The sequence below is a fragment of the Pseudoxanthomonas sp. Root630 genome (assembly GCF_001427585.1).
Lineage (GTDB): Bacteria > Pseudomonadota > Gammaproteobacteria > Xanthomonadales > Xanthomonadaceae > Pseudoxanthomonas_A.
This window is the reverse complement of record NZ_LMGY01000018.1, coordinates 57,401-172,743: the sequence shown is the minus strand read 5'-3', so window position 1 is coordinate 172,743 and position 115,343 is coordinate 57,401. Positions and strand designations below refer to the sequence as shown.

The window sequence follows — 115,343 nt, the reverse complement described above, 5'->3', positions numbered from 1 at the left end:
CCCCGGCCAGCGACTCGGCGGTGACGTTGTAGCGTGCCAGGCGGCTGACGCCGCAGGCGACGAAGTACGACAGCACCAGCCAGTCCCAGCCGCCCTGCATGCCGCAGGCGTACGCGAGCGCCGCCGGGGCCACGCCGAAGGAGATCACGTCGGCCAGCGAATCGAGTTCGCGCCCCAGCACCGAAGCCTGGTTGCGCCAGCGGGCGACCCGGCCATCGAGGGCGTCGAAGATGAAGGCCAGCGGGATCAGCGCCATGCCGATCATCAGGTCGCGCAGGATGCCCTCCTGCAGGAAGCGCATCGCGGCGAAGATCGCGCCGGTGCCGCAGAACGCGTTGCCCAGCGTGAACCAGTCGGCCAGCTGGAAGTCGCGGATCATCGAGAAGTGTCGGGACATGGCGGCACGCGTGTCAGGCCAGCCCCAAGAGTAAAGCCTGAAGGGTGAAGGTGTCGCAGCATTCCCTCTCCCCGCGCGCGGGGAGAGGGTGCCGAAGGCGGGTGAGGGGCGAACGGAGACCGGATGCGTGTGCACCAGGATCATTGCCGCGCTCGCCCCTCATCCGCCCTCCGGGCACCTTCTCCCCGCTGGCGGGGAGAAGGATTCCTCAGCGCGGAATCGCGAACTGGCTCGCCTCGACGCTGCCGGTCCCGCGCGGCTTGGCGTTGATCAGGGCGTTGGCCGGCAACCCGCGGCTGCCGTCCAGGGTGGCGCTGACCTGGTCCAAGGCGGCGTACACGTAAGGCAGCAAGGGCACGTAGCGCGCGCCGTAGGCGGGTAGCGCGAGGAAGCCGTCGAAGTGCTGCGCGTTCCGCACCTGCCAGTAGCGCACGTCCGGATTGGCAACGCGCGCCGCCTGCACGTAAGGCGCGCTGGAGAACGCCGGCGGCACCAGGCCGTCGTCCAGGCCGTGGACCACCACCACCGGACGGCGCGTGCGCGGGAAGCGCGCGGCGGTCTGCGCGATGCCGGCCTGCACCCGACGCGCATCGTCGGTGGTCCCGGTCTGCAGCGCGCGCAGGCACTGCAGGCCCGGCAGGGTGAAGTCCGGCGGCGCCAGTTTCGTGTCCACGATGCCCACGCCCGCGCCCGGCGGAATGCCGCTGCCGTCGGACCACCACGCAGCGCGTTCAGCGGCACTCGCCGCGCGCGCGCTGAAGTCCGGGTTCTGCGCGGAGAACGCATACCCGCACGGATGCTCGCCGACGCCATAGCGACCGTAGGCCGAGGCATAGGTGACCGCCACTGCGCGCCACAGGTCGAAGCCCACGCTCAGCGCGCCGGCCACCAGCGCCTCATCGGTCCAGCCGCTCGCCTTCAGCTGCGCATGGGCCGATGCCGCCTGCGCCTTCGCATCGGCGCCGGTGACCAGGCCCGCGGCCTTCAACGTGGCGCAACGTGCCGTCCACAGCGGCTCGACCTGCGCGCGCAGCGGCGGCTGCGGCAGCGATTCCGCCGGCAGGTCCAACAATGCGCACGGCATCAGCAGGGCGGCTTCGGTCGTGTAGTCGTACAGCGAACGCGCACCGGGCGCATCGGCCGCCAGGATGTTCGGCTCGCCCGCGACCACGGCGTCCAGCCAGCCGCCCTCTTCCTCGCTGGCGCGCAGTACCGCACCGCCGCCGTTGGAGATGCCCACGGCGATGACGCGCGTGTTGTCGAAACGGAACGGCGCCGCCTGCGGGAACGCCTGGTCCAGTGCAGCCAGCGCGAACTCGGCGGCCTGCTTCACGTGGCGGCCCCAGTCCGCTTCCGGGTTGTCCTTGGAATGCGCGTGCTTGACCGCCACGCCACTGGCGCCGACCGGCGCATCGGGCACGAAAGCCAGTGCATCGGTGCCCAGCGCGCCCGCCGTGCCGTCTTCGCGTGCGCCCTGCTGCTCGTCGAGATCGAAATAATCGGTGCCTGCCCCCTTGTCGGTGTAGGCGATCGCGCAGCCCTTCGGCAGGCCCCACGGTGCGGCCACCGCGATGGCGCCGTAGACGCCGCGCGAACCCGACGATGCGGTGACGACGATGCAGCGCTTCGTCGCATCGAAATTGTCCGGCACCTGCACCAGCACGCGATGCGGTTGCGCCGCGCCCGGGACTTTCGCCAGCGCGGAATACTCGCGGCCCGGCACGCTGGCCACGCTGCCGTAAGCCTGGCCATAGGCGCCGGTCAACGACAGATCGGCGATGCCGCGCCAGTTCGCCCAGATCGCGCGGCGACGCAGTTCGGCGGCCGTCGGGTGCGCCGGATCGGCGAACGCGGGGGCGGCCATCGCGCGCAGACCGTCGAGTCCCAGGCCCGCGGTGAGCAGGTCGTCGCTGCCGCGGTGTTCGGTGATGCGCTGGGGCTGGATCATGTGGGCCACGGCCTCGGGCTTGGGCGGCGCGCTGCTGCAGGCGGTCAGGGCCGCGCCGAGCAACAGGCCGCAGGAAATGCGCGTCTTCGCGTTCATGCGTGGAAAGCGTCCAGGGTTCCGGTCAGTGCCACGAAACTACCCTCCGCGGGAAGCGCCGTCATCGTACTTTGGTACCACGAACGAATCCTGCCTGCCTGCTACCCTAGCCCCAGCACGCAGGAGCCCCCATGCAACCCACCCACACCCTCCTCATCACCGGCGCGGCCAGCGGCATCGGCGCCGGCATCGCCGCGCAACTGGCCGAAGCCGGCCGCCATGTCATCGTCAGCGACCTCAACCTCGACGCGGCGGAAGCCGTGGCCACGCAGATCCGTGCCGACGGCGGTTCCGCCGAAGCGGTCGCGCTGGACGTCACCTCGCAGGACAGCATCGATGCCGCGCTGGCCACGATCTCGCGCCCGATCGACGTACTGGTCAATAACGCGGGCCTGCAGCATGTCTCGCCGCTGGAGGACTTCCCGATCGAGAAGTGGGATTTCCTCGTGCAGGTGATGCTGGTCGGCGTGGCCCGCCTCACCCGCGCCGTACTGCCGGGCATGCGCGAACGCGGCTTCGGCCGCATCGTCAACATCGGCAGCATCCATGCCCTGGTGGCCAGCCCGTACAAGAGCGCCTATGTGGCGGCCAAGCACGGCCTGGTCGGCTTCTCCAAGGTACTCGCGCTGGAAACCGCCGACACCGACATCACCATCAACACCGTCTGCCCCAGCTACGTGAAGACGCCGCTGGTGGACAAGCAGATCGCCGACCAGGCGCGCACCCGCGGCATCTCCGAGGCCGACGTGGTCAGCCAGGTGATGCTGAAGCCGATGCCGAAGGGCGTGTTCATCGGTTTGGACGAACTGGCCGGCATCACCGCCTTCCTCACCTCGCCGGCCGCGCGCAACATCACCGGCCAGACGATCGTGGTGGATGGCGGCTGGACGGTGCAGTAAGCAGTCCGCATGCCCAACCTGCTGATCGCCGACGACCACCCGTTGTTCCGCGCCGCGTTGCGTGGCGCGGCCGCCGATGCCGTGGCGCAATTGTCCGTGCGCGAGGCCGAATCGCTGGACGGCGTCATCGCTACGCTGGAAGCGCACGATGACATCGACCTCGTGCTGCTGGACCTGCACATGCCGGGCAACCATGGCCTGGCCGGCCTGGCGGCGATCCGCGCGCAGTTCCCCGCGGTCGCCGTCGTAGTGGTCTCTGCGAACGACGACCCACGCGTGGTGCGCCGTGCGCTGGACCATGGCGCCGCGGGCTACCTGCCCAAGAGTTCCGGCCTGGACGAGCTGCGCGATGCGATCCGCAGCGTGCTGGCCTGTGAGCAGTGGCTGCCGGCCTCACTGCGTGGCGCGGTGGCGCGCGCGCAATCGTCCGAACACGACACCGAACTGGCCGGCCGCCTGGCCAGCCTGTCGCCGCAGCAGTTCCGCGTGCTGACGCTGGTCGCGCAGGGCCTGTTGAACAAGCAGATCGCCGACCGCCTCGACGTACAGGAGCGCACCGTGAAAGCGCACCTGTCCGCCATCTTCGACCGCCTCGGCGTGCGCAACCGCACCCAGGCCGGCGTGGTGCTGCGCGAACTGGAACTGGCGGATCCGGCAAGGCAGATCGAGTAGGCCGACGCATCGCGTCTGGATACGCAGTGACAATGAATCGTCATCCCGGCGAAAGCCGGGACCCAGTGTCTTTGTTCTTCCACGCACCGCAACGACGCAAGTCGCTGGGTCCCGGCGTTCTCCGGGATGACGGTTTATCGCGTGGAACAAGCCGCCATTGCGCGACCGCTACAGGCACTGGCCATAATTTCGCCACCCATCTTGACAGCTTTGCGCCGCAACGCGTCCCGACGCTTATCCACATGTTGGTCGACAGACCATCCACATGCGGTGTGGACAACCCCGGAACCCGGCGATCACCCCCTGGTCAAAAATTCGCCACACATCTTGACAGGCCCGTGGCGCAAGGCGCCGACGCGGTTATCCACATGGTTTCCCAAGCCCGATCCACACGGGATGTGGACAAGCGTGCCCCGTGGAACCTGTCGCGACTCACGTCGCTCCCACATCCGACGTTTCAGATGCGCGAGTAATCCCACGAGACCATGCGGCCCTCGTGGTACGGCATGACGCCGTGGAAGCCGCGCGGGTCGCCGTCGAACACCAGCGGCAGGAAGTGGCGGTCGCCGTCCCACAGCGGCAATTCCATGATCTTCTCCACCGGCACCCATTCCAGCGTGCCTTCCGGATTGCGTTCGAACGGCGTGCCGCTGTACTGCGTGATGAGGAAGACGAAGCCCAGCCAGTCCTCGCCGTGCTTGCCGAAGCCCGGCCAGCTGATCGTGCCGCGCAGCGTCATCGCGTCGCAGTCGATGCCGGCCTCCTCGTGGATCTCGCGACGCATGCCCGCCACCACGTCCTCGTCCCGCTCGATCTTGCCGCCCAGGCCGTTGTACTTGCCCAGGTGTTGGTCGTCCGGGCGCGCGTTGCGATGGATCAGCAGCACCTGGGAACGATCGGGCGAGAGCACGTAGCCGAGGGTGGCGACGATGGGGGTGTAAGGCATGCGCGAACTCCAGAATCGAGGCACGAAGTCTAACGGTTGCCGTCGTGGGAGCGACGTGAGTCGCGATGAGCCCTCCGCGACCCAAAGCTCGCGACTTACGTCGCTCCCACCTCGGAGATTCGCGCCGCCAGCAACCGGTCCAGCACCGACTTCAGCGCCAGTGGCCGCACCGGCTTGGCCAGCAGCGGCAGATCGGCATCGCGCACCGCACGGCGCACGGCGTCGGTCTGGTCGGCGGTGAGGATCAGGCACGGCCGACCACCCTGCGTGGCGCGCAGGCGGGCGGCCAGCGCCACGCCGGTGTCGCCGTCATCCAGGTGGAAGTCGAACAACCACAGGTCCGCCGGCCGCGCACGCAGCGCCATTTCCGCCCCCGCGCTTCCGCTCGCGGCAGCCACGCTGCAGCCCCACCCTTCCAACACCTGCCGCAGCGCGGACAGCGCCGCCGGATCGTTGTCGACGGCCAGCACGTGGCGACCCGCCAGGCCCGGCTTGCCGGAAGACACCGGCGCAGGTGCGGGCGTCGCCACCCGCACCAGGTCCACCGCGAACACCGCGCCCTGCCCCAACCGGCTCCGCAACGACAGCGGCGCCTCCAGCAGCGCGGCGATGCGGTCGGCGATCGACAGACCCAGCCCGAGGCCCTGCCCGGGCACATCGTCGCCCCGACGGAACTCCTCGAAGATCCGCTGCTGCTCCGCTTCGGCGATGCCGGGGCCGGTGTCCCACACTTCGACGCGCAACCGCTCGCCGCGACGACGTACGCCCAGCAGAACGCCACCACGCGCCGTGTAGCGCACGGCATTGGCGAGGAAGTTCTGCAGGATGCGCCGCAGCAGCTGCGGGTCCGTATGCACCCACGCACGCGTGGGCACGATGTCGAACGACAGCCCGCGCTCGTTCGCCAGTACGCGGAATTCGGACGCCAGCGGTTCAAGCACTTCCATCAGCGGGAGGTCACGCGGTTCCGGCAGCAGCCCCCCCGCTTCCAGCCGCGACATGTCGAGCAGGCCGGTCAGCAGGTCGGTGGTGGAATCCAGCGCGCCGCGCACCTGCAGCGCGGTGTCGCGCTGGCGTGCTTCCGGCAGCTGCTGCGACAGCGCATCGGTGAACAGCTGCGCCGCGTGCAGCGGTTGCAGCAGGTCGTGGCCGATCGCGGTCAGGAAACGGCTCTTCGCATCGTTCGCGTGCTCAGCCTCGCGCTTGGCGGTTTCCAGCAGCGCGGTGCGCTCGGCCACGCGCTGCTCCAGCGTTTCGTTCGCCTGCTTGAGCTGGCGTTCGGCCTGGCGCGACGCGGTCACGTCGGTATACGTGGCGACGAATCCGCCACCCGGCATCGGGTTGCCACGGATCTCGACGATGCTGCCGTCCGGGAACACGCGCTCGGTGAGGTGCGCCGTGCCGGCGCGCATGAAGGCGAGGCGTCGCTCCAACGCGCGTTCGTCCTGGCCGCGCGCCGGCATGCGCGCCAACGCCCAGCGCGTGAGCTCGGCGATCGGTCGCCCGACCTGCAGCAGTTCCGTCGGGAACCCGAACATCTCCCGGTAGCGCCGGTTCCATGCCACCAACCGCTGCTCGCGGTCGATCACGCTGATGCCCTGGCTCATGTTCTGCAACGCGGCCTCCAGCACCTGCTGGTTGAAGCGCAGGTCCTGCGAGACCTCGCCGACGATCGCGGCCACCGTGTCCAGGTCGCCGCTCTCGCGGCGCGCCGCGTCCAGCAGCAGGCGCGCTGACGCGGAGCCGAGTACCGCGGACAGCTCGCGCTCCAGGCGCGCCTCGATCACGCCCGGCACGGGACCGGTGCGCGGGGCATCGGCCAGCAGTTCCTCGACACGTTCGCGTGGCAGGAACCGACGGCCCGCATCGCGCAGCGTCTTGCTGTCGAAACCACGGCTGTCGGCGCGACGCGGCGCGCTGCCGCGCCAGCCCATCACCAGCAGCGTCACGGCCGTTCCGCAGAACAGGCTCACGCCCACCGCGCGTCCCAAACGGCTCCAGCCGGTCAGGCCGAAGAAGCCGTCGGGCGACAGACCCGCGATACCGAACGGTCCCTCATGCAGCCAGGCAGGCGCCAGTCCGCGCGCATCCATCGTCACCGGCAGCAGCAACAGCCAGCCCCAGACCAGGAAGGCCACCACGATGCCCGCGATCACCGCGCGCGGCGGCGTTTGCGGACGCCAGATCGCGAAGCCCAGGGCGGGCGCCAGCGTGGCGAGTGCGGAGAACGACACCGCGCCGACATCGGCCAACGCATCGTTGCCGGCGACCAGCCGGCTGTACGCCCACGCCAGCAGCATCACCGCGACAATGCCGATGCGTCGCTGCGCCAGCACCGCGCCGCGCAGATCGCCCCCGGTGCCGCGCAACCAGCCACCGCGCAGCAGACCCGGCGCCAGCCAGTGATTGCCGATCATCAGGCTCAGCGTCAGCGTGCTGACCACCACCATGCCGGTCGCCGCGCTCAGGCCACCGAGGAAGGCCAGCAGCGCCAGGCCCTGGTGCCCCTGCGACAGCGGCAGCGCCAACACATAGAGGTCGGAGGGCACCGCGTCGCCGAACATCGCGCCGCCGGCGCGCGCCAGCGGCAGCAGCGGCGCGGCCATCAGCACCATGTACAGCGGGAACAGCCAGCGCGCGGTACGCACGTGGCGCTCGTCGCGGCATTCGACCACGCCCACGTGCACCTGGTGCGGCAGGGTGAACATCGCCAGCACGCCGAGCGCGACCAACGGCAGGAAGCCGTACGTGGTCGACGGTGGCGCCTGCACCGGCGGCACCGCGGGCAGTTCGGGCAGGCCCCACCAGACGAACACGCCGAGCGCCAGCATCGCCGCCAGCTTGAACAGCGATTCGAACGCCATCGCCAGCACCAGGCCGCGGTTGTGCTCCACCGCACTTGCGCGTCGCGTGCCGAACAACATGGCGAACACCGCCATCGCCAGGGCGACATACAGCGCACTGTCCTGCCATGCCGGCAATGCCTCGTTGCCGGGCGAGCGCGTCAGCAGCGCGAAGCTCATCGCCACCGCTTTCAGCTGCAGCGCGATGTAGGGAATCAGCCCCAGTGCCGCGACCAGGGTGATGGTGGCCGCCAGCCAGCCGTCCTTGCCCAGTCGCGTGGCGATCAGGTCGGCCAGCGAGGTCGCGTTGGACTCGCGCGCCATGCGGACCAGCCGCACCAACAGGAACGCGCCGAATGCATACAGCAGGATGGTGCCCACGAAGGTGGGCGGCAACGGCCAGCCGTAGCGCGCGGCCTGGGTCACCGTGCCGAAGAAGGTCCACGAGGTGCAGTACACCGCCAGCGACAGCGCATAGATGTAGGGCCACTGCACGGCGAGCACGCGCGGATGGCGTTCGGCGTACAGCGCGGAGCCGAACAGCACGCCCAGCCACAGCAGGCCCGCCAGCACGACCATGCCGACGCTCAGCATCCGTCCATCCCTCGGTGGTCACGCGCGCGCTTCGGCATCGCGGCAGCATAACGCAGCGACGGCGGGCTTTCGCCCGCCGCCGTTGCATCCCCAGGATGTAACCGGTGCGCTATCAGAAGTCGTAGCGCGCGGTCAGGCTGTACTGGCGCGGCGGACCGTAGAAGCCGGTCAGCACGCCATAGGCGGCGATGTTGTAACCGGTGGTGCGGTATTCCTCGTCGGCCAGGTTGGTGCCCTGCAACGACAGGCTCCACGCATCGTTGAGCTTCCAGATCACGCCAGCGTTGACCAGGCCGTAACCGTCCTGCTTGATCAGCGGACTCAGGTCGGTGGTCGGCCACACTTCGGACTGGTACGAGTAGCCCACGCGCGCGGACAGGTTGCCGCCGTTGGCCAGGTCGGTGCGGTACTCCACGTTGATCGCACCCGAGAATTCCGGGGCATTGGTGAAGCGCTGGCTGTCGGCCACGTTGACGCCGCTGGTGATGAACTCGTCGTACTTCGCGTCCAGCCAGGCCAGGTTGCCGCTGATCAGCCAGTTGGCGGTCGGCAGGAACTGGTACTCGACTTCCACGCCGTTCACGGTGCCCTTGCCGGCGTTGGTGAAGTCGCCGAAGAAGCTCTGCGAGCCGTTCGGCAGCGTGTACGACGTGAACACCGACAGCTGGATGTCCTCGTACTTGTTGTGGAACGCCGACAGGTTCAGGAACAGGCGCTGGTCGAGGAACGACATCTTGCTGCCGATCTCGATGCTGTCGACCGACTCGTCGTCGAACGGCTCGCCCGAGCGCGGCACCGCGGTGGTGTTGGCGCGGATGTTGTAGCCGCCCGACTTGAAGCCGCGCGAGGCCAGGCCGTAGACCATGATGTCCGGGGTGATCTGGAAGTCCAGCGACACCTTCGGCGAGACGTTCTTGAAGTTGACCGTCTTGTTGAAGTTCGCCGCCGTGCCCCAGGACGTCTCGTACTGGGTGTTGGTGTAGAACCGGTTCAGCGCGATGGCGTGCTTGTCTTCATCGGTGTAGCGCGCGCCCACGTCCAGCGTCAGGCGATCGGTCAGGTCGAAGGTCCAGTCCGCGTACAGCGCGACGCTCTTGGTGTTCACCACGCCCTGGGTGTCGCCGAACAGCGGGTTGGTCAGGCTGGTCGCCAACGTCGGGTTCCAGAAGTAGTTCAGCACCTGGCCGCCAGCGTCGCCGTTGAACCAGTACAGGCCCATCACGCCGCGGGCGCGGCCGCCGCCGTCGTAGTTGGCCTGCAGCTCCTGGCTCACCTGGCTGTCGCTGTAGAACGCGCGCACGTCCACCAGCGGACGCGGCGTGGTGTCGAAATCGATGTTGGTCTCGGTGTCCGATTCGCGCTTGGCCGCGACGTACTTGAACGCCCAGTCGTCGCTGGGACGCCAGTTGACGGTCACCGACGCGCCCTTCATCTCGGTGTCGTTGATGTTCTTCATGCCGCTGCGGATGTCGTAGCGGTCGTCGGTGGGCGGATAGGCCGGCGCCAGCGGATTCGGCGCCAGCATCTTCGCGCCGCGCACGCCGGACTGGTCGTCCATGTAGTCGAAGGCGAACTGCACGTCGAAGTCGTCTTCCGAGTACGCGCCCAGCTGCGCGCGGATCGCGTTGATTTCCTTGTCGCTGACTTCCTGGCCGGTGTAGGTGTTGGTGCCGAAGCCGTCGCGGTTCATGCTGGCGACCGCCACGCGGCCGCGCAGGCCGCTGTCCTTGCCGCCGATCTCACCGCCCAGCGCGGCCTTCACGTCCAGCTGGTTGTAGTTGCCCACGGTGACCGAGGCGAAGCCCGTGGTCTCCTGCGGCAGGCCGCGCGAGATGTACTTGATCGCGCCGCCGATGGTGTTCTTGCCATACAGCGTGCCCTGCGGGCCGCGCAGCACTTCGATGCGCTCCACGTCGAACACGTCCAGCAGCGCGCCCTGCGGACGGGCGATATAGACGTCGTCCAGGTAGATGCCCACGCCCGGATCCACGCCCCACAGCGGATCGGCCTGGCCCACGCCGCGGATATAGGCGGTGACGGTGCTGGTGGAACCGCGCGCCGCGTACACGGTCAGGTTCGGCACCTGCGCATCCAGGTCGCCCAGGTCCTTGATGTTGAGCTTGTCCAGCGTCTCCGGCGTGAACGCGGTGACGGCGACCGGCACGTCCTGCAGGGTCTCCTCGCGCTTGCGCGCGGTGACCTTGACCGAATCGAGCGTGGTGGCGTTGGTGGCTGGCGTGCTGGCGGCCGGCGCGGCGTCCTGCGCCCATGCCACCGGCACGGACGACAACAGGACACAGCCGATGGCCAGGCTCAGGTGCTTGCGCTTCATGGGTCTCCCCCTCCCGGGTATGACGTTGGCGGCGGGCGGATGCCGCCGATTGAAGCGAACACTAGGGGGTGGCCCGCGCGGAGGGCATCGTACCTTCGTACAGTGGGACGGCCGGCACGGCCCTGCCGATACTCGCCGCACTGCAACCGGCGCTGGCCGAGGAGTGTTGGATGTCGTTCCTGATCGTGCTGGCCGCGCTGTGTTTCCTGATGTTCGTGGCCTACCGCGGCTACAGCGTCATCCTGTTCGCGCCGATCGCGGCGCTGGGCGCGGTGCTGCTGACCGATCCGTCGCTGGTCGCGCCGATGTTCACCGGCCTGTTCATGGACAAGATGGTCGGCTTCCTGAAGCTGTACTTCCCGGTGTTCCTGCTGGGCGCGGTGTTCGGCAAGCTGATCGAAATCTCCGGCTTCTCCAAGGCGATCGTGAAAGCGACGATCAAGGTGGTCGGCGCGCAGCGCGCGATGCTGTCCATCGTGCTGGTGTGCGCGCTGCTCACCTACGGCGGCGTGTCGTTGTTCGTGGTGGTGTTCGCGGTGTATCCGTTCGCCGCCGAGCTGTTCCGCCAGAGCGACATCCCCAAGCGGCTGGTGCCGGGCACCATCGCGCTGGGCGCCTTCACCTTCACCATGGATGCGCTGCCGGGCACGCCGCAGATCCAGAACATCATCCCCACCTCGTTCTTCGGCACCACTGGCTGGGCGGCGCCGGTGCTGGGCACCATCGGCGGCATCTTCATCCTGATCGTCGGTATGACCTACCTGGAATGGCGTCGTCGCGTGGCCGCACGCAATGGCGAGGGCTATGCCGGCAGCGAGGAACTGCGCAACGAACCCGAGCCCTTCAAGGGCGACCGCCTGGCGCATCCGCTGGTCGCGATCCTGCCGCTGCTGCTGGTGGGCGTGGCGAACTTCCTGTTCACCCGCTGGATCCCCGGCTTCTACGGCGACAGCCAGTCCTTCATCCCCGCAGTGATCGGCAATCCCGCGCCGGTGGTGCAGGAGGTCTCGAAGGTCGCCGCGATCTGGGCCGTGCAGGGCGCGCTGCTGGTCGGCATCGTCTCGGTGATGGTGTTCGCATGGAAGCCGGTGTTCGCCAGCTTCGCCGAAGGCACCAAGAGCGCCATCGGCGGCGCCTTGCTGGCCTCGATGAACACGGCGTCGGAGTACGGCTTCGGCGCCGTCATCGCCGCCCTGCCCGGCTTCCTGGTGGTGGCCAACGCGTTGCAGGCCATCCCCAATCCGCTGGTCAATGAAGCGATCTCGGTCACGGCGCTGGCCGGCATCACCGGCTCGGCCTCGGGCGGCATGAGCATCGCCCTCGCAGCGATGGCCGACAGTTTCATCGCCAACGCGAACGCGGCGGGCATCCCGATGGACGTCCTGCATCGCGTGGCCTCGATGGCCTCCGGCGGCATGGATACGCTGCCCCACAATGGTGCGGTGATCACCCTGCTGGCCGTCACCGGCCTGAGCCACCGGCAGTCGTACAAGGACATCTTCGCCATCACGCTCATCAAGACCACGGCGGTATTCGTGGTGATCGGTGTGTTCTACGCCACAGGTCTGGTCTGAGGCCGCTTCCGGGGTGACCGGGCTGTGCGCGCGGTCGCATACGCCGCGCGTAACTTGGCCAATACTCCCGCCATTCTGGGGAATGTGGGAAACACCGCATGGCGCGCTATACCCTTCCATGGCGCCGGTTCGCTGCGCGCGGCCCGATCCGCCGGACGGCGGCCGGTCCGCTCGCCCGTCGTGAAGCGGACATCGAAACGCCTTCGCTGCGACCGGCCGCCGACCTCGGCACCCAGGTCCGCCAGCGCCTGAACCGCCTGTACGGCTGGAAAGGCGGAGAACAACCCAGCCCCAAGGACACCACGCCCGCGCCCGAGGCGCCCACCGTGGTCGAGGCCGGCGGGCGTATCGCGGCCGGCCAGAGCACGCCGCGCCTGATGACCCTGGCGCGCCCGCCGTTCGCGGTGCAGGCGCTGAACAACCTCGGCTATGGCGCCACCGCCGCCACCGTCGTCGAGTTCAACGCGCTGGGCAGCACGGACCGCCAGCGCCTGGCCAACTACGTGGACTGGCAGCTCAACTGGGATGCCATCGACGACAGCGCCGTCACCAATCGCCTGAATGCCGGCGGCTACACGACGCTCAACAAATCGCTGAGCCAGCTGTGGGCGGACCACGTGGCGGCGGACCCCGAGTACAACACCCGCATGCGCCCCGCCAACGAGGTGCAGCGCGCGGCGTTCGTGCGTGCGGTGTATTCGCGCCGGCAGCTGCGCGAAGTGCTGGTGAACTTCTGGCACGACCATTTCAACGTGCTGGGCACGGATTTCAGCGTCGGCCCGGTGTTCGTGCACTACGACCGCGACGTGATCCGCGCCAATGCCAAGGGCAACTTCCGCACGATGCTGGAAGCGGTCGCCCAGAGCACGGCGATGCTGTATTACCTGGACAACATCAGCAATTCGCGCTCGGGCCCGAACGAGAACTTCGCCCGCGAACTGCTGGAACTGCACACCTTCGGCGCCGAGAACTACCTGGGCTTCATGGACCCGTTCCAGGTGCCGCCCTGCCCCGAGGATCCTGCGTACCCGATCGGCTACACCGACATCGACGTGTACGAGACCTCGGCCGCCTTCACCGGCTGGTCGGCGAAGAATGCGCACTGGCAGTTCCCCAGCGAGAACGACGGCACCTTCGTCTATCGCCAGTCCTGGCACGATGCCGGCCCGAAGTTCCTGCTCGGCATGCTGATCTATCCGGAACAGCCCGCACTGAAGGACGGCCGCGACGTGCTGAACCGCCTGGCCAGCCATCCGCGCGTGGCCAAGTTCATCTGCAAGAAACTGATCCGCCGTTTCATCAACGACACCCCGAAGCAGGCGCTGATCGACAGCGCCGCGGCGATCTTCCGGGCCAACTGGCAGGCGCCCAACCAGATCGAACTGGTGATGCGCCACATCCTGAACTCCGACGACTTCTTCAACAGCTTCGGGCAGAAGAAGCGCCGGCCGTTCGATGCCGCGGTCGCCGCCATGCGCACCCTGGGGGGCGACTGGACGCTGCGCCTGGACCACGCCCGCAGCAACGACTTCATGTGGTTGTACGGCTTCACCGGCCATGCGCCGTACAACTGGCCTGCACCGAACGGATACCCCGACAGCGCGCTGGCGTGGTCTGGCTCCAACTCGTACGCGATGACCTGGCGCGTGCTGGGCTGGCTGACCGAAAGCAAGGACGGCGAAGTGCCGTTGCACCCGGTCGTCGACACCACGCGCACCAACGTGCCGGTCGCCAACTGGACCGCCGCCAACTTGGTGACCTGGTGGTGCACGCGCCTGCTGGGCTACCAGCCGGAGGCCGCGCGCAAGCAGGCGCTGGTGGCGTTCATGGCGCAGAACGGCGACCCCAACACCTACGTCATCACCGACACCAACACGTGGCAGGGCAGCGACCTGAAGCGGCACTACAACCACGAGCGCCTGCGCGGCCTGGTGGCGCTGATCCTGATGACTCCCGAGTTCATGAGCCGCTGAGGGCCCGCCATGCGCGATCTACGACTGACCCGACGCGAATTCGTCAAAGGCTGCGGTGGCGCCGCCATCGTCAGCGCCACCGGCGGCAGCCTGATGTTCGCCGACCCCGCGGATGCTGCGGTGAACAGCTACGACACCGTCGTGCACCTGTTCCTTCGCGGCGGCCTGGACGGCCTGAACCTCATCGTGCCCACCGGTGGCGTGGACCGCGGCTTCTACGAAGAAGCGCGCCCCAGCCTGCAGGTCGCCGCCAGCGGCGCCTACGGCGCATTGCCGCTCACGCTGTCCGGCGGTGCGGATACCGGCTTCGGCCTGCATCCCTCGGCCACCGGCCTGCGCGACCTGTGGAACGACGGCAAGCTCGCTGTCGTGCACGCCTGCGGCATGGCCACCACGGTGACGCGCAGCCACTTCGACGCGCAGCTGTACATCGACCTGGGCACGCCCGGAAAGTACGGCTCGCCCACCGGTTGGATGACGCGCGCGTGGGAAACCCGACCGAGCGGCACCGGCACCCTGACCGCGCTGGGCGTCAGCGGCACGCAGCCTGCCGGGCTGATGGGCGCGGTGGATGCGCTGACGATGAGCAGCCCGTCGGACTTCTCGCTCAACACCACCGCATGGAGCTGGCAGCGCACGCGTTCGGATTCGCCCGCCGGCCTGCGCGGCGTGTCCGAAACCGTGGCGTCGCTGTGGAATGGCCAGACCGGCCTGGAGGTCACCGGCCGCCGCGCCGACGGCGCGCTGCGCCTGATCGGCCAGCAGGGCTACGCCAGCCTGCCCGCCAGCTGGCCGACCGGCACCTTCGCGCAGCAGCTGTGGACCATCGCGCAATCCATCCGGTTCGACCTGGGCTTGCGCTACGCCACGCTCGACCTCGGCGGTTGGGACACGCACGAAGGCCAGGGCACCGCCGGCAGCGGTTACCACTACTACCAGAACAAGATCAACGAACTCTCCGCCGCGCTCGCTGCGTTCTATGCCGAACTCAACGGCACCGGCGAGATGGCGCGGGTGACGGTGGTGGTGCAGTCCGAGTTCGGCCGTCGCGTGCGCGCCAACGCCAACGGCGGCACCGACCATGGCTACGGCAATCCGATGCTGGTGTTGGGCGGTGCGGTCAACGGCCGGCGCTTCTACGGCAGCTGGCCCGGCCTGAATCCGGAAACGCTGTCGCCCACCTTCGGCGACGTGCCGGTGACCACCGACTACCGGCGCGTCCTGTCGGACATCCTGATCCGCCGCATGGGCAACGCGAACCTGAGCCAGGTGTTCCCGGGTTACGCCGGCTATGCGCCACTGGGCATCGTGCAGGGCACGGACCTGGCGCCGAAGCTCGACGACACCGCGGTCGCGGCGTCGATCCCCTCGCTGGTGGCGTCGGGGACGGCGTCCGCTGCGACCGTCGACAGCGCGCCTGCCGAACGCGTCGTGCCCGACTGGCAGCGTCGCGGTCCGGTGGACCGCATGCTGGTGCGCCGGGAACGTTGAAACCCCGCGCGCGCCGGCTGCGCGCTTGAAACCTTCGGCGTCGCTGTGGTGTGCTGGGGCCCCCAGGATGCGATGCCGACCGGATGTCCCGACGCCCCTTGTTGTTCGCTTCGATTGCCCTCGTGCTCGCCGCCGTCGGCGGCCTCGGCTGGTGGGGGGGACGCGCCAGTCACGACGCCGCTTCCAGTGATATTTCAAGCACCGACGATGCTGACGCCACCACGACCGCCGCTCGCGCCGCCGCATCGGCGCGGGCGCCCGCGCAACGTCCGCCGGACCGGCCCCTGCCGCCGCTGGACCAGCCGCTGCGCGACATCCTGCCCGAGCTGAAGCGACGCGCCGATGCCGGCGAAGCCGCGGCCTCGTGCCGGCTCGCGGCGGAACTGGATTTCTGCGCGCAGATCCGCATGCGCCTGGCCAGCACCGCCGAGATGCTTCGCGACGGCAGCGAGTCGTCGGTGCGGTTCGGGCAGATCGATCCCAACGCCACCCGGCAGGAACAACAGCGGCAATCCGAGCAGGCCCTGGTCGCGCACAGCGAACGCCTGCTGGAGGAAAGCGCGCATTGCGAAAGCGTGCCCGCGTCCACGCCCGCGCAGCGCGTGCAGTACTGGCGCAGCGCCGCGCTGGGCGGCAACCCCATGGCCCTGCGGATGTACGCCAGCGGCAACGCGTTCCGGCAGGAGAACCTGCTGGACCAACTCGAGGCGTTGCGCCTGTATCGGGGCGAAGCCGAATCGATGGCCCTGCGCGCGGCGCAATCGGGGGATCGCATGATGGTGATGGCGTTGGGCCATGCGTACTCGCCCAACAATCGGGAGCAGCGCCGCTCGCTGCTCTCGCAAGCGGTCAAGCCCGACGGCGCGCGCGCCCTCGCCTTCTATCTGCATGCGCAGGCGCAGCTGCCCGCGCCGCCGGCGACCTCGCCACGGAACGCCAACCGGCAGGCGATGCGCGACAACCGCCTGACCCGCTCGATCCGCGAACTGGAAACCCAGCTCGATCCCGCTGCGCTGGCCCAGGCGCGCCAACTGGCCGCCGACATGGCGCGCGACTACGCGCCACCGGCGATGTCCTCCTCCGGCACGACATCGCGCACGGAGATGCGGGGCATTCCGGGCGGCATCCTGCGCGCCCAGTGCAGCGACGACTGATGCGTTTTCGCGCGTGCAGACCTCAGCCTTTGCGCGCGTGCCACGCCTTCAGCAACTCGGCTTCCTTCTCGCGTGGAATGCCCGCGCCGAGCTTGGCCTGACGCTCGGCGGGCAGGCTGCGGAACCACGCCAGCAGGTCTTCCACCGTGGTCGCCAGCGGACGGAACGTCAGCCCCGCGGCGATCGCGCGCTGGTTGCCGACCGCGCCGTAGCCCGCATACGGGTTGTCCTTCGACGGCACCCAGATCGGCAGGCCGACCTGCTGCTCATCCAGGAATGCGGGCGGCACGTGCGTGAGGGTCATGCCGCCGCCGGTGACGGCCTGGCAGCCGTAGAGCATGGCGTCCATCGACAGCGAATAGTCCGGGCCGCAGGCGTTGAAGGTGCCCAGCGTGCGCGCCTCGGCCAGGCGGATCATCCACTCGCCCAGGTCGCGGCCGTCGATGATCTGGATGGGGTCGTGGCCATCGCCGGGCACCAGGATTTCGCCACCCTGCGCCACGCGATGCGGCCAGTAGGTGAAGCGATCGGTCTCGTCGCGCGGACCCACGATGTAACCGGGACGCACGATGGTGACGTTCTTGCCGAACTGCTTGTGCGCCTCGGCTTCGCTCAACGCCTTCAGCGGGCCGTAGAGGTTCTCGATGTCGGCGCGCAGCGTCTGCTGCGTTTCGGCCATCGCATCCTTGCCCTTGTACTGCGCCAGCGGCGAGGTCTCGTTGATGCCCGGCTTGCTGCCATCGGCATACACGGAGATGGTGGAGATGAAGAGGTAATGGCCCACGTTGCCCTTCAGCACCTGGCCCGCGTCGCGCACCCAGAACGGCAGGCTGGTGGGGTTGTCGATGCACACGTCCCACTTGCGACCCTTCAGCGCGGCGAGGTCGCCGGTGTTGCGGTCGCCATGCAACTGCTCGACGGCCGACGGCCATTCCGGCGACGGGCGCTTGCCGCGGTTGAACAGGGTGACCTTGTGCCCGCGCTTGAGCGCGTACTCGACCTGGAACGGCCCCGTGAAGCCGGTGCCGCCGAGGATCAGGATGTTCAGCGGCTTGGCCGCCTTGCCCACGGGCTTGGCCTCGCCGGCAGCGGAGGCGAACGACGGCAGCGCAGCCGCGGCGGCGGCCAGTGCGCCCAGCTTGAACAGGTCACGACGGGTGGTCATGCGGTGCTCCCCAGCGATGTCAGGAAAACCGACTAGATAGCACCGCCCCGGCCGGCAAACCCCTGCCGGAAGTCGTTGTGACTTCCTGTAAACCGCCGGTATGGGCAGGACGACGGTGGTCGCCCGCCTCCGGAACACCGACGCCGTGGTCCGGCGTCCGACCCGTGCAGGTTCACCCACCCCTTTCCAGGTGCCCGCGGCGAACGTCGGCCGGCCGTCGTCGAGCCTCGATGACTCGCCGGCAAGGCGCCGAATCCCACCCGTCAGCGAAAAAGACGCGCGCGTGACCTTCCGCGTTTCGCCAACGACACGAGGACTCTCGCGCACGAGCCAGATACGCTTGTCGCTTCAAGTGCCGAAGCCTCGCCACCGACATGCGGCCGGTGAAGCGCGATGCTTCGCGCCCCGCGGCCGACACTCAAGGCTTGGCGGCCGACACGTCGAGGCTTGCAGTCCGAATCGCGGACACTCGCGCGCAAGTGTGTGCGGGTCGCACGCGCGGCACAGGCGTATCAACGCTGGGAATGGGAGCATCGCCGGCAAGGCTTCGGGGCTTACGGGTCGTGCCCACGGCACGGAGCACCACCCGTGTCGCCTCATCATCCGCACTCATGCGGCCGGTGCCCGGCCTTTGGCCTACCCGGCATCCCGACGCAGATGCGTGCGGATATCGCCCAATGAACCGAAGAAAGGATTCGGTTCGAGCCGCAGGATCTCGTCGAGCGCCTCGCTCAGAGGTGCGTGATGATCGGGTGCGGCCGGTACCAGGTGATAGGTTCCGTTCCCCACGATGAACCCACCACGCGTGTTGGGGATCGTGAATTCCGGCTGGAGGGGCGACCCGTCCGACGCCCAGAACAACCAGACCGCCGCTTCCACGTCGAGTCCTTCGCAATACGCAACCGCCTCGGCTTCGCCCGGATACACCGTCAGCGCGCGTTCTTCCGTTTCGACGACGAAGATCACGTCGGACACTCCTCGATCAAGGTTCGCGACAAGGGTGCGGTGTCAGGCGCGCCCCGTCCAGCGGCGCGCCAGCCAGACGAAGCCGAGTTGCAATGCCATGGGCACGAGGCCGAAGACCACGATGCAGAACGCGATGCTGCCCAGCAGGACCAGACCGAGTTCGAAGGCCTGGACGAGCCATGAGCGGGCGGGCGCCGCGTGGCGGCCGTACTCCGATTCGAATGCCAGGACCGCGAGGACGGGCACCATGCCAAAGGCGGCACCCACCATGCCGGTGCTGATGATCGTTTGTCGGAGTTGGGCCTTGTCGATGCGCATCATGGCCACGCCAGATCAGGGGAAGGGTCGCGTGAAGCCATGCCCATCGCGCAACACAGTTCGTAGGATGGGTTGAGCCGCAGGCGATACCCATCAAGCAACAGGTGGAGGCCACGATGATGGGTATCGCCTGCGGCTCAACCCATCCTACCTACGCATGCCAGGTGTCTTCCAGATACCGCGGCCGGCAGGCCAGGTAACCGCCCACCAGCAGCACACCCACGCACACGGCCAGGAACGCCATCGGCACGGCCCAGCCATGGGTGAACTCGTGCAGCAGGCCGAAGGTCAGCGGCCCCGCACAGGACAAGGTGTAGCCCACGCCCTGCATGAAGCCGGACAGCGCCGCAGAACCCTCCGGCGTGCGCGTGCGCAGGTTGATCATCGTCAGCGACAACGGGAAGGTGCTGGGCCCCAGCCCGAGCAGCGCCACCCACACCGCGGGTGCGGCCATCGGCGCCAGCAACAGGCCAGCGAAGGCGGAGGCGTAGAAGCCCGCGCAGACCACGACCACGATGAAGGGATTGCGCATGCGCACCGCGATCAGCGGCATCGTCAGCGAAGCCACCAGACCCAGCGTGGAGAACAGCGCCACCATCGTGCCGCCCAGCGCGGGCGTGCCGCCGGCCTCGACCAGCAGCTTGGGCAGCCAGGTGAACATCGAATAGGTCACCAGCGAGGTCATGCCGAACATCAGCGCCATGCCCCAGGCCACCGGCGAGCGCCACGCGCGACCGGCGGGACGCGGCGCGGCGAGTTCGGGCGCTTCATCGTCGACGGTGACGGCGGCATCGTGCGTGCGCGCCAGCGGCGAGGTCTTGCTGCGCTCCTGCCACAACACCAGGCACCACGGCACCGCCGACGCCGCGGCGAACACCGCCCACAGGCCCAACGAGATGCGCCAGCCAGCGGCCTCCATCATCGGCACGGCAACGAGCGCCGGCAGGATGGTGCCGGCCTGCAGCACGGTGATGTACAGCGTGCTGACCGTACCCACGCGATCGGCGAAATAGCGCTTCACCAGCGGCGGCAGCACGATGTTGCCGATGCCCATGCCGGCGAGCGCGGTCAGCGAGGCGGCCATCAGTGCCGTCGTGTCGCCCGCCGCACTGCGCAGCAGCAAGCCCAGCGTGGCCAGCAACATCGCCAACAGGGCGGTGCGCTCCAGGCCGATACGATGCGCCAGCGCGGGTGTCGCCACGCCGAACAACGCGAACGCGGCGGTCGGCAGCATGCCGAACACGCCGGTCATCGTGGCGCCGAAACCGAACGTGTCGCCCAGCGTGTCCAACAACGGCGTCAGCGAGGTCACCGCCGTACGCAGGTTGAACGCGGACAGCACGATGCCGAGCAATACCAGTCCGCGGCCGGACCAGAGCGATGCTGGCGCCGTCTTGTGTGTCGTCGTGGAATCCATGGCCGCCATTATCGGCGATGACATTGCCGTTGATGGCGTGATGACGAAAACGCAGCATCCCGCGTGCTTCCTGCCGTCCATCGCAGGCGAAGGAGGCGCAAAGAAAAAGCGGGCCGAAGCCCGCTTTTCCGTATCGCGTCGCGATGTCGTGCGGCTTACTCGGCCGACACGCCCTCGCCTTCTTCCACGGCCTTGATCGACAGGCGGATGCGGCCCTGCTTGTCGACTTCCAGCACCTTGACCTTGACCACGTCGCCTTCCTTCAGCGCGTCGCTGACCTTCTCGACGCGGTCGTTGGAGATCTGCGACACGTGCACCAGACCATCCTTGCCCGGCAGGATCGTGACGAACGCACCGAAGTCCATGATCTTGGCGACCTTGCCTTCGTAGATGCGGCCCGGCTCGACGTCGGACGTGATCTGCTCGATGCGGGCCTTGGCAGCCTGGCCGGCAGCGCCGTTCACCGAAGCGATGGTGATGGTGCCGTCGTCCTGGATGTCGATCTGGGTGCCGGTTTCCTTGGTGATCGCCTGGATCACCGAACCGCCCTTGCCGATCACTTCGCGGATCTTGTCGGGGTGGATCTTGATGGTGATCAGGCGCGGCGCGAACTCGCTCAGTTCCTGGCGCGGTGCGGTCATCGCATGGGCCATTTCGCCCAGGATGTGCAGTCGGCCGGCCTTCGCCTGCGTCAGCGCCTGCTTCATGATCTCTTCGGTGATGCCTTCGATCTTGATGTCCATCTGCAGCGCGGACACGCCGTTGGCGGTACCGGCGACCTTGAAGTCCATGTCGCCCAGGTGGTCTTCGTCACCCAGGATGTCGCTCAGCACGACGAAGTCGTTGCCTTCCTTCACCAGGCCCATCGCGATGCCCGCGACCGGTGCGGTGATCGGCACGCCGGCATCCATCAGCGCCAGCGAGCTGCCGCAGACCGAGGCCATCGAGGACGAACCGTTCGACTCGGTGATTTCCGAGACCACGCGGATCGTGTACGGGAAGGATTCCATCGTCGGCATCACGGCGAGCACGCCGCGCTTGGCGAGGCGGCCGTGGCCGATTTCGCGACGCTTCGGGCCCATCATGCGACCGGCTTCGCCCACCGAGAACGGGGGGAAGTTGTAATGGAACAGGAAGTGGTCCTTCCACTCGCCGCCGACGGCGTCGATCACCTGGCCATCGCGTGCGGTACCGAGGGTGACGGCGACGATCGCCTGCGTCTCACCACGGGTGAACAGCGAGGAGCCGTGCACGCGCGGCAGCACGCTGACCTTGGAGGAGATCGGGCGGACGGTGTCGAGCGCACGGCCGTCGATGCGGACCTTGGTGGCCAGCACGGAGCCGCGCATGGTCTGGTATTCCAGCTCGCCGAATTCCTTCGACAGCGCGCCGGCGGCCCAGCCGTCGGCTTCGGCACGACCGGCCAGCTGCTGCAGGACGTCCTTCTTGATGGCCGAGATCGCGTCGCGGCGCTGCAGCTTGTCGCGCACCTGGAAGGCGCTGTCGAGCTGCGTGCCCACGGCTTCCTTCAGCGCGGAGACCAGCGCTTCGTTCTTGGCCGGTGCGGACCAGTCCCAGTTCTTCGTGCCGGCTTCGACCACCAGCTCGTTGATGATGTTGATGACCTTCTGCATTTCGCGGTGGCCGAACATCACGGCGCCCAGCATCACGTCTTCCGACAGCTCGGCGGCTTCGGATTCGACCATCAGCACGGCGTTGGAGGTACCGGCGACGACGAGCTCCAGCTTGGAGTCCTTCAGCTCGCTGACGGTCGGGTTCAGCACGTACTCGCCGTTGATGTAGCCGACCTTGGCGGCGCCGATCGGGCCGTTGAACGGCGCGCCGGTCAGGGCGACGGCGGCGGAGGCACCGATCAGGGCCGGGATGTCGCCGTCGATTTCCGGGTTCAGCGACATCACCGTGGCGATGACCTGCACTTCATTGCGGAATTCTTCCGGGAACAGCGGACGCAGCGGGCGATCGATCAGGCGGGAGATCAGCGTCTCCTTCTCGGTCGCGCGACCTTCGCGCTTGAAGAAGCCACCGGGGATGCGGCCGCCGGCGTAGAACTTCTCCTGGTAGTCGACCGTCAGGGGGAAGAAGTCCTGGCCTTCACGGGCCGACTTCGCCGCCACGGCGGTGACCAGCAGCACGGTGTCGTCGAACTTGACGATGACGGCGCCGCCGGCCTGACGGGCGATTTCGCCGGTTTCCAGGGTGACCTGGTGCTTGCCGTACTGGAAGGTTTTGGTGATTTTTGCCACGGGGGTTCCTTGAGGTGCCTTGTGCGGGTTGGACCTCACGCGACCCTTGTCGCGTGCGGCTGGCCGGAAGCGTCCGGCCGGTGGTGCTGTGAAGGGCGGGCCCGGTGCGGCCAGCGGATGCAGCGCATTCCGTTCCCTGAAATGCAAACCGCGGCGCATCTCTGCGCCGCGGTCGGGGGTATATCAGCGACGCAGACCCAACTTCTCGATCAAGGTCTTGTAGCGCTCGTTGTCTTTCTTCTTGAGGTAATCAAGCAGGCTGCGACGGCGGTTGACCAGCTGCAGCAGGCCACGACGGCTGTGGTGGTCCTTCTTGTGGGTCTTGAAGTGGCCGCTGAGGTGCTCGATGCGGGCGGTCAGCAGGGCGACCTGGACTTCCGGGGAGCCGGTGTCGTTGGTGCCGCGGGCGTTCTCGGCAATCACTTTCTGGGTATCGACGGACATGGTTTCTCTCTGTTGGATGCGTGACCTGCAGGAACGCGGGCTGTCCTCCGCGCGCACCGCCTGGTTCGCCGTTGATGAAGCTGGGGAATGAAGATGGCCGGTGAAAACCGGCGGCGAATTGTACGCCGCGGGAACCTTGCGAAACAAGGCTTTATTGGCCGCCGCGCATCGGCAGGGCGGCGTGGGCGGTCCAGGTGAACAGACGTTGCGGCGACAGGACGCCGGCGGGATCCACCGTCGCCAGCCCCAGCACGCGGCCATCGGGGCCGTGCACGGCAGCGGGGCCTTCACAGGGAGGTTGCCCCTGCAAGCGCTGGCCCTGCCCCAGCCGGCGGGCGCCTTCAGCGTCCACGTCGATCCGGGGAAACCCGGTCAGGCCGGCCTCGATCGGCAGCAAGCAGGCGTCGAGTGCGGCCTCGCCGCCCTCCGCGGCCAGGGCCTGCAAGGCCTCCAGGGTGAACATGCGCGGCTGCCTGAACGGCTCTACCCAGAGCCGGCGCAGCGCGCCGACGTGGGCGCCGCAACCGAGCGTCTCACCCAGGTCGCGGACCAGGCTGCGCACGTAGGTTCCCGAGCCGCACTCCACCCTCAGCGCGATGCGCCCCGGGGCGATCTCGAGGATGTCGAGCGCGTGCACCTCGACGTCGCGCTCGGGCGCCTCGATGGCCTCGCCCCGGCGCGCCTTGGCGTACAGCGGTTCGCCGCCCTGCTTGAGGGCCGAATAGATGGGCGCGCGCTGGCGGATGCGCCCCATCAGCGGCGCCAGCGCCGCCTGCACGGTCGCCGTATCCAGGGCGGGCAACGGGCGCTCGCGCAGCGGCGCGCCGTCGGCATCGTCGGTATCGGTGGTGGTGCCGAGCACGGCCACGGTGTCGTAGGCCTTGCGTGAACCCAGCAGCAGGCCGGCGATCTTGGTCGCCTCGCCGAAACACAGCGGCAGCAGGCCGGTCGCCAGCGGATCCAGGCTACCGGTGTGGCCGCCCTTCTCGGCGCGAAACAGGCGCCGGGCCACCTGCAAGGCGGCGTTCGAGCTCATGCCCTGCGGCTTGTCCAGCAGCAGCAGACCGTCCAGCGGGCGGAATTTGAGCTTCGGCAGCGACATCGGGGCGCGCGCATTCCTTGGTGGGGGCAGGCTTCGTGGCCCGCATGGAGTCCGTGCCCGCGATGCTGGTGCACCGACGCCCCCCATGGCCCCAGGCCAACGGCGGACGCGGGCGACGGCCTTACGCGTTGTCGTCGTCGGCCGGTGGCGGCGGCAGGTCGCGCAGCAGGTTCTCGATGCGTTCTCCACGGTCGACGGAGTCGTCGTAGTGGAAATGCAGCTCCGGCACGTGGCGCATCTTCACGCGACGCGCCAGCTCCATGCGCAGGCCCCAGGCGAGTTCCTTCAGGCCCTTCATGGCCTCGACGGAACGCTCGGGCATCAATGCGGTAACGAATACCTTGGCGTGCGCCATGTCGCGGGTGACTTCGACGTCGGACACGCTGACCGACGGCAGGCCGTGCTCGCGCACGGCCTCGTGCACCAACGTACCCAGCTCCCGGCGGAGCTGGGCGGACACGCGGTCGGTGCGATGGAACGACTTGGTCGGCATGATCAGAGCGTGCGCTGCACTTCGATGCGCTCGAAGCACTCGATCTGGTCGCCCGGCTGGACGTCGTTGTAAGCCTTCACGCCGATGCCGCACTCGGTGCCGTTGCGCACTTCGTCGACGTTCTCCTTGAAGCGGCGCAGCGATTCCAGTTCGCCCTCGAACACCACGGTGCTGGCACGCAGCACGCGGATCGGCTTGTTCCGCTTGACCACGCCTTCGACCACCATGCAGCCCGCGACCGCGCCGAACTTGGAGCTGCGGAACACGTCGCGCACTTCGGCGATGCCGATGATCTCTTCGCGGATCTCCACGCCCAGCAGGCCGGACGCCACCTGCTTCACCTGGTCGATCACGTCATAGATGATCGAGAAGTAGCGCAGGTCCACCCCATTGGCTTCGATGATGCGACGCGAGGAAGCGTCGGCACGCACGTTGAAGCCGATGACGGTGGCCTTCGAGGTGACCGCGGAGTTGGCGTCGGACTCGGTGATGCCGCCCACGCCGGAGCTGATGATGTTGATGCGGATCGATTCGTTGGACAGCGCCGTCAACGAGTGACGCAACGCCTCCACCGAACCCTGCACGTCGGCCTTGATGATCAGGTTGAGGCTGAGCTGGCCTTCGCCCTTGCCCAGCTGCGCCATGATGTCTTCCATGCGGCTGCCGGCGGACTGCACCAGGCGCGACTCGCGGCGCTTGGTGTCGCGCTGCTGCGCCACGTCCTTGGCCAGGCGCTCGTCGGCGACGACGACGAAGTCGTCGCCCGCCTCCGGCACGCCGGAGAGACCCAGCACCTGCACCGGGATCGACGGGCCCGCCGACGCCGGCTGGCCGCCGGTTTCGTCGAACAGCGCACGCACGCGGCCGTACTGGATGCCGCAGACCAGGTAGTCGCCCTTCTTCAGGGTGCCCTGCTGCACCAGCACCGTCGCGACCGGGCCGCGGCCCTTGTCCAGCGAGGACTCGATGACCACGCCGCTGGCGCGGCCGTCTTCCACGGCCTTCAATTCCAGCAGTTCGGCCTGGATCGAGATCGCGTCGAGCAGGTTGTCCACGCCCTGGCCCGTCTTGGCGGAGATTTCCACCATCTGGGTGTCGCCGCCGAAGTCTTCGGCGACCACTTCCTCGGCCAGCAGCTCGTTCTTCACGCGCAGCGGGTCGGCGTCGGACTTGTCGATCTTGTTGACCGCCACGATCAGCGGGACCTTGGCCGCCTTCGCATGCTGGATGGCTTCGCGGGTCTGCGGCATGACGCCATCGTCCGCGGCCACGACCAGCACCACGATATCGGTCAGCTTCGCGCCACGCGCGCGCATCGCCGTGAACGCGGCGTGGCCCGGGGTGTCGAGGAAGCTGATGACGCCCTTCGGCGTTTCCACGTGGTAGGCGCCGATGTGCTGGGTGATGCCGCCGGCTTCGCCGCTGGCGATCTTGGTGCGGCGGATGTAGTCCAGCAGCGAGGTCTTGCCGTGATCGACGTGGCCCATGATGGTGACCACCGGCGGACGCGCGACCTTCTCGCCCTGCTGCTCTTCGGAGTGCGCGAGCAGTTCGTTCTCGACGTCGTTGGCGTCCGCACGCACGGCCTTGTGGCCGAGCTCTTCGGTGATCAGCGCAGCGGTGTCGTGATCGATGGACTGGGTGATGGTGGCCATCACGCCCATCTTGAACAGCGCCTTCACCACGTCACCGCCCTTCAGCGCGAGCTTCTGCGCCAGGTCGGCCACGGTGATGGTCTCGCCGATCGCCACTTCGCGCACGATCGGGGCCGTCGGGCGCTCGAAACCGTGCGCACCGCCGCCGCCGCGGCTCTGCTCATGGCGGCGCGGCGGCTTGGGCTTGCCGCGCGAGGCACCACGACGGGCACGGTCGGCCGCGGACAGGTGCAGCTGGCCGGCGAAGCGGCTGGTGTTGTCGTCGTCCTCGACGCCGGCCACCATCGCGTGCGAGCCACGGGTCTTGTGCTTGGCGGCAGCGGCATTGTTGCGATCGTCGGCGCGCGGCGGATCCTTGCGCACGACCATCTTCGGCACATGGTGCCCCGGGGTGCTGGTCTTGGCCGGACGCGCGGCTTCGTCGCCATCCACGGCCACGGCACCGGCCGCCAGCGCGGCGGCCTCGGCGTCGGCCTGCGCACGCGCGGCATCGGCCTCGGCGCGGGCAGCCGCCTCTTCCTGGCGGCGGCGCTCGAGCTCTTCGGCACGCTTGGCATCTTCCTGCGCCAGGCGCTGCTGCTCATCGAGGTTGCGCTGGCGGGATTCCTCCAGCTTGCGCAGGATCTCGGCGCGCTCCGGATCGGGTTCGTTCTGCCAGTTGGTGCTGGCGGATTCGGCGTCGGTCGGCTTCGTGTAGGTGCGCTTCTGGCGCACTTCGACGTTGACCGTGGTCTTCGAGCGGCCGGCGGCGACCGTCACTTCCTGCACCTTGCGGCGGGCCAGGGTGATCTTCTTGGGCGCGGCATCATCCGCGGCGCTCTCGGTCTTGCCGTGCGAGCGCTTGAGGAAGCCGAGCAGCTTCACTTTTTCCATGCTGGTCACGACCTGGTCGGGGCCGCTGAAGCTCATGCCGGCCTCGGCCAGCTGCTCCAGCAGTTTCTCGACCGGCGTGTTGACCAGTTCGGCAAGCTTGCGGATGGTGGTTTGCTGCGACATTCGGATCCTAGGTTCTGTGTTGCGCCCCTCCAACCCAGAAGGGAACGCGGATTCTAAGCCCTGCGGGTGCCAGGGCGGTGTTCATCGCTGGCTCATGCGCCGCGTTCCAGTCGGGCGATCTCTTCGGCGCGGGCGGCCAGGATCAGCGCGGCGGCGCGCGCATCGTCCAGCCCCTCGATGCCGAACTCGACCACTTCGTCGGCCGCCAGGTCGGACAGGTCCTCGCTGGTGCGGACGCCGTGCGAGGCCAGCGCGAACGCGGTTTCCTCGTCCATGCCTTCCAGGGCCAGCAGGTCGTCGGCCGGGTGGTTCTCCTCCAGGCCTTCTTCCTCGGCCAGCGCCTCGTTCAGCAAGGCATCGCGGGCGCGCGAGCGCAGCTCTTCGACGATGTCCTCGTCGAAGCCTTCCACGGCCAGCAGTTCGCCGACCGGCACGTAGGCGATTTCCTCGACCGTACTGAAGCCTTCGGCGACCAGGATGGCGGCGATTTCGTCGTCCACTTCCAGCTTGTCCATGAACAGCTGGCGGGCGACGGTCTGCTCGGCCTCGCTCTTGGCCTGGACCTGGTCGGCGGTCATGACGTTGAGCTGCCAGCCGGTCAGGCGGCTGGCCAGGCGCACGTTCTGGCCACCCTTGCCGATCGCCTGCGCCAGGCGGTCTTCCGCCACGGCCAGGTCCATCGAGTGCTTCTCTTCATCGACGATGATCGACTGCACTTCCGCCGGCGCCATCGCGTTGATGACGAAGGTGGCCGGATTGTCGTTCCACAGCACGATGTCCACGCGCTCGCCGTTGAGCTCGTTGCTCACGGCCTGCACGCGCGAACCGCGCATGCCGATGCAGGCGCCGATCGGATCGGTGCGGGTGTCGTGCGCAAGCACGGCGATCTTGGCGCGGTCGCCCGGATCGCGCGCACAGGCCTTGATCTCGACCAGGCCCTGGCCCACTTCCGGCACTTCGAGCTTGAACAGCTCGATCATGAATTCCGGGGCGGCGCGGCTGATGAACAGCTGCGGGCCGCGCGGTTCGTAGCGCACGTCGAACAGGTAGCCACGGACGCGGTCGCCGGCGCGCAGAACGTCGCGCGGGATGCCCTTGTCCTTCGGGATGAACGCCTCGGCGTTGCCGCCCAGGTCCACGTAGATGTTGCCGCGCTCGGCGCGCTTCACCACACCGGTGACCAGCTCGCCCACGCGGTCCTTCCAGGCGTCCACCACCTGCGCGCGCTCGGCCTCGCGGACGCGCTGCACGATGACCTGCTTGGCGGCCTGCGCGGCGATGCGGCCGAAGTCGGGGTTCTCGATCTTCTCTTCGATCCAGTCGCCGACCTCGGCGCCTTCGGCCTCATCCTCGGCGTCCATCAGGCGGATCTGGCGATCGGGCGATTCCATCACCACGTCGTCGGCCACGACTTCCCAGCGGCGGAACGTTTCGTAGCTGCCGTCCTTGTGGTCGATGGTGACGCGCACCTGCACGTCCTGATCCAGGTAGCGCTTCTTGGCGGCGGACGCCAGGGCGGCTTCGATGGCATCGAAGATGACTTCGCGCGGCACGCCCTTCTCGTTGGCCACCGCGTCCACGACCAGCAACAATTCCTTACTCATTGATCACTCCGCGCGCGGCTTGCGGGCCGCCGGTTGGTTGGGTTTTTTCTTGGCTTTCTTGGCCGGCGCACGCTTGGCGTCGCCCGCCTTGGCGGGAGCCTTGCGGGCACCACCGGGTTTTTCGGGCGCCAGGCCCAGGGCGGCCCAGTCGGGAACCAGGCGACCCTTGTCGATGTTGTCGAAGGCGACCTTCAGCTCGGCGCCGTCGACGGTGAACACGATGTCGCCGCCCTCGATGCGGCTGATCACGCCCTGCAGGCGGCGACGGCCATCCTGCGGGAGCTTCATGACCACCTTGGCCGAGTCGCCGACGAAGCGCGCGTAGTGCTCCAGTTGGAACAACGGACGATCCACGCCCGGCGAGGAAACTTCCAGCGTGTAATTGCCGGTGATCGGATCCTCGACGTCCAGTTGCGCGGAGACCTCGCGGCTCACGGCTTCGCAGTCTTCGATATTGACGTGGCGCGTGGCGCGTTCGGCTTCCTGCACATCGATGTACAGGCGCACCGTGGCGCCGCCGGGCGCCGGCAGATATTCGATGCCCAGCAGTTCCACGCCCAGTGCCTGGACGGTGGGTGCCAGCAAGTTGGCGATGTCGTTGGCCTTGTCGCTCACGGGTTCGCTGCCGATGGTTCGTGGTTCTGCGTGTCGCTGAAACAAACAAGGGGCCCGATGGGCCCCTTGTCCGATACGCTGGATGTCGGTGCAACGACGGGAACATGCGTCGTTGCGTGCCCAGGCTTTTCGTCGGTCGCCTGTACCAGGCGACTTCGGATAAACATGGTAGCGGGGGCAGGATTTGAACCTGCGACCTTCGGGTTATGAGCCCGACGAGCTGCCAGACTGCTCCACCCCGCAGCAGAAGCGAAATTATGATGAATGCGCCGGTTTATTGCAAGCCTTGTCGGCTATCGGCGTGAGGGATCGCGTTCATCGCGCGTTGCCGGCCCTGGTCGGGCCGACGCTCCCCCGGTGTGACAGGCTCAGCCAGCGAACGCCAGCTTGCACCACGCCATGATCGGATTCCAGGCAATGCCCAGCACCAGCAGGCCCAGCGCGTTGACGCCGAACACCAGCGGCACCACGCGATCGGCGCGCGGCGGCGGCAATTCGCCCACCGGCTCGTCGAAGTACATCACCTTGATCACGCGCAGGTAGTAGAACGCACCGATCACCGCGCACAGCACGCCAAGGATCGCCAACCACAGGAAACCGCCATTCACCGCGGCACCCAGCACCACGAGCTTCGCCCAGAAACCCAGGAACGGCGGGATGCCGGCCAGCGAAGCCATCACGCACAACACTAGGCCGGCCTGCCAGGGGTTGCGGGCGTTCAGTCCCTTGAAGTCGTCGATCTTGTCGGCTTCGAAACCCTGGCGTGACAGCACGATGATGGCGCCGAAAGCCGCGGCAGACATGATGGCGTAGCTGATCGCATAGAACAGGGCCGCCGAGTAGCCGACTTCGCCACCACCGGCGAAGCCCACCAGCAGGAAGCCCACGTGCGACACCGTGGAGTACGCCAGCATCCGCTTGAGATTGGTCTGGGCGATCGCGATGACGTTGCCGATCACCAGCGACGCCGCGGCCAGGCCGGCCAGCAGCCACTGCCACTGGGCCGCCGCAGGACCCACGCCGTCCTGCAACAGGCGGAACGCCATGCCGAACGCCGCGAGCTTGGGAGCGGCGCTGATGAACAGCGTCACCGGCGTTGGCGCGCCCTGGTAGACGTCGGGCAGCCACATATGGAACGGGGCCGCGCCCAGCTTGAAGGCCACGCCGGCCACCATGAACACCACGCCGGTCAGCAGCAGCATGCGCTGGTCGCCGCCACCGGCGAGCGCATCGCCCGTGGCCTGGAAGATCGCGGGCAGGTGCAGAGAAGCGGTCGCGCCGTACACCAGCGACATGCCGTACAGCAGCAGGCCCGAGGCCAGCGACCCGAGGACGATGTACTTCATCGCCGCTTCGGTCGACAGTCCGTCATCGCGGTTCAGCGCGACCAGGGCGTAGGAGCACAGCGCCAGCAGTTCCAGGCCCAGGTACATCATCACCAGGCTGCCGGCGGACACCATCATCATCATGCCGGCCGTGGCGAACATCACCAGCACGGGCGCCTCGCCCGGATACAGGTTGCGCTCGCGCAGGTAGGGCCAGCCGTAGACCAGCGACAGCGCGCTGACCGCGACGATCACGACCTTGCTGACGTCGGCCAGGGTGTCGCGCACGAACATGCCGCTGAACACGCTGCCCTGCCCGCCCACGCCCGTGGCCAGCATCCAGACCACCGCGACCATCACGGCCAGCGCCAGGGCATGGGTGATCACGCGGCGGGAAGCATCCAGGAACAGGTCCAGCATCAGCAGCGCGAACGCGCCGGCGATGAGGGTCAACTCGGGCAGCAGCGGCTGCAGGTCGGCGGCGGAGATGGGCATCGGCGTCGTCATGGTTCGTCCTTACAGCTTGCTGTTGGCGAGCTGCATCGCCAGTTGCGCGATCGACGGCTCCATCAGGTCGGTCAGCGGCTTGGGGTACACGCCCAGGGCCAGCACGCACACCGCGAAGCCACCCAGCACCAGCGCTTCGCGCAGGGACACGTCCTTCAGTTCGGCCACGTGGGCATTGGCCACATCACCCAGGATCACGCGCTTCACCAGCCACAGCGTGTACGCCGCGCCGATCACCAGCGTCGCGGCGGCGAAGAATGCGATCAACGGGTGCTGCTGGAAGCTCGCCAGGATCACCATGAATTCGCCGACGAAGCCGCTCGTGCCCGGCAGGCCGGAGTTGGCCATGCCGAACAGGATGAAGAACGCACCGAACCACGGCATCGTGTTGATGACGCCGCCGTAGTCCTTGATCATGCGGGTGTGCATGCGGTCGTACAGCACGCCCACGCAGGTGAACATCGCGCCGGAGATGAAGCCGTGGCTGATCATCTGGACCATCGCGCCCTGCAGGCCCAGGCGGGCCGTATCCAGGTAGCCGAGGTCGCGCACCAGCGTGAACGCGATGAAGATGCCCAGCGTCACGAAGCCCATGTGCGAGACCGACGAATAGGCGATCAGCTTCTTCATGTCGTCCTGCACCAGCGCCACCAGGCCCACGTAGACCACGGCGATCAAGGACAGCACGATGACGAACATCGCCCATTCGTGGCCGGCATCCGGCACGATCGGAAGGCTGAAGCGCAGCAGGCCGTAGCCGCCGATCTTCAGTGCGATCGCCGCCAGGATCACGGAACCGGCGGTCGGCGCTTCCACGTGCGCGTCCGGCAACCACGTGTGCACCGGGAACATCGGGATCTTCACCGCGAACGCGATCAGGAAGGCGAAGAACAGCCAGGTCTGTTCCTTCATGCTCAGCGGCATCGCGTACAGGTCGGCCAGCTGGAAGCTGCCGCCCTTGATGTACAGGTACACCAGGCCGACCAGCATCAGCACCGAGCCCAGGAACGTGTACAGGAAGAACTTCAGCGAGGCGTAGATGCGGCGCGGACCGCCCCAGACACCGATGATGAGGAACATCGGGATCAGCATCGCCTCGAAGAACACGTAGAACAGCACGGCGTCGCTGGACGCGAAGATGCCGTTGGTCAGGCCTTCGAGGATCAGGAACGCGGCCACGTACTGGGCCACGCGCTTGTTCACCGAACCCCATGCACCCGCCAGCGTCAGCACCGTGATCAGCGTATTGAGCAGCAGCAGGGCCACGGCGATGCCGTCGGCACCCAGGTTGTAGTGGATGTCGAAGCTCGGGATCCAGGCGTGGCTCTCGACGAACTGCAGGCCCGGGTTGGCGTAGTCGAAGCCACTCAGCAAGCCCAGGCTGAACACGAAGGTCAGCACCGCCACTGCGAAGCTCAGCCAACGGGCCGCGTTCGCGCGGGCGTTGCCTAGCGCGAGCACCAGCGCGCCACCCAGGATGGGCAGCCAGATCAGAACACTAAGCAGGGGCCAGTTCGACACGTTGTGATATCCGTTGAGTTCTTCGCCAGGACGTTCCGCGAGCGGCTACGTCAGGTCGTTACTGCCAAAACTTGATGACCGCGCCCAGCAGCAGGATCAGGCCGATGATCATCGCGAACGCATAGTGGTACAGGTAGCCGGACTGGGTCTTGCGCAGCAGCTGCGCGCCCAGGTCGACCAGCTTCGCCGTCCCGTTGACCGCCGCGCCGTCGATGACATGGCTGTCGATCGCACGCGAGACCTGGCCCAGCTTCACGCCACCGCGCGCGAACCCGTTGATCCACAGGTGGTCGGCCCAGTATTTCTTGTCCAGGATGTTGGTCAGGAAGGCACCGACCGCGCTGCTGCGGATCTTGCCCGGCCACTCCGGCTTGACGAGGTAGAGCAATGTCGCCAGCAGGAAGCCCCCGAGCGCCAGCCAGAAGGGCCACGCCTTCATACCGTGGATCGCATACGCGACAGGACCGTGCCAGAACTCTTCCTTCAAGACGGCCACCGTGTCCGACGCCGGCGTGATGAAGTCGATCGCGCCCAGGAAGAACGGCGTCACCTCGTGGTGGCCCGTCCAGTCGGTACCGAACAGCATCGGGCCGATGGTGAAGAAGCCGATCACGATGGACGGGATCGCCAGCAGCACCAGCGGCAGGGTGACCACCCACGGGGATTCGTGCGGCTCATGCACACCGTGATGGCCATGCTCGTCGTGGGCATGATCGTCATGGGCATGATCGTCATGGGCATGGTCGTCATGCGCGTGGCCATGGTCGCCGTGCGCGTCGCGGAAACGTTCCTTGCCGTGGAAGGTCAGGTACAGCAGGCGGAAACTGTAGAAACTGGTGACGAACACGCCCAGCAGCACCGCCCAGTAACCGTAGTTGGCGATCCATACGCTGGGGCCGTGCACGTCCTGCGGCGCCATCATGCCAAGCTCCGCCAGCTTCCCGCCGAACTCCTGGGCCATGTGCTGGTGGCTCTTCGCGGCCTCGATGATGGTGTCCTTCGAGTAGAAGCCCGAGAAGAACGGCGTACCGACGAGCGCCAGCGTGCCGATCAGGCTGGTGATCCAGGTGATGGGCATGTACTTGCGCAAGCCACCCATCTTCCGCATGTCCTGCTCGTGGTGCATGCCGATGATGACCGAGCCGGCCGCCAGGAACAGCAGCGCCTTGAAGAAGGCGTGCGTCATCAGATGGAACACCGCCGCCGAATAGGCGGACACGCCCAGCGCGACCGTCATGTAGCCCAGCTGCGACAGCGTGGAGTACGCGACCACGCGCTTGATGTCGTTCTGCACGATGCCGATCAGGCCGGTGAACAGTGCCGTCGTCGCGCCGATGAACAACACGAAGTCCAGCGCGGTCTGCGACAGCTCGAACAGCGGCGACATGCGCGCCACCATGAAGATGCCGGCGGTCACCATCGTCGCCGCATGGATCAGCGCGGAAATCGGGGTGGGGCCTTCCATCGAGTCGGGCAGCCAGACGTGCAGCGGCACCTGCGCCGACTTGCCCATGGCGCCGATGAACAGGCAGATGCAGGTGAGCGTGGCCATCGACCAGATCACCGGCTGATCCAGCACCTGCGTCGTGTGGCCGAACACCGTGATCGCGCCCGACCAGACTGGCGCGGCCTTGCCCGCCAGCAGCGAGGCATTGGCGAACACCGTGGCGTAGTCCAGCGTACCGAACATCAGCAGCACACAGCCGATGCCCAGCAGGAAGCCGAAGTCGCCGACGCGGTTGACCAGGAACGCCTTCATGTTGGCGAAGATCGCCGTGGGGCGCTTGAACCAGAAACCGATCAGCAGGTAGGACACCAGGCCCACGGCTTCCCAGCCGAAGAACAGCTGCAGGAAGTTGTTGCTCATCACCAGCATCAGCATGCTGAAGGTGAACAGCGAGATGTAGCTGAAGAAGCGCTGGTAACCCGGATCCTCGGCCATGTAGCCGATCGTGTAGACGTGGACCAGCAGCGACACGAAGGTCACCACGACCATCATCATCGCGGTGAGCTTGTCGATCATGAAGCCGACGTGGCCGGTGTAGTTGCCGACCTCGAAGAACGTGTACAGGTTCTCGTTGAACGGCGACGCGCCCTGCACCGCCAACTGGTACAGCACCCAGCAGGACAACGCGCAGCTGACCGCCACGCCCAGGATGGTGGCCGTGTGCGCGCCGGCGCGTCCCACCAGCCGGCCGAACAGGCCGGCGATGATCGAGCCCAGCAGCGGCGCCAGCACGACCGCCAGCAGCACGTTCTTGGAGAGGAGGACTTCCATACCGGTCATCGGTGCATCAGCCTTTGAGCGTATCGACTTCGGCCACGTTGATCGTGCGCCGCGTGCGGAACAGGGTGACCAGGATCGCCAGGCCGATGGCGGCCTCGGCCGCGGCCACGGTGAGGATGAAGAAGACGAAGATCTGCCCGGCGGCGTCGCCCAGCTCGCGCGAGAACGCGACGAAGTTGATGTTGACCGACAGCAGCATCAGTTCGATCGACATCAACAGGACGATGACGTTCTTCCGGTTGAGGAAGATACCGGCCAGGCTGATGCAGAACAGCACCGCGCCCAGCGCCAGCAGGTGGCCTACGGAAATCATGCCTTGCCCTCCCCTTCCACCGGCGCGCTGGCCGGCACTTCGCGCACCGGCTTCTCGGCCGGCATCGACACCAGGCGGATGCGGTCGCTGGCCTTGACCCGCGACTGCTCTGCCGGGTCCTGCGTCTTGTTACCGGTGCGCTTGCGCAGCGTCAGCATGACGGCGGCCACGACGGCCACGGTCAGGATGACGGCGGCGAATTCGAACGGCAGCAGGAACTCGGTGAACAGCGAGCGCGCCAGCCAGGCCGTGTTCGACACATCGGCGGCGGCCGAGGCGGCGTTGTCCGGGAACGGCGTGGCGGTGCGTGCCTTGATGCCGATCAGCACCAGCATCTGGCCCAGCATCACCACGGCCACCAACAGGCCGATCGGCAGGAACTTCACCCAGCCCTCGCGGATCTTGACGATGTCGATGTCGAGCATCATCACCACGAACAGGAACAGCACCATCACCGCGCCCACGTAGACGAGGATCAGGGCGACGCCCAGGAACTCAGCGCCCACCAGCAGCCAGGTGCAGGCCACCGAGAAGAACGTCAGGATGAGGCACAGCACGGCATGCACCGGGTTGCGCACGCTGATCACCGCGCCGGCGGCGATGACCGCGACGGTGGCGAAGGCGTAGAAACTGATCAGGACCCAATCCATGCTTCGGACCTCAACGGAAGGCGGCGTCGGCGGCGCGGCGCTCGGCGATCTCGGCTTCCAGCCGGTCGCCGATCGCCAGCAGCTGCGGCTTGGTGACGATGTTCTGCCCGCGCTTGTCGAAGTGGTACTCCAGCACGTGCGTTTCCACGATCGAATCCACCGGGCAGCTCTCCTCGCAGAAGCCGCAGTAGATGCACTTGAACAGGTCGATGTCGTAGCGCGTGGTGCGGCGGGTGCCATCCTCGCGCGGAGCCGAGTCGATGGTGATCGCCAGCGCCGGGCACACGGCTTCGCACAGCTTGCAGGCGATGCAGCGCTCTTCGCCGTTCGGATAGCGGCGCAGCGCGTGCAGGCCGCGGAAGCGCGGCGACTGCGGGAACTTCTCCATCGGGTACATCAGCGTGTACTTCGGCTTGAAGGTGTACTTCAGCGTCAGCCACAGGCCCTGGAGCAGCTCCAGCAGCATCAGGCTCTTGAAGTAGTGCACAACGTTGCTCATGTCTTACACACCCTTCTCGAACACGCCGAAGAACACCAGCAACGCCGTCACCGCGATCCAGAAGATCGTGAGCGGGATGAACACCTTCCATCCCAGCCGCATGATCTGGTCGTAGCGGTAGCGCGGGAAGCTGGCGCGGAACCAGATGTAGGCACTGGCGAAGAACAGCACCTTCAGCAGCAGCCACGGCCAGCCGCCGGTCCATATCCAGTTGACCCACGGCGACACATCGGCAGTGACCAGGCCCTGCAGCGGGCTGAGCCAGCCACCGACGAAGAAGATCGAGATCAGGAAGCTGACCAGGATCATGTTGGCGTACTCGGCCAGGAAGAACAGCGCGAATGCCGCGCCGGAGTACTCCACCATGTGGCCGGCCACGATCTCCGACTCGCCTTCCACCACGTCGAACGGCGAGCGGTTGGTCTCCGCCACGCCGGACACCCAGTACACGATGAACAGCGGGAACAGCGGGAACCAGAACCACTCGAAGAAGCCGGCGTCGCCGGCCTGCGCCATCACGATGTCGGTGAGGTTCAGGCTGCCGGCGGCGATCAGCACGCCCACCAGCGCGAAGCCCATCGCGATTTCGTAGCTGACGACCTGCGCAGCGGAGCGCATCGCGCCCAGGAACGCGTACTTCGAGTTCGATGCCCAGCCGGCGATGATGATGCCGTACACGCCCAACGAGGTCATCGCCAGCAGGTACAGCAGGCCGGCGTTGGCGTTGGACAGCACCAGCTGGTAGTCGAACGGCACCACCGCCCACGCGGCGAATGCCGGCGCAAGCACGATCAGCGGCGCGATCACGTACATCGCCTTCTGCGCGCTGCTGGGCTGGATGATTTCCTTGAACAGCAGTTTGAACACGTCGGCGAAGGCCTGGAAGATGCCCATGCCCACGTACATCGGCCCGTGGCGCACGTGCATCCAGCCGATCAGCTTGCGTTCCCAGACCACGTAGAACGCGACCGAAATGATCACCGGCATGGCGACCACCAGGATCTTCAGCACGATCCACAGCACCATGCCGATGTCGCCCAGCCCGAAGAACCACTCGCGCAGGGGGCCGACAGCGTTGATCAACAGTTCGTTCATGCGCTCACCACCGTCACGCGTCCCGCGCCCAGCGGCGCGGTGGCGCCGTAGCCGCTTTCGATCCAGGCCGAACCCGCCGCGACGCGGGCATCGACCACCACCGGCAGCGCCGCGGTACCGATCCCATTGCCGACCTTCGCGACCTGGCCATCGGCCACGCCGGCGGCCTGCGCATCGGCCGGGTTGAGCACGATGCGCGCGCCGACATTCAGCGGATGCGCCTGCAGCGCTTCGGCGCGGCGGACGGTACCGTCCGTGCGATAGATCGCCGCGCTGACTGCAAGCTCCAGGCCCTGACCTTGCGCCGCGGGAGCCGCGGACTTGGCGACGGAGACCGTCTTCGGATGCGCGATTGCGTCGCGCATGCCTGCGGCATCGGCGAACTCGAAGCCGGCCAGTTGCAGTTCACCCCCCAACGCGCGCAACACCTTCCAGCCTTCACGCGCCTCGCCCGGCAGCTTGCCGACCGTCTGCGTGCGCTGGTCCTTGCCATCGAGATTGGTCAGCGTGGCCTCGATTTCGGGCAGCGCACCGATCGGCAGGATCACGTCGGCCACGTCGCGCGTGGACTTGCAGGCGAAGTGGCTGAACGCCACGACCTTCGACGAGGCCAGCGCCTTGGTGGCGGCCGGCGTATCGGCGAAATCCAGACCGGGTTCGATACCGTAGATGACATAGGCATTGCGCGGCTCGGCGAACATGCCGGCCACATCACGACCACTCGGAAGCACGCCTTGGCGCGCCAGGCCGACGGCATTGGCGCCCTGCGGAATGCGGCACAGCGAGGCGCTGGTCGCCGCGGCAAACTCGCCGGCGGCGGCGCGCAGCATCGCGGCCTGCGGATGGTTCTCGGCGATCCCGCCGACCAGCACGACGGCACGGTTGGCGTTCTTCGCGATGTCGCGCAGCGCGGCCTCATTGAGGGCGCCACCCAGCTGCGATGGCGCGACGATGCGCTTGCCGGCCACACTGAAGGCGAAATCGAAGTCGACCGGGTTGACCACGTGCACCTTGGCGCCCTTGCGGACGGCCTTGCGGATGCGCTGGTGCAGCAGCGGCAGCTCGTGGCGCACGTTGGTGCCGAACAACACGATGACGTCGGCCTGTTCGATCTCCGCCAGCGGCAGCGCGAACGGCGCGGCGACGGCACCATCGGAGAAATCGCGGTTGTTGATGCGGTGGTCCAGGTTGCCGGTGCCGAGGCCTTCGGCCAGCTTCGCCAGCAGGCCACCCTCCTCGTTCGACACGGCCGGGTGCACCAGCACGCCGAGGCTGTCGCCGCGGTTCGCGCGCAGGATCTCGGCGGCGGCGGACAGGCCTTCGGCCCAGGAGACTTCTCGCCACTCGCCGTTGACCTTCTGCAGCGGCTTCACCGCGCGGTCCTCGGCGTACAAGCCCTGGTGCGAATAGCGGTCGCGGTCGGACAACCAGCACTCGTTGACCGCCTCGTTCTCGCGCGGCACGGTGCGCAGCACCTGGCCACGGCGCGAGTGATGGAACACGTTGGAACCCATCGCGTCGTGGAAACCGACGGATTCGCGAGCGATCAGTTCCCACGGACGGGCGCGGAACTGGAACACCTTGTTGGTCAGCGCACCCACCGGACATACGTCGATGACGTTGCCGGAAATCTCGGTGGTCAGCGGCTTGCCGTCGTAGGTGCCGATCTGCAGGTTCTCGCCGCGGTACATGCCGCCCAGCTCATAGGTGCCGGCGACGTCCGCGGTGAAGCGCACGCAGCGCGTGCACTGGATGCAGCGGGTCATCTCGGTGGCGACCAGCGGACCGATGTCCTCGTCGGGCACCACGCGCTTGCGTTCCTGGAAACGGCTGACCGAACGGCCATAGCCCAGCGACAGGTCCTGCAGTTCGCACTCTCCGCCCTGGTCGCAGATCGGGCAGTCCAGCGGGTGGTTGATCAGCAGGAATTCCATCACGTTGCGCTGCGACTTCAACGCCTTGTCGCTGCGCGTGGCGATCTTCATGCCATCCATCACCGGCGTGGCGCAGGCCGGTGCCGGCTTCGGCATCTTCTCGACTTCGACCAGGCACATGCGGCAGTTGGCCGCGATCGGCAGCTTCTCGTGGTAGCAGAAGCGCGGGATCGGGATGCCGGCCTTGTCGGCCGCCTGGATGATCATCGAACCCTTCGGCGCGGCCAACTCCTGCCCGTCGATGAAGACGGTGACATGGTCCGGCGGCAGGTTGGGATTCACGGGCTGCGCACTCACGCGGCCACCTCCAGGTTGGAACGGACCACCGTGCCGTCGCGCTCGTCGTCGACGAGGAAACGCTTGTTGACGATCGCGTATTCGAATTCGTGCCAGAAGTGGCGCAGCATGCCCTGCACCGGCCACGCGGCGGCTTCGCCGAACGCGCAGATGGTGTGGCCTTCGATCTGCCCCGCGGCCGCGCGCAGCGTCTGCAGGTCTTCGATCGTGGCCTTGTGCTCGGCGACACGGGTCAGCATGCGGTACATCCAGCCGGTGCCTTCGCGGCACGGCGTGCACTGGCCGCAGCTTTCCTTGTAGTAGAAGCGCGCGATGCGCTGGCAGGCACGCACCATGCAGGTGGTGTCGTCCATCACGACCACGGCGCCGGAACCCAGGCCGGAACCGGCCTTCTGGATGGCGTCGTAATCCATCGTCAGGCCCATCATCACCTCGCCCGGCAGCACCGGCATCGAGGAACCGCCGGGGATGACGGCCTTGATCTTGCGGCCTTCGCGCATGCCGCCGCACAGCTCGAGCAGGTCGGCGAACGACGTGCCCAGGCGGATCTCGTGATTGCCGGGGCGCGCGACGTGGCCGGAGACCGAGAAGATCTTGCAGCCGCCGTTGTTGGGCTTGCCGAGGCTCATGAACCACTCGGCGCCGTTGCGCAGGATCGCCGGCACCGACGCATAGGTCTCGGTGTTGTTGATCGTGGTCGGCTTGCCGTACAGGCCGAAGTTGGCCGGGAACGGCGGCTTGAAGCGCGGCTGGCCCTTCTTGCCTTCCAGCGACTCCATCAGCGCGGTTTCTTCGCCGCAGATGTAGGCACCCGCGCCGAGCGCGTTGTACAGGTCGATGTCCACGCCCGAGCCGAGGATGTTCTTGCCCAGCCAGCCATGCTTGTAGGCCTCGGCCGTGGCTTCTTCCAGATGCTCGAAGGGCTCGTGGTGGAATTCGCCGCGCAGGTAGTTGTAGCCCACGGTCGAACCGGTGGCGTAGCAGGCGATCGCCATGCCCTCGATCACCGCGTGCGGGTTGTAGCGCAGGATGTCGCGATCCTTGGCGGTGCCCGGCTCGGATTCGTCCGAGTTGCAGAGGATGTACTTCTGCATGTCGCCCTTGGGCATGAAGCTCCACTTCAGGCCGGTCGGGAAGCCCGCGCCGCCGCGGCCGCGCAGGCCGGACTGCTTGACCATCTCGACGACGTCGGCCGGCGGGATCTTCTCTTCGATGATCTTGCGCAGCGCGGCGTAGCCGCCGGTCTTCAGGTAGTTCTCGTACGACCACGGCTTGTCGAAGTGCAGCGTGGTGTAGACGGCCTGGTGCTCCTTGGGAGCGGGACCGACCGGGCCGTAGCCTTCGGAATAGTGTGAATGGCCTGCCATTGCGCTTACTCCAGCCCGTCCAGCAGCTCGTCGACCTTCGCCGGCGTGAGATTCTCGTGGTAGTGGCCGTTGATCACGACCACCGGCGCGCCACAGCACGCGGCCACGCACTCTTCTTCGCGCTTCAGGTACACGCGGCCGTCGGCGGTGGATTCGCCGAGCTTGCAGCCCAGCTTCTTCTCGGCGTGCGCGACCAGGTCCTGGGCGCCGTTGAGCCAGCAGCTGATGTTGGTGCAGAAGGCGACGTTGTTGCGGCCGACCTTCTCGGTCTCGAACATCGAGTAGAAGCTGGCTACCTCGTAGGCCCATACCGGCGGCAGGTCGAGGTACTTGGCGACGGCGGCGATCAGCTCGTCGGTCAGCCAGCCCTCGTTCTGTTCCTGCGCGGCATGCAGGCCCTGCAGCACCGCGGACCGCTTGCGGTCCGGCGGGAACTTGGTCAGCCAATGATCGATGTGCGCGCGCGTCTCGTCGCTCAACGCCACCAGCGGATCGACGTTCTGCGCCGCTTCGAAATTACCCGTGGCCCTCATCGGTCCACCTCACCAAAGACAAGATCATAGGTACCGATCATCGCGACGACGTCGGGGAGCATGTGGCCGCGCACGATCTCGTCCATCGAGGACAGGTGCGCGAAGCCCGGCGCGCGCAGCTTCACGCGGAAGGGCTTGTTGGCGCCGTCGGACACCAGGTAGCAGCCGAACTCGCCCTTCGGCGCCTCGACCGCGGCATAGGTTTCGCCGGCCGGCACGCAATAGCCTTCGCTGAAGAGCTTGAAGTGGTGGATCAGCGCTTCCATGTCGTCCTTCATCTCCTCGCGGGAGGGCGGAGCGACCTTGAAGTTCTGCACCATGACCGGGCCAGGATTGGCCTTCAGCCACTTCACGCACTGCTGGATGATGCGGTTGGACTGGCGCATCTCGGCGACGCGGACCAGGTAGCGGTCGTAGCAGTCGCCATTGACGCCGACGGGGATGTCGAAATCGACCACGTCGTATTTCGCGTACGGCTGCTTCTTGCGCAGGTCCCAGGCGATGCCCGAGCCGCGCAGCATCGCGCCGGTCATGCCCAGCGCGCGCGCCTGTTCCGGCGAGATCACGCCGATGCCGACGGTGCGCTGCTTCCAGATGCGATTGTCGGTCAGCAGCGTCTCGTACTCGTCGACGCGCTTGGGGAACTCGTTGGTGAAGTCTTCCAGGAAGTCGAGCAGCGAACCCTCGCGCGCCTGGTTGAAGTGGGCCAGGGACTTGCCCTTGCGCCACGGCGATTCCTTGTACTTCGGCATGCGGTCCGGCAGGTCGCGGTACACGCCGCCGGGACGGTAGTACGCCGCGTGCATGCGCGCGCCGCTGACCGCCTCGTAGCAGTCCATCAGCTCTTCGCGCTCGCGGAAGGCGTACAGCATGACCGCCATCGCGCCGAGATCGAGCGCGTTGGAGCCGATCCACATCAGGTGGTTCAGGATGCGGGTGATCTCGTCGAACATCGTGCGGATGTACTGCGCGCGCTCCGGCGCCTCGATGCCCATCAGGGTCTCGATGGCGCGCACGTAGGCGTGCTCGTTGCACATCATCGACACGTAGTCGAGGCGATCCATGTAGCCGATCGACTGGTTGAACGGCTTGGACTCGGCTAGCTTCTCGGTGCCCCGGTGCAGCAGGCCCACGTGCGGGTCGGCGCGGACGATGGTCTCGCCGTCCATTTCCAGGATCAGGCGCAGCACGCCGTGCGCGGCCGGATGCTGCGGGCCGAAGTTCAGCGTGTAGTTGCGGATTTCCTGCCTGGCTTCGACAGGGTTGCTGGCGAACGCGGTGCCGGATTGCGGATTGCTCATGCCTTGCCCTCACGCGCTGCGGCTTCGCCAGCGGCGGTCTGGTAGCGCGCATCGTCGCGGATCACGCGCGGCACGCCGACGCGCGGCTCGACCGAGGTGACCGGCTCGTACACCACGCGCTTCTTTTCTTCGTCGTAACGCACTTCGACGTTGCCGATCAGCGGGAAGTCCTTGCGGAACGGATGGCCGACGAAACCGTAGTCGGTCAGGATGCGACGCAGGTCCGGATGGCCTTCGAAGATGATGCCGTACAGGTCGAACGCTTCGCGCTCGAACCAGTTCAGGCCCGGCCACACGTCGGACACCGATGCCACCACCGGCAGGCCGTCGTCGGGAGCGAAGCAGCGCACGCGGACGCGACGGTTGTGCTGGTACGACAGCAGGTGCAGGACCACGGCGAAACGGTTCGGGCGGGCGGCGTCGCGCGGACGCTGCTCCCAGCTGAAGCGACCCGGGCCGAAACCCTCCACGCCACGGCTGAAGCCCTCGGACGAGACGTCCGCGGTATCCCATTCGGCGCTGCCGTAGCCCAGGTAGTCCACGCCGCTGACGTCGACGGCCTGCTCGAAGCCGAATTCGTCGCGCAGCGCGAGCGCGACGGCGTGCCACGATGCCGACGGCACTTCCAGGGTGACTTCGCCGCGCGGCTCGGCGACGCTGACCGTCGCGTCGGCGAAACGCGCGCGCAACTGGTCGGTGAAGTTTGCAGCTTGCTCAGCCATGGGGCGTGGCGTGCTCTAGAAGGGGAACGGGGGAGAGGCGGATCAGCGCGCGATGGTCTGCGTGCGCCAGATCTTCTTCTGCAACTGCAGGATGCCGTACACCAGCGCTTCGGCCGTGGGCGGGCAACCGGGCACGTAGACATCGACAGGCACGATGCGGTCGCAACCACGGACCACCGAGTACGAGTAGTGGTAGTAGCCGCCGCCGTTGGCGCAGCTGCCCATCGAGATCACCCACTTCGGGTCGGGCATCTGGTCGTAGACCTTGCGCAGCGCCGGGGCCATCTTGTTGACCAGGGTGCCGGCGACGATCATCACGTCGGACTGGCGCGGCGACGGGCGGAACACCACGCCGTAGCGGTCAAGGTCCAGGCGCGAGGTGCCGGCATGCATCATCTCGACCGCGCAGCAGGCCAGGCCGAACGTCATCGGCCACATCGAGCCGGTACGTGCCCAGTTCATCAGCGCGTCGACGCTGGTGGTCACGTAGCCCTTTTCCAGCAGCGGATTGTCGCCCTCGGGGCGCAGGATGTCGTCCACCCGCCCTTCCGGGATCGGGTTGTTCATCAGACGGTCGACGGTCTGGATCACTCCCATTCGAGCGCTCCCTTCTTCCAAACGTAAATGAAGCCGAGGAACAGCATGCCCACGAACAGGCCCATCGTGACCAGCGCACGCGGACCGAGCTCCTGGAACACCAGCGTCCACGGAACGATGAAGATGATTTCCAGATCGAAGACGATGAACTGGATGGCGATCAGGTAGTAGCGCACGTCGAACTTCATGCGCGCGTCTTCGAAGGCCTCGAAGCCGCATTCGTACGGGGACAGCTTCTGCGCGTCCGGGCGGCGCGGGCCGAGGAACCGTCCGACCACCATCAGCGCAATGCCGATGCCGGTGGCGACGATCAGGAACAACAGGGTGGGCAGGTAATTGGCCAGCACTCGCTTGTCTCTTCTTGTCCTTTCCGCCCGACCGCATGCGACTGCGTCCGGGCCTGAACGGGGCTCGCGCCTTCAGCCGGGGCCCGGCGTTCGCCGCGGCCCTGGCCATGGGCGCAGGGGCATCGGGACTTCCGCACGGCCCGGAGCCCGACGGCACATCCACCTTGGCGTGCCGGCGCGTACCGCGCCGATCCGCCTTCCGCGGGCCCCCTTCCGCAACACGTACCGGGCGCCCGATGAATCGACGGGATTGTAACGGTTGGTGAACTTGGTAGTAAACGATTACCCGCGTGTATCGCGATGCGTGGACCAATAAAAAACCCGCCTGGCGGCGGGTTTTTCACCAGGATCGCGCTTCCGCGTCCCGTTTGCTGCTGGTGCCCAAGAGGGGACTCGAACCCCTACGACTTTCGTCGCTACCACCTCAAGGTAGTGCGTCTACCAATTCCGCCACCTGGGCTTTGAAACCTGCGCGGCTGCGAGCCGCGCCATTGTAGCCGGGCTCAGCCGCCTTGCGGCGGCGTGACCGGCGCCTGCTGCTCGCCGGCGGCCGGCGCGGGCGCAGCCTCCTGCGGAGCGGCGGGCACGGTGCCGGCGGGCGCCGGCGCCTGGATCGGCGTGCTGGGCACGGTCGACGGCTTCGGCAGTTCGCCCACGGGCGCTTCAGCCGCCGCCGGCAGCTGCGACATCACGCCGAGGTTCTGCTGCGTGGTCGGTCGCGCACTGTGGGTCGCGTACCAGGCCATGAACAGGCTGATGCCGAAGAACGCCACGGCCAGCCACTTAGTGCTCTTGGACAGGAAGTTGGACGCGCCGCGCGCGCCGAACACCGTGCCCGACGCACCCGCGCCGAAGCCCGAACCGGCCTGCGCGCCCGAGCCGCGCTGCATCAGCACCAGCGCGATGATCGCGATGGCCACCAGCACGTACACCACATTAAGGATCAACATCCACATCGGATTCAGTCTCAACCGGTTGAGTCGCCAGGCCCCCATGGGCCGGCGTTGCCGGGGTCACCCCCGGCCGGCCGCCGCTTGCGCGATGGCCAGGAAATCCCGGGCGACCAGGGAAGCGCCGCCCACCAGCCCTCCATCGACATCGGGCTGCGCAAACAGTTCCGCGGCGTTGTCGGGCTTCACGCTGCCTCCGTACAGGAGGGTCAGTGAATCGGCAATTCTAGCATCGCGCGCAGCCACTTCGCCACGGATGAACGCGTGCACTGCCTGCACCTGGTCCGGCGTGGCAGTCAGGCCGGTGCCGATCGCCCAGACCGGTTCGTAGGAAATCACCGCGCCGGCGAAGGCCTGCGGGCCGGCGAGGTCGAACACGGCCTCCAGCTGCTTGAGGATGCGGAACTCGGTCTGGCCGTCCTTGCGCTGCTGCTCGGTCTCGCCCACGCAGAGCAGCGGGATCAGGCCGGCGTGCTTGGCCGCCACGAACTTGCGGGCCACGAACTCGCTGCTCTCGTTGTGGTACTGGCGGCGCTCGGAATGGCCCACCAGGCCGTAGCGCGCACCCACGTCGACCAGCATGGAAGCCGACACCTCGCCGGTGTAGGCGCCTTTTTCGTTGCTGCTGACGTCCTGGGCGCCGAACGCGACACCCCGGTGGCCGTAGTCTTCGATCAGCTCGCCCAGGTAAGGGAGCGGCGGCAGGATCAGCAGATCCACGCCCTCCAGCGGCAGGCCGGCGACCAGCTCGTCCATCAGCGCGGTGGCGAAACCGCGGTTGCCATGGAGCTTCCAGTTGCCCGCCACGAGCTTGCGACGCATAAGACCAATTCCTGTCCAGTTCGGGTCGCGCAGTCTAACGGATGTTGGCCGGGGCACCCAGCCGGCACGGTATCGTGCGAGCGGACACGATCACGCCCCGGACCGCCGATGACCGACGCCTCCCCTCCTCCTTCCTCCAGCCGCGCCCTGGTCACCGGCGCCTCCAGCGGCATCGGCGAACAGATCGCACGCGAGTACGCGCGCCGCGGTGTGCCGCTGGTGCTGACGGCGCGGCGGGCGGATCGTCTGCAGGCGCTGGCGGACGAACTGGCGGCACAGGTGCCGGTGGACGTGATCGCCTGCGACCTCGCCGACCCCGCAGCACCGGCGGCGCTCGTCGCCGAACTCGAACGTCGCGGCATCGCCGTGCGGATCCTGGTCAACAACGCCGGCTATGGCGTGCCAGGGCGCTACCGCAGCAGCGACTGGGCCGTCCATGCGGCCTTCCTGCAGGTGATGCTTACCGCGGTCAGTGAACTGTGTTGGCGCCTGCTGCCGGCGATCCGCGCCAGCGGCCAGGGCCGCATCATCAACGTGGCCTCGTTCGCCGCCTTGATGCCTGCTGCGGAAGGCCAGACGCTGTACGCGCCGGCGAAGAGCTTCCTGCTCAAGCTGAGCGAGGCGCTCGCGCTGGAGAACGCCGACCGCGGCGTCCACGTCACCGCGCTGTGCCCGGGCTTCACCTACTCCGAATTCCACGACGTCACCGGTACCCGCGCCCGCATGCAGGTGTCGCCGACGATGTGGCTGCAGGCCGCCGAGGTCGCGCGCGCCGGCATCGACGGCAACGAGCGTGGCGATGTGCTGGTGGTGCCCGGGTGGCGCTACCGGTTGATGCACGCCATCGTGAAGCTGCTGCCGCACCGGCTGGCGCTGGGCATGATGGCGCGCAACTCGCGCAAGGTTCGCCCGCTCGATTGACGGGCCCGGACATGCACGACGCCGGCAAGCCGGCGTCGTGGAAAACAGGTGCGGCAGGAAGCGGCGCGCTTACTTCAACTTGATCTCGCGCAGGCGCTCTTCCAGGTAGCCCTGTGCGGTGATCGCTTCCGGGTAGCGCTTGGGATTCTCGGTCGTGATCGTCGAGGGCAGCACGTCGATCAGGAAGTCCGGATTCGGGTGCAGGAAGAACGGGACCGAGTAACGCGGCTGGCGAGCCTGCTCGCCCGGCGGATTGGTCACGCGGTGCGTGGTCGACGGGTACACGTGGTTGGTCAGGCGCTGCAGCATGTCGCCGATGTTGACCACGATGGTGTCGGCGTCGGAGGTGAACGGCACCCACTCGCCCTGCTTCGAACGCACTTCCAGGCCCGCGGCGCTCGCGCCGACCAGCAACGTGATCAGGTTGATGTCTTCATGCGCGCCGGCGCGCACGTTCGGGATGTCGTCGGCGGTGATCGGCGGGTAATGGATCGGGCGCAGGATCGAGTTGCCGGAGTTCGTCTTGTCGACGAAGTAGTTTTCAGGCAATCCGATGTGCAGCGCCAGCGCCGACAGTACACGCGAGCCCAGCTGGTCGAGCGCTCCGTACAGGCCGTAGCCGTGCTCCTTGAAGCCGGGCACCTCGACGGGCCACAGGTTCGGCGGCATGACGTCGCGGTACTTCGAATCCTCGGGAATCTCGCGGCCGATGTGCCAGAACTCCTTCAGGTCGAAGTGCTTGGAATCCTTCGCGGTCTCCACGCCGAACGGCGTGTAGCCGCGCGCGCCGCCGCCGCCCGGCACGTGGTACTGCTTCTTCACGTCGTCGGGCAGTGCGAAGAAACGCTTGAAGACGTCATAGGCCGCATCGATCTGCGCCTGCGGGATGCCGTGGTTGCGGATGCCGGCGAAGCCCCATTCGCGGTAGGCCGCGCCGAGCTCGGCGACGAACGCTTCGCGGTCGGTATCGAAACGGGTGATGTCCAGGGTGGGAATACGGGCACTCATGCAGGTCTGCTCCAACAGGTTTGTTGCGCGGGGAACGCCATGGGAACGTTCGCGCGCCGGTGATTCATTGATCCGGATCAAGCCGCCGCAGCGGCGCGCACGGCATCGGCCAGGGTGTCCAGCGTGCTGCGCACCAGCGCATCGTCGTCGGCCTCGACCGTCACGCGCACGACCGGCTCGGTACCGGACGGCCGCAGGAACGCGCGCCCGCGCCCCGACACCGCCGCCTGTGCCTGCGCGAGCGCCGCCTGCACGCTCGCCGCCTCGGTCGGCTTCGCGCCGTTGGCCAGCTTCACGTTGATGGTCTTCTGCGGCAGCATCGTCAGGCCGTCCAGGGCACCGCGCAATGTCTGCCGGCGGCGGCGCAATGCTTCCAACACCTGCAGCGCGGCGATGATGGCATCGCCCGTGGTGGTACGGTCCAGGCACAGCAGGTGGCCGGAGGCTTCGCCGCCGAGCACCGCATTGCCTTCGACCAGCGCCTGGTGCACGTAACGGTCGCCGACCTTGGTGCGGACGAACGGGATCTCGAGCTTGCCCAGCGCGCGCTCCAGCCCGTAGTTGGTCATCAACGTACCGACCACGGGGCCGCGCAGGCGGCCGCTGGCCTGCCAGTCGCGCGCCAGCAGGTAGATCAGCTCGTCGCCATCCACGGGCACACCGTCGGCGTCGGCCATCAGCACGCGGTCGCCGTCACCGTCGAACGCGATGCCCAGGTGGGCGCCGGTCTCGCGCACCTTGGCGGCCAGGTTCTCCACGTGCATGGAGCCCACGCCGTCGTTGATGTTGATGCCGTTCGGCTCGACGCCGATCGTGATCACGTCGGCACCCAGCTCGCGGAACAGCAGCGGCGCGATGTGGTACGTGGCGCCGTGCGCGCAGTCCAGCACCAGCTTCAGGCCCTTCAGGTCGAAGCGGCGCGGCACGCTGGCCTTGCAGAACTCCATGTAGCGGCCGACCGCGTCGCGCGTGCGGATCGCCTTGCCGAGTTTCTCGGATTCGGCGGTGAAGAATGGCGCGTCGAGCGCGGCCTCGATCGCGAGTTCGGTCGCGTCGTCCAGCTTCTCGCCTTCTGCCGAGAAGAACTTGATGCCGTTGTCGTGATGCGGGTTGTGCGAGGCGCTGATGACGATACCGGCATCGGCGCCCAGGGTGCGCGTCAGGAACGCCACGCCCGGCGTGGGCATCGGGCCCATCAGCTGCACGTCCGCGCCGGCGGCGACCAGGCCGGCCTCGAGCGCGGCTTCGAACATGTAGCCGGAGATGCGCGTGTCCTTGCCGATCACCACGACCGGGCGCGCGCCGCCGGCCTTTTCGCACAGCACCCGGCCCAGGGCGTTGCCCAGGCGGAGGACGAAATCGGCGGAGATGGGGCTGGTGCCGACGCGGCCACGGATGCCATCGGTACCGAAGTATTTGCGACTCATGCGGTCACCAGTTCGCTGTCCTGCGGCTTGGGCTGTTTCATCAGCAACGCCAGCAGGTCCGCCAGGCGGTCACGCATCTCGCGGCGGTCGCAGATCTGGTCCACCGCGCCATGCGCCAGCAGGAACTCCGAACGCTGGAAGCCTTCCGGCAGCGTCTCGCGCACGGTCTGCTCGATCACGCGCGGGCCGGCGAAGCCGATCAGCGCTTCCGGTTCGGCGAGATTGATGTCGCCCAGCATCGCGAAGCTCGCCGACACACCGCCGGTGGTCGGGTGCGTCATCACCGAGATGTACGGCAGCCCGGCCTCGCGCAGCTTGCCCAGCGCGGCCGACGTCTTGGCCATCTGCATCAGGGAGAACAGGCTCTCCTGCATGCGCGCGCCACCACTGGCGGAGAAGCACACGAACGGCGAACCGATTTCGAGCGCCTTTTCCGCGCCCAGCGAGAAGCGCTCGCCGACCACCGAGCCCATCGAGCCGCCCATGTAGGCGAAATCGAAGGCACTGGCGACCAGGTCGCGGCCCTTCAGCGTGCCCTGCAGGGTGATCAGCGCATCGCGCTCGCCGGTGCTCTTCTGCGCGGCCTTGATGCGGTCGGCGTACTTCTTCTGGTCCTTGAACTTCAGCACGTCGGTCGGGCCCAGCGCGGCGCCGATCTCGCGGGTGCTGCCCGGGTCGAACAGCGCGGCCATGCGGGCGCGGGCGCGGATCGGCATGTGGAAGCCGCACTTCGGGCAGACCTCCAGGTTTTCTTCCAGCTCCGGCCGGTACAGCACCGCGCCGCAGCGGTCGCATTTTTCCCACAGCCCCTCGGGGACGCTGCGTTTGCTCTTGCCTGCGTTGCCCTCGGTGCGGATGCCCGACGGCATCAGTTTGCTGAGCCAGCTCATGCGTGGTCTTGCTGCCTGCCCCGGGAGGGGCCCAATGGATTAGCGCGGCAGTTTAGCTCAGTCGTCCATGCCCAACCGTACGGTGGCTCAGCCGTCCAGCGCCGCCCGCAACGGCGCCAGGAAGGCGGCCGCCCGCGCAGGCGCGCCCGCACCCGCCTCGGCCAACGCGGCGACCAGGGCGCTGCCGACCACGACGCCGTCGGCATCGGCCGCCATCGCCGCGGCACTGGCCGCGTCCTTGATGCCGAACCCCGCCACCACCGGCACGCGCGATGCGTGGCGCAGCTGCTTCAGGCGCTCGCCTGCCGCTGCGATGTCGAGGCGGTCCGACGCGCCGGTCACCCCGGCGAAACTGACGTAGTACAGATAGCCCTGCGCGGTCTCGCACAGCATGGCCAGCCGTTCAGGAGACGTGGTCGGCGAGGCCAGCGCGATCAGCGCCAGACCCTCCCGGTTGAAGGCGGCGCGCGTTTCCTCCGCCTCTTCCGGTGGCAGGTCGACCAGCAGCACGCCGTCCACGCCGGCAGCGACCGCATCCTTCGCAAAGCGCTCCGCGCCGTGGATCTCCACCGGGTTCAGGTAGCCCATCAGCACGATGGGCGTGGCGTCGTCCTGCTGGCGGAACACCTCTACCGCCTCGAGCACGTAGCGCAGCCCGGCGCCACGCGCCAACGCGCGCTCGGAGCTGCGCTGGATGACCGGCCCGTCGGCCATCGGGTCGGAGAACGGCACGCCGAGTTCGATCACGTCGGCACCGGCCTCCACCAGCGCGTGCATCACCGGCACCGTGGACTCCAGCGACGGGTCGCCGGCGGTGATGAACGGCACCAATGCCTTGCGGCCTGCGGTCTTGAGTTCGGCGAACTTGCTTTCGAAGCGGCTCACAGGCTGATCCCCTCGCGTGCGGCAATGGTGTGCACGTCCTTGTCGCCACGGCCGGACAGATTGCACAGCACCAGTTGGTCCTTCGGCAGTTCGCGCGCCAGCTTGATCGCCTGGGCGACGGCGTGGCTGGATTCGAGCGCCGGCAGGATGCCTTCCGTGCGCGTCAGGCGATGGAACGCGGCAAGTGCTTCGTCATCGGTGACGCCGACGTACTCCGCGCGCCCGCTGTCCTTCAGGAACGCGTGTTCCGGCCCGACGCCCGGGTAATCCAGGCCGGCGGAGATGGAATGGGTTTCGATGATCTGCCCATCGTCGTCGCAGATCACGTAGGTGCGGTTGCCGTGCAGCACGCCGATGCGCCCCGCCGACAACGACGACGCATGGCGACCGGTGTCGATGCCGTCGCCCGCGGCTTCGGCGCCGACGATGCGCACGCCCGGATCGTTGAGGAAGGCATGGAACAGGCCGATCGCGTTGCTGCCGCCGCCGACGCAGGCGGTGATGGCATCCGGCAGGCGACCGTAGTCCGCGAGCATCTGTGCCCTCGCCTCGCGGCCGACCACGGCGTTGAAGTCGCGCACCATGCGCGGATAAGGGTCCGGGCCGGCGACGGTGCCGATGATGTAGAACGTGTCGTGCACGTTGGTCACCCAGTCGCGCATCGCCTCGTTCAGCGCATCCTTCAGCGTGGCCGAGCCGCTGGTGACCGGCACCACCGTCGCGCCCAGCAGTTTCATGCGGTAGACGTTGATCTTCTGGCGCTCGATGTCGGTGGCGCCCATGTAGACCACGCATTCCAGGCCCAGCCGGGTGGCCACGGTGGCGCTGGCCACGCCATGCTGGCCCGCGCCGGTCTCGGCGATGATCCGCTTCTTGCCCATCCGGCTGGCCAGCAGCGCCTGCCCGATGGTGTTGTTGATCTTGTGCGCGCCGGTGTGGTTCAGGTCCTCGCGCTTGAGCAGGATCTGCGCGCCACCGACTTCGCGGCTCAGGCGCTCGGCGTGGTAGATCGGGCTGGGCCGGCCGACGTAGTGCTTGAGGTCCTTGTCGAAGGCGGCGATGAAGGCCGGATCGACCCGCGCGGTGTCGTAGGCCGCGGCCAGTTCCTGCAGCGGTCCGATCAGGGTCTCGGCGACGAACCGCCCGCCGTGGCGGCCGAAGTGGCCGCGGGCGTCCGGGTAGGCGTGGAAGTCGGTGGCAGAAGACATGGTCGTGATCCGGGAAGCGATGCTTCACGTTATCGCACAGCCACCCTCCTGAATATCGACTATTCCGGCTAAACAGGTGAGTTAAACTCACGCCATGAGTCGCCCGCTGCCCTCACTGAATGCCCTCCGCGCCTTCGAGGCTGCCGCCCGCCTGGGCAGCGTCAGCCAGGCGGCGGCTGAACTGCACGTCACCCACGGCGCCGTCAGCCGCCATGTCCGCGCCCTGGAGGACGCCCTCGGCCGGCCGCTGTTCGTCCGCGACGGACGGGGCCTGGCCCTGACGACCGACGGCCATCGCCTGCGCGAGAGCGCGGGCGAAGCGTTCGGGGTGCTGCAGGCGGGGTGGACCGCCCTCCAGCGTGGTCCACGGGCGGCAGCACTGGTGCTCGGCTGTCCGGGCAGTCTGCTGGCGCGCTGGGTGATCCCGCGCCTGGAACGCCTGTCCACCGACCTGCCCGACCTGACGCTGCACCTGTCCGCCCAGGAAGGCGCCATCGACCTCGCTGCCGCCGGGCTGGATGCCGCGCTGCTGCTGGGTGAAGCGCCCTGGCCGACGGGATGGCACGTGTGGCCGCTGGCGCCGGAGCGGATCGGGCCAGTGCTCAGCCCCCGCCATGCACGGTTCGATGCGCTGCGCGAAGCATCGCCCGACGCATTGCTGGACGAGCCGCTGCTCCACACGGCATCACGGCCGCAGGCCTGGCCGCGCTGGCTGGCCGCCCGGCAACTGCCCGCGACACCACGCCTCGGCACCGGCTTCGACCACCTGACCTACCTGCTGGAGGCGGCGGCGGCCGGGCTTGGCGTCGCCATCGCACCGCGTGAACTGGTGCAGGCCGATCTCGACAGCGGCCGACTCGTCGCGCCCTGGGGATTCATCGATACCGGCGGGACCTGGGCGTTGTGCGCCGCGCGCGGAAATCCCGATACACGCATGCCCCCGCTGGCGGATTGGCTGCGCCGGGAGCTGTTGTCCGCAGGCTAGCCGCGGGTGTCGGCGATGCGGACCGCGTCGACGAAGCGTCGCATCTTCTCTGCATCCTTCTCGCCGGGTGCCGTCTCGATTCCGCTGGACACATCCACGCCCCAGGGCCGTGCCGTGCGCAGCGCCAACGCAACGTTCTCCGGCGTCAGGCCGCCTGCAAGCAGGCACGGCTTTTCGGTCGCCACCGGCATCTGCCGCCAGTCGAAGCGCTGGCCGCTGCCGCCCTGCTCGCCCGCCGCATGGCCGTCGAACAGGAAGCCGCTCGCGTTCGGATACGCCGCCAGGCTGGCGAAGGCGCCCTCGCCCTGCCCGCCCATCGCGATCGCCTTCCAGAACGGGCGACCCAGTGAGGCAGCGAACGCATCCTCTTCCGCGCCGTGGAACTGCAGCACGTCGGGCTGGAGGGTTTCGACGATCTGCTCGATCTCCTGCCGCGGGTTGTCCATCACCAGCGCGACCACGCCGATTTCCTCCGGCACCAGGTCGCGCAGCATGCGCGCCTGGCCCAACAGCAACCGGCGCGGACTGCGTGGCGCGAATACCAGGCCGATGTAGTCCACGCCCAGTTCCACCGCCAGGCGGACATCCTCGGCGCGGGTCAGCCCGCAGAACTTGATGCGTGTGTGCATGCCCGCAGGGTAACCCGCCGGCTCAGCCCACGGAGGCCGGCAGCGTCACTTCCACCGGCAATCCCCATTCGGCCGGATACAGCGGGCTGACGAAGACCAGTCCGTCCGGCGGCGCGGTGGGCCCGGCGACGGTACGGTCGCGGCCTGCGAGCAGTTCCGCGATCCAGTCCTCGGGGCGCTCGCCGCGCCCTACCACCAGCAGCGAACCCACGATGTTGCGCACCATGTGGTGCAGGAACGCATTGGCTTGGACCTCGACGATCACGCGCTCGCCCTGCCGCGCAACGGAGATCGCGTGCAGGTTGCGCATCGCGTGCGGCGACTGGCAATGCACCGTGCGAAAAGCGCCGAAGTCGTTCTCGCCCAGCAACACCTGTGCGGCGCGATGCATCGCGTCGGCGTCCAGCGGCATCCGTTCCCAGCTGAGGTACTGGCGCTCCAGCGCGGGCCGCGCGAGCCGGTTCACCAGCGTGTAGCGGTAACGTCGCGCACGCGCCGAAAACCGTGCATGGAAGTCGTCCGCCACCGGCTGGCACCAGCGCACGCAGACGGCGGGCGGCAGGCGGGCGGTGGCGCCCAGCAGCCAGCCGCGCGTCGTGCGCGCGACGTCGCTGTCGAAGTGGACTACCTGGCATTGCGCATGCACGCCGGCATCGGTGCGGCCCGCGCAGATCGTGTCGACCCGCGCATCGGCGACCGATGACAGCGCGTTCTCGAGCGCCGCCTGCACGGTGGTGTCGTCCGGGGTGCCGGACTTGGTCAGCCGCTGCCAGCCCAGGAATCCGCCGCCGTCGTATTCGACGCCCAGCGCGTAACGCATCAGTCCTTCACCCGGTCATCCGATCTCGCGCAGCAACTGCAGCGCTTCGTCGCGTGCGCCGGCATCGCTGCCCGCGGCGACTTCGTTCAGCAGGTCGCGGGCTGTCGCCACGTCGCCCAGGTCGAGGTAGGCGACCGCCAGTTCCAGACGATCGCGACCCGCTGGCAGCGTGGCAGGCGCAGGGGAAGCCGCCGGTGCTCCGCCGGAATGCCAGGTCGGGCCCGCCGCTTTCGCAGGCGCAGGCGCAGGTGCGGGCTTCGGCTTGGCCGGTGATGCGGACGGCACGATCACCGGCTCCAGCACGGGCGTCGGCTCAGGCGCCACCGGTTCGGCCGCGGGGGCCGGCATGACGGCAGCCAGTTCGGCGGCACGACTGGACGAAGGCGCGTCACCGAGCACGCTGCTGCGCGGAGCCGGTGCGAGGCGACGACGACGCTGGGCGAAGCCCCAGGCCAGCGAACCGACGAACAGCAGGCCAAACCCGGCCCAGGCCCAGACCGGTATGCCGCCCTCGCTGCCGGATGCCTGTGCCAGGCGCTGCTGCGCGGCGGCCAGGTCGCTGTCCTTCATCGCCAGCAGTTGTTCCTGCTGGGTCTTCAGCTTCTCCAACTCGGCGACCTGGGTGCGCAGCTCCTGCACTTCGGCATCGCGCGCGGCCAGGTCTTCCTTCGATTGCTGCAGTTGTTCGTTCGCCAACATCTCGCCCTCACCGCCGGCACTGACGCCGGACTGCGTTCCAGAACCCGATGCGCCTGCGGCGGCGGGTGCGATTTCCAGGCGCGCATCGGCGACAGGCGCCGTGCGCGGTGCCGACGGCGCTGCGGCGGCGGGCGCCGGCTCGACCACTGCGGCCGGCTGCGGGATCGGTGCGCGGGCACGTCGCCATTCGGCGATCTGGCTGCGGACCAGTGCGGCCGCCTCGTCCTCGAGGATCGTCTGCGCTTCGGCCGATTCCGGCACGCGCAACACCGCGCCCTGCTTCAGCAGGTTGATGTTGCCGTTGATGAAGGCCTCGGGGTTGGCGCGCAGCAGCGCGACCATCGCCTGATCCAGCGTGTAGCCCTGCTCGCGCGCCAGCGGCGCCGCGACCTGCGACAGCGATTGGCCGCGGCGCACGGGGGCCAGCGCATCGCCCGGCGCGACCTGCGGAGGCGGCGTCGCCGCGACCACCGGCGTGGGGGCAGGCGCGGGGACAGGACGCGTCGGTGCGGGCGGCGGTGCCTGCTCGGCCGGCGCGGGTTCCGGCGTCGTGGCCACGACAGGCTCGACGGGCCGCGTGATGGTGTCCGCCGGTATCGCGACCGGCGCATCGATCACCGGCTGTTCGGCGGCCGCCAGCGTGCCCGGCGTGCTCACCAGCGCGGAGTATTCGCGCACCAGCCGGCCCTGGCCCCAATCGACTTCGATCAGGAAATTGACCGCCGGCACGTCCACCGGCGTGCGGCTGGTGACGCGCACGACCGGCCGACCGGCTTCATCCAGCGCGACGCTGAAGTCCAGTTCGCTGACCAGGCCCTGCGGGCGCGGCAGGCCGACGCGCTCGAACGTCGTCGGCGACGCGAGGCGCGCACGCAGTTGCTCCAGCTCGCCCGGCTCGCTGGAAATGATCGGAATCTCGGCCAGCAGCGGCTGGCCGGGTTGCGATTTGACCTTGATCTCCCCCAGGCCGAGCGCGAGGGCGACATTGCTCAGCAATGCCAGCCCCAGCCCGATCATGCCGGCCAGGCGGAGTCTTGCCGTCCGAGGTCTGTGCATCGGTTTCACGGCCCTTCCCCATGTTTCCCGGGCACGACTATAGCCGCTCAGCCGCCGTTCGCCACCAGTTCGGCCACTTGCACGGCGTTCAGGGCCGCGCCCTTGCGGATGTTGTCGGCGACCACCCACAGGTTGAGGCCGCGCGGATGCGAGAAGTCCTCGCGGATGCGGCCGACGAACACGGGGTCGCGGCCCGAGGCATGGGTGACCGGCGTGGGATAGCCGCCCGCCTTGTGCTCGTCCACCACTTCCACGCCCGGTGCGGCGCGCAGCAGCTCGCGGGCCTGCTCCGGGGTGATCTTCTCCTTCGTCTCGATGTTGACGGCTTCGGAGTGGCCATAGAACACCGGCACGCGCACCGCGGTGGGGTTCACCTGGATGCTGTCGTCTTCGAGGATCTTGCGCGTCTCCCAGACCAGCTTCATCTCTTCCTTGGTGTAGCCGTTGGGCAGGAATTCGTCGATGTGCGGGATCAGGTTGAAGGCGATCTGCGCCTGGAACTTCTTCGGCTCGATCTCCTGGAACGCCAGCAGCTGGGCGGTCTGCCGGCCCAGTTCCTCCAGGCCGGAGCGGCCGGCGCCGGACACGGACTGGTAGGTCGCCACATTGATGCGTTCGATGCCGTACTTGCGGTGGATCGGCGCCAGCACCGGCATCAGCTGCATGGTCGAGCAGTTGGGGTTGGCGATGATGCCGCGCGGGCGGTTCTTCGCCGCATGCGGGTTGACCTCCGACACCACCAGCGGCACGTCGGCGTCGTACCGGAAGGTCGAGGAGTTGTCGATCACCACCGCACCGGCGGCGGCGAACTTCGGCGCGTATTCCTTGGACACCCCGCCACCGGCGGAGAACAGGGCGATGTCCACGCCGGTGGGGTCGAACGTTTCGAGGTCGAGCACATCGACCTTCTGGCCCTTGAACTCGACCTGCGTGCCGGCGGAACGCGCCGAGGCCAGCAGGACGAGCTTGCCGACCGGGAAGTCGCGCTCGGCGAGGATGGACAGCATGGTTTCGCCGACGGCGCCGGTGGCACCCACGACGGCGACGGTGAAGCTACGGTTCTGGTTGCTCATTGAAAGGATTCGCGAAAGAAGGGATTGAAGACAGCGGACAGGAAGGCTGTGTTCGGGGAACCTGCGGGCGTGCCTCAGGCTCCCTGTCGTTTGGCGGTGGTGATGCCGGCGGTGGTGGCGAGCGCGTCGGGATTCACCGGCGTCGGCGGACGGCCGGCCTGCGGACCTTCGCCCAGTGCAGCGATCAGGTTGTCCACCGCCAGCGCCACCATGGCGCGACGGGTGGCCAGGCTGGCGCTGGCGATATGCGGCGTGAGCACCACGTTGCGCAGGGCCAGCAATTCCGGGCGCACGGCGGGCTCGCCCTCGTAGACATCCAGGCCGGCAGCGGCGAGGCGGCCGTTGGCCAACGCGTCGGCCAACGCGACTTCATCGACGATGCCGCCGCGCGCGATGTTCACCAGCGTCGCGGTCGGCTTCATCTTCGCCAGCGCCGCGGCATCGATCAGGTGGTGGACCTGCGACGAATACGGCAGCACCAGCACCACATGGTCGGCCTGGGCGAGGAGGTCGTCGAAGCCGGTGTAGCCCGCGCCGCATTCGCGTTCGACCGTATCCGGCAGGCGGCTGCGGTTGTGGTACAGCGTACGCATGCCGAAGCCACGCGCGCGGCGGGCGATGCCCTGCCCGATCCGACCCATGCCGACGATGCCCAGCGTGCTGCCGTGCAGATCGGCACCCAGCAGCGTGCTGAACGACCATTGCTGCCATTGGCCATCGCGCAGCCAGCGCTCGGCCTCGGTGATCCGGCGTGCGGTCGCCATCAGCAGCGCGAAGCCGAAATCCGCCGTGGTCTCGGTGAGCACGTCCGGCGTGTTGGTGGCGACGATGCCGGCCGCGGTCAGCGTGGGGATGTCGAGGTTGTTGTAGCCCACGCCCACGTTGGCGATGGCACGCAGGTGCGGTGCCCTCGCGATCTGCGATGCGCCGATCTTCTCGTTCAGCGTGACCAGCGCACCGGCGCTGTCGCGCAGCGCGTCGGCGATGGCCTCCGGACTGTGTTCGGTGACGACCTCGGTCGCGTGCACGTCGAAGTGCGCCGCCAGCCGCCCGACGAGATCGTCGAACAGCGGTTGCGACACCCAGACGCGCGGCCGCGATTCAGCCATCGACGCTGCCCGGCACGTGCGGCGGCACCTCACCGACGTCGCCGCACTGCGCGCGGTGGCGCAGCGCCTGGTCCATCAACACCAGGGCCATCATCGCCTCGGCGATGGGCGTGGCGCGGATGCCCACGCAGGGGTCGTGGCGGCCGGTGGTGATGACGTCGACGGTGTTGCCGTCCACGTCCACCGTGGCACCCGGCAGGCGCAGGCTGGACGTCGGCTTCAGCACGATGGACGCGGTGACCTGCTGCCCGGTGGAGATGCCACCGAGGATGCCGCCGGCATGGTTGGACAGGAAACCGTCCGGCGTCATCAGGTCGCGATGCTCGGTGCCCTTCTGCGTGACCGCCGCGAAACCGTCGCCGATCTCCACGCCCTTGACGGCGTTGATGCTCATCAGCGCGGCGGCGAGATCGCCGTCCAGCTTGCCGTAGATCGGCTCGCCCCATCCGGCGGGCACGCCGTCGGCGACGACATTGACGCGCGCGCCGATGGAGTCGCCCGACTTGCGCAGCGCGTCCATGTAGGTTTCCAGCGCCGGTACCTGCGCAGCACACGGCCAGAAGAACGGGTTGTCCTCCACCGCGCTCCACGCGAAGCCCTCGGGCGTGATCGGCCCGAGCTGCGACAGATAACCGCGCACGCGCACGCCGTAACGCTGCTGCAGCCACTTCTTGGCGATCACACCGGCGGCCACGCGCATCGTGGTTTCGCGTGCGGACGAGCGTCCACCGCCGCGCGGATCGCGGATGCCGTACTTCTGCCAGTAGGTGTAGTCGGCATGGCCGGGACGGAACTGCCGCGCGATGTCGGCGTAGTCCTTGCTGCGCTGGTCGGTGTTGCGGATCAGCAGCGCGATCGGCGTGCCGGTGGTGCGGCCTTCGTACACGCCGCTGAGGATCTCGACCTCGTCGGCCTCGCGGCGCGCGGACGTATGCCGCGACTTGCCGGTGGCGCGGCGTTCCAGGTCGTGGCGGAATTCTTCCGGCGCGATTTCCAGCCCGGGCGGACACCCGTCCACCACGCAGCCGATCGCCGGCCCGTGCGATTCGCCGAACGTGGTGACCGTCAGGAGTTTTCCGAAACTGTTGCTGCTCAAGCGCCGCTCCGCGGATGGGAACTATCGGTGCCGGGTCTTCAAGCATCGCATACCGGCCGCCCTATTGTGCAGTGCGCCAACGTCGTCCGCGACCGTTGCAGGCGCAACCGCTGCGGGCACTGCAGGGGATTCCGGCGCTTTATTTCCGGGTGGCGGCGAGCGCGGTGATGCGCGCGCTGTGGCGGATCAGTTCGGCGCATTCGACCGCGAAAATGCCCATCTGGCCCACCTTGAATTCGATCCAGGCGAATTCGACATCCGGCAGCAGCTTCACCAGCGCGTGTTCGGACTCGCCCACTTCGCAGATCAGCAGGCCGTCCTGGCTCAGGTGCAGCGGCGCATCGCGGAGGATCTTCAGCACCAGGTCCAGACCGTCGTCGCCGGCGCGCAGGCCGAGTTCCGGCTCGAAGGAGTACTCCTTCGGCAGCGCATCGGTCTCGTCGTTGGTGACGTACGGCGGGTTGGTGACGATCAGGTCGTAGTGGCGGCCGGTCAGGCCGGCGAACAGGTCCGACTTCACGAAGTGGACATTGTCCGCATGCAGGCGCGCCTTGTTCTCGGCCGACAGCGCCAGGGCGTCGTCGCTGATGTCGGCGCCGTCGACCTGCCAATCGGGGTGGTAATGCCCCATCGCGATGGCGATGCAGCCCGAGCCGGTGCACAGGTCGAGCGCGCGATTGACCTCGCGGCCGCCCAGCCAGGGCTCGAACCCGGCCTCGATCAGCTCGGCGATCGGCGAGCGCGGCACCAGTGCGCGCGCGTCGCTCTTGAAGCTCAGGCCAGCGAACCAGGCTTCGCCCGTCAGATAGGCGACCGGCACGCGTTCGTCCACGCGGCGCTCGAACAGTGCCAGCACCTGCGCCTTCTCCGGCGTGGTGACGCGCGCCTGGCCATAGGCCGGGCCGAGGTCCGGCGGCAGGTGCAGGGTGTGCAGCACCAGGAAGGTCGCCTCGTCCAGCGCGTTGTCGTAGCTGTGGCCGAAAGTCAGGCCGGCGGCGTTGAAACGGCTGGCGCCGTAGCGGATCAGGTCGATGATGGTGTGCAGTTCGGCGGCGGCGTCGGCGGTCATGGCAAGAGCTTGTGAAGACGCCGGGACGGCGAAGGCCGCCGATTATAGGGGCTGCCCCGGTATCATGGCCCCCTTCCCGCCGCGCCCATGCGGCCCCGGCCCGCGGGCCGTGCCCTCCTTCGTGGGAATCCCCAGCGCATGTTCAACAAGAAGATCGGCCTCATCCTCGTCCTGGCGCTGGCCGCCGGCCTGGGCCTGCTGGCCGCGCAGAAGTTCTTCGGCCCGGTGACGCCGGCGACGCAATGGCCGGCCACCGAGGCGGTGACCCTGTTCCCGCAGGCGCGCCCGCTGCCGCCGTTCTCGCTGCGCCAGTCCGACGGCACCCAGCTGGCCGACGGCGAACTCAAGGGCCATTGGACGCTGGTGTTCCTGGGCTTCACCTTCTGCCCCGACGTGTGCCCCACCACGCTGGCCGAACTCGCCCAGGCGCAGGCGCAGTGGAAGGACCTGCCCGACTCCACCCGTCCGCGCGTGCTGTTCGTGTCGGTGGATCCGGAACGCGACACGCCGACCCGCATCGGCGAGTACGCGCATGCCTTCCACCCCGACACGATGGCCGCGACCGCGGACGTGCCGACGCTGGAGAACTTCGCCAAATCGCTGGGCTTCGTCTTCATGAAGGTGCCGGGCGATGGCTTCGACCAGAACCCGAACGACTACAGCATGGACCACTCCTCCGCGATCGGCGTGCTGGACCCGCAAGGGCGGCTGGCCGGCCTGATCCGTCCGCCGTTCCAGCCCAAGGCGATCGCCGCGGACATGCGCGCGCTGACCGAGGCCTCGTCGAAATGAGCCTGCTGACCTCGCTGACCTACGTCCTGCCGCATCGCTTCCTGTCGTCGCTGGCGCGCCGGCTGGCGTATTCCACCTCGCCCGCGACCAGCCGCTGGCTGATCGATACGGTGACGAAGAAGTTCAACGTCGATCTGTCCGAGGCCGCCGATCCCGATCCGCGCGCCTATCCCAGCTTCAATGCCTTCTTCACCCGCGCCCTGAAGCCTGGCGCACGCGTGGCCGATGCCGACCCGCGCGCGCTGCTGATGCCTGCCGACGGCCATATCAGCCAGTGCGGGCCGATCGAGGATGGCCGCATCTTCCAGGCCAAGGGGCAGTCGTTCACGGCCGCCGAACTGCTGGGCGATGCCGTGGCGGCCGAGCCGTTCCGGAACGGCTTGTTCGCGACGGTCTACCTGTCGCCACGCGACTACCACCGCGTGCACATGCCGTGGACCGGCACGCTGCGGGAGACCGTGCACGTGCCCGGCCGCCTCTTCAGCGTGGGCACCGACGCGGTGGCGAACGTGCCGCGCCTGTTCGCCCGCAACGAACGCCTGGTCTGCCACTTCGACACCGACTTCGGCCCGATGGTCTCGGTGATGGTCGGCGCGCTGCTCGTCTCGGGCGTGGAAACGGTGTGGAGCGGCGAGGAGATCCCCGCCTACGGCACCGCGATCACCCGCAAGGACTACCGCGGCAAGGGCATCACGCTGGAGCGTTTCGCGGAGATGGCGCGTTTCAACTACGGCTCCACGGTGATCGTGCTGCTGCCGCCCGGCGTGGCGACGCTGGCACCGGAGCTGCATGCGGAGTCGCCCGTCAGGCTGGGACAGGCGTTGGCTCGCCGCTCATAGAGCGCGCAGCACTACGTATGGCGGCACTCGCAGCTCAACGTCCCGTCTCGCGCAGGTAGCCCTGTTCTTCCAGCAGCGCGACCATCCTGTCACGGTCGTACCCCTCGAGCTTTGCGTTCGCCATCACGATGACGGGTACGCGCTTTGCATCCAGCCGCTGCAGCTCCTGGCGATGCGCCGTCGACGTATCCGCCGGGCGCTCCACGTAGTCCACGCCGAGTTCCCGCAGCAACTGCCGCGTCTTCTTGCACCCGCCACAGGATGCGAGGGAATAGAACGCAACCTGGTCCGGCCGCACGAGGTAGAGATCGTAGTCGCCCTGCGTCACGACCAGCGCACCCGCCTTCTCCAGCTTGTGGGTGCTGTAGGCGCGCCCCGCGCCAAGCCCTATCGCCAGGGCCGCGGCAACCAATACGAGCGGAAGCATCCTTCTCATGTTCATGTGCACCTCCCCACACCTTGGATGTACGTGCGTGCCTCCAACACCGCGGGGTTTCCCCCGCGGCGCCTCGCTCTCGGATCAAGGGGGATCGCAGTTGCCGCACGTGACGAATCGGCATGTGTTCAGGCTGGTGCGGCACTGGGCCGGCGTGTATTGCCCTCCCTGCATGCACGTCCTGTAGGCCTGATCGCAGGCGAGCCAACATTCCGTACAGGGATCGTCGGCTTTTGAGGTGAACGAGAATCCAAGCGCCAACGCGGCTACGCATGCGGACGAGAGCAGAAACGTTTTGATAGACATGACTATCTCCTTGTGATGGATACGCTGACGGGTCAGCGGTGCATGTGTACTCCCGCGATGGGCCAGCGAACGCGCCGGGGCGCACAGTTCACGCGCTCAGTGGCAGGTGCGCGCACGAAAGACGAGGTGCCGCTCCGGGTCGCGAAGCCTTCATCCATTTACGTACAGGTATTTACGCGATCGGACGATGTCGTGGTTGCGCTTCGCGCAGCGCAAAGACGGACGACGCAATGCAGGCTTGCGCAATCCAATACGACGCGAGCACCAACGCATTCGCATGCAGCATGGGCGCGCTGAAGCGATCGAGCGCCAGTAGCGCGTCCGACGCTACGAAGAACGCACCGCCGACCGCCGCGACACGGGTCGATGCGTCGGGGTGCTCGCGCCACACGCTTGCGGCCTGTGCCGCCATGCCGGCCAGGGCGATGACGTAGACGATCACGGGCAGCTTCAGTTCGTTCGGCAAACCGGGCCACAGCCGCGCAAGCACGCACGACGCAACGACGGCGTAGACCAAGACGGGCCAGCGCACACGCCACCATCCGCCGCGCTGGCGCAGGGCCCACAGATACGCGAGGTGGGCCAGCAGGAAACTGCCCAGGCCGAACACGAATCCGTCGAACGGCAACATCAGGAAGATATCGCCTGCCGTGGACAGCACCAGGCCGACGGCGATCCAGCGCCGGTACGGCCCGGCATCGTCCGGCCGCCGGCACGCCATCGCCAGGATCAGCAACGTCGTCAGCGGCTTGAAGACATAGTGCAGGCCGCGTAGCCCTTCGATCTCGGCGCCGAGGATCGCCAACGCCGCGCTGGCGGCGATGGCGAACGTCCAGCCGATGCGACTGCCTTCCGTGGGCGTCGCCATCGGCTATTTCTTGCAACTTTCCAGCGTGAGCTCCTGGCCCGGTCGCACGGCGTATGCCGGTGCCTTCAGGTTGTTCGCGCGTGCGAGCTTCTTCTGGTCGCACTGGAAGCGCTTGGAGATGCGCCCCAGCGTGTCGCCCTTGGCGACGCGGTACTCACGGGCCTGCTTGGCCTTGGGTTCGGCGGGCTTGGGCTCGCCGGTGGCCACCGTGGTGGGCACACCGACCACGGGCGTCACGTCGCCTACAGCGACGTTGCCGGTGAGTTGGGCGCGACGGATGGCAGCCGCGGGGTCGGCGCTGACCAGGGTGCGTGCCAGTTCGGCGCGCGGGCCATTGATGCAGTAGCGCGAGTAGAGACCCGCGATGCGCGCATTCGCCTTCAGCGTCGTGCCGGCCGGAAGCCAGGTCTCCGCCTGGTAGCGCGGATTGAGGTTGCGCAGCGTGCGCATGTAGCCCTCTCGGGTACCCCCGTTGCCCAGGCAGATGGTCAGCTCGTAGATCGAGGCGTCGCGCGCCAGTTTCAGCGGCGCGGGCTGCGCGTTGACCTTGGGGAATTCCAGCCCGTACTGCCGCGGGTGCAGGAACAGCCACGCCGCCGCGATCACCATCGGCACGTAGTCGCGCGTCTCGCCGGGGAACTGGCTGTAGACCACGTCGTCCCAGAAACCGAGGCCGCTGTTTTCGCGATAGACGCGCGCGGCACGGCCTTCTCCGCCGTTGTACGCGGCGAGCGCCAGTTCGATGTTGTTGTTCAGGCCGCGCATGCGCTCGTTGATGTACGCGGCGCTGGCCTGGCCGGACGCATAGGGGTCGTAGCGCGTATCGAAGCCGCTGGCATCGCGGCCGAGCCCGAAGCGCGCGCCGGTGTTGAACATGAACTGCATGGGCCCCGCCGCGCCGGCGCGCGAGGTCGAATGCACCTTGCCGTTGGATTCCTTGGCCATGATGCCGAACAGCAGCGCCTCCGGCAGACCGCTACGCTCCCAGGCCGGATACAGCTCGGCGCGCATGTTCTGGTAGTTCTCGTAACTGTCGATCAATGCGGGCCGCATGTCGGTGAGCCAGCGGCGGATGCCGGCCTGGATGGCCGGGTTGTACTCGACCATGCGGTCGAAGGCGTGCCGCTGGTCGTTGAGCAGCGTCGCGGTGCGGGCCGTCTCGGGCACGGCGGTGCCGGCGGGCGTCGCGTGGTCGGTACCGTCGTCCAGCGCGTCGATCGCCTCGCCCTCGTCTTCCGCCCCGGCGGACTGCCCGTCGGTGTTGTCCTTCAGCAGGCGCTTGTAGCTGGCCAGCAGCGTATGGACCTGGCAGCCGCGCTGCTTGATGCAGGCGTCCAGCACGTCCTCCATGTCCTCCAGCGCCGCGTCGCTCTCGCCCGCCCCGCGGGGATCGCTGTTGGCCACCAGCACCAGCCCGTCGCGGTAGCGTTTCTCGGCGGCGGCCATGCGCTGCTCCAGGGCTTCCACCGCGGTGCGGTCACGCGCGGAAACGCGCTGGGCATGGGAGAGGGGCGAGACCAGCAGCAGGGACAAGGTGGCCAGGACAGGCCAGTAGCGCAGGCAGGCGGGAACTGCAAAGGACATCAGGTGAGCATCCAGAGTGTGAGCCGGGAGGGTAGCCCCGCCCGCGCGCTGCGGGCAAGGTCGGGCGTCATGGAACGTTGCACCGCCGCTCATGTCCTGCCGCTAGAATCGCGCCATCATCACGCGAGGTTGAACATGGATCCGATCCTGCTGGGCAAGGGCGTCACCGACGACATTCCGGTCACGCTGCAGCCGAAGTTCGGCAACCGCCATGGGCTGGTGGCCGGCGCCACCGGCACCGGCAAGACGGTGACGCTGATGACGCTCGCGGAAGGCTTCTCGCGGATGGGCGTGCCGGTGTTCATGGCCGACGTGAAGGGCGACGTGGCCGGGCTGGCCGCCGCGGGCGACGGCAGCGAGAAGGTGCTGCAACGCGCGAAGGACATCGGCATCGCCGACTACGCGCCGGGCGCGAATCCGGTGATCTTCTGGGACCTCTACGGCAAGCTGGGCCATCCGGTCCGCACGACCGTCAGCGAGATGGGCCCCACCCTGCTCTCGCGCATCCTCGAACTCAACGACACCCAGAGCGGCGTGCTCGACATCGTGTTCAAGCTCGCCGACGACCGCGGCCTGCTGCTGCTGGACCTGGAAGACCTGCGTGCCCTGCTGGGCCTGGTCGCCGCCGAACGCAAGGACATTTCGACCAGCTACGGCCTGGTCAGCACGCAGTCGGTGGGCGCCATCCAGCGCGCGCTGCTGCGGCTGGAGCAGGAAGGTGGCGAGATGTTCTTCGGCGAGCCGGCGCTGGAACTGGCCGACCTGATGCGCACCAACACCGATGGCCGCGGCGTGATCGGCATTCTCGCCGCGGACCAGCTGATCCTGAAGCCGCGCCTGTACTCGAGCTTCCTGCTGTGGCTGCTGTCCGAGCTGTTCGAGACACTGCCGGAAGTCGGCGACCTGGACAAACCCAAGCTCGTGTTCGTCTTCGACGAAGCGCACCTGCTGTTCGACGATTCTCCGCCCGCGTTGCAGCAGCGGATCGAACAGGTCGTGCGGCTGATCCGCTCCAAGGGCGTGGGCGTCTACTTCTGCTCGCAGTTCCCCGACGACGTGCCGGACAACATCCTCGGCCAGCTGGGCAATCGCGTGCAGCATGCACTGCGTGCGTTCACGCCGCGCGACCAGAAGGCGGTGAAGACCGCCGCCGAGACCTTCGTGCCGAACCCCAAGCTCGACGTGGCCCAGGCGATTTCCAAGCTCGGCACCGGCGAAGCGCTGGTGTCGACGCTGCAGGACAAGGGCATCCCCTCGCCCGTGCAGCAGACGATGGTGTCGCCGCCGCGCTGCCGCATGGGTGCGATCAACGAAGGCGAACGCCAGCAGGTACGCAACGGCAGCCCGGTCGGCGGCAAGTACGACACCCGCGTCGACCGCGAATCCGCTGCGGAAATGCTGGCGCAGCGCGCCGAAGCCACGACGCAGGCCGCGCAGGCGCCGCCCGCCAAGACCGCACAGGACGATCCCGACGCCGGCGGCTTCGGCCAGACGGTGAAGGATGCCGTCTTCGGCACCAAGCGTCGCCAGGGCATGATCGAGACGATGGCCAAGCAGACCACGCGCACCATCGGCACCAAGCTGGGCAACCAGATCGTGCGCGGCATCCTGGGCAGTATTTTCGGCGGACGCCGCTGATCGCGCGCATGAAATGGCGCTTCGCACCATTGGCCTGCGCGCTGTCACTGGCGGCTTCCGCCGCCAATCCGACGCCACCGACGTTCGCAGGCACGTTCTTCGGCAGCCTGCCGGCCGCGTCCTGCACATCACAGGACGTGCTGCTCGAGCTGGGTGCCGACGGACGCTATGCACGGCAGGCGCACTGCCAGGACGACCTGCAGGCGGCACCGAAAAGCGCCGGCCGCTGGTCGGTGACGTGGAACGGCACCTGCGTGCAGCTCACGCCGGACGACGGTCAGCAGCCCCAGGAGTTCGCCATCCATGATGACGACCTGCTGGTGCTGACCGCGGGCAGCTGCATCGAACCGATCGAGGATCCGCGCGGGCGCACGCTGCGGCGCGCGGACACCGACGGGGATCGCTGACGTGTCGCGCTGGCGCCCGCCGGGCGAGAAAAGCACCGCCCTGATCACCCGCGAAGGCCACGACCGGCTCAAGGCGGAACTGGACGACCTGTGGCGCATGCGCCGCCCCGAGGTGGTGAAGGCCTTGGCCGCTGCCGCTGCGGAAGGCGACCGCTCCGAGAACGCGGAGTACACCTACCGCAAGAAGCAGCTCGGCGAGATCGACCGGCGCGTGCGCTACCTGAGCAAGCGCCTGGAAGTGCTGCGCGTGGTCGACACCGCACCCAGCGATCCCGACGCCGTGTTCTTCGGCGCCACCATCGAGCTGGAGAACATCGCCAGCGGCGAAACCTCGCGTTACCGCATCGTCGGTCCCGACGAGACCGAGGCGACGCGCGGTTGGATCAGCATCGATTCGCCGCTTGCGCGCGCGTTGTTGAAGAAGCGCATCGACGACGAATTCTCGGTCGAACTCCCCGGCGGGATCACCCGCTTCGTGCTGGTGGATGTCAGCTACGCGAGCTGATCCTCACACCGGTCGCGGGTAGACGCGACCTTCCCGCAACGGCCGGAAGTAGTCCTCTTGCGCATAGAACGCTGCGCCCTGTGCTGCGTGCCACCCGGGGATACCGGCCAGTGGCAGCGGACGCAGCTCTGTTGGCGCAGCGAGGATCGCGCCCGCTGAAATCGATTCGACCACGTGCTTGAGCGCGTCTGCCGGATCGCCGAGTACCACCAGGCACTTGCCGACCAGCAGGCGTCCCGGCACCAGCACCTGTTCCATCAGCGCATGCCCCACCACGGCCGCCACCGCGATGTCGCCGTTGCGCCAGCGCCCGGCGTTCGCATGGAACAGCGACGGCCAGTCGTGCCGGTCCCACAGGTCCAGCAGCGTCGCATCGCGCACCTGCACGATGACGCCGCTTTCATCGAACTGGGTCAGCGCCTGCTGCGCAGGACTGCGGTCACGCGTACCCATCCGCGCGATGTGCAGGCACTGCTGCTGGTTGAGCGCAAGCTTGAGGGCCGGGTGACGCATCCAGACCAGGGCGTTGAACAGGTCGTGCCAGTTCTCCGCCCGGGTGGCGATGCATCCTTGTGCGATCCGCGCTTCGTAGTGCAGCCCGTCGGCGAGCAGGGCCGCGTCCTGCCTCGCGAAGCGGGGCCCGGACAGCGGCATCCGCGCATTGAGGGCTTCGATCCCCGGCCAGCCCGCGGCCGTCGCCAGGTCCAGATACTCGCCGTATCCGTCGAACAAGGGATGCTGGAAACATGCGGCATCCACCTGTCCACGCAACGGGGCGGCAAAGCGACGCTGGCCGTTGCCAGCGTGGATTCCGGCCGCTGACGCGGTCACAGCACCTTGATTTCGAGCGACGTGCCCGCCGTCTCGACGATGGCATCGCCGATCAGGTCGTGCTCGTCGCTCTCGGTGATCTCCACGTCGACGAACTGGCCGACGCGCAGGCCCAGTTCGCCGCCGTTCTGGATATGCACCAGTCCATCGATCTCCGGCGCATCGGCCTTCGAGCGCGCGACGGCGATATCGTCCTCGATCAGATCCACCAGGCACTGCTGCACGGTGCCGATCTTCGCTTCGAGGCGCGCGGCGGAGATCTCCGCCTGCTTCTCCATGAAACGCGCCAGACGCTCCTGCTTCACTTCTTCTGGCACCGGATCCGGCAACAGGTTGGCCGCCGCGCCTTCGACCGGCGAGTAGGCGAACGCACCGACGCGGTCGAGTTGCGCTTCATCGAGGAACTGCAACAGCTCCTCGAATTCCTGGTCGGTCTCGCCGGGGAAGCCGACGATGAAGGTCGAGCGCAGGGTGATGTCGGGGCTGATCGAGCGCCAGCGCTTCACGCGCTCCAACGTCTTGTCGACGGCGCCCGGGCGCTTCATCAGCTTGAGGATGCGCGGGCTGGCGTGCTGGAACGGGATGTCCAGGTAGGGCAGCACCTTGCCCTCGGCCATCAGCGGGATCACGTCGTCGACGTGCGGGTACGGGTAGACATAGTGCATGCGCACCCAGGCATCGAGTTCGCCCAGGCCTTCGCACAGCGCCTTCATGCGCGTCTGGTACACCTTGCCGCGCCACTCGCGTTCGGCGTACTTCACGTCCACGCCATAGGCCGACGTGTCCTGCGAGACCACCAGCAATTCCTTCACGCCGCCGCGCACCAGGCGCTCGGCCTCGCGCAGTACGTCATCGACCGGGCGCGACACCAGGTCGCCGCGCATCGACGGGATGATGCAGAAGCTGCAGCGGTGGTTGCAGCCCTCGGAAATCTTCAGGTATGCGTAGTGGCGCGGCGTCAGCTTGACGCCGTAGTCCGGTACCAGGTCGACGAAGGGATCGTGCTTGGGCGGCAGGGCGGCGTGCAGTGCTTCCATCACGCTCTGGTAGTCCTGCGGACCGCTGATCGCCAGCACATCCGGATACTGCTCGCGGATCTGCTCCGGGCGCTTGCCCAGGCAGCCGGTGACGATGACCTTGCCGTTCTCGCTCATCGCCTCGCCGATGGCGTCGAGCGATTCGGCCACTGCGGAATCGATGAAGCCGCAGGTGTTCACCACCACCACGTCCGCCGCATCGTAGGTCGGCACGATGTCGTATCCCTCCACGCGGAGCTGGGTGAGGATGCGTTCGGAATCGACCAGGGCTTTCGGGCAGCCGAGGCTGACGAAGCCCACCTTGGGGTTCTGCAGGGACATGGGAGTACGGCGGCGGCGTGTACGGGGCCGCGGATTATAGCTCCCGCCCATCGGCAGGCCTGGCTGGACCGTTCAGCGGGCGCTTCCTGCACGCGGCCCTACCCCGCGCCGCCTACACTGTTGCGCTCCCACGACCGGATCGCACCCATGGGCCAATGGCTGCCCTTCGAGTCCCCGCATGGCCGCATCCACGCCTGGCGTGCCGATCCAGAGGGCCCGCCGCGCGGCGCGCTGGTCGTGGTGCAGGAGATCTTCGGCGTCAATCCGCACATCCGCACCGTGGCCGAAGGCTTCGCGCGGGAGGGTTACATCGCGCTCGCGCCGGCCTACTTCGACCCGATCGAATCCGGTGTGGAACTGGACTACGACGCCGACGGCATCGCGCGCGGCAAGGCCCTGATCACGGCACTGGGGCTGGAACGCGCCGCGGACATCACCCGCGCCGCCGCCGATACGCTGGCAGCCCACGGCCGGGTGGGCACCGTGGGCTATTGCTGGGGCGGCACCGTCGCCCTGCTTGCCGCACTGCGACTGGGGCTGCCTTCCGTCAGCTACTACGGGGCGCGCAACCTGCCTTTCCTGGAGGAAACCCCGCGCGCGCCGGTGATGTTCCACTTCGGCGAACGGGACACTTCCATCCCACCCGAGATGGTCCAGGCCCACCGGGACGCGCTGCCGCAGATGCAGGTCTTCAGCTATCCGGCCGGGCATGGCTTCAACTGCGACCTGCGCGCCGACTACGATCCCCTCAGTGCGCGCCTGGCGCGCGAACGCACGCTCGATTTCTTCGCACGGAACCTCGCATGACCGACTTCGTCCTCGATCCCCGCCTGGCCGCCGACAGCGCCTTCATCGCCGACGGGCCGCTGTCGCAGGTCCGGCTGATGGACGACACGCGCTTTCCCTGGCTGGTACTGGTCCCGCGTGTCAACGGAATCAGCGAATGGCTGGAACTGGACGGCGGGCAGCAACGCCTGTTGCTCGCGGAGATCAACCAGGCCGGGCAGCTGATCCGCACGCAGGCCGGCGTGGAGAAACTCAACATCGGCGCGCTCGGCAACATCGTGCGCCAGCTGCATGTGCACCTGGTGGGACGCCACGAAGGCGATGCCGCGTGGCCAGGACCGGTGTGGGGAAGCGGGAGCGCCGTTCGGCATGCTCCCGCGGCGCTCGAGGCCCGGATTGAAGCCTGGCGGCAACGCCTGGCGTGATCCCTGCCCACCTCCGGGCTAAGGTTCGGCGCCGAACCAGAAGGGGTAGTGCCGCCAGCGCCCCACCGAGCGCGCGTGCACGGGCTGGCGCACCTGCCAGCGACTGAGTGTCTGTACCGGCCGGTCCGCCGCATGGAAGTCCAGGCAACGCGGGTCCCACGGCACGCCAACGAATTCAAGCAGCCGCCGGGACTGCGTTTCCGTATGGACCACCAGGTCTTCATAGCGCATGTCGAGCACCGGCAGCGGCGACACCGCGCACCAGTGGCGCATCAGCCGCTCCTGGCCTTCCATGAAGAAGCGGATATCGTCCAGGTCGGTGGCGTGACGGGATTGCGGCGAGAAGCTTTCTCCATAGATCGACAGCGCCACGTCCCGCGGATCGCGCCTGCACCACACCACCCGCGCATCGGCGAACAGCATCGACAGCAATCCGATGTGCGGGACGTTGTAGGGCTGCTTGTCCACCAGCCACGCCACCCCGGCAGGCGCCTGCGACGCCGCATCGCGCAGGTACCGGTGCGCGCGGTCTCGCAGCCATTCGCCCGGCACCTTGCCGGCGTCCTGCGGCCAGCGCAATCCGGCCCAGGTCGCCAGCGCCTGCGCAATGGACGGGATTCCGGAGAGTTCGCCGCACCCATGCACCTGCGGATGCGCAGCCAGCACCTGCTCAACCAACGTCGTGCCGCTACGCGGTACGCCCAGGACGAAAACAGGCTTCGGTTCGTCCGGCTGCCTGCGCGTGCCCCCACGCGCGCGCAGGGTCGCCGCATCGAACGAGGCGATCGTCTGCTCGATGCTGCGGGTATAGGCCTCGCGATCGAACACGCCGTCGCTGCGTCGCCGCAGCGCATTGGCGGCACTCCAGTGCCGGGCGGCGGCGACATGGTCGCCACGCGTGTCTTCACGCTTGCCCAGCACATAGTGCAGGTACGCCTGCTCGCGGTCCGGCAAGCCGCCATCGCCCAACAGGGCTTCGGCCGTCTGGACCCACGGCCCCGGCGTGCGCTCGCGCAGCAACGCCACCAGACAGGCCACCGGGTCGCCCCAGCGCGGACGCAACGCATGGGCACGCGCGTACGCGGCCTGGGCCTGTTCCTCGTTGCCAAGATCCTCGTGAAGGCCGCCCACCTCCAGCCACAGCGCTGGCTCTGCGTCGAAACGGGCTACGCCCTGCTCCGCCACCTCCAGCGCGCCTGCGATCGCCCCCGTGCGGCGCAGGCACTGCGCGCGGCGCAAGGATAATGAGCCGTCCGCATCCCGCCCGCTTTCGATCAGCCGCTCATACAGCCCCAAGGCTTCAGCGTGCTGTTCCAGCGCAAGGTGGGTCTCCGCCAACGCACGCATGATCGTCGGCTGCCCGGGTGCCAGCGCATGGGCCCTGGCGAATGCAGGGAGCGCCTCGGCATCGCGACGGCCCTGGTACAAACTCATGCCCAACAGGTACCAGGCGTCCGGCACGTCCGGCTTCAGGCGAGCGGCCCGCGTGAATACGGACGCCGCCTCGTCCACCTGCTGCCGTGTCGCCAGCAACTGCCCAAGTTCCATGTGCAGTGCGAAGGCGTCCGGCGCCAACCCGACGGCGGTACGCAGGGCGTCGAGTGCTTCGTCGCTTCGGCCGGCGTGCTGCGCCAGCACGGCCCGGGCACGATGCAGGGCGGCCTCCGTCGGGGCCTGCTTCAGCAGTCCGTCCAACATGGCGGCGGCATCCTCCGCCCGCCCCTGACGCAGGCATTCGTAGACGCCGGCGACGTCGTTCATCGCCGACATCCCGACGGGTTGCGAGAGACGCGACGACGCCGATTCACGGGGCCAGCGACATCAGGTGCGCGGCAGCGTCACGCCGGTCTGGCCCTGGTACTTGCCGCCGCGATCCTTGTAGCTGGTTTCGCAGACGTCGTCGGCATCGGACTGGAAGAACAGCATCTGCGCGACGCCTTCGTTCGCGTAGATGCGCGCCGGCAGCGGCGTGGTGTTACTGAACTCCAGCGTCACGTGGCCTTCCCACTCCGGCTCGAGCGGAGTGACGTTGACGATGATGCCGCAGCGCGCGTAGGTGCTCTTGCCCAGGCACACCACCAGTGTGTCGCGCGGGATGCGGAAGAACTCCACCGTGCGCGCCAGCGCGAAGCTGTTGGGCGGGATGATGCACTCGTCGGCCTCGATGTCCACGAAGCTCTTCGGGTCGAAGTGCTTGGGGTCGACGATCGTGGAGTTGATGTTGGTGAACACCTTGAACTCGCGCGAGCAACGCACGTCGTAGCCGTAACTGGACGTGCCGTAGCTGACGATGCGCTCGCCATCGGCTCCGCCCTTGTTGGCGAACTTCACCTGGCCCGGCTCGAACGGCTCGATCATGCCCTGTTGCTCGGCCATGCGGCGGATCCAACGGTCGCTCTTGATGCTCATGCAAATCCTGGTCTGGTGGGGCGAAGGCCGTGCGGGCTGCGCGCGGCGGACGGGGAATTGTAGGGCGGGCCCCGGCCCGCCGTCTGCGCCGACGGGCTAGACCAGCGAGGAAACGATGGACAGCGGCGCGCGCGGGCGCTGGGCCAACGTTGCGGCCATGACCCGCGCCGTCTGCCGGTAAGCCTGCGCCACCGCCGAATCGGGGGCGGCAACCACGACCGGCTGGCCCGCGTCGCCCTGCTCGCGGATGGCGATGTCCAGCGGCAGCGAGCCCAGCAGCGGCACACCGTATTGCGCCGCCATCCGTTCACCGCCCCCCTGCCCGAACAGGTGCTCCACGTGGCCGCAGTGGGAGCAGGTGTGCACGGCCATGTTCTCGACGATGCCTAGCACCGGCACCTCGACCTTCTCGAACATCTTCAGCGCCTTCTTGGCATCCAGCGTGGCGATGTCCTGCGGGGTGGTGACGATGACGGCGCCTGCGACCGGGATCTTCTGCGCCAGCGTCAGCTGGATGTCGCCCGTGCCGGGCGGCAGGTCGATCAGCAGGTAGTCCAGGTCGCCCCAGAGGGTGTCGTTGAACAACTGCATCAGCGCCGAGGTGGCCATCGGCCCGCGCCAGATCATCGGCGTGTCCTGGTCGACCAGCAGCCCGATGGACATGGCCTCCACCCCGAACGCCCGCATCGGCTCGATCGACTTGTTGTCCGGGCTGTCCGGTCGCCCCGACAGGCCCAACATGGCCGGGATGCTGGGGCCGTACACGTCGGCATCCAGCAGCCCGACCTTGGCCCCTTCGGCCGCCAGGGCCAGGGCCAGGTTGACCGCCGTGGTCGACTTGCCTACCCCACCCTTGCCCGACCCGACGGCGATGACGTTGCGGACGCGGGGGTGCGGGGAGAGGTTGCCCTGGACGGCATGGGCGCGAGGCCGGTCGACAACATGCTTGGAATCAGTCACTTGCAGGACTCTGACGCAATAGGAAGGGCGTCATTGTCTCATCCGGTCCGTTCGATGCTCGCGCCGACACAAATCTGAACGAATCCCCTCGCCTCATGACTTTTGGTCATGCGGAGGAAAGAAGAATGTGTTATGCGGATTACATTAATTTCATGTTAACGTCGATTTCAGGACGCCCTTGTGCGGCCTGGATCACGGATTGATCCGCTTCGGGTCGCTTCTCGTTCGGATTTTTAGGGGATTCACCAACATGAACTACGGAAACGCGAAAGCGCTCCGTCGCAGCCGTCTTTGCGCGGCATTGATTGCGGCGATTGCGCTGCCGGGCGCAGGTCATGCGCTCGCTCAGAACGCTGACAGCCAGGCCCAGGCGCCCGCACAGGGAGAGGCCAGGACACTCGACAAGGTGACGGTGACGGGTTCCCGCATCGCGCGTTCGCAGGTCGAAGGTCCGTCGCCGGTCACGGTGATCAGTGCCGAGCAGATCGAAGCCGAGGGTTTCGTCAGCGTCAACGACGCACTGAAGACCCTCACCCAGAACTTCGGCACGGTACAGAACGAACTGAACTCCGCGGGTGGCTTCACGCCCAACGGCAGCCCCGTGAACCTGCGCGGCCTCGGCCCCGGTCGCACGCTGCTGCTGATCAATGGCCGTCGCGCCGCCGACTACCCCTTCCCGTACAACGGGCAGAGCAACTTCCAGAACTTCGGCAACATCCCCACCGCCGCGGTTGACCGCATCGAGCTCGTCGCGGGTGGCGCGTCCGCGATCTACGGCTCCGATGCCGTGGCAGGCGTCATCAACATCATTCTGAAGAAGAACTACGAAGGCAACGTCCTGCAGCTGCGTACCGGCACCACCACGACCGGCGGCGGCGACTATCTGGACCTGCAGTGGGTGGGCGGCAAGACCGGCGACAACTGGTCGATCACCTATGCGCTGCAGAAGTTCAACGACGAAACGGTTTACGCCAACCAGCGCGACTTCATGGACTCGCGTGCGGACAACCCGCTGCCCGACGCCGATCTCGGCCCGGTGCCGGTGTCGACGCTGCGCATCAGCCGTACGGGCACCAATACGCCGAATACTTACATCGCGCCGCCCGCGGGCGCGTGCGCGCGCTTCGGCGGCGAATACGTGGACTACACCTTCCGCACGCGCTATGTCGCACCCCACGCCCAGGCCGGACAGCTTTACACGCTGGGCAATGCGTGCGGCTACTGGGAGGACGTGGGCTACCAGTCGATCGCCAACGGCAACGACGACTACGCCGGCTACCTGTTCGCCAACTTCGACCTGTCCAACGGCATGGAGCTGTGGGCGAGCGCCCAGGCTTACTACTCGAAGTCGGACCTGACGGGTGGCCTCGAAGCGATCCTGGGCCCGCACACGGACGGCGTCGGCGTTACCCAGACCTTCTTCGCGACGAACCCGACGATCAACTCGAACGTGACGGTGCAGCGCATCCTCACGCCGCAGGAAGTGGGCGGCATCGAGGCCACGCAGCAGAAGTTCACCGAGAAGTCCCTGGACATCGCAGTGGGCGCGCGCGGCACGTTCGGCGAACGCTTCGATTGGGATTTCACCCTCGGCCGCGCGGACTACAAGGCGGACCGCACCCGTCCGCGCCTGGATGGTTCCGCCGTGACGGAATGGTTCTTCGGCCAGCGCCTCAACACCACCGGCACGCCGCGTTACCTGATCAACCTGGATCGCTGGTACACCCCGCTCACCCCGGAGCAGTACCGCAGCATGTCGTCGATCCTGAAGTACGACGCACACTCCTGGGTCAACCAGGCCAGCTTCGTGCTTTCCGGCGACCTGTTCGAACTGCCGGCCGGCCCGCTGGGCTTCGCCGCGGTCGTCGAAGGCACCAGCCAGGGCTACAAGCTGCGTTCGCCCGAGGGCATCCTGCCCACCAACCGTACCGTCTATAACCTGACGGGCACCAACGGCGGCGGCGAGCGCGACCGTTACGCGATCGGCGCGGAGTTCCGCATCCCGGTGTTCAGCATGCTCGACCTCAGCCTGTCGGGCCGTTGGGACAAGTACGACGACGTCACGAACGTCGACGACGCGAAGACCTGGGGCGCGGGCCTCGAGTTCCGTCCGCTGGACAACCTGCTGTTCCGCGGCAACTACGCCACCAGCTTCAAGGCGCCCGACATGCACTTCGTCTACAACGAAGGCAGCGGCAGCTTCTCCAACGTGCTGGATACCTACCGCTGCTTGAACGCGGGCCTGGTGGCCGGTTCTTCGGCGTGCGCCACGACGACCTACACCTACTCGGTGTTCGCGACGAGCCGCGGCGAACCGACGCTGGAAGAGGAACAGGGCAAGTCGTGGTCGGCGGGCCTGGTGTGGGACATCACGGACTCGATGTCCATCTCGGCTGACTACTACGACATCCGCCTGGAGGGCGCGGTGACGACGTTGAGCAGCACCTTCATCCTCGACGCGGAAGGCGGCTGCCGAACCGGACTTACACGTACTCGTAATCCCTACCAGTTCGCGCCCGATTCGGCGTTCTGCCAGGAGATCCTGAGCCGCGTCACGCGTACCGCCGCTCCGGGCGAACTGACCGATCGCGTCACCGGCATCCGCAGCGGCCCGGTCAACCAGGCCTACCAGCGCGTGACCGGCATCGACGCCGCGTTCAACTGGCGCCTGGACACCGACCGCCTGGGCGACTTCCGTTGGCAGGTGGCCTGGACGCACACGATCAAGAGCCAGCGCCAGACCTTTGCGACCGATCCGGTGGAAGCCGATTGGCGCGACGATCCGGGCAACTTCGACTTCCGCAGCCGCATCCGCGGTTCGGTGGGCTGGTCGCTGGATGACTGGTCGGCGAACGTGTTCGCCACGCGCTACGGCTCCTTGCCGAACTGGCAGGAAACGGGCCGCATCGCACCGTACATCGTCTGGAACGTCAATGTCGGCAAGGAAATCACGGAGAACCTGGACCTGACGCTGTTCGTCAACAACGTCTTCAACAAGTTCCATCCGGAAGACGCGGGCTACAACACCTATCCGTACTTCTGGCGCGCCTACAGCCCCATGGGCCGCGAGATTTCGGCCCAGGTGGAATACAAGTTCTAAGCATCACCCGCACGACCGCAACAGGAGCCCGGTGGCGACACCGGGCTCTTTTTTTGGGCGGATTCTCCGCCCTCTTCCGTCTCACCCAGCGTCGCGACGAGTGGATCGAGCACCAGGCCGGCGGGAGAGAAACGTGATCGACGACATGCTGCAAACCCCACAAAAGTCTTATTTTGTGACTTGCGTCACATAAATTTCTGTAATTTAAATAACATGCCAATGTGCTAGCAGCCTTCACCTCATGTTAACGTCGGGTTACGAGGACGTTCACGTGCGACCTGACTGAAGGATCAGTCCTTGGGGCCGCATCCATTGACAGCTTTAGGGGATCCACAACATGTCAGTTCGCTACACGAATGCGCTCAAGCGCAGCCGTCTCACTGCGGCGCTCGTCGCAGCGATCGTGATGCCGGTCGCCGGCACCACCTTCGCCCAGGAAACCACCACCCCGCCGCCCGCCCAGCAGACCCAGCAGGCCACCTCGACGCTGGACAAGGTCACGGTCACGGGCTCCCGCATCAAGAAGGCCGAGGTGGAAGGCCCGGCACCGGTGGTCGTCCTGACCGCCGATGACATCGAGAAGGAAGGCTTCAGCACCGTCTATGAGGCGCTGAACACCCTCAACCAGTTCACCGGCAGCGTCCAGAACGAGACCACGCAGAGCGGCTTCACGCCGAACGCCCAGTTCATCAACCTGCGCGGCCTCGGCCCGGGTTACACCCTCATCCTGATCAACGGCAAGCGTATGGCGGACTACCCGGTCCCCTACAACAGCCAGTCCAATGCCGTCAGCCTGGGCTCGATCCCCGCGGCTGCCGTGTCGCGCATCGAAGTCCTGACCGGCGGCGCCTCGGCGATCTACGGCTCGGACGCGGTCGCCGGCGTGATCAACATCATCACGAAGGAAAACTACGAGGGCGACAGCGTCCGCCTGCGTGGCGGCACCACGACCATGGGCGGTGGCGACACCGGCCTGTTCCAGTGGACCGGTGGCAAGACCGGCGACAAGTGGAGCCTGACCTACGCGGTGGAATACCTGAATCGCGAAGGCATCCTGGGCTCGCAGCGCGAAGACCGCGACTCCTATTACGACAACCCGGCGTTCAGCGGTCGCCCCGAGTTCGCGACGGCCACGTCGGGCGTGTACCTGTATCGCAACACCGGCGCCGCCTACAACTGGCTGACGCCGGGCGGCACGCTCTCGACCTCGGTCGACGCGCTCCGCTACTCCTGCTCGCGCACGTCTTCGGAATTCGAGCCCTACAACACCTCGGCCACCGTGTCGAACGCGACGCCGAACCGTTGCGGCTACTTCGGCTATCCGGCGACCTCCGCCCTGCAGAACAGCTACAACAAGACGTCGGCGTACCTGTCGGGCACCTACGACTTCGACAACGGCGTGCAGCTGTACGGCCAGTTCCTGGGCACCGATTCGCAGAACACGGGCGTGAGCTCGACGCAGTTCTGGCAGACGCCCGGCTGGGTCTACACCCCGGCCTACGGCTACATCCAGGCCCAGCGCATCATCACGCCCGAGGAAATCGGCGGCGCGCAGAAGACCGAGTACGACGAAAAGTCGTACAACTTCTTCGCCGGCGTCCGCGGCGCCTTCCTCGACAACCGCTTCGACTGGGACTTCGGCGTTTCCTACTCGCGCTTCGAGTTCGAATCCAACCGCCCGCGCTTCCTGCAGAACCGTGTCAACGAGTACTTCCTCGGCACGCAGACCGGCGTGCAGGGCAGCTATCCCCGCTACGACGGCTACAACCTGACGTACCTCAACCGCCTCTTCAGCCCGATGACGCCGGAGACCTACCGGTCCCTGTCGACCATCGTGAACAGCACCGGCGAATCCGAGAACAGCACGGCTTCGTTCTCGCTGAGCGGCGACCTGTTCGACCTGCCCGCAGGCTCGCTGGGCGCGGCGCTGGTGGTCGAAGCCGGCCATCAGGAATACACGCTCACGCCGGACCCGCGCTCCACCCCGAGCTACACCGGCGCGGACCGCATCTACAACCTGACCAGCACCGGTGGCGGCGGCGAGCGTGATCGCTACGCGCTGGGCCTCGAGTTCAGCATTCCGATCTTCGACTCGCTGAAGGCACAGTTGGCCGGCCGTTACGACACCTACGACGACGTGACCGAAGTCGATGGTGCGTTCACGTGGTCGGCGGGCCTGGAATACCGGCCGGTCGATTCGCTGTTGCTGCGCGGCAGCTATGCCACCAGCTTCCGCGCTCCGGACATGCACTACGTGTTCGCCGGCTATTCGGGTGCCTACACCTACATCACCGACGCCTACCTGTGCCGTGTCGCGGGCATCGATCCGACCTCGCCCAGCTGCGAGAACAACACGAGCTACAACTACCAGGTCTTCCGTACCTATGAAGGTCGCACCGACCTGAAGGAAGAAACCAGCAAGTCGTGGACCGCCGGTCTGGTGTGGGACATCATGGACCGCATGTCGCTGACCGTCGACTACTACAACATGAAGCTCGAGAACCAGGTCGCGGAGCTGGATAGCGACTTCCTGATGCGCCAGTACGCCGACTGCCGCCTGGGTGAAGACGTCAACGGCAATCCGGTGGACTCCACCTCGCCTTCCTGCCAGGCCTTCCTGGGCCAGGTCACCCGCGCCGGTGGCGAGCTCTCGAATGGGCAGGTGTCGCAGTACAGCTCGTACCCGATCAACCAGGCCAGCCTGGAAACCCAGGGTATCGATGCCAACTGGAAGTACTCGCTGGATACCGACCGCCTGGGTACGTTCGGCTTCGAAGTGGGCTACACCCACGTGCTGAAGCTGGATCTGGTGCGTTTCGAAGGCGATGAGCCCTTGAACATCCGCGACCACATGCAGTACTTCAACTATCGCAGCCGTGCCAACGTGCGCCTGAGCTGGTCCAACGACGACTGGTTCGTGACGACCTATGCCACCCGCATGGGCTCGCTGCCGAACTGGGGGGAGACCGGCCGCATCGCACCGTACATCCGCTACAACCTCGACGTGCAGAAGAAGATCACCGACAAGCTCACCCTGGGCTTCTCCGTGGTCAACCTGCTCAACAACCAGCAGCCCGACGACGTCACGTTCACCACGTGGCCCTACACGTGGCGCTCCCACGACGTGATCGGCCGCCAGGTGTACGCCGACGTCCGCTACACGTTCTGAGGCCGGCAGGAAGGCCCCGAAAAAGCCCGGCGAAAGCCGGGCTTTTTTTCCAGCGGGTTTCCCGGCAGACTCGGGATGGGAATCCGAGCGACGCCAGATCGATGAAGCTTCCGCGCCTGGCACATCATGGGGCGGGAGGGCATCCAGCCCGCTCCACACTCCTTGCCTGATCGCAGGACTTCAAGGACATGCCCTCCATCGAGGGCCACATAGGGGATCAAACGAAGAATGAAACCGACCACCATCGCCACCTCATGGCTGCTTGCCGTCGCGTGCGCGTTGCCCGCTGCCGCGGCGCATGCGCAATCCATCGCCGACTTCGTCAAGCACCCCACTTACAGCAGCGCCCGTATCTCGCCGGATGGCAAGTACCTGGCGCTGCGCGTCGATCGCGGCGAGCAGGACGTACTGACCGTGCTGCGCACCAGCGACCTCAAGATCGTGAACGTCAACCAGTTGCCCGAGAAGAAGAGCGTCGGCGCGTTCCACTGGACCAGCCCCGAGCGCCTCATGTTCAACGCCGTCCGCAAGATCGGTTCGTTTGAACGCCCCGTCGGCACCGGCGAATGGTTCGCGGTGAATGCCGACGGATCGCAGCCGCGCACCCTGATCGAGTACGGCACACAGAACGTCACCCAGCGCGCGAAGCAGGCCGATGGCCAGTTCTTCTCCTTGCTGGACACCCTGCCCGACGACGACGTCAACGTGATGATGGCGGCGCGCTACCAGCGCTCCAATACCGGCGCGGGCACCGAAGTCGTGATGATGGATACCGTCAGCGGACGGCGCAAATCCCTCGGCCGCGCGCCGAAGGAAGATTGCGCGATGGTCCTCAACCACGAGAAGGAACCTGCCTTCGCCGTGTGCTACAGCGACAAGGACGATGAGGCCGGGTACGACACGCACAACGAAGTGTACGCGCGGGGTGCGGATGGCAAGTGGAACCAGATCAGCTCGTCCAAGAGCGATGGGTCGCGACTGCGCGTGCTGGGATCCGCGCGGAACGGCGACATCTACGCACTGCGGGACGACGGCAAGGCGCCGGCAGGCTTCGGCACGCTGGATGCCAGCAGCGGAAAATTCACTGAACTCTTCAAGGATCCCGTCTCCGATGTGTCCGGCTACGTGGAGTCCGTGGACGGTTCCGAGCGCATTCTCGGCGTAGTGACCGAGGCCGGGGAACCGGAAGTTACCCTTGTGGAATCCAAACACGCCGACGCGCAGCTCTACACCTCTCTCGCGGCCGCCTTTCCCGGCCAGTTCGTCAGCTTCAGCAGCGCCACCCGCGATGGCCAGCTGATCGTCGTCAGCACCTACAGCGACCGGAACCCGGGAGAGCTCTACCTGTTCGACCGCAAGGCGAACAAGGCGCGCTTCCTGATGAAGAACCGCCCCTGGATCGACCCGAAGAAGATGGGCTCGATGCAGTCCATCTCGTTCACCGCGAGGGATGGCCGCAAGATCCATGGTTACCTGACCATCCCGCACGGCTCCGACGGCAAGAACCTGCCCCTGATCGTCAACGTCCACGGTGGCCCGATGGGGCCGCGCGACAACTGGGGCTACAGCACCGAGCCGCAGTTGTTCGCCAGCCGCGGATACGCCACGCTGCAGCTCAACTACCGCGGCTCTGGCGGCTTCGGCAAGGAGTTCCAGGATCAGGCATATGGCCAGTGGGCGCAGGGCATCATGAACGACATCATCGATGGAACGCGCTACGTCATCGCCCAAGGCCAAGCCGACAAGGACAAGGTCTGCATCTACGGCGGCAGCTTCGGTGGCTACGCGTCGTTGATGGCTCCGGCGCGCGATGCAGAGCTGTTCAAGTGCGCCTTCGGCTATGTCGGCCTCTACGATGCGCAGATCCAGCTCACCAAGAGCGATACCAGCCGGAGCGAAAGCGGGCGGCGCTACCTGGTGCGCGCCTTCGGCCGCACGCGCGCCGAGCAGGACGCGATGTCGCCCATCAACTACGCCAACCAGCTGAAACTGCCGATCTACCTGGCGGCAGGCGCGCGTGACGAGCGCTGCCCGCCGGAGCATACCGAGGCGATCGCCAAGGCGCTCACGGCAGCCGGCAATGCGCCGGAAGGCATGATCATCCAGTCCGGCGAGGCCCACGGCTTCTACAAGGAAGAGAACAACGAGCACCTCTACACCGAGATGCTGTCGTTCTTCGATCGCCACATCGGCGGCAAGACCAAGGCACAAGCGAGCCGCTGATCGTCCCGGCGGGCATGGCTTCCAGCACATCCCCTCGCGGGATGTGCTGGCGATCATGAAGGACTGATCGACCCACTTCACGGAAGGCCTGTATGACCGCGCGTTTCAGGAACACCCTGCCCTTCTTGCTGCTGCTCGCGTGCATGCAGCCCGATGCGTCCGCGCAACGCTCGAACAAGGCGCCTCCACCGGATCCGGCAGCCGACCCCCTGCTCCGGGCGGCGGGCTTTCTGGAAAGCCATCCCGACATCCGCTATCGACTGCTCGGCCTCGAGAAGTACGACAAGAACGAACACGACGACGCGCTGCGCTTTTTCCGCCGCGCTTCCTACTATGCGGACAAGCCGTCGCAGGGCATGGTGGCGGAGATGTACTGGACAGGACACGGCATCCCGCAGGATCGCGCGTTGGCCTATGCATGGATGGACCTGGCCGCCGAACGTGGCTACGCGGGATTCAGCGGACTGCGCGAGCGCTACTGGAGCCAGATGGACGAAGCCGAACGGGCTCGCGCACTGGACATCGGGCAGGCGGTCTATGCCGAGTACGGCGATGCGGCCGCCCAACCGCGACTCGCGAATGTCCTTCGGCGTGCGCGCCGCCAGATGACGGGGAGCCGCACCGGCTTCACCGGCAACCTGCAGATCTACATTCCCGGGCCGAGCGGCGAGATCCAGATCGACGGCAGCAAGTTCTACGACGAGCGCTACTGGGACCCGAAGCAATACCAGGCCTGGCACGACGAAGTCTGGATGAAGCCCCGCATCGGGCGGGTCTCCGTGGGCGAAGTCGAACAGGTTCCCGGCACCCCCGGCGGCTCGCGCATCCCGGCTGTCGAGCCTGCCAAGAACGCCCAGGAACCCGAGACCCCCGAAGCCGACGAAAGCGGCCTCGGCACCCGAAAGGACGGCTGAACAGGCTTCTTCCATACGCCAGCGGATGCGGTATAAATGCCGCATCCCGCCGGCGTCGCCGACGGGCCTGACCTACATCCCTGGGAGGGGAACATGCGCAAGACCCTGATGGCCATCTGCCTGGCCGCCCCGCTGATGGCCCTGTCGCTGGTGGCGTCCGCCGCCGACCCGGTGGTGGGCCGCTGGAAGACCATCGACAGCGAGACCGGCAAGCCGAAGTCCTATGTCGAGATCACCCAGGCCGCCAACGGCGCGATCAGCGGGCGCATCATCGAACTGATCAACCCGAGCAAGCCGAACCCGACCTGCGACAAGTGCAAGGACGATCGCAAGAACAAGCCGATCACCGGCATGGAGATCATCCGCGGCATGAAGTCCGAGGGCGGCGGCGAGTACGCCGGCGGCACCATCCTCAAGCCGGACGAGGGCAAGGTCTACAAGTCGAAGATGGAGTTGATCGAAGGCGGCAAGAAGCTGGAAGTCTCCGGCTGCATCGCCTTCATCTGCAAGTCGCAGACCTGGATCCGCCAGTAAGGTCCACGCTCCAACAGTTCCTGCGGGCCCGGTCATGCCGGGCCCGCTGCGTTTTGGGCGTCCGAAGGGCCGCTGCGGGTCCATGCGATAATCGCCAATCCCCGTCACGAAGCCCCTCATGAGCCGCACCGCCCTCGTCACCAATGCCCTGCCCTACGCCAACGGCCCCCTCCATCTGGGCCATCTGGTGGGCTACGTCCAGGGCGACATCTGGGTGCGCGCGCGGCGGATGCGGGGCGACACGGTGTACTTCGTCTGCGCCGACGACACGCACGGCACGCCGATCATGCTGGCGGCCGAGAAGGCCGGCGTATCGCCGGAGGTCTTCATCGCAAACATCCAGGCCGGCCACGAGCGCGACTTCGCCGCCTTCGGCGTGGCGTTCGACCACTACGACTCGACCAATTCCACCGCCAACCGCGAACTGACCGAAGCGTTCTACCAGCGCCTGGACGCCGGCGGCCACATCAGCCGCCGCACGGTGGCGCAGTTCTACGACCCGGCCAAGGGCATGTTCCTGCCCGACCGCTACATCAAGGGCATCTGTCCCAACTGCGGTTCGGCGGACCAGTACGGCGACAACTGCGAAGTCTGTGGCGCCACCTATGCGCCGACCGACCTCAAGGAACCGAAGTCCATCCTCTCGGGCAGCACGCCGGAGATCCGCGATTCGGAGCACCACTTTTTCGACGTCGGCCGCTTCGAGGCGTTCCTTCGCGACTGGCTGGCCGGCGACGTCGCGGTACCGGGCGTGAAGGCGAAGCTGCGCGAGTGGCTGGATGCGGACGGCGGCCTGCGCGCGTGGGACATCTCGCGCGACGCGCCCTACTTCGGTTTCGAGATTCCGGGTGCGCCCGGCAAGTACTTCTATGTCTGGCTCGATGCACCCATCGGCTACCTGAGCAGTTTCAAGAACCTGTGTGCCGAACGCGGCATCGATTTCGAACCGCACCTGGTGGCCGGCACCGACGTCGAGCTGCACCACTTCATCGGCAAGGACATCGTCAATTTCCATGGCCTGTTCTGGCCGGCCGTGCTGCAAGGCACCGGCCACCGTGCGCCCACGCGCCTGCACGTCAACGGCTACCTGACCGTGGATGGCGCGAAGATGTCGAAGTCGCGCGGCACCTTCATCATGGCGCGCACCTACCTGGACACCGGACTGGAACCGGAAGCCCTGCGCTACTACTACGCGGCGAAGTCCTCCGGCGGTGTGGACGACCTGGATCTGAATCTCGGCGACTTCATCGCCCGCGTGAATGCAGACCTGGTGGGCAAGTTCGTCAACCTGGCCAGCCGCTGCGCCGGCTTCATCGACAAGCGCTTCGGCGGCAAGCTGGCCGATGTCCTGCCCGATCCCGCCATGTACCAGCGCTTCGTCGACGCGCTCGGCCCGATTGCCGATGCCTACGAGCGCAACGAACCGGCTACCGCGCTGCGCCTGACCATGGCGTTGGCGGATGAAGCCAACAAGTACATCGACGAGAAAAAGCCCTGGGTCATCGCCAAGCAGGAAGGCGCCGACGCCGAACTGCAGGCGGTGTGCACGCAGGGCCTGAACCTGTTCCGCGTCCTGGCCGCCGCGCTCAAGCCGGTGCTGCCGCGCACGAGTGCGGAAGCCGAAGCCTTCCTCGGCGCGCCCGTCGAAACCTGGGCGGATGTCGCCGCGCCGTTGCAGGCGCACACCATCCAGTCTTACACGCCCCTGTTCACCCGTATCGACCCGAAACTGATCGACGCCATGACCGACGCTTCCAAGGACACTCTCGCCGCTGCACCCGCGCCTGCCGCATCCGAGAAGAAGGAGGCCAAGGCTGCGCCCGCACCGGCTGACGCGAAGGACGCGGGCGGCACCATCGGCATCGAGGATTTCGCCAGGCTCGACCTGCGCATCGGCCAGGTGCTGGAATGCGGCTTCGTGGAGGGCTCCGACAAGCTGCTGCGCTTCCTGCTGGATGCGGGTGAGCTGGGCCAGCGGCAGATCTTTTCCGGCATCCGCGGCAGCTATGGCGAGCCGGAGAAACTCGTCGGCCGCAAGGTGGTGTTCATCGCCAACCTGGCGCCGCGCAAGATGCGCTTCGGCCTGAGCGAAGGGATGATCCTGTCGGCCGGCTTCGACGGCGGCGCACTCGCGCTGCTGGACGCGGATGCCGGCGCCCTGCCCGGCATGCCGGTGCGCTGACCCATTAGGCATCGCTACGGCGATGGACGCCGCGCTCGTCGAACGCCTCGACCGCCTGCTGCCGCAGACCCAATGCGGCCAGTGCGGCTTCGATGGATGCCGGCCGTATGCCGAAGCGATGGCGCGTGGCGAGGCCGGCATCGATCATTGCCCGCCGGGCGGCGACGCCGGCGCGCGTGCGTTGGCTCACCTGTTGCAGGTACCCGCGCGTCCTTACGATCGCAGCCGCGGCGCGCACAAACCGCCCATCGTCGCGGTGGTGGTGGAAGAAGACTGCATCGGCTGCACGAAGTGCATCCAGGCCTGTCCCGTGGACGCCATCATCGGCGGCGCCAAGCACATGCACGTGGTCATCGACCTGTTGTGCACGGGATGCGAGCTGTGTGTGCCCGCATGCCCGGTGGATTGCATCGTGATGGAACCCGCGGCGCCATGACGCCGCGGAACAGTCTTCAGCGCGTGCCGGCCTGGCAGGCGGAACAGATGCGCTCCACCTTGTAACCGCGCGCGCGCAGCTTCTCGACCACACCGTCGTCGCCCAGCAGGTGCAGCGCGCCGACCACCACCAGCGCATCGTCGTCGCCGGGCTGGTCGAGGATCTGCCGGATCTTCGGCACCCAGGCGTCGTTGCGTTCCACGTTGATGCGCTTGTAGAGACGCGGGTACTGACGCTTCATGTCCGCCGCCATGCCGGTCCAGAGGCCTTCGGCATCGCCACGACGCCACGCCTGGTGCAGCCGTTCGGTTTCCACGGAGCCCTTGGCGGCCTGGTCGAGCGCTTCGATGATGAACTGGCGTTGTTCTGCGGCCTCCATGCCATCGAGCACGCCGATCTGTTCCTGCGCGAGTTCCAGCCCCGCTGTGGGCTTGCCCGCGGCCTTGGCCTTGTCCATGAAGTGGTTGTCCAGGCCCAGCTTCGGATCCAGGCCCTGACGGGTCATCTCGACGATGCTGATGGTCAGCCCGACGAACCAGGGCTCGAAGCTGTTGAACGCCACGATCGGCATACCGTTCTTGGCGGTCCACGCCTCGAGTCGCGTCCAGGTCGCTGCATCCAGTTCCTGCTGCAGCGTCTTGCCGTCGGTGCGCAGCGCCGCCTGCAGCATCAGCTGCTGCACCGCCGTGGACTGCATCTCCGACGGCGCCAGTTCGAACATCAGCCGCTCCGCATCGGCGAACGCCGCTTCCACGTCGCCCGACAAGGGGTAGTCGCTCGGCCGCAGCAGGTGGAACGATCCGAGCAGGTACACCGCGTTGTCCTTGTCCGACACCTTCCACAGCAGCGGCACGGGCGCGTCGGGTGCCTTGGCGGTGTCGGCGGCCAGCACCGAAGCACTGGCGAGCAGGCCCGTGGCAACGAGGGATTTCAGCAGCACGTGCAACTTCATCGGTTCCTTCCTCAAAGTACTTTGATCGGTTTGGCGTATGCCTTCTCGCCTGCTTCGACGAGCAGGTCAAGGCGGTTCTCCGCCGGCGGCAGCGGACAGGTGGCGTACGGGGTGAACGCGCACGGCGGGTTGTAGGCGCGGTTGAAATCCAGCACCACTTTGCCGTCGCGCGGCGCTTCGGCATCGAGGAAGCGGCCGGCCGGGTAGCTGCCGTGCCCGCTGGTGCGGTCGGCCAGCACGAAGAACAACGGACCGTCCGGCGAACCCAGCGCTTCGAGCCGGAACGTCTTGCCGTCGCGTTCGAACTCCACCGCGCCAGGATTCGGCGACTCGTTCGCCACGCCGATCACGTCGACGATGGTCAGCGTCTTCCCCGGCGGATGCGGGATGTAGCGGCCCTCGATGCGCCAGCTTTCCAGCGCGGGCCAGTAGTCCAGGCCGACGAACTGCGTGCGCGACTCCGCATCGGCGTACTTGACGCGCAGGGCATGGCGGCCGCCGCGCTCGATCACCGACAGCGCCCCCTTGCCTTCGTCGAAGCCGATCACGCCCGGCGTTGCATCACGGTCGCTCTGCAGTTCGACACGGCCCTTCAACGGCTCGCCGTTGAGCGTCAGGTCGACGCCACGTTCGGGTGTGAAGAAGATGCGACCTTCCTGCTGCGTCACCATGCCCATCTTCGGTGGGCCGACGATCAATTTGATGCCGCTCGCCGGGCCACTGCCGATGAAATGCGACTTCAGTTCGATCCAGTGCAGGCCCACCAGGCTGGTCCAGCCATCCGGTGCGACCAGCTCGTTCTTGCGCTGCTCGCGCCATGCCGTGTTGTCGGCCAGGAAGCGGGCGTCGACGACCTTGCCGGCCGCGCCGGCCTTCTCGTCCGCATCGCCACACCCCACCAGCAAACCCAGCAGCATGGCCATCCCCAGCCATCCTGTCTTCATCCCCATGTCAACGTCCTCGCAGGAACCAGCGGTCGATCTCGTTCAAGGAAAAGCGCGCCCAGGTCGGGCGGCCGTGGTTGCATTGCCCGGAGCGCTCGGTGATCTCCATCTCGCGCAGCAGGGCATTCATCTCGGGCAGCGTCAGGCGACGGTTCGCGCGCACCGCACCGTGGCACGCCATCGTCGCCAGCAGTTCGTCGCGCGCCGCCGACACGCGGCGGCTCTCGCCGTGTTCACGCAGATCGGCGAGCACGTCGCGCAGCAGCGCTTCCGGATCCGCATTGGAGAGCAGCGCCGGAATGCTGCGCACGCTGAGCGATTGCGGGCCGGCGCGGGTGATGTCGAAGCCCAGCAGGGCCAGCGTGGCGGCCTCGCGTTCGGCCACGTCGGCCTCGCGCTCGGCGACCGCCAGCACACGCGGCACCAGCAAGGGTTGCGCGCGCAGACCGATGCCATCGTGCGCCTGCTTCAGCTTCTCGTAGCCGATGCGCTCGTGCGCGGCATGCATGTCGACGACGATCAGGCCGTCGGCGTTCTCGGCGAGAATGTAGATGCCATGCAACTGGGCGATGGCGAAACCCAGCGGCGGCACGCCGTCCGGATCGTTCGCCGGCATGACCGGCATGGTGGGCGCGGGATAGTTCACCATGGCGCCCGGCGACGCGTCGGTCGCCGGCGCATACAGCGCAGCGTAGGCGGCGGGGGCTTCCGCCACCGAAAGCCCCAAGGGCGACTGCTGCGTCGGCATCCAGGCCGAGGGGATCGAACCCGCAGGGCGCGCGGCGAAGGACGATGCCACGGCATCCTGCGGCACGACACCCGCGCGCGTCTCCGCGAGCGCCTCGTGCAGCGTGCGATAGACGAAATCGTGCACCAGCCGGGTGTCGCGGAAACGGACTTCGTGCTTGGCGGGGTGCACGTTCACGTCGACGCGCGTGGGGTCGAGTTCGAGGAACAATACGTACGCGGGCTGCCGGCCGTGGAAGAGCACGTCCTGGTACGCCATCTTCACCCCGTGCGCGATGTTGCGATCGCGCACCGAGCGGCCATTGACGTAGACGTACTGCTGATCGGCGCTGGCACGCGAGTAGCTGGGTTGGGCGATCCATCCGTGCAGGCGCAGGCCGGCGGCGGCATGATCCACGCGCAGCGCGCTACGGGCGAACTCTTCGCCCAGCGTTTCGTCCAGGCGCGCGAGGGATTCGAGTTCGTCCGCCTTGTAGCGGCGCGAGGGCCGCCCGTTGTGCGAGACGCGCAGCTCGATGTCGGGACGCGCCAACGCCAGCGAGCGCAGCCATTCTTCAATATGGCTCATCTCCGTGCGTTCGGCGCGCAGGAACTTGCGCCGCGCCGGCACGTTGTAGAAAAGCTCGCGGACTTCCACCGTGGTGCCGACGGCGTGCGGCTTCGGCGACACCTCGCCCAGCTTGCCGCCGTCCACCTGCAGTGAGGCACCGTGCGCATCCTGCGGGCGCCGCGAGGTCAGCGAGAACCGGCTGACCGAGGCGATCGACGGCAGTGCTTCGCCACGGAAGCCCAGCGTCGCGACGGCCTCAAGGTCGTCCAGCGAGGCGATCTTGCTGGTGGCGTGGCGCGACACCGCCAGCGGCAGTTCTTCAGGCGCGATACCGCCGCCATCGTCGCGGATGCGGATCAGGCGGACGCCGCCCTCTTCCAGGTCGATGTCCACGCGGCGCGCACCGGCATCCAGCGCGTTCTCCACGAGTTCCTTGACGACGGACGCGGGGCGTTCGACGACTTCGCCGGCGGCGATCTGGTTGATCAGGGTGTCGGGGAGCTGGCGGATCGGCACGTGCTGGCGGCGCAGGCGCGCCGTCTCGGGGAATCAGCCGTGATGATAGCCGAGCGAACGCGCGATCAGGGCGCGCCGGCGGCCCCGCCTGCCGCAACACTGCGTGCCTCGGCCTCGGCCTGGGCGCGCGCCGCGAACAGCGTGCCCGGCGGGGGCTGGCGGGTGAAGTACGACTGGATGCCATCCAGCACCGCGCCCGCCACCTTGCGCTGATGCGCGGGGTCGAACAGGCGCTTTTCCTCGTCCGCGTTGGAGATGAAGCCCGTCTCCACCAGCATCGCCGGCATGTCGGAATTGCGCAGGACCTCGAAGTTGGCGAACTCGATCTGCGGCTTGTGGGTCTTGCCCAGGTCCTTCAGCGAGGTCAGCACGTGCCCCGCCGCGTCCTGCGAGGCTTTCATGTGGCCGCTCTGGGCCAGGTCGAGCAGCACGTTGGACAACGTGTCCTTGGTCAGGCGCACGCCGCCGACCAGGTCGGACGCGTTTTCCTTGTCGGCCAGCCAGCGCGCGTGTTGCGAGGACGCGCCGCGCAGCGACAGCACATAGACGGATGAGCCCCAGGCGCTGCGGTTTTCCGCCGCGTCGGCATGGATGGAGACGAACATGTCGGCCTTCGCCGCGCGCGCCTTGCGGGCGCGCTGCGGGCGCTCGACGTAGACGTCGGTATCGCGGACCAGATAGGCCTTCATGCCGGGCGTGGCATTGATCTGGCGCGCCAGCTCTTTGGAGATGGCCAGCACCGCATGCTTTTCGTAGCGGCCGCTCGGGCCGATGGCACCGGGATCCTGGCCGCCGTGGCCCGGATCGATGGCGATCACCAGCGGGCGCATGCCGGCGGTGACGACGGGCGACGGCACGACGACGGTCGCGTCAGGCGTGGCGGTCGCTGCCGGCGAACCCGGCATCGGGGTCGGCTGGCCGGTCGCGATCGTGTAGGTGGGCGGCGGGCTGCCCGCGTTCGGCGTGACGACCGCCGTGGTCGCCTGCCCGTTGAGGATGGCCTGCGGTGACGGCGATGCGCTCGGCGTGGTCGCGGGGGGCGACGTGGCAGGCGCCTGGCCCGCCTCTGTCACCTGTGCGGTCAGCAGCGCGGTCGCGCGCGCCGCATCGGCCTGGGCCTGCGAAGCGGAGTTCGCGGCGGGCGGCGGAGTCGTCGGAGTCGTCGTCGCTGCCGGAGGCGCGCTTGCCGCCACCTGCGTCGAAGCGGCGGGAGCCGCACCATCGCCCGGCCATTCGATCACCAGGCGCGAGGCATCGCCGGCCTGTTCCATGCGCGGATTGAGCGCGGCCACCGGCGAAGCGAGATCGAAGACGATGCGCAACGTGTTCGCATCGGGTTGCCCCGTGCGCACCGCACGGACGATGCCGGCCGGTGCCGGCAGGCGGAGACCCGCGCGGGCCTTCGAGGCCGGCAGGTCCACGACCAGTCGATCAGGGCCTTTCAGACTGATGGTCTTGTACTGGCCCGTTCCGGCCAGCTGGATCTCGGCGCGGGTACCGGTGGCGCCCTGCGCGAGGCTGACGGCAGTCACTTCGCCCGCCCAGAGCGATACCGGCAGCATGGCCAGCAGCCCTGCAAGGGCGGCGCGCAGCATGGCGGTGGTGGGCATCCCCGGGCTCATGCCGCGGATTCAAGCACCATCAGGTCACGAATGCAAGACGTTTTCCCTTAATAATCCGCAACCTGGAAGATGTTCCTAACCAGTCTGGGCAACTGAAGCCTGCAACTGAGCTTCTCCGGCCACCCGCGTCAGCCACTGCTCGCCGATGCGGGAGCCCGCCTCGCACCGGACCGATCGTCCAGCGCCCTCGACCGCCAGTGTCACCACCAGGTCCGCCTGCGGCAGGGACGCACCGCCGCGCTCGGGCCATTCCACCAGCCATAGCACGGCTGCACCTTCGTCCAGGCCGAGGAATTCCAGTTCCCCCGCATCGCCGATGCGGTAGAGGTCCAGGTGCCAGGCTTCGCCGCCTTCGACGGGATAGCGCTCGACGAGAGTGTAGGTCGGGCTGCGGATCGCGCCACCCACGCCCAGTGCACGCAACAGCGCGCGCGCCAGGGTCGACTTGCCGGCCCCCAGGTCGCCTTGCAGGTGCACCACGGCGAAGGGTGGCCGCGTGCGCGCGAGCGCCTGGCCCAGGGCTTCGGTGGCATCGCTGTCGGCAAGGAATGTGTGCATGCAACGATTCTAAGTGCTGGCGCCGAACCGCGCAGGCGCCGCTCAGGGATTGGCGAGGCGTCGCAGGTGCGGCATCAGGTCGGAAGGCAGCAGGCCGCGCTGTCCGTCCCATGCCGCTGCGTCGCCCGCGAGCGCATGCAGCAGCGCGCCAGCACTGGCCGCATCGAACGCAGGAAGGCCCTGCGCGCGCAACGCTGCGATCACGCCGGTCAGCACGTCGCCCATGCCGCCGACGGCCATGCCGGGATTGCCTGCATCGATCACCCGCAGCGCTCCGTCGGGCGCGGCAACGATCGTGCCGGCGCCCTTCAGTACGACAACGCACGCATGGCGCTGAGCGATCGCACGGACGGCGTTGAACCGGTCCGCCTGTACCTCGGCCGTCGTACATCCCAGCAGGCGCGCGGCCTCGCCGGGATGCGGCGTGAGCACCGCGTCGTGCAGCGCTTCCGGCGATACCGCCAACAGATTGAGCGCATCGGCATCGACGACCAGTGGCCGCCCGCTGCGCCAGGCCTGCTGCACCAACGCACGCGCCCATTCGCCCTGCCCCAGACCGGGTCCGATCGCGATGACGCCAGCGCGCGCGAGCATCGGCGCAAGGTCTTCCGAGGATTCGACGCCCCGCACCATGGCTTCCGGACGGCGCGCGAGGATCGCGGCGACATGCGCCGGTCGCGTCGCCACGCTGAGCAGGCCCGCACCGGCGCGCAACGCAGCCTCCGCGCACAACGCGACCGCGCCACCACTGCCCTCTTCGCCGCCGATGCACAGCACGTGCCCTGACTCGCCCTTGTGCGTGTTGCGACGGCGCGGCAGCAGCCAGCGCGCCAGCGCTTCGTGATCGAGCAATGTCGCGAGTTCTTCCACGCCCTCGAAGGCCTCGGACGGCACGTCGAGGTCGTCCAACGACAACGCGCCCGTGTATTCCAGCGCATCGCCCGTATGCAGGCCGGCGTGCCGTGCGATGAATTGCAGGGTGCGCGTCGCCACCACCGCCACGCCGGGTACGCCGCCACGGTCCGCATCGACGCCACTGGGCACGTCGAGCGAGAACACGGGCAGCGCCTGCGCGTTGAGCGCATCGATCAGCGCATGCGCACTGGCTTCGGGCGCGCGCGACAGGCCGATCCCGAACAAGGCATCCACCAGGACCTCGGCTTTCGGCAACGTGCCATCGAACAGGGTGACGCGCCCCCCCGCCGCGACGTAATCGGTGCACGCGCGCTGGGCGACGGGATTGGCCGGGACGTGTTCGGGCAGATGGACCACCTCGACCGCACGCCCCGCACGGTGCGCGTGCCGGGCCAGCACGTAACCATCGCCGCCATTGCTGCCCGGCCCGCAAATCACGACGATGCGTTGCGCCTCCGGCCAATGCATCAGCACGTACTGCCACGCCACCTGGCCGGCACGCTGCATCAGCGTGTAGGCGTCGCCCCCCAGCGCGCGCGTGGCGTTCGCATCCAGCGCCCGCGCGGCGAAGGTGGAATACAGGGGCACGGTGGCTGACATGCGCGGATTCTAGGACCGGCCCGGGTTGCGCGGAAGTGAATGCCGCCGGGCCACCTATACTTTCCGCATGCCGTCCCCCCCGTTGCCCTCGTTGCCACCCGACCCCGCGACCCTGGTCGCCCGCGTGCGTGCGCTGGCGCGCGAGTTCGGTTTCCAGCGGTGCGGCATCGCCGGCATCGAACTGGGCGAGGACGAAGACCATCTCCGCGACTGGCTCGCGCAGGGGCTGTACGGCTCGATGGCGTGGATGGCGCAGCACGGCGACAAGCGCTCGCGGCCGCAGGACCTGATCCCCGGCACCCTGCGGGTGATCTCGGTCGGCCTCGACTACGGCCGCAACGACAGCGACGACGCCTGGGACACCCTGGCGGATGGCCGACGCGCCTATGTCGCGCGTTACGCGCTGGGACGCGACTACCACAAGCTGATGCGCAACCGGCTGCAGAAGCTGGCCGAGCGCCTGCAGCGGGAATTCGGCGCGTTCGGGCATCGCGTATTCGTCGATTCGGCACCGGTGCTGGAGCGCGCACTCGCACGCAATGCGGGCCTCGGCTGGATCGGCAAGCACACCTGCCTGATCGACAAGGAGGGCGGGTCGTGGTTCTTCCTGGGCGAAATCTATGTGGACGTGCCGCTACCGGTCGATGCACCCGCGACCGCGCATTGCGGCACCTGCACGCGCTGCATCGAAATCTGCCCCACGCAGGCGATCACCGCGCCCTACCGGCTCGACGCGCGCCGCTGCATTTCCTACCTGACCATCGAACACGAAGGCGCGATCCCCGAGGACCTGCGCCCCGCCATCGGCAACCGCATCTTCGGCTGCGACGACTGCCAACTGGTGTGTCCCTGGAACAAGTTCGCCAAGCGTACGGACGAACCTGATTTCCGCGCCCGGAACGACCTGGATGTCGCCACGCTGCCCCAGCTGTTCGCATGGGACGAGGAAGATTTCCTGCGCCGCACGGAAGGATCGGCGATCCGCCGCAGCGGCCACGAGCGCTGGCTGCGCAACATCGCGGTGGCGCTGGGCAATGCACCGACGACACCCGATGTACTCGCCGCACTGGAAAGCCGGCGCGAGGATCCCTCGCCGCTGGTGCGGGAACACGTGGCATGGGCGCTGGGCAGGCACGCCCCCCTGTAGGAGCGACGTAAGTCGCGACCGGAAGGATGAAGCGTCGCCAACGGTGAATCGTGCGAATCGCCGCCGGGACGATCCGCAAGGAAGAGGTTCCCGCATGTGTTCCGTTCGCACGGTCGCGACTCACGTCGCTCCTACCGGAAGCAGGTCCACGTAGCGGCGCGCCGCTTTCACCCGCGCGCAGCGATCTCCACCAGCAGCGCGCGCGTCACCGGATCCTTCGCTTCGGTTTCACCCTTCAGTGCAGGCAGCAAGCCATTGGCCAGCTGCTTGCCCAGCTCCACGCCGAACTGGTCGAACGCATTGATGCCCCACAGCACCGACTGCGCGTAGACGCTGTGCTCGTACATCGCGATCAGGCCGCCGAGCGCTTCGGGGGTCAGTGCATCCAGCAGGATCATCGTGCTCGGCCGTCCGCCGGCATAGCTGCGATGCGGATCGTCGCTGGCCTGCCCATTCGCCAACGCTTCGCTTTGCGCGAGCAGATTGGACATCAGCGCCAGGTGGTTCTCGGAATAGGGATCGTCATTGCGCACCGTACCGACGAAATCGAGCGGCACGATCTGCGTGCCCTGATGCAGCGCCTGGAAGAAGCTGTGCTGCACATCGGTACCCGCGCCCCCCCACCACACGGGCACGGTGTCCACGCCGACCGGACTGCCGTCCAGCTTCACCGACTTGCCCAGGCTTTCCATCACCAACTGCTGCAAGTAGGCCGGCAGCAGCGCCAGGCGCTGGTCGTAGGTCATCACGCCCTGCGCGGCGTGGCCGAGTACGTTGCGGTTCCACACCGCGGTCAGCGCATGGCGCACCGCGATGTTGTCGGCCAGCGGCGCGTTGACGGCATGCGCATCGAAGGCCGAGGCGCCCGCCAGCAGGCGTTCGAAACGATCGAAGCCGATCGCCAGGGCGATCGGCAGGCCCACGGCGGACCACAGCGAATAGCGCCCGCCGACCCAGTCCCACATCGGCAGCACGCGCTCCGGCGCGATGTCGAAGGCCGCGGCGGCGCGCTCGGGATTCGCGCTGACCGCATACAGCCGCTCGCTGCTACCCAGCCAGTCGCGCAGGATGCCGCCGTTGAGCAGCGTTTCCTGGGTGCCGAAGGTCTTCGAAATCAGGATCGCCGCGGTACGCGCGGGATCCAGCGGCGCCAGCGTGCGTTGCGCCGCCGCGCCGTCGACGTTGGACAGGAAATGCACGCGGAAACGTCCCGGCAGCGGATCGCGCAGCGCATCGGCCACCAGCCTCGGGCCGAGATCGGAGCCGCCGATGCCCACGCTGACGATATCGGTGACGCCGGTCGCTTCCAACTTCGCGATCAGCGCGGCCATGCGCTGGCGGACATCCAGCGCACTGGCGTAGGCCTCGCGTGCGACGACGGCTTCGGAGTGCTGCCCGCGCAGCGCGGTATGCAGCGCCGAGCGGCCCTCGGTGACGTTGACTTCCTCGCCATCGAACAGGCGGCGGAACGCACCTGCGAGATCGGCGGCCTGCGCCTGCGCGAGCAGGGCCTGCCACGCCTGTGCATCGTAGGACTGGCGCGCGAAATTGAAGTACAGCGGACCGGTACGCAGCGTGTGCGCCGCGACACGGCCGGGCTCGCGCGCCAGTAGTTCGCTCAGCGGGGTGCCGCGCAGGCGCGCGGCGTGGGCGTTCAACGCGTCGGAGCCGATGCTCATGTCAGGCCGCCTGCTTCGGGATGCTGCGGTTGGTGTGGGTGATGCGGTTCTGGCCGTCCACGTACACCAGCGTCGGCTGGAACTGGTCGGCTTCCTGTTCGCTCATGCCGGCGAACGCAGCGATGATGATCAGGTCGCCCACCTGCACGTGGCGCGCCGCACCGCCGTTGAGGGAGATGATGCCGCTGCCTTCGTCGGCCCGGATCGCATACGTCGAGAAGCGTGCGCCGTTGGTGACGTCCCAGATGTGCACCTGTTCGAACTCGCGGATGCCGGTGGCATCCAGCAGCAGGCCGTCGATGGCGATGGAGCCTTCGTAGTTCAGCTCCGAATGGGTGACGGTCGCGCGGTGGATCTTGGTCTTGAGCAGGCTGAGGTGCATGGGGGCGCAATCTGGATCGGGGACGCGAAGTTTAGCCCCTCGCGCCCGGTGCGGCGTGCACGATCGTGCAACACCGCGTCCACCCTCGCCACCGTCAGAACTCCAGGTTGTCGATCAACCGCGTGCGTCCCAGCTTGGCCGCGATCAGCGCCACCCGTGCGGCCTGCTCGCCGTCGGCCGGCTCACTCAGGTCGTGGCGGCGGACGACGGTGTAGTCGACCACGTAGCCCACTTCGGTGAGCCTGCGCGCCGCATCGGCTTCCACCTGCGCGCGCGACTGTCCGGCCAGCAGGCCTTCGCGCATGGCGATCAGCACCTTGCGGATTTCGGCAGCGCGCGGACGCTCGTCCGCGGACAGGTACTGGTTGCGCGAGCTCATCGCCAGGCCATCGGGCTCGCGCACGATGCTGCCGGCCAGGATCTGGATGGGGAACGCCAGGTCGGTGACCAGCTGGCGGATCACGGCCAGCTGCTGATAGTCCTTCTTGCCGAAGGCCGCCACGTCGGGCTGGACCTGGTTGAACAACCGGCCCACCACCGTGCATACGCCGTCGAAGTGGCCTGGACGGTGCGCGCCTTCCAGCACGCTGCTGACGCCGGGCACGTGCACCCTGGCGGCGAGTTCGACGCCGAACGGATACATCGACTCCACCGTCGGCAGCCACAGGACATCGCAACCGGCACCTTCGAGACCGCTCATGTCCGCTTCCGGCGTACGCGGGTAGCGGGTGAAGTCCTCGTTGGGCCCGAACTGGGTCGGGTTGACGAACACGCTGGACACCACCCGGTCCGCGTATTGGCGTGCCAGCATCACCAGCGAGTAGTGCCCGGCATGCAGGTTGCCCATCGTGGGCACGAAGCCGACCCGCAGGCCCTGCTGCTTCCATTCCCTGACGCGTGCACGCAACGCGTCAAGCTCGGTAATGGTCTCGATCATCAGGGCCCCTGTGGCGTGTCGATGCGCGCGGCGCAGTCAGTAGGAATGGGCATCGTCGGGGAAAGCCCCGCTGCGCACCGCGTCGGCGTAAGCGCGCACGGCGCCCGCCACGGAACCGCCCTCAGCCAGGAAATCCTTGACGAACTTCGGCCGGCGATGGCCCGTGTCCAGACCCAGGAGGTCGTGCAGTACCAGCACCTGGCCATCGCAACCGGGACCGGCGCCGATGCCGATGGTGGGGATGGCGACGTCTGCGGTGATGGCGGCTGCCAGTGGCGAAGGGACGCATTCAAGCACCAGCAGCTGTGCACCCGCTTCCGCCACCGCGCGCGCATCCGCGCGCAGCTTCGCCGCGGCCGAATCGCCACGGCCCTGCACCTTGTAGCCGCCGAAGGTCAGCACCGACTGCGGCGTGAGACCGAGATGGCCGCAGACCGGAATGTCGCGTTCGACCAGGAAGCGGATCACGTCCAGCTTGTGGCCCGCGCCTTCCAGCTTGACCATCTCCGCACCCGCCTGCAGCAACGCGATGGCGGCATCGAGTGCGCGCTCCGGCGTGGCATCGGACTGGAACGGCAGGTCGGCGACCAGCAGCGCGCGATCGAGTCCGCGCGCGACGGCGCGGGTGTGGTAAGCGATGTCGTCCACCGTCACCGGCAGCGTGGAATCGTGGCCCTGCACCACCATGCCCAACGAATCGCCGATCAGCACCAGGTCCACGCCGTTGCGGTCCAGGACGCGGGCGAAACTGTTGTCGTAGGCCGTCAGCATCACCAGCTTGCGGCCTTCGCGCTTGGCATCGGCGAGGGCGGGAACGGTCCAGGGCTTGCTGTCGGCGTGCGTGCTCATAGCCCCGTATTATCCACTCATAACGGATGGATGTTGGACATTTCGAGCCCGGACACAGCATCCCGCGCATCGCCGTAACCCGGGATACGGGCGTTGGGCAGCACCTCGAGCAGAGGTATCAGCGCGAAGGCGCGTTCATGCAGATGCGGGTGTGGCACGTGCAGGCCCGGCTCGTCGACGACGACGTCACCGTACAGCAGCAGATCCAGGTCCAGCGTGCGCGGTCCCCAGCGCTCGCCTTCGGCGCGCTGTCGCCCGAACGCCGCTTCGACCGCGAGCAGTCGCTCGAGCAGCGCTCGCGGCGCCAGCGTCGTGTCCACGAGCGCGACGGCGTTGATGAAATCGGGCTGGTCCTCGCGCCCCCACGCGGGCGTGCGATACAGGCGCGACGTGCGCAGCACCTCGACCCCTTCGCAGCCACCAAGCGCATCGAACGCGCGTCGCAGCGTATCGGCCGCATCCCCGAGGTTGGCCCCCAGGCCGATGCAGGCCCGGACGTGCGGTGTCATTCGGCCTGTGAGGCCGCACCATGGCGGCGACGGCGACGGCGACGCTTGGACGGCGGCGCGTCTTCTCCCAGGAGGTCGTCCGTCGGGGCGCCGACGCCCAATGCGGCCGACAGTTCATCGCCGGACTGGGTCTGCGCCTCGCGCCAGAAGGCGACATCCTCGGCATGCTCGGGCGAGGCTTCCAGGCGCAGCACGAGGAAGTCGAATGCCGCACGGAAGCGCGGATGCGAGAGCAGTCGGACGACACGCTTGCGCTGGCGGTTGCCGAAGCGCGTCTGCAGCAGCCAGATTTCCTGCATCGGCAGCGAGAAGCGGCGCGGCAGCGCGACGGTGTTCAACTGGTGCAGGGTGACGCGGTCTGCCGCGCGGCGCTGCGCTTCTTCGGCATGCACGCCGGAGGCTTGCAAGCCCATCAGGGCGCGGCAGTACGCCGGCCATAGCAGCAGCGCGAACAGGAACGCCGGCGACACCGGTTCGTCGTTGGCCACGCGCTGGTCGGTGCCGGCCAGACCGGCCATGACCATGCGGCGCAGCGCACCACTGCGGTTGGAGGCGAGCGCGGCCGCGGTTTCGGGCAGCAGCACCTTCAACAGGCCGAAGCGCTCAAGTCCTTCGAAGCTCGCGACCGCGTGACCGGACAGGAACAGCTTCAGGATTTCCTCGAACAGCCGCGCCGGCGCGGCTTCCGCCAGCAGGGAGGCGAGCGGTGCGATCGGTGCTGCCGTATCGGCCTCGATCTCGAAACCCAGCTTGGCGGCGAGACGCACGGCGCGCAGCATGCGTACCGGGTCTTCGCGATAGCGCTGCTCGGGGTCGCCGATCAGCTTCAGCTGGCGCGCCATCACGTCCTCGAAGCCGCCGACATAGTCTCGCACCGAGAAATCGTCGATGGCGTAGTACAGCGCGTTGGCGGTGAAGTCGCGGCGGACGGCATCGTCCTCGATGCTGCCGTAGACGTTGTCGCGCACCAGCCGGCCGTTTTCCATTTCGCGGTCGCCGCTGCCGTCGTCGCTGTTGGCGCGGAAGGTCGCGACCTCGATGATCTCGCGGCCGAACACCACGTGCGCCAGGCGGAAGCGGCGGCCGATCAGGCGGCAGTTGCGGAACTGCTGGCGCACTTGTTCGGGCGTCGCGTCGGTGGCGACGTCGAAGTCCTTGGGATGCCCGCCGACCAGCAGGTCGCGCACCGCACCACCTACCAGATAGGCCTGGAACCCGGCATCCCGCAGGCGGTAGAGCACGCGCAGCGCATTCGGGCTGATGTCCTTGCGCGAGATGGTGTGCTGGTCGCGGGGGATGGTTCGCAGAGCGGTGGGCGGCGTAATAGCGGCGGTTCCATGCAAGGGGGTCACGCGGCGCCCGGGTGCATTGCTCTGGGCGTAGCCGCCGCATATACTAATCCGCTACGCCGGTTTCACCAAAAACGCTCCCTTCGTCTAATGGTTAGGACGTGGCCCTCTCAAGGCTAAAATAGGGGTTCGAGCCCCCTAGGGAGCGCCATCCGGCTTAGGTCGCGGGTTGAGAACCGCGGCAGGTGAACGACCAAGACCCCGCTCCGGCGGGGTTTTGCGTTTCTTGCGCCGGTCGGGGTCGCATTAAAGACGGTTTAATCGCTTCGGCCTAGCATGGGGGCCCGCCGTTCCCGAGGATGCCCCGTGCAGCGCCTGCTCCTGGTCGAAGACGATCGCATGCTGGGCGATGCGCTCGCCGCCGCGCTCGCGCAGGACGGCTGGTCCATCGACCGTGCCGAGGATGCCGCCGCCGCCCGACTGGCACTGGTGGACCATGGCTATACCGCCGTCCTGCTGGACCTGGGTCTGCCGCGCGGCTCCGGCCTCGACGTGCTGGCCGCCCTGCGCCAGCGCTACGACACCACGCCGGTCCTGATCATCACCGCCCGCGACCAACTGAGCGACCGGGTGCGCGGCCTGGACGCCGGCGCCGACGACTACATCGTCAAGCCCTTCGAAGCCGGCGAACTCGGGGCGCGACTGCGCGCCGTCGTCCGCCGCACGCAGGGGCGCGTGGCGCCGGTGCTGCGCCACGGCGACATCGTGCTGGACCCCGCCGACCGGTCCGTGCGCCAGGGCGACCGCCCGGTCCGGCTGGGCGTCCACGAGTACCGCACGCTGCTCGCGCTGATGGAGCGGCCGGGCCGCGTGATCGCGCGCGAGACGCTGGAGTCGCTGGTCTACGGCGGTGACGGCGCCATCGAGAGCAACACCATCGCGGTGTACATCCACCAGTTGCGCAAGAAGCTGGGCGACGGCGTCATCGCCACCGTGCACGGGTTCGGCTATCGGCTGGGAGATCCCGCATGAGCCATTCGCTCAAGTCCAAGCTGCTGCTCGCGGTGATGACGCCGCTCGCGCTGGGATGGGGGTGTTGGCTGGGCGGCCAGCACTTCCAGATGACGCGCCAGCAGAAGGGCCACGACGACCTCTTCCTGCAGGAAGTCAGCGAGCAGATCCTGCTCTCGATGCCGGCCAACCTCACGGCGCTGGGCGATGGCCCGCGCTTGCGGCTCCCCACGCGGCCCAGCATGGCCGGGCGGAAGTTCGACGCGCTGCGCTACCAGGTGTGGATCCTCGGCCGCGACAGGCCCGTCGTGCTGTCCGAAGGCGCGCCGACCCAGCCGCTGAAAGCGGATTTCCAACCCGGCTTCGTGGTCACCGAGGTGGCCGGCGAACCCTGGCGCGTCTACGCGGTCACCGACGCCGGCGGCCGCATCCAGGTGCAGTCCGGCATGTCGTTGTCCGCGATGCGTGCCGAGCTGGCGTACTGGGTGAAAGTCAGCGTGTGGAGCGGGATCGTCATCCTGCTCATCCTCGGGATGACCGTTGGCCTGGCCATCCACTGGAGCCTGCGCCCGATGAACCGGCTGCGTCGCGAGATGGCGCAGCGCGAAGCGCACGACCTCGCCCCCCTGCCCTCTGCCGGCCTGCCGCGCGAAATCCGGCCGCTGGTGGATTCGTTCAACCTGTTGCTGGAACGCTTGTCCGAGGCGATGCGGGGCGAGCGCCAGTTCCTCGCCGATGCCGCGCACGAACTGCGCACGCCGCTGGCGGCGCTGCTGACCCAGACCCAGGTCGCCTTGCGTGCAGGCTCGCAGGCCGACGCCCGCACCGCCCTGGAACCGCTGGTGCAGGGCATCCAGCGCACGTCGCGGCTCGCGCAGCAGTTGCTGGATTCGGCGCGCGTGGATGCCTCGCCGTTGCGCGAGGACCAGCCCACGGTGCAGCTGCCCGACGTGGTGACGATGGTCGCGCGCGAGTTCGAATCGATGGCGGCGCGGCGCGGCCAGACCATCAGCGTGCACGCCGAACCCGCCAGCGTGCGCGGCGACCTCGACGACCTGGGCATCCTCGCCCGCAACCTGATCGACAACGCGGTGCGTTACTGCGGCGAGCACGGGCGCATCGAGATCGCCTGCGGCACCGACAACGACGGCGGCACAGCGTGGCTGGCGGTGCGCGACAACGGACCGGGCGTGGCGGCTGAGGAGCGCGAACGGGTTTTCGAACGGTTCTTCCGCGGCAGCCATGGCAATGGCGAGCGCGGCAGCGGCATCGGGCTCTCGCTGGTCCAGCGCATCGCGCAGGCGCACGAAGCGACGATCGATGCCGGCGAAGGCATCGCAGGCCGCGGCTTCGGCTGCCGGGTGCGATTCACCGCCGCACCCGACAACACCTGAGCCAGCGGATTACTCGGCCCGCCACCACGGTTGCGTGCCGCCGGGCTGGTGGATCGCCAGTGGCGCACCGATGACCGGCGTGGCGATGTCCACGCCCGCATCGCGCGACAGCGAATACAGCGTTTCCATCGGCTCGCTCCAGCCGTGGAACGCCAGGTCGAACGTGCTGTTGTGGATCGGCACCAGCCAGCGTCCGCGCAGGTCAAGGTGGGCTTGCAGGGTCTGCGCCGGCAGCATGTGCACATCCTGCCAGCGGCGGTCGTAGGCACCGCATTCCAGCAGGGTCAGGTCGAACGGCCCGAAGCGGTCGCCGATGGTGCGGAAGCCGTCGAAGTAGCCGGTGTCGCCGCTGAAGAACACGCGCGTGTCGCCGGCCTGGATCACCCATGATGCCCACAGCGTCTTGTTGCGGTCGAACAGCGTGCGCCCGGAGAAGTGCTGCGAGGGCGTGGCGGTGAACTGCACGCCATCCACGTCCGAGTGCTCCCACCAGTCGAGCTGGCGGATCCGCTCGCGCGGCACGCCCCAGCGCGCGAGCCGGTCGCCCACGCCCAGTGGCGTCAGGAAGACGTCTGTCTTCGCCGCGAGCGCGAGGACGGTCTCGCGGTCCAGGTGATCGTAATGGTCGTGCGACAGCACGACGGCCGAGAGCTGCGGCAACGCATCGAGCGACAGCGGCGGCGCATGGAAACGCTTGGGGCCGGCCCATTGCACGGGCGATGCGCGCTCGGCGAAGACCGGATCGGTCAGCCAGAAGCGGCCCTGCAATTTCAGCAGCACGGTGGAGTGGCCCAGGCGATACACGGTGCCATCCGGCGCCTGCGCCAGTTGCTCCGCAGAAAGCGACTGCACCGGGATCTCGCTCGCGGGCACCGTGCCCGCCGGCTTGCCGCCCACCAGGAAATCCCACCAGAGCTTGCTGGTCTGGCGCCAGCCCAGCGGGCGCGGCTTGCGCTCGTTCTGGAAGCCGTCTTCGCCGTACTGCGGCGACTGCGGATAGGCGAGCGTGCTGCAGCCGGATGCTCCGGCGTAGGCCGCGGCCGTGGCCGACACGCACACCGCAGCGGCCATGCGCCTCCAGCGACGGCGCGGCGGCGCTTTGGTTCCGATCTGCTTACTCATCACGCAGGCTCCGCATCGACGTCGGGAACACGTACTGGATCATGGAGGCGGCCGCGACGTGCCCGGGCAGCACCAGCGCGCCCTCCTGCGCGAGCGGCACCTGCCAGCGCAGATCGATGCAGCCCAACTCATCGGCCATCGCGCGCGCCGCGTCGAACAGGGCCGAGGCGGCGCCGGAGGGTCGCGCGTCCGCAGGCACGAACAACGACTCCAGGTTGAAGTAGTACGCGCGCTCCATCATCGAGAAGCCGACGGTGCCGAACGCATAGCCCTGAGGCATGCCGTCGCATTCGGCGATCCACGCCCACGCACGCAACGGCGCTTCGAACAGGGCTTCCATCAGTTCCAGCACGCGGCCGCCCGCCGCGCGCTGGGCGCTGGCGCCCGCCGGCAGTTCCGCCATGTGGCGGTCGCAGAGCTGCATCAGCGCGGCCGCGTGGCTGCGGGTCACGCGGTTGATGCGGACGTGGGGCATCGGCGCGATGGTGCGGATCGCGGGCGCCGCGATGGCATCGCGGTGCCGGGGGGATACGGTCAATGACATGGAAGGTTCCTCATGAAGGAGGCAGGCTTCGCCTAGAAGCCGCGCGAGACACCGATGAACAGCGAGGCCGCCTGGTCCTTGCCTTCCTCCACCAGCGGGCTGTCGCGCAATGCATCCGGCAGCGCGCGGTACTCCAGGTTGCCGAGCAGGGCCCAGCGCTTGGCGAACGGGTGGACCACGGTGACGCTGGCGCGCGGCACGGTGACCGCGCCGGGACGGTAGGCCACCACGCCGCGTGCGATCTCTTCGTCGAGCGTGCCGTAGTAGTAGTCGGCCATATCGTCCGACAGGCGGACGGCACCCACCGACGGGATCACCCGGGTACGACCCAGCGACAGCGGATAGCTGTAATCCAACGCGACGGCGTAACCGTCGCTGGTCCCGGTGACGTCGCCCCGCACATCGAGCTCCAGCTTGCCGGCGGCCCCTTTCCAACTGGCCGCCATGCCCAGGTCGACGCTGTCGTCGCGGTCTTCGAGCAGGCTGCGGTCGATACCGCGCCGCGCGAGTTCGGCCACGCCGAAGTCGTCCGCATCGATGCCGTCCAGGCGGCCGGCGACGAAGGCGCGTAGTTCGAAGCGGTCATCCGCGTGGAGGCGGTAGCCGAACGCGGCGCCACGCAGGTAGAAGCGGTCGCCGTCGTAGGCGATGTTCGGGTACAGGCGCGTGCGCGTGCCTTCGCCGGCGTATTCGCTGTCGCGGTGGACGACGGCGAGGCCGGCGCTCCAGCGCGAGGACACCTCGTCCTGCGCCTTGGCATCGGTGCGCTCGACGACTTGCGCGGCGGCGGACAGGGGAAACAGCAACAACAGGGGCGTGCAGGCGCGCAGCGCACTCATGGGGGCCTCGACGTGGGGGAGCCGGGTATCCGGCCACGCCATGCTCCCGCAGGCTCTTTAAGAACTCCTTAAGCCCGCTTCAGAGATCGATGATGCCCCGGCGGACCGCGATGGTGACCGCATGCGTGCGGTCGTTGGCGTCCAGCTTCGCGAGGATGTTCTTCATGTGCGCCTTCACGGTCTCCTCGGAGATCGTGAGCAGTTGGGCAATGCGCTTGTTGCCGTTGCCGTCGGCCACCTGCCGCAGCACTTCGATCTCGCGCAACGTCAGCGCATCATCGGACGCGTGTTCGGCGATGCCGGCGGCGATCTCGGCAGGAATCCGGCGGCGGCCGGCGTGCACGCTGCGGATGGTATCGACCAGTTCGCGGCGCAGCATGCTCTTGAGCAGATAGCCCGAGGCGCCGGCCTTGAACGCACGCAATGCCTGGGCGTCGCCCTGGTAGGTGGTCAGCACGACGACCTTCGCATCGGGAAACTCGCGATGGATGGCCCCGATGGCTTCCACGCCGTTCATCTCCGGCATCTGCAGGTCCATCAGGGTCACGTCGGGGCGGCAATCCCGGAACACCTGCAGTGCCTCGGCGCCATTGGCGGCCTCGCCGACCAGTTCCATGTCGGACTGGCCCTCGATCACCGCCGCGATGCCTTCGCGCAGCAGGGGGTGGTCATCGACGGTCAGGATGCGGATCGGCATGGACGTGGTCTGGGCGGATGCCAGGCACCGGATGTCGGACCTGTTTCGCCACGATACGGGGGGCGTCGCCGCGCAGGCAACTGCACGACCGCTGTCGCGTCGCGCCCACCCCCATTCGGGGGATCGGGCACCTGCCCCGATTGGGGTTATGGATCGCGCGCGCGCGACGCACCATGGCCCACGCCTGCCCCGCCCATGCCGCGCTCGTGCCGCAGGCCCTTCCCCCACATCGCCGCTCGAGGACACCGCCGTGGATGCCTCCCCGTCCCTGTTCCCGCACGTCTCCGTTGTCGCCGCGCCACCCAGTCGCTATGTGTCCCCACCCAATCCGCCGGCCGAGAGTCGCGGCCTCAGCCCGCGTGCGCTGGCACGTGCGCTGGACTACATCGAACGCCACATCGGCGACACGATCACGCTCGCCGACATCGCCAGCGCCGCCTGCATCAGCCGTTTCCATTTCGCCCGCCTGTTCCGCGTCAGCACGGGCCGCAGCCCGATGGAATTCGTACTCGCCAAGCGCATCGCCCTGGCGAAGGAGCAACTGGCCCGCGGCCCGCAGAAGATCTCCGCCACGGCCGCCTCGCTGGGCTTCTTCGACCAGAGCCACTTCACCCGCACCTTCCGTCGGATGACCGGCTATTCCCCGCGCGAGTTCTGCCACCTGCACACGCCGGTAACCCGCACGGCGTAACCCTGCCTGTCGCCGCCGCACGGTGCGGCGGCCCTTTCCCCGGAGTCCTGCGATGGCCAAGGTCCTGATCCTCTACTACTCCGCCTACGGGCATATCGAAACCATGGCCAACGCCGTGGCCGAAGGCGTGCGCGCGGGCGGCGCGAGTGCCGACATCAAGCGCGTGCCGGAGCTGGTACCGGAAGACGTGGCGAAGAAATCGCACTTCAAGCTCGACCAGGCCGCCCCCGTGGCGACCATCGCCGAACTCGCCGACTACGACGCCATCGTCGTCGGCACCGGCACGCGCTTCGGGCGCATGTCGTCGCAGATGGCGAATTTCCTCGACCAGGCCGGCGGCCTGTGGGCCAAGGGCGCGCTGCACGGCAAGGTCGGCGCCGCGTTCACCTCCACCGCCACCCAGCATGGCGGCCAGGAAACCACGCTGTTCTCCATCATCACCAATCTGCTGCATTTCGGCATGGTGATCGTGGGGTTGGACTACGGGTTCGCCGGGCAGATGAAGCTGGACGAAGTGACCGGCGGCTCGCCCTACGGCACGACGACGATCGCCGGCGGCGATGGATCGCGGCAACCGACGCAGAACGAGCTGGACGCCGCGCGCTACCAGGGCCGTCGCGTCGCGGAAACCGCGATCAAGCTGCACGGTTGACGCCCGCCGGCAGCGCGCACGCCGATGCAAGCCGGCGTGCGCGGCGGCGCGCGACAGTGGCGCGATTCCTTCTCGATGACTGGAGCCCGACATGCCCACCGCCTCCCCCGCCGCCGGCAAGACCCTGCTCACGCCGACCGACCACACGCTGATCCTGATCGACCACCAGTCGCAGATGGCCTTCGCCACGCATTCCATCGACGTGGCGATGCTGCGCAACAACGTCGCCCTGGTCGCGAAAGGCGCCGCCGGCTTCGGCGTGTCGACCCTGTTGACGACGGTCGCCGAGAAATCCTTCTCCGGCCCGTTGTTCCCCGAGATCCCCGAGGCCTTCCCCGACGCGAAGGTGTACGACCGCACCACCATGAACTGCTGGGAAGACACGGCCGTCATCGCGGCGGTGAACGCTTCCGGAAAAGCCCGCATCGTGCTCGGCGGCCTCTGGACCAGCGTCTGCATCGTCGGGCCGGCGCTGTCGGCGCTCGACCAGGGGTTCGAGGTCTACGTGATCGCCGACGCCTGCGGCGACGTGACCGCTGAAGCCCACGAACGCGCGATGCAACGCATGATCCAGGCCGGCGTGCGCCCGCTGACCAGCGTGCAGTACCTGCTGGAGCTGCAGCGCGACTGGGCACGCAGCGCGACCTACGGCCTCACCACCGGCATCGCCAAGCTGCATGGCGGCGGCTACGGGCTCGGCATCCAGTACGCCAAGAGCATGTTCGGCGCCTCCGAAGGCGGCCACTGACGGGGCGCCGCGATGGTCGCCCACGCCGCCTCCCTCGCACGTCCGGGCACGACATCGGCTGGGCTGCTGGTGTTGCGTCTCGCCGCCGGCGGCTTCCTGCTGCCGCACGGACTGGGCAAGTTGCTCGGGTGGTTCGGCGGGCCCGGAATCGCAGGATTCGCGGCCGAACTCCAGCACTTCGGCCTGCCGTCCGGCGCACCGCTGCCGCTGTTGCTTGCCGCATTGCAGACACTGCTCGGGGCGCTGGTCGTCGCGGGCGCGTTCACGCGCATCGCCGCCCTGGGGTCCGCGGCGTTCCTCGGCGTCACCGTGCTGCTGAACCTGTCGCACGGCTGGTTCTGGATGCATGGCGGCATCGAGTACCCGCTGCTGTGGCTGCTGGCGAACCTGGCCGTGGCCCTCACCGGCCCCGGCACGCTGTCGATCGATGCCTGGCGCAACCGCACGCACGCAGGCGCCGCGCATGCCCGTTGACGACGCCCGGCGCCACCTGCTGAAGGGCGTGGCGGCCGCCGCCGCGCTTGCCGCGCTGCCTCGCGATGCCCGCCCAGGAGATTCCCGCATGGCCGACCTGATCCTGCGCAATGCGCGCATCACCACGCTCGACGCGGCCCTTCCCTCCGCCAGCGCGATCGCCTTCGCCGATGGCCGTGTAGTGGCGGTCGGCGACGACGCCCAGGTGATGGCGCATGCGACCGGCGCCACCCGCGTCATCGATGCCGGCGGGCGCCGGCTGGTGCCGGGCCTCAACGACAGCCACACCCACCTGATCCGCGGCGGGTTGAACTACAACCTCGAACTGCGCTGGGACGGCGTGCGCTCGCTCGCAGACGCGATGGCGATGCTGAAGGCGCAGGTGGCGATCACCCCGGCGCCGCAGTGGGTGCGCGTGGTGGGCGGCTTCAGCGAATCGCAGTTCGCCGAGAAACGCCTGCCGACGCTGGAGGAACTCAACAACGCCGCACCCGACACGCCGGTCTTCATCCTGCACCTGTACGACCGCGCGTTGCTCAACCGCGCCGCATTGCGCGCGGTGGGCTACACGAAAGACACGCCGAACCCGCCCGGCGGCGAGATCCAGCGCGACAAGGCCGGCAATCCCACCGGCCTGCTGCTGGCCAAGCCCAATGCCCTGATCCTGTACGCCACGCTGGCGATGGGGCCGAAACTGCCGGCGGAATACCAACGCAATTCCACGCGGCATTTCATGCGCGAACTCAATCGGCTGGGCATCACCTCGGTAATCGATGCGGGCGGCGGCTTCCAGAACTATCCGGAGGACTACCGGATCATCGAGCAACTGCATGCCGACGGGCAGCTGACCGTGCGCATCGCCTACAACCTGTTCACCCAGAAGAAGGGTGAGGAGCTGGCCGACTTCCAGCGCTGGTCCACGATGCTCACGCCCGGCCAGGGCGACGACCTGCTGCGCCACAACGGCGCGGGCGAAATGCTGGTGTTCTCGGCGGCGGACTTCGAGGATTTCCGTGAACCGCGGCCGGACCTTCCCGCCACGCTCGAAGGCGAGCTGGCCGGCGTGGTGCGCTTCCTCGCCGAACAGCGCTGGCCGTTCCGCATCCATGCCACCTACGACGAGAGCATCAGCCGCGTGCTCGACATCTACGAGCAGGTGGACCGCGAGGTGCCGTTCGATGGCCTGCACTGGATCGTCGACCATGCAGAGACCATCTCGCCGCGCAACATCGACCGCGTGCGCGCGCTCGGCGGCGGCATCGCGATCCAGCACCGCATGGCCTACCAGGGCGAGTTCTTCGCACAGCGCTACGGCAAGGACGCGTTGCGGCACACGCCGCCGGTGCGGCGCATGCTGCAGGCAGGCGTGCCGGTGGGCGCCGGTACCGACGCCACCCGCGTCGCCAGTTACAACCCGTGGGTGGCGCTGTACTGGCTGGTCAGTGGACGCACGCTCGGCGGACTGCAGATGTACGGCGACGACAACCGGCTGGAACGCGAGGAAGCGCTGCAGCTGTGGACGCACGGCAGCGCGTGGTTCTCCACCGAGCAGACGCGCAAGGGCCGGCTGGCCGTCGGACAGTTCGGCGACTGCGCGCTGCTGTCGGCCGACTTCTTCAGCGTCGCGGAAGACGATATCCCCGACATCACCAGCGTGTTGACCGTGGTGGACGGCCGCATCGTGCATGGCACCGGGCCGTTCGCGCCGCATGCGCCCGCGCTGCCCGACCCCATGCCCGACTGGTCGCCGGTCAACCGCTTCGGCGGCTACCAGGGCGGAACGCTTGCCCAGGCCAGCGCGGCATTGACGCATGCGCATGGCCCGGCCTGCCGTGTGCACGAACACGGACACGCTCATGCGGCGCACCGCACCGTGCCCACGCGCGACCTGCAAACGTTCTGGGGCACGCTCGGCTGCGCGTGCTTCGCGTTCTGACCATGTCCACGCCCGCCACGCACGGTCCCTGGTCGCCGCTGGGGCAACCCACGTTCCGCGCGCTCTGGCTCGCGATCCTGGTCGGCAACATCGGCACGTGGGTCCATGATGTCGCGGCCGCGTGGATCATGGCCGAGACGACCAACTCGCCGCTGATGGTCGCTGCCGTGCAATCGGCCACCACGCTCCCGGTGGTGGTGCTGGCCATCGTCGCCGGCACGCTGGCCGACATCGTGGACCGGCGGCGCTATCTGATCCTCGCGCAACTGTGGATGCTGCTCGTGGCCAGCACCCTGGCCGTGCTCGCCCACCTCGACCGGTTGGGGCCGTGGACCCTGGTGGCACTGACCTTCGCGCTCGGCATCGGCGCGGCGATGGCGATGCCGGCGCAGCAGGCCACCACGCCAGAGTTGGTGCCCAAGCCGATGCTGGGGCCGGCAGTGGCGCTGGGCTCGCTGAGCATGAACATCGCGCGCGCCATCGGGCCGGCATTGGGCGGCCTGATCGTCGCGCAGGCCGGGATCGCCTGGGCGTTCGCCGTCAACGCGGTGACCTTCCTCGGTGTGGCCGTGGTGCTGTGGCGCTGGCGTCGCGCGCCGACCGCATCGGTGTTGCCGCCGGAAACCTTCGGCGTCGCCCTGCGCGCCGGGCTGCGCTACGCCACGCGCGCCAGCGTGCTGCAGGCGGTGCTGGTGAAGGCCGCGTGGTTCTTCACCTTCGCCAGTGCACTGACCGCCCTGCTGCCGATCGTCGTGAAGCAGGACCTGCATGCGAGCGCAGGCACCTACGGCCTGCTGCTGGGCTGCATCGGCGCAGGCGCCATCGGCGGTGCGATGCTGCTGCCCGGCCTGCGCACACGCATGGACCCGGACCGGATGGTGCTGTACGCGACGCTGGCATATGCAGCGTGCACCCTCGCCATCGCGCTGCTGCGGTGGGTGCCCCTGCTGTATGCCATCGCGCTGCTGGCCGGCTTCGCCTGGATCGCGGTGTTGTCTTCGTTGCAGATCGCCGCGCAGACCGCGGTACCGGCCTGGGTACGCGCACGCGCGCTGTCGCTGTACATCGTGGTGTTTTCCGGCGGCATGGCGGCGGGCAGCCTGGGCTGGGGTTGGCTCGCGCAGGCCTTCGGCACCCCGCGTGCGTTGCTGGCCGCCGCCATCGGCACTGCGGTGGCGGCGCTCGTGGGTGCGCGCTTCCGGTTGGGCGAAGCCGCGCACGTCAACGTGACGCCTTCGGGCCACTGGCCGCAGCCGGTCGTCGGCCCGGATCTGCACGATGATCGCGGGCCGGTGCTCGTGACCATCGAATACCGCGTGGATCCGGCGCGTCGCCAGGACTTCCTGCAACGCCTGCAACCGCTCGGCCATGCGCGGCGCCGGAATGGCGCGCTCCAGTGGGGCGTGGCGGAAGACAGCACGCAATCCGGCGTGTACCTGGAGTACTTCGTCGATGCCTCATGGCGCGAGCACCTGCGCCAGCACGAACGCGTGACCGAAGACGAACACGTCCTGCAGGACGCCCTGCTCGAAACGCTCGTCGATCCCTCGCAACGGCCGCAGGTGCGCCATTTCATCGGCGGTGCGCCGGGCGCCACGCCGCCTGCGCCTTCGACCCATGGGGGATTGGCATGAACGGGAAATTCGTCGCCGGGCTGCTGCTCGGCTTCGCCATCGGTTTCGGCTGCCGCGCCTTCGGCGTGCCGGTGCCGGCGCCGCCGGTGCTGGTCGGTGCGCTGCTGGTCGTGGCGATGACCAGCGGCTACATGCTGGCCGACCGCGTGCTGGTCCGGCGCGAGGCGCAGCACCGTCGCGATTGCGGCGGCCCGACCGGCCAGGGCGCACGGAGCGACGCGCCATGATCACCGCCCTGGTCGGCATCGCGCTCGCCCTCGCCATCGGCATCGCCTGCCGCTGGCTCGACATCCCGGTGCCCGCGCCGCCGCGTCTGCAAGGAGCGCTGCTGGTGGTGGCGATGACGGCAGGCTTCCTCGCCGCAGACCGGCTGCTGGGCTGAGGCCGCCGGACACGAAGAAGGGTGCGACCCGCGCACCCTTCCGTTCGTCACGCCATCGTGCTTACTGCATCGGCGGCAGGTCGAACACCAGCACTTCGGCACCGATGCCGCGCTCGATGCTGACCAGCGGCTCGTCCCGGTACAGCAGCGCGTCGCCGGCCTTCAGCGCCTGGCCATTCACGGTCGCTTCGCCACGCGCGATGTGCACGTAGCCCAGGCGACCGTCGGCCAGCCGCAGTTCGCCCTTCTCGCTGCCATCGAACAGGCCCACGTACATGCGCGCGTCCTGGTGGATGCCGACCGAACCGTCGGCGCCGTCCGGGCTGACAACCAGGCGCAGGCGACCCTGCTTGTCGGTGGCGGGGAACGACTTCTCTTCATACGACGGCGTCACGCCCTGGCGGTCGGGGATGATCCAGAT

The 115,343-nt window shown here is 67.8% G+C and carries 101 protein-coding genes, 3 tRNA genes and 1 pseudogene (2 of these 105 running past the window's edge); 34 read left to right on the top strand and 71 right to left on the bottom strand.

The window, feature by feature from the left end; translation table 11 throughout:
* Together pssA and ASD72_RS17495 are read right to left on the bottom strand one after the other, a co-directional pair.
* On the bottom strand, positions 1-397 hold the 5' portion of the coding sequence (gene pssA / locus ASD72_RS17500; protein ID WP_056881239.1) for a CDP-diacylglycerol--serine O-phosphatidyltransferase. The gene continues 218 nt to the left of window position 1, outside the view; the window shows 397 of its 615 coding nt (coding positions 1-397); its start codon is at positions 395-397; its stop codon lies off the left edge, out of view.
* Between the two features lie 208 nt (positions 398-605).
* On the bottom strand, positions 606-2,441 hold the full coding sequence (locus ASD72_RS17495) for a 3-hydroxybutyrate oligomer hydrolase family protein (protein WP_081420435.1): 1,836 nt from the start codon (positions 2,439-2,441) through the stop codon (positions 606-608).
* A gap of 131 nt (positions 2,442-2,572) precedes the next feature.
* Between ASD72_RS17495 and ASD72_RS17490 the strand changes: the two genes are divergently transcribed.
* Both ASD72_RS17490 and ASD72_RS17485 read left to right on the top strand, forming a co-directional pair.
* Positions 2,573-3,340 (top strand): 3-hydroxybutyrate dehydrogenase, encoded by a 768-nt coding sequence (locus ASD72_RS17490; protein ID WP_056881238.1) that lies wholly within the window; start codon positions 2,573-2,575, stop codon positions 3,338-3,340.
* A gap of 9 nt (positions 3,341-3,349) precedes the next feature.
* Positions 3,350-4,012: a response regulator transcription factor gene (locus ASD72_RS17485; protein WP_056881237.1), complete on the top strand. Its 663-nt coding sequence runs from the start codon at positions 3,350-3,352 to the stop codon at positions 4,010-4,012.
* 457 nt (positions 4,013-4,469) lie between these two features.
* On the opposite strand, the gene ASD72_RS17480 is transcribed toward ASD72_RS17485, so the two are convergent.
* The 3 genes from ASD72_RS17480 to ASD72_RS17470 all read right to left on the bottom strand — a co-directional run bounded on the left by ASD72_RS17480 (position 4,470) and on the right by ASD72_RS17470 (position 10,727).
* Complete coding sequence (locus tag ASD72_RS17480) at positions 4,470-4,958, bottom strand: 8-oxo-dGTP diphosphatase (RefSeq protein ID WP_056881236.1); 489 nt, start codon at positions 4,956-4,958, stop codon at positions 4,470-4,472.
* 95 nt (positions 4,959-5,053) lie between these two features.
* Positions 5,054-8,395, bottom strand: coding sequence for a PAS-domain containing protein (locus ASD72_RS17475; RefSeq protein WP_056881235.1), 3,342 nt, complete (start codon positions 8,393-8,395; stop codon positions 5,054-5,056).
* A gap of 112 nt (positions 8,396-8,507) precedes the next feature.
* On the bottom strand, positions 8,508-10,727 hold the full coding sequence (locus ASD72_RS17470; RefSeq protein WP_056881234.1) for a TonB-dependent receptor: 2,220 nt from the start codon (positions 10,725-10,727) through the stop codon (positions 8,508-8,510).
* 170 nt (positions 10,728-10,897) lie between these two features.
* Here ASD72_RS17470 and ASD72_RS17465 point away from each other — a divergent pair, with 170 nt between their 5' ends.
* The 4 genes from ASD72_RS17465 to ASD72_RS17450 all read left to right on the top strand — a co-directional run bounded on the left by ASD72_RS17465 (position 10,898) and on the right by ASD72_RS17450 (position 16,919).
* A complete protein-coding gene (locus ASD72_RS17465; protein WP_056881290.1) occupies positions 10,898-12,301 on the top strand; it encodes a GntP family permease in 1,404 nt (467 codons plus the stop codon).
* Between the two features lie 98 nt (positions 12,302-12,399).
* Entirely contained in the window at positions 12,400-14,274 is a 1,875-nt protein-coding gene (locus ASD72_RS17460; RefSeq protein WP_056881233.1) for a DUF1800 domain-containing protein, read from the top strand.
* A gap of 9 nt (positions 14,275-14,283) precedes the next feature.
* A complete protein-coding gene (locus tag ASD72_RS17455; protein WP_056881232.1) occupies positions 14,284-15,765 on the top strand; it encodes a DUF1501 domain-containing protein in 1,482 nt (493 codons plus the stop codon).
* Positions 15,766-15,848: 83 nt separating this feature from the next.
* Positions 15,849-16,919: a hypothetical protein gene (locus tag ASD72_RS17450; protein ID WP_155944720.1), complete on the top strand. Its 1,071-nt coding sequence runs from the start codon at positions 15,849-15,851 to the stop codon at positions 16,917-16,919.
* A gap of 22 nt (positions 16,920-16,941) precedes the next feature.
* Here ASD72_RS17450 and ASD72_RS17445 read toward each other — a convergent pair whose 3' ends face one another.
* From ASD72_RS17445 to tpiA, 29 genes are all read right to left on the bottom strand, one after another.
* Positions 16,942-18,084, bottom strand: a complete 1,143-nt coding sequence (locus ASD72_RS17445) for an NAD-dependent epimerase/dehydratase family protein (RefSeq protein ID WP_056881230.1) — start codon at positions 18,082-18,084, stop codon at positions 16,942-16,944.
* A gap of 636 nt (positions 18,085-18,720) precedes the next feature.
* Complete coding sequence (locus tag ASD72_RS17440; RefSeq protein ID WP_155944719.1) at positions 18,721-19,050, bottom strand: hypothetical protein; 330 nt, start codon at positions 19,048-19,050, stop codon at positions 18,721-18,723.
* 42 nt (positions 19,051-19,092) lie between these two features.
* Positions 19,093-19,371 (bottom strand): hypothetical protein, encoded by a 279-nt coding sequence (locus ASD72_RS17435; RefSeq protein WP_056881228.1) that lies wholly within the window; start codon positions 19,369-19,371, stop codon positions 19,093-19,095.
* A 148-nt stretch (positions 19,372-19,519) separates the two neighbouring features.
* Positions 19,520-20,785 carry an MFS transporter gene (locus tag ASD72_RS17430; protein WP_056881289.1) on the bottom strand — a complete coding sequence of 422 codons (1,266 nt, stop codon included), beginning with the start codon at positions 20,783-20,785 and terminating at the stop codon, positions 19,520-19,522.
* Positions 20,786-20,940: 155 nt separating this feature from the next.
* Complete coding sequence (gene pnp, locus ASD72_RS17425; RefSeq protein ID WP_056881227.1) at positions 20,941-23,049, bottom strand: polyribonucleotide nucleotidyltransferase; 2,109 nt, start codon at positions 23,047-23,049, stop codon at positions 20,941-20,943.
* Positions 23,050-23,232: 183 nt separating this feature from the next.
* The gene (gene rpsO, locus ASD72_RS17420) at positions 23,233-23,493 is read right to left on the bottom strand and encodes a 30S ribosomal protein S15 (protein WP_056881226.1); all 261 of its coding nucleotides are present in this window, start codon (positions 23,491-23,493) and stop codon (positions 23,233-23,235) included.
* A 151-nt stretch (positions 23,494-23,644) separates the two neighbouring features.
* A complete protein-coding gene (gene truB / locus ASD72_RS17415) occupies positions 23,645-24,595 on the bottom strand; it encodes a tRNA pseudouridine(55) synthase TruB (protein ID WP_056881225.1) in 951 nt (316 codons plus the stop codon).
* Positions 24,596-24,716: 121 nt separating this feature from the next.
* Entirely contained in the window at positions 24,717-25,088 is a 372-nt protein-coding gene (gene rbfA / locus ASD72_RS17410) for a 30S ribosome-binding factor RbfA (protein ID WP_056881224.1), read from the bottom strand.
* Between the two features lie 2 nt (positions 25,089-25,090).
* Positions 25,091-27,739 (bottom strand): translation initiation factor IF-2, encoded by a 2,649-nt coding sequence (gene infB, locus ASD72_RS17405; protein WP_056881223.1) that lies wholly within the window; start codon positions 27,737-27,739, stop codon positions 25,091-25,093.
* A 92-nt stretch (positions 27,740-27,831) separates the two neighbouring features.
* On the bottom strand, positions 27,832-29,343 hold the full coding sequence (nusA, locus tag ASD72_RS17400; protein ID WP_056881222.1) for a transcription termination factor NusA: 1,512 nt from the start codon (positions 29,341-29,343) through the stop codon (positions 27,832-27,834).
* Positions 29,344-29,346: 3 nt separating this feature from the next.
* Positions 29,347-29,958: a ribosome maturation factor RimP gene (gene rimP, locus ASD72_RS17395; protein ID WP_056881221.1), complete on the bottom strand. Its 612-nt coding sequence runs from the start codon at positions 29,956-29,958 to the stop codon at positions 29,347-29,349.
* Positions 29,959-30,124: 166 nt separating this feature from the next.
* A tRNA-Met gene (locus ASD72_RS17390) sits at positions 30,125-30,201 on the bottom strand.
* A 125-nt stretch (positions 30,202-30,326) separates the two neighbouring features.
* On the bottom strand, positions 30,327-31,790 hold the full coding sequence (nuoN, locus tag ASD72_RS17385) for an NADH-quinone oxidoreductase subunit NuoN (protein ID WP_056881220.1): 1,464 nt from the start codon (positions 31,788-31,790) through the stop codon (positions 30,327-30,329).
* Positions 31,791-31,799: 9 nt separating this feature from the next.
* Positions 31,800-33,311 (bottom strand): NADH-quinone oxidoreductase subunit M, encoded by a 1,512-nt coding sequence (locus tag ASD72_RS17380; RefSeq protein ID WP_056881219.1) that lies wholly within the window; start codon positions 33,309-33,311, stop codon positions 31,800-31,802.
* Positions 33,312-33,369: 58 nt separating this feature from the next.
* Positions 33,370-35,589: an NADH-quinone oxidoreductase subunit L gene (gene nuoL / locus ASD72_RS17375; RefSeq protein ID WP_056881288.1), complete on the bottom strand. Its 2,220-nt coding sequence runs from the start codon at positions 35,587-35,589 to the stop codon at positions 33,370-33,372.
* Between the two features lie 16 nt (positions 35,590-35,605).
* Positions 35,606-35,911 carry an NADH-quinone oxidoreductase subunit NuoK gene (gene nuoK / locus ASD72_RS17370; RefSeq protein ID WP_056881218.1) on the bottom strand — a complete coding sequence of 102 codons (306 nt, stop codon included), beginning with the start codon at positions 35,909-35,911 and terminating at the stop codon, positions 35,606-35,608.
* Positions 35,908-36,561 (bottom strand): NADH-quinone oxidoreductase subunit J, encoded by a 654-nt coding sequence (locus ASD72_RS17365; protein WP_056881217.1) that lies wholly within the window; start codon positions 36,559-36,561, stop codon positions 35,908-35,910. Before ASD72_RS17365 ends, nuoK begins: the two co-directional genes overlap by 4 nt.
* Before the next feature lie 10 nt (positions 36,562-36,571).
* The gene (nuoI, locus tag ASD72_RS17360; protein WP_056881216.1) at positions 36,572-37,060 is read right to left on the bottom strand and encodes an NADH-quinone oxidoreductase subunit NuoI; all 489 of its coding nucleotides are present in this window, start codon (positions 37,058-37,060) and stop codon (positions 36,572-36,574) included.
* Positions 37,061-37,063: 3 nt separating this feature from the next.
* A complete protein-coding gene (nuoH, locus tag ASD72_RS17355) occupies positions 37,064-38,155 on the bottom strand; it encodes an NADH-quinone oxidoreductase subunit NuoH (protein WP_056881215.1) in 1,092 nt (363 codons plus the stop codon).
* Complete coding sequence (gene nuoG / locus ASD72_RS17350) at positions 38,152-40,386, bottom strand: NADH-quinone oxidoreductase subunit NuoG (protein ID WP_056881214.1); 2,235 nt, start codon at positions 40,384-40,386, stop codon at positions 38,152-38,154. The genes nuoH and nuoG overlap by 4 nt, the downstream gene beginning before the upstream one ends.
* Positions 40,383-41,753: an NADH-quinone oxidoreductase subunit NuoF gene (nuoF, locus tag ASD72_RS17345; RefSeq protein WP_056881213.1), complete on the bottom strand. Its 1,371-nt coding sequence runs from the start codon at positions 41,751-41,753 to the stop codon at positions 40,383-40,385. Before nuoF ends, nuoG begins: the two co-directional genes overlap by 4 nt.
* 5 nt (positions 41,754-41,758) lie before the next feature.
* Positions 41,759-42,286 (bottom strand): NADH-quinone oxidoreductase subunit NuoE, encoded by a 528-nt coding sequence (gene nuoE / locus ASD72_RS17340; RefSeq protein WP_056881212.1) that lies wholly within the window; start codon positions 42,284-42,286, stop codon positions 41,759-41,761.
* Entirely contained in the window at positions 42,283-43,587 is a 1,305-nt protein-coding gene (locus tag ASD72_RS17335; protein ID WP_056881211.1) for an NADH-quinone oxidoreductase subunit D, read from the bottom strand. The genes nuoE and ASD72_RS17335 overlap by 4 nt, the downstream gene beginning before the upstream one ends.
* Positions 43,584-44,309: an NADH-quinone oxidoreductase subunit C gene (locus ASD72_RS17330; RefSeq protein WP_056881210.1), complete on the bottom strand. Its 726-nt coding sequence runs from the start codon at positions 44,307-44,309 to the stop codon at positions 43,584-43,586. Before ASD72_RS17330 ends, ASD72_RS17335 begins: the two co-directional genes overlap by 4 nt.
* A gap of 42 nt (positions 44,310-44,351) precedes the next feature.
* Positions 44,352-44,906 (bottom strand): NADH-quinone oxidoreductase subunit B, encoded by a 555-nt coding sequence (locus ASD72_RS17325; protein ID WP_056881209.1) that lies wholly within the window; start codon positions 44,904-44,906, stop codon positions 44,352-44,354.
* Positions 44,897-45,253: an NADH-quinone oxidoreductase subunit A gene (locus ASD72_RS17320; protein ID WP_056881208.1), complete on the bottom strand. Its 357-nt coding sequence runs from the start codon at positions 45,251-45,253 to the stop codon at positions 44,897-44,899. The genes ASD72_RS17325 and ASD72_RS17320 overlap by 10 nt, the downstream gene beginning before the upstream one ends.
* Before the next feature lie 375 nt (positions 45,254-45,628).
* A tRNA-Leu gene (locus tag ASD72_RS17315) sits at positions 45,629-45,713 on the bottom strand.
* Between the two features lie 43 nt (positions 45,714-45,756).
* Positions 45,757-46,209, bottom strand: coding sequence for a preprotein translocase subunit SecG (secG, locus tag ASD72_RS17310; RefSeq protein WP_056881207.1), 453 nt, complete (start codon positions 46,207-46,209; stop codon positions 45,757-45,759).
* 57 nt (positions 46,210-46,266) lie between these two features.
* The gene (gene tpiA, locus ASD72_RS17305) at positions 46,267-47,025 is read right to left on the bottom strand and encodes a triose-phosphate isomerase (protein WP_056881206.1); all 759 of its coding nucleotides are present in this window, start codon (positions 47,023-47,025) and stop codon (positions 46,267-46,269) included.
* A gap of 108 nt (positions 47,026-47,133) precedes the next feature.
* Here tpiA and ASD72_RS17300 point away from each other — a divergent pair, with 108 nt between their 5' ends.
* Positions 47,134-47,946 (top strand): SDR family NAD(P)-dependent oxidoreductase, encoded by an 813-nt coding sequence (locus ASD72_RS17300; RefSeq protein ID WP_056881205.1) that lies wholly within the window; start codon positions 47,134-47,136, stop codon positions 47,944-47,946.
* Positions 47,947-48,015: 69 nt separating this feature from the next.
* Here the strand turns inward: ASD72_RS17300 and ASD72_RS17295 are convergent, their stop codons facing one another.
* From ASD72_RS17295 to trpB, 5 genes are all read right to left on the bottom strand, one after another.
* Complete coding sequence (locus ASD72_RS17295; RefSeq protein WP_056881204.1) at positions 48,016-48,954, bottom strand: 2-oxoglutarate and iron-dependent oxygenase domain-containing protein; 939 nt, start codon at positions 48,952-48,954, stop codon at positions 48,016-48,018.
* Positions 48,955-49,031: 77 nt separating this feature from the next.
* Entirely contained in the window at positions 49,032-50,381 is a 1,350-nt protein-coding gene (gene glmM, locus ASD72_RS17290) for a phosphoglucosamine mutase (RefSeq protein ID WP_056881203.1), read from the bottom strand.
* On the bottom strand, positions 50,378-51,271 hold the full coding sequence (gene accD, locus ASD72_RS17285; RefSeq protein WP_056881202.1) for an acetyl-CoA carboxylase, carboxyltransferase subunit beta: 894 nt from the start codon (positions 51,269-51,271) through the stop codon (positions 50,378-50,380). The genes glmM and accD overlap by 4 nt, the downstream gene beginning before the upstream one ends.
* An 87-nt stretch (positions 51,272-51,358) precedes the next feature.
* The gene (gene trpA / locus ASD72_RS17280; protein WP_056881201.1) at positions 51,359-52,156 is read right to left on the bottom strand and encodes a tryptophan synthase subunit alpha; all 798 of its coding nucleotides are present in this window, start codon (positions 52,154-52,156) and stop codon (positions 51,359-51,361) included.
* Positions 52,153-53,364 carry a tryptophan synthase subunit beta gene (trpB, locus tag ASD72_RS17275; protein WP_056881200.1) on the bottom strand — a complete coding sequence of 404 codons (1,212 nt, stop codon included), beginning with the start codon at positions 53,362-53,364 and terminating at the stop codon, positions 52,153-52,155. The genes trpA and trpB overlap by 4 nt, the downstream gene beginning before the upstream one ends.
* 94 nt (positions 53,365-53,458) lie before the next feature.
* Here trpB and ASD72_RS17270 point away from each other — a divergent pair, with 94 nt between their 5' ends.
* Positions 53,459-54,349 (top strand): LysR family transcriptional regulator, encoded by an 891-nt coding sequence (locus tag ASD72_RS17270; RefSeq protein ID WP_056881199.1) that lies wholly within the window; start codon positions 53,459-53,461, stop codon positions 54,347-54,349.
* Here the strand turns inward: ASD72_RS17270 and ASD72_RS17265 are convergent.
* The 7 genes from ASD72_RS17265 to prmB form a co-directional block, all read right to left on the bottom strand.
* Positions 54,346-54,978, bottom strand: a complete 633-nt coding sequence (locus ASD72_RS17265) for a phosphoribosylanthranilate isomerase (RefSeq protein WP_056881198.1) — start codon at positions 54,976-54,978, stop codon at positions 54,346-54,348. The genes ASD72_RS17270 and ASD72_RS17265 overlap by 4 nt on opposite strands.
* 22 nt (positions 54,979-55,000) lie before the next feature.
* A complete protein-coding gene (gene truA / locus ASD72_RS17260; RefSeq protein ID WP_056881197.1) occupies positions 55,001-55,798 on the bottom strand; it encodes a tRNA pseudouridine(38-40) synthase TruA in 798 nt (265 codons plus the stop codon).
* Between the two features lie 15 nt (positions 55,799-55,813).
* Positions 55,814-57,514 carry a FimV/HubP family polar landmark protein gene (locus ASD72_RS17255; protein ID WP_056881196.1) on the bottom strand — a complete coding sequence of 567 codons (1,701 nt, stop codon included), beginning with the start codon at positions 57,512-57,514 and terminating at the stop codon, positions 55,814-55,816.
* 86 nt (positions 57,515-57,600) lie between these two features.
* A complete protein-coding gene (locus ASD72_RS17250; protein ID WP_056881195.1) occupies positions 57,601-58,626 on the bottom strand; it encodes an aspartate-semialdehyde dehydrogenase in 1,026 nt (341 codons plus the stop codon).
* 74 nt (positions 58,627-58,700) lie between these two features.
* On the bottom strand, positions 58,701-59,735 hold the full coding sequence (locus ASD72_RS17245) for a D-glycerate dehydrogenase (RefSeq protein WP_056881194.1): 1,035 nt from the start codon (positions 59,733-59,735) through the stop codon (positions 58,701-58,703).
* The gene (gene aroC, locus ASD72_RS17240; RefSeq protein WP_056881193.1) at positions 59,728-60,831 is read right to left on the bottom strand and encodes a chorismate synthase; all 1,104 of its coding nucleotides are present in this window, start codon (positions 60,829-60,831) and stop codon (positions 59,728-59,730) included. Before aroC ends, ASD72_RS17245 begins: the two co-directional genes overlap by 8 nt.
* A 139-nt stretch (positions 60,832-60,970) precedes the next feature.
* Entirely contained in the window at positions 60,971-61,900 is a 930-nt protein-coding gene (gene prmB / locus ASD72_RS17235; protein ID WP_056881192.1) for a 50S ribosomal protein L3 N(5)-glutamine methyltransferase, read from the bottom strand.
* A gap of 138 nt (positions 61,901-62,038) precedes the next feature.
* Here prmB and ASD72_RS17230 point away from each other — a divergent pair, with 138 nt between their 5' ends.
* Both ASD72_RS17230 and asd read left to right on the top strand, forming a co-directional pair.
* Positions 62,039-62,692, top strand: a complete 654-nt coding sequence (locus tag ASD72_RS17230; RefSeq protein ID WP_056881191.1) for an SCO family protein — start codon at positions 62,039-62,041, stop codon at positions 62,690-62,692.
* Complete coding sequence (asd, locus tag ASD72_RS17225; protein WP_056881190.1) at positions 62,689-63,531, top strand: archaetidylserine decarboxylase; 843 nt, start codon at positions 62,689-62,691, stop codon at positions 63,529-63,531. The genes ASD72_RS17230 and asd overlap by 4 nt, the downstream gene beginning before the upstream one ends.
* Positions 63,532-63,565: 34 nt before the next feature.
* On the opposite strand, the gene ASD72_RS17220 is transcribed toward asd, so the two are convergent.
* The 3 genes from ASD72_RS17220 to ASD72_RS17210 form a co-directional block, all read right to left on the bottom strand.
* Positions 63,566-63,958, bottom strand: a complete 393-nt coding sequence (locus ASD72_RS17220) for a glutaredoxin family protein (RefSeq protein ID WP_162250406.1) — start codon at positions 63,956-63,958, stop codon at positions 63,566-63,568.
* A 487-nt stretch (positions 63,959-64,445) separates the two neighbouring features.
* Entirely contained in the window at positions 64,446-65,141 is a 696-nt protein-coding gene (locus ASD72_RS17215) for a lysoplasmalogenase (RefSeq protein ID WP_056881188.1), read from the bottom strand.
* Positions 65,142-65,144: 3 nt separating this feature from the next.
* Complete coding sequence (locus tag ASD72_RS17210; RefSeq protein ID WP_056881187.1) at positions 65,145-66,725, bottom strand: transglycosylase SLT domain-containing protein; 1,581 nt, start codon at positions 66,723-66,725, stop codon at positions 65,145-65,147.
* A 135-nt stretch (positions 66,726-66,860) separates the two neighbouring features.
* On the opposite strand from ASD72_RS17210, the gene ASD72_RS17205 reads away from it, so the two are divergent.
* From ASD72_RS17205 to greB, 3 genes are read left to right on the top strand one after another with little or no spacing between them, the layout of a single operon-like run.
* Positions 66,861-68,363, top strand: coding sequence for a helicase HerA-like domain-containing protein (locus ASD72_RS17205; RefSeq protein ID WP_056881186.1), 1,503 nt, complete (start codon positions 66,861-66,863; stop codon positions 68,361-68,363).
* Between the two features lie 8 nt (positions 68,364-68,371).
* The gene (locus tag ASD72_RS17200; protein WP_056881185.1) at positions 68,372-68,770 is read left to right on the top strand and encodes a copper resistance protein NlpE N-terminal domain-containing protein; all 399 of its coding nucleotides are present in this window, start codon (positions 68,372-68,374) and stop codon (positions 68,768-68,770) included.
* Position 68,771: 1 nt separating this feature from the next.
* Positions 68,772-69,275, top strand: coding sequence for a transcription elongation factor GreB (gene greB / locus ASD72_RS17195; protein WP_056881184.1), 504 nt, complete (start codon positions 68,772-68,774; stop codon positions 69,273-69,275).
* A gap of 3 nt (positions 69,276-69,278) precedes the next feature.
* Here the strand turns inward: greB and ASD72_RS17190 are convergent, their stop codons facing one another.
* Positions 69,279-70,106 (bottom strand): DUF3025 domain-containing protein, encoded by an 828-nt coding sequence (locus ASD72_RS17190; protein ID WP_056881183.1) that lies wholly within the window; start codon positions 70,104-70,106, stop codon positions 69,279-69,281.
* On the bottom strand, positions 70,103-71,464 hold the full coding sequence (gene rimO / locus ASD72_RS17185) for a 30S ribosomal protein S12 methylthiotransferase RimO (RefSeq protein ID WP_056881182.1): 1,362 nt from the start codon (positions 71,462-71,464) through the stop codon (positions 70,103-70,105). Before rimO ends, ASD72_RS17190 begins: the two co-directional genes overlap by 4 nt.
* A gap of 147 nt (positions 71,465-71,611) precedes the next feature.
* Here rimO and ASD72_RS17180 point away from each other — a divergent pair, with 147 nt between their 5' ends.
* Positions 71,612-72,271 carry a dienelactone hydrolase family protein gene (locus tag ASD72_RS17180; RefSeq protein WP_056881181.1) on the top strand — a complete coding sequence of 220 codons (660 nt, stop codon included), beginning with the start codon at positions 71,612-71,614 and terminating at the stop codon, positions 72,269-72,271.
* The gene (locus ASD72_RS17175) at positions 72,268-72,675 is read left to right on the top strand and encodes an HIT family protein (RefSeq protein WP_056881180.1); all 408 of its coding nucleotides are present in this window, start codon (positions 72,268-72,270) and stop codon (positions 72,673-72,675) included. Before ASD72_RS17180 ends, ASD72_RS17175 begins: the two co-directional genes overlap by 4 nt.
* An 18-nt stretch (positions 72,676-72,693) precedes the next feature.
* On the opposite strand, the gene ASD72_RS17170 is transcribed toward ASD72_RS17175, so the two are convergent.
* From ASD72_RS17170 to apbC, 3 genes are all read right to left on the bottom strand, one after another.
* The gene (locus ASD72_RS17170) at positions 72,694-74,436 is read right to left on the bottom strand and encodes a sulfotransferase (RefSeq protein WP_162250405.1); all 1,743 of its coding nucleotides are present in this window, start codon (positions 74,434-74,436) and stop codon (positions 72,694-72,696) included.
* 60 nt (positions 74,437-74,496) lie between these two features.
* Positions 74,497-75,084, bottom strand: coding sequence for a dCTP deaminase (gene dcd / locus ASD72_RS17165; protein ID WP_056881178.1), 588 nt, complete (start codon positions 75,082-75,084; stop codon positions 74,497-74,499).
* Between the two features lie 96 nt (positions 75,085-75,180).
* On the bottom strand, positions 75,181-76,044 hold the full coding sequence (gene apbC / locus ASD72_RS17160) for an iron-sulfur cluster carrier protein ApbC (RefSeq protein WP_056881177.1): 864 nt from the start codon (positions 76,042-76,044) through the stop codon (positions 75,181-75,183).
* A gap of 250 nt (positions 76,045-76,294) precedes the next feature.
* Between apbC and ASD72_RS17155 the strand changes: the two genes are divergently transcribed.
* From ASD72_RS17155 to rnfB, 7 genes are all read left to right on the top strand, one after another.
* Positions 76,295-79,144 (top strand): TonB-dependent receptor, encoded by a 2,850-nt coding sequence (locus tag ASD72_RS17155; protein ID WP_235578049.1) that lies wholly within the window; start codon positions 76,295-76,297, stop codon positions 79,142-79,144.
* Positions 79,145-79,481: 337 nt separating this feature from the next.
* A complete protein-coding gene (locus ASD72_RS17150) occupies positions 79,482-82,313 on the top strand; it encodes a TonB-dependent receptor (protein WP_056881176.1) in 2,832 nt (943 codons plus the stop codon).
* Positions 82,314-82,541: 228 nt separating this feature from the next.
* Complete coding sequence (locus tag ASD72_RS17145) at positions 82,542-84,536, top strand: S9 family peptidase (protein ID WP_081420434.1); 1,995 nt, start codon at positions 82,542-82,544, stop codon at positions 84,534-84,536.
* A gap of 92 nt (positions 84,537-84,628) precedes the next feature.
* A complete protein-coding gene (locus ASD72_RS17140; RefSeq protein ID WP_056881175.1) occupies positions 84,629-85,450 on the top strand; it encodes a sel1 repeat family protein in 822 nt (273 codons plus the stop codon).
* 93 nt (positions 85,451-85,543) lie between these two features.
* A complete protein-coding gene (locus tag ASD72_RS17135) occupies positions 85,544-85,984 on the top strand; it encodes a DUF2147 domain-containing protein (protein WP_056881174.1) in 441 nt (146 codons plus the stop codon).
* Between the two features lie 118 nt (positions 85,985-86,102).
* Entirely contained in the window at positions 86,103-88,166 is a 2,064-nt protein-coding gene (gene metG / locus ASD72_RS17130) for a methionine--tRNA ligase (protein WP_056881173.1), read from the top strand.
* Between the two features lie 22 nt (positions 88,167-88,188).
* On the top strand, positions 88,189-88,602 hold the full coding sequence (rnfB, locus tag ASD72_RS17125) for an Rnf electron transport complex subunit RnfB (RefSeq protein ID WP_056881172.1): 414 nt from the start codon (positions 88,189-88,191) through the stop codon (positions 88,600-88,602).
* A 16-nt stretch (positions 88,603-88,618) separates the two neighbouring features.
* Here the strand turns inward: rnfB and ASD72_RS17120 are convergent, their stop codons facing one another.
* From ASD72_RS17120 to ASD72_RS17095, 6 genes are all read right to left on the bottom strand, one after another.
* The gene (locus ASD72_RS17120; protein WP_056881171.1) at positions 88,619-89,554 is read right to left on the bottom strand and encodes a TraB/GumN family protein; all 936 of its coding nucleotides are present in this window, start codon (positions 89,552-89,554) and stop codon (positions 88,619-88,621) included.
* Positions 89,555-89,565: 11 nt separating this feature from the next.
* Entirely contained in the window at positions 89,566-90,498 is a 933-nt protein-coding gene (locus tag ASD72_RS17115) for a DUF1684 domain-containing protein (protein WP_155944724.1), read from the bottom strand.
* A 7-nt stretch (positions 90,499-90,505) separates the two neighbouring features.
* Complete coding sequence (mutL, locus tag ASD72_RS17110) at positions 90,506-92,311, bottom strand: DNA mismatch repair endonuclease MutL (RefSeq protein ID WP_056881169.1); 1,806 nt, start codon at positions 92,309-92,311, stop codon at positions 90,506-90,508.
* Between the two features lie 65 nt (positions 92,312-92,376).
* Positions 92,377-93,933 (bottom strand): N-acetylmuramoyl-L-alanine amidase, encoded by a 1,557-nt coding sequence (locus tag ASD72_RS17105; RefSeq protein ID WP_056881168.1) that lies wholly within the window; start codon positions 93,931-93,933, stop codon positions 92,377-92,379.
* Positions 93,934-94,008: 75 nt separating this feature from the next.
* Positions 94,009-94,491 (bottom strand): tRNA (adenosine(37)-N6)-threonylcarbamoyltransferase complex ATPase subunit type 1 TsaE, encoded by a 483-nt coding sequence (tsaE, locus tag ASD72_RS17100; RefSeq protein ID WP_056881167.1) that lies wholly within the window; start codon positions 94,489-94,491, stop codon positions 94,009-94,011.
* Positions 94,492-94,533: 42 nt separating this feature from the next.
* Positions 94,534-96,006 (bottom strand): bifunctional ADP-dependent NAD(P)H-hydrate dehydratase/NAD(P)H-hydrate epimerase, encoded by a 1,473-nt coding sequence (locus tag ASD72_RS17095; RefSeq protein WP_056881166.1) that lies wholly within the window; start codon positions 96,004-96,006, stop codon positions 94,534-94,536.
* 67 nt (positions 96,007-96,073) lie between these two features.
* On the opposite strand from ASD72_RS17095, the gene queG reads away from it, so the two are divergent.
* On the top strand, positions 96,074-97,153 hold the full coding sequence (queG, locus tag ASD72_RS17090) for a tRNA epoxyqueuosine(34) reductase QueG (RefSeq protein WP_056881165.1): 1,080 nt from the start codon (positions 96,074-96,076) through the stop codon (positions 97,151-97,153).
* A 167-nt stretch (positions 97,154-97,320) separates the two neighbouring features.
* Here the strand turns inward: queG and pgi are convergent, their stop codons facing one another.
* The 6 genes and pseudogenes from pgi to pcnB all read right to left on the bottom strand — a co-directional run.
* Complete coding sequence (gene pgi / locus ASD72_RS17085; protein WP_056881164.1) at positions 97,321-98,832, bottom strand: glucose-6-phosphate isomerase; 1,512 nt, start codon at positions 98,830-98,832, stop codon at positions 97,321-97,323.
* Position 98,833: 1 nt separating this feature from the next.
* A complete protein-coding gene (gene panD, locus ASD72_RS17080) occupies positions 98,834-99,214 on the bottom strand; it encodes an aspartate 1-decarboxylase (RefSeq protein ID WP_056881163.1) in 381 nt (126 codons plus the stop codon).
* 94 nt (positions 99,215-99,308) lie between these two features.
* Positions 99,309-100,151: a pantoate--beta-alanine ligase gene (panC, locus tag ASD72_RS17075; RefSeq protein ID WP_056881162.1), complete on the bottom strand. Its 843-nt coding sequence runs from the start codon at positions 100,149-100,151 to the stop codon at positions 99,309-99,311.
* A gap of 36 nt (positions 100,152-100,187) precedes the next feature.
* The gene (gene panB, locus ASD72_RS17070) at positions 100,188-101,000 is read right to left on the bottom strand and encodes a 3-methyl-2-oxobutanoate hydroxymethyltransferase (protein WP_056881161.1); all 813 of its coding nucleotides are present in this window, start codon (positions 100,998-101,000) and stop codon (positions 100,188-100,190) included.
* Between the two features lie 17 nt (positions 101,001-101,017).
* Entirely contained in the window at positions 101,018-101,509 is a 492-nt protein-coding gene (gene folK, locus ASD72_RS17065; protein ID WP_056881160.1) for a 2-amino-4-hydroxy-6-hydroxymethyldihydropteridine diphosphokinase, read from the bottom strand.
* Positions 101,506-102,816, bottom strand: a pseudogene (gene pcnB, locus ASD72_RS17060) (polynucleotide adenylyltransferase PcnB); the annotation flags it as partial. The gene folK and the pseudogene pcnB, both read right to left, overlap by 4 nt.
* 118 nt (positions 102,817-102,934) lie before the next feature.
* Here pcnB and ASD72_RS17055 point away from each other — a divergent pair.
* From ASD72_RS17055 to ASD72_RS17045, 3 genes are all read left to right on the top strand, one after another.
* A tRNA-Glu gene (locus ASD72_RS17055) sits at positions 102,935-103,009 on the top strand.
* Positions 103,010-103,164: 155 nt separating this feature from the next.
* The gene (locus tag ASD72_RS17050) at positions 103,165-103,830 is read left to right on the top strand and encodes a response regulator transcription factor (RefSeq protein ID WP_162250404.1); all 666 of its coding nucleotides are present in this window, start codon (positions 103,165-103,167) and stop codon (positions 103,828-103,830) included.
* Positions 103,827-105,203 (top strand): ATP-binding protein, encoded by a 1,377-nt coding sequence (locus ASD72_RS17045; RefSeq protein WP_056881157.1) that lies wholly within the window; start codon positions 103,827-103,829, stop codon positions 105,201-105,203. The genes ASD72_RS17050 and ASD72_RS17045 overlap by 4 nt, the downstream gene beginning before the upstream one ends.
* A gap of 9 nt (positions 105,204-105,212) precedes the next feature.
* Here the strand turns inward: ASD72_RS17045 and ASD72_RS17040 are convergent, their stop codons facing one another.
* The 4 genes from ASD72_RS17040 to ASD72_RS17025 all read right to left on the bottom strand — a co-directional run bounded on the left by ASD72_RS17040 (position 105,213) and on the right by ASD72_RS17025 (position 108,405).
* The gene (locus ASD72_RS17040) at positions 105,213-106,325 is read right to left on the bottom strand and encodes an MBL fold metallo-hydrolase (RefSeq protein WP_235578048.1); all 1,113 of its coding nucleotides are present in this window, start codon (positions 106,323-106,325) and stop codon (positions 105,213-105,215) included.
* A complete protein-coding gene (locus tag ASD72_RS17035) occupies positions 106,318-106,869 on the bottom strand; it encodes a GNAT family N-acetyltransferase (protein ID WP_056881156.1) in 552 nt (183 codons plus the stop codon). The genes ASD72_RS17040 and ASD72_RS17035 overlap by 8 nt, the downstream gene beginning before the upstream one ends.
* A gap of 32 nt (positions 106,870-106,901) precedes the next feature.
* A complete protein-coding gene (locus ASD72_RS17030) occupies positions 106,902-107,708 on the bottom strand; it encodes a MipA/OmpV family protein (RefSeq protein WP_056881155.1) in 807 nt (268 codons plus the stop codon).
* 79 nt (positions 107,709-107,787) lie between these two features.
* A complete protein-coding gene (locus ASD72_RS17025) occupies positions 107,788-108,405 on the bottom strand; it encodes a response regulator transcription factor (protein ID WP_056881154.1) in 618 nt (205 codons plus the stop codon).
* 250 nt (positions 108,406-108,655) lie between these two features.
* Between ASD72_RS17025 and ASD72_RS21235 the strand changes: the two genes are divergently transcribed.
* The 8 genes from ASD72_RS21235 (at position 108,656) to ASD72_RS16985 (ending at position 114,922) form a co-directional block, all read left to right on the top strand.
* On the top strand, positions 108,656-109,096 hold the full coding sequence (locus tag ASD72_RS21235; protein WP_056881153.1) for an AraC family transcriptional regulator: 441 nt from the start codon (positions 108,656-108,658) through the stop codon (positions 109,094-109,096).
* A 52-nt stretch (positions 109,097-109,148) separates the two neighbouring features.
* Positions 109,149-109,748 carry an NAD(P)H:quinone oxidoreductase gene (gene wrbA, locus ASD72_RS17015; RefSeq protein WP_056881152.1) on the top strand — a complete coding sequence of 200 codons (600 nt, stop codon included), beginning with the start codon at positions 109,149-109,151 and terminating at the stop codon, positions 109,746-109,748.
* 91 nt (positions 109,749-109,839) lie between these two features.
* A complete protein-coding gene (locus ASD72_RS17010) occupies positions 109,840-110,496 on the top strand; it encodes a hydrolase (protein WP_056881151.1) in 657 nt (218 codons plus the stop codon).
* 12 nt (positions 110,497-110,508) lie between these two features.
* Positions 110,509-110,970, top strand: coding sequence for a DoxX family protein (locus ASD72_RS17005; RefSeq protein ID WP_056881150.1), 462 nt, complete (start codon positions 110,509-110,511; stop codon positions 110,968-110,970).
* An 88-nt stretch (positions 110,971-111,058) separates the two neighbouring features.
* The gene (locus ASD72_RS17000; protein ID WP_056881284.1) at positions 111,059-112,906 is read left to right on the top strand and encodes an amidohydrolase; all 1,848 of its coding nucleotides are present in this window, start codon (positions 111,059-111,061) and stop codon (positions 112,904-112,906) included.
* The gene (locus ASD72_RS16995; protein WP_162250408.1) at positions 112,903-114,540 is read left to right on the top strand and encodes an MFS transporter; all 1,638 of its coding nucleotides are present in this window, start codon (positions 112,903-112,905) and stop codon (positions 114,538-114,540) included. Before ASD72_RS17000 ends, ASD72_RS16995 begins: the two co-directional genes overlap by 4 nt.
* Positions 114,537-114,767: a XapX domain-containing protein gene (locus ASD72_RS16990; protein WP_056881148.1), complete on the top strand. Its 231-nt coding sequence runs from the start codon at positions 114,537-114,539 to the stop codon at positions 114,765-114,767. The genes ASD72_RS16995 and ASD72_RS16990 overlap by 4 nt, the downstream gene beginning before the upstream one ends.
* Positions 114,764-114,922: a DUF1427 family protein gene (locus ASD72_RS16985; RefSeq protein ID WP_056881147.1), complete on the top strand. Its 159-nt coding sequence runs from the start codon at positions 114,764-114,766 to the stop codon at positions 114,920-114,922. The genes ASD72_RS16990 and ASD72_RS16985 overlap by 4 nt, the downstream gene beginning before the upstream one ends.
* 61 nt (positions 114,923-114,983) lie before the next feature.
* On the opposite strand, the gene ASD72_RS16980 is transcribed toward ASD72_RS16985, so the two are convergent.
* Positions 114,984-115,343, bottom strand: the 3' portion of a protein-coding gene (locus tag ASD72_RS16980; RefSeq protein ID WP_056881146.1) for a pirin family protein. It continues 348 nt past the right edge of the window; only the last 360 of its 708 coding nucleotides appear in the window; its start codon lies beyond the right edge, outside the window; it ends in the stop codon at positions 114,984-114,986.

Coding starts and splice junctions, on each gene's coding strand:
- ASD72_RS17205 (WP_056881186.1), top strand. CDS start 66,861: ATGGATCCGATCCTGCTGGGCAAGGGCGTCACCGACGACATTCCGGTC.
- nuoL (WP_056881288.1), bottom strand. CDS start 35,589: ATGGAAGTCCTCCTCTCCAAGAACGTGCTGCTGGCGGTCGTGCTGGCG.
- nuoE (WP_056881212.1), bottom strand. CDS start 42,286: ATGAGGGCCACGGGTAATTTCGAAGCGGCGCAGAACGTCGATCCGCTG.
- panB (WP_056881161.1), bottom strand. CDS start 101,000: ATGAGCACGCACGCCGACAGCAAGCCCTGGACCGTTCCCGCCCTCGCC.
- ASD72_RS17175 (WP_056881180.1), top strand. CDS start 72,268: ATGACCGACTTCGTCCTCGATCCCCGCCTGGCCGCCGACAGCGCCTTC.
- ASD72_RS17035 (WP_056881156.1), bottom strand. CDS start 106,869: ATGTCATTGACCGTATCCCCCCGGCACCGCGATGCCATCGCGGCGCCC.
- ASD72_RS16985 (WP_056881147.1), top strand. CDS start 114,764: ATGATCACCGCCCTGGTCGGCATCGCGCTCGCCCTCGCCATCGGCATC.
- ASD72_RS17480 (WP_056881236.1), bottom strand. CDS start 4,958: ATGCCTTACACCCCCATCGTCGCCACCCTCGGCTACGTGCTCTCGCCC.
- ASD72_RS17295 (WP_056881204.1), bottom strand. CDS start 48,954: ATGAGTGCCCGTATTCCCACCCTGGACATCACCCGTTTCGATACCGAC.
- ASD72_RS17270 (WP_056881199.1), top strand. CDS start 53,459: ATGAGTCGCCCGCTGCCCTCACTGAATGCCCTCCGCGCCTTCGAGGCT.
- ASD72_RS17170 (WP_162250405.1), bottom strand. CDS start 74,436: ATGAACGACGTCGCCGGCGTCTACGAATGCCTGCGTCAGGGGCGGGCG.
- prmB (WP_056881192.1), bottom strand. CDS start 61,900: ATGACCGCCGACGCCGCCGCCGAACTGCACACCATCATCGACCTGATC.
- ASD72_RS17145 (WP_081420434.1), top strand. CDS start 82,542: ATGAAACCGACCACCATCGCCACCTCATGGCTGCTTGCCGTCGCGTGC.
- glmM (WP_056881203.1), bottom strand. CDS start 50,381: ATGAGTCGCAAATACTTCGGTACCGATGGCATCCGTGGCCGCGTCGGC.
- pgi (WP_056881164.1), bottom strand. CDS start 98,832: ATGAGCATCGGCTCCGACGCGTTGAACGCCCACGCCGCGCGCCTGCGC.
- queG (WP_056881165.1), top strand. CDS start 96,074: ATGCCGTCCCCCCCGTTGCCCTCGTTGCCACCCGACCCCGCGACCCTG.
- nuoF (WP_056881213.1), bottom strand. CDS start 41,753: ATGGCAGGCCATTCACACTATTCCGAAGGCTACGGCCCGGTCGGTCCC.
- ASD72_RS17245 (WP_056881194.1), bottom strand. CDS start 59,735: ATGGCTGAATCGCGGCCGCGCGTCTGGGTGTCGCAACCGCTGTTCGAC.
- ASD72_RS17335 (WP_056881211.1), bottom strand. CDS start 43,587: ATGAGCAATCCGCAATCCGGCACCGCGTTCGCCAGCAACCCTGTCGAA.
- dcd (WP_056881178.1), bottom strand. CDS start 75,084: ATGAGCATCAAGAGCGACCGTTGGATCCGCCGCATGGCCGAGCAACAG.
- ASD72_RS17475 (WP_056881235.1), bottom strand. CDS start 8,395: ATGCTGAGCGTCGGCATGGTCGTGCTGGCGGGCCTGCTGTGGCTGGGC.
- ASD72_RS17120 (WP_056881171.1), bottom strand. CDS start 89,554: ATGAAGTTGCACGTGCTGCTGAAATCCCTCGTTGCCACGGGCCTGCTC.
- ASD72_RS17465 (WP_056881290.1), top strand. CDS start 10,898: ATGTCGTTCCTGATCGTGCTGGCCGCGCTGTGTTTCCTGATGTTCGTG.
- ASD72_RS17455 (WP_056881232.1), top strand. CDS start 14,284: ATGCGCGATCTACGACTGACCCGACGCGAATTCGTCAAAGGCTGCGGT.
- rnfB (WP_056881172.1), top strand. CDS start 88,189: ATGGACGCCGCGCTCGTCGAACGCCTCGACCGCCTGCTGCCGCAGACC.
- ASD72_RS17300 (WP_056881205.1), top strand. CDS start 47,134: ATGACCGACGCCTCCCCTCCTCCTTCCTCCAGCCGCGCCCTGGTCACC.
- ASD72_RS16990 (WP_056881148.1), top strand. CDS start 114,537: ATGAACGGGAAATTCGTCGCCGGGCTGCTGCTCGGCTTCGCCATCGGT.
- truB (WP_056881225.1), bottom strand. CDS start 24,595: ATGTCGCTGCCGAAGCTCAAATTCCGCCCGCTGGACGGTCTGCTGCTG.
- truA (WP_056881197.1), bottom strand. CDS start 55,798: ATGCGTTACGCGCTGGGCGTCGAATACGACGGCGGCGGATTCCTGGGC.
- ASD72_RS17150 (WP_056881176.1), top strand. CDS start 79,482: ATGTCAGTTCGCTACACGAATGCGCTCAAGCGCAGCCGTCTCACTGCG.
- ASD72_RS17045 (WP_056881157.1), top strand. CDS start 103,827: ATGAGCCATTCGCTCAAGTCCAAGCTGCTGCTCGCGGTGATGACGCCG.
- ASD72_RS17250 (WP_056881195.1), bottom strand. CDS start 58,626: ATGAGCAACCAGAACCGTAGCTTCACCGTCGCCGTCGTGGGTGCCACC.
- ASD72_RS17490 (WP_056881238.1), top strand. CDS start 2,573: ATGCAACCCACCCACACCCTCCTCATCACCGGCGCGGCCAGCGGCATC.
- infB (WP_056881223.1), bottom strand. CDS start 27,739: ATGTCGCAGCAAACCACCATCCGCAAGCTTGCCGAACTGGTCAACACG.
- asd (WP_056881190.1), top strand. CDS start 62,689: ATGAGCCTGCTGACCTCGCTGACCTACGTCCTGCCGCATCGCTTCCTG.
- ASD72_RS17435 (WP_056881228.1), bottom strand. CDS start 19,371: ATGATGCGCATCGACAAGGCCCAACTCCGACAAACGATCATCAGCACC.
- ASD72_RS17485 (WP_056881237.1), top strand. CDS start 3,350: ATGCCCAACCTGCTGATCGCCGACGACCACCCGTTGTTCCGCGCCGCG.
- nuoH (WP_056881215.1), bottom strand. CDS start 38,155: ATGAACGAACTGTTGATCAACGCTGTCGGCCCCCTGCGCGAGTGGTTC.
- tpiA (WP_056881206.1), bottom strand. CDS start 47,025: ATGCGTCGCAAGCTCGTGGCGGGCAACTGGAAGCTCCATGGCAACCGC.
- ASD72_RS17200 (WP_056881185.1), top strand. CDS start 68,372: ATGAAATGGCGCTTCGCACCATTGGCCTGCGCGCTGTCACTGGCGGCT.
- nuoN (WP_056881220.1), bottom strand. CDS start 31,790: ATGACGACGCCGATGCCCATCTCCGCCGCCGACCTGCAGCCGCTGCTG.
- ASD72_RS17005 (WP_056881150.1), top strand. CDS start 110,509: ATGGTCGCCCACGCCGCCTCCCTCGCACGTCCGGGCACGACATCGGCT.
- ASD72_RS17000 (WP_056881284.1), top strand. CDS start 111,059: ATGGCCGACCTGATCCTGCGCAATGCGCGCATCACCACGCTCGACGCG.
- ASD72_RS17215 (WP_056881188.1), bottom strand. CDS start 65,141: ATGGCGACGCCCACGGAAGGCAGTCGCATCGGCTGGACGTTCGCCATC.
- tsaE (WP_056881167.1), bottom strand. CDS start 94,491: ATGCACACATTCCTTGCCGACAGCGATGCCACCGAAGCCCTGGGCCAG.
- ASD72_RS17495 (WP_081420435.1), bottom strand. CDS start 2,441: ATGAACGCGAAGACGCGCATTTCCTGCGGCCTGTTGCTCGGCGCGGCC.
- ASD72_RS17325 (WP_056881209.1), bottom strand. CDS start 44,906: ATGGGAGTGATCCAGACCGTCGACCGTCTGATGAACAACCCGATCCCG.
- ASD72_RS17430 (WP_056881289.1), bottom strand. CDS start 20,785: ATGGATTCCACGACGACACACAAGACGGCGCCAGCATCGCTCTGGTCC.
- ASD72_RS17450 (WP_155944720.1), top strand. CDS start 15,849: ATGTCCCGACGCCCCTTGTTGTTCGCTTCGATTGCCCTCGTGCTCGCC.
- rbfA (WP_056881224.1), bottom strand. CDS start 25,088: ATGCCGACCAAGTCGTTCCATCGCACCGACCGCGTGTCCGCCCAGCTC.
- ASD72_RS17265 (WP_056881198.1), bottom strand. CDS start 54,978: ATGCACACACGCATCAAGTTCTGCGGGCTGACCCGCGCCGAGGATGTC.
- ASD72_RS17330 (WP_056881210.1), bottom strand. CDS start 44,309: ATGGCTGAGCAAGCTGCAAACTTCACCGACCAGTTGCGCGCGCGTTTC.
- ASD72_RS17155 (WP_235578049.1), top strand. CDS start 76,295: ATGAACTACGGAAACGCGAAAGCGCTCCGTCGCAGCCGTCTTTGCGCG.
- panC (WP_056881162.1), bottom strand. CDS start 100,151: ATGATCGAGACCATTACCGAGCTTGACGCGTTGCGTGCACGCGTCAGG.
- secG (WP_056881207.1), bottom strand. CDS start 46,209: ATGTGGATGTTGATCCTTAATGTGGTGTACGTGCTGGTGGCCATCGCG.
- ASD72_RS17365 (WP_056881217.1), bottom strand. CDS start 36,561: ATGGATTGGGTCCTGATCAGTTTCTACGCCTTCGCCACCGTCGCGGTC.
- ASD72_RS17230 (WP_056881191.1), top strand. CDS start 62,039: ATGTTCAACAAGAAGATCGGCCTCATCCTCGTCCTGGCGCTGGCCGCC.
- nuoI (WP_056881216.1), bottom strand. CDS start 37,060: ATGAGCAACGTTGTGCACTACTTCAAGAGCCTGATGCTGCTGGAGCTG.
- metG (WP_056881173.1), top strand. CDS start 86,103: ATGAGCCGCACCGCCCTCGTCACCAATGCCCTGCCCTACGCCAACGGC.
- ASD72_RS17445 (WP_056881230.1), bottom strand. CDS start 18,084: ATGACCACCCGTCGTGACCTGTTCAAGCTGGGCGCACTGGCCGCCGCC.
- ASD72_RS17255 (WP_056881196.1), bottom strand. CDS start 57,514: ATGATCGGGCTGGGGCTGGCATTGCTGAGCAATGTCGCCCTCGCGCTC.
- ASD72_RS17180 (WP_056881181.1), top strand. CDS start 71,612: ATGGGCCAATGGCTGCCCTTCGAGTCCCCGCATGGCCGCATCCACGCC.
- ASD72_RS17095 (WP_056881166.1), bottom strand. CDS start 96,006: ATGTCAGCCACCGTGCCCCTGTATTCCACCTTCGCCGCGCGGGCGCTG.
- rpsO (WP_056881226.1), bottom strand. CDS start 23,493: ATGTCCGTCGATACCCAGAAAGTGATTGCCGAGAACGCCCGCGGCACC.
- nuoK (WP_056881218.1), bottom strand. CDS start 35,911: ATGATTTCCGTAGGCCACCTGCTGGCGCTGGGCGCGGTGCTGTTCTGC.
- ASD72_RS17040 (WP_235578048.1), bottom strand. CDS start 106,325: ATGAGTAAGCAGATCGGAACCAAAGCGCCGCCGCGCCGTCGCTGGAGG.
- accD (WP_056881202.1), bottom strand. CDS start 51,271: ATGAGCTGGCTCAGCAAACTGATGCCGTCGGGCATCCGCACCGAGGGC.
- ASD72_RS17115 (WP_155944724.1), bottom strand. CDS start 90,498: ATGAAGACAGGATGGCTGGGGATGGCCATGCTGCTGGGTTTGCTGGTG.
- ASD72_RS17140 (WP_056881175.1), top strand. CDS start 84,629: ATGACCGCGCGTTTCAGGAACACCCTGCCCTTCTTGCTGCTGCTCGCG.
- ASD72_RS17030 (WP_056881155.1), bottom strand. CDS start 107,708: ATGAGTGCGCTGCGCGCCTGCACGCCCCTGTTGTTGCTGTTTCCCCTG.
- ASD72_RS17460 (WP_056881233.1), top strand. CDS start 12,400: ATGGCGCGCTATACCCTTCCATGGCGCCGGTTCGCTGCGCGCGGCCCG.
- ASD72_RS17105 (WP_056881168.1), bottom strand. CDS start 93,933: ATGAGCCCGGGGATGCCCACCACCGCCATGCTGCGCGCCGCCCTTGCA.
- ASD72_RS17210 (WP_056881187.1), bottom strand. CDS start 66,725: ATGTCCTTTGCAGTTCCCGCCTGCCTGCGCTACTGGCCTGTCCTGGCC.
- folK (WP_056881160.1), bottom strand. CDS start 101,509: ATGACACCGCACGTCCGGGCCTGCATCGGCCTGGGGGCCAACCTCGGG.
- panD (WP_056881163.1), bottom strand. CDS start 99,214: ATGCACCTCAGCCTGCTCAAGACCAAGATCCACCGCGCGACCGTCACC.
- wrbA (WP_056881152.1), top strand. CDS start 109,149: ATGGCCAAGGTCCTGATCCTCTACTACTCCGCCTACGGGCATATCGAA.
- nusA (WP_056881222.1), bottom strand. CDS start 29,343: ATGAGTAAGGAATTGTTGCTGGTCGTGGACGCGGTGGCCAACGAGAAG.
- ASD72_RS17135 (WP_056881174.1), top strand. CDS start 85,544: ATGCGCAAGACCCTGATGGCCATCTGCCTGGCCGCCCCGCTGATGGCC.
- ASD72_RS17010 (WP_056881151.1), top strand. CDS start 109,840: ATGCCCACCGCCTCCCCCGCCGCCGGCAAGACCCTGCTCACGCCGACC.
- trpB (WP_056881200.1), bottom strand. CDS start 53,364: ATGTCTTCTGCCACCGACTTCCACGCCTACCCGGACGCCCGCGGCCAC.
- ASD72_RS17025 (WP_056881154.1), bottom strand. CDS start 108,405: ATGCCGATCCGCATCCTGACCGTCGATGACCACCCCCTGCTGCGCGAA.
- rimO (WP_056881182.1), bottom strand. CDS start 71,464: ATGTCCCTGCAGAACCCCAAGGTGGGCTTCGTCAGCCTCGGCTGCCCG.
- ASD72_RS17470 (WP_056881234.1), bottom strand. CDS start 10,727: ATGAAGCGCAAGCACCTGAGCCTGGCCATCGGCTGTGTCCTGTTGTCG.
- ASD72_RS17220 (WP_162250406.1), bottom strand. CDS start 63,958: ATGCTTCCGCTCGTATTGGTTGCCGCGGCCCTGGCGATAGGGCTTGGC.